General features: G+C 41.0%; 100 protein-coding genes and 2 pseudogenes (1 of these 102 running past the window's edge). 49 read left to right on the top strand and 53 right to left on the bottom strand.

The window, feature by feature from the left end; genetic code table 11:
* Positions 1 to 73: 73 nt before the first annotated feature.
* From RMY00_RS03910 to RMY00_RS03895, 4 genes are all read right to left on the bottom strand, one after another.
* Positions 74 to 313, bottom strand: a complete 240-nt coding sequence (locus RMY00_RS03910; RefSeq protein WP_109011689.1) for a hypothetical protein — start codon at positions 311 to 313, stop codon at positions 74 to 76.
* Positions 314 to 643: 330 nt separating this feature from the next.
* Positions 644 to 1,627 carry a polysaccharide deacetylase family protein gene (locus RMY00_RS03905; RefSeq protein WP_322646286.1) on the bottom strand — a complete coding sequence of 328 codons (984 nt, stop codon included), beginning with the start codon at positions 1,625 to 1,627 and terminating at the stop codon, positions 644 to 646.
* 282 nt (positions 1,628 to 1,909) lie between these two features.
* Positions 1,910 to 2,794 carry an aspartoacylase gene (locus RMY00_RS03900; protein WP_322646285.1) on the bottom strand — a complete coding sequence of 295 codons (885 nt, stop codon included), beginning with the start codon at positions 2,792 to 2,794 and terminating at the stop codon, positions 1,910 to 1,912.
* Between the two features lie 51 nt (positions 2,795 to 2,845).
* The gene (locus RMY00_RS03895) at positions 2,846 to 3,883 is read right to left on the bottom strand and encodes a glutathione S-transferase family protein (protein WP_416212031.1); all 1,038 of its coding nucleotides are present in this window, start codon (positions 3,881 to 3,883) and stop codon (positions 2,846 to 2,848) included.
* 734 nt (positions 3,884 to 4,617) lie between these two features.
* Here RMY00_RS03895 and RMY00_RS03890 point away from each other — a divergent pair.
* Both RMY00_RS03890 and RMY00_RS03885 read left to right on the top strand, forming a co-directional pair.
* Positions 4,618 to 6,105, top strand: coding sequence for a galactose oxidase-like domain-containing protein (locus tag RMY00_RS03890; protein ID WP_322646283.1), 1,488 nt, complete (start codon positions 4,618 to 4,620; stop codon positions 6,103 to 6,105).
* 64 nt (positions 6,106 to 6,169) lie between these two features.
* A complete protein-coding gene (locus tag RMY00_RS03885) occupies positions 6,170 to 7,321 on the top strand; it encodes a hypothetical protein (RefSeq protein ID WP_322646282.1) in 1,152 nt (383 codons plus the stop codon).
* Between the two features lie 323 nt (positions 7,322 to 7,644).
* Here the strand turns inward: RMY00_RS03885 and rbsK are convergent, their stop codons facing one another.
* Entirely contained in the window at positions 7,645 to 8,574 is a 930-nt protein-coding gene (rbsK, locus tag RMY00_RS03880) for a ribokinase (protein WP_322646281.1), read from the bottom strand.
* Between the two features lie 122 nt (positions 8,575 to 8,696).
* Positions 8,697 to 10,022 carry an Nramp family divalent metal transporter gene (locus tag RMY00_RS03875; RefSeq protein ID WP_322646280.1) on the bottom strand — a complete coding sequence of 442 codons (1,326 nt, stop codon included), beginning with the start codon at positions 10,020 to 10,022 and terminating at the stop codon, positions 8,697 to 8,699.
* A 271-nt stretch (positions 10,023 to 10,293) separates the two neighbouring features.
* Here RMY00_RS03875 and RMY00_RS03870 point away from each other — a divergent pair, with 271 nt between their 5' ends.
* Complete coding sequence (locus RMY00_RS03870) at positions 10,294 to 12,102, top strand: ABC transporter ATP-binding protein (RefSeq protein WP_322646279.1); 1,809 nt, start codon at positions 10,294 to 10,296, stop codon at positions 12,100 to 12,102.
* Positions 12,103 to 12,140: 38 nt separating this feature from the next.
* Positions 12,141 to 12,569, top strand: a complete 429-nt coding sequence (locus tag RMY00_RS03865) for a hypothetical protein (RefSeq protein WP_109011699.1) — start codon at positions 12,141 to 12,143, stop codon at positions 12,567 to 12,569.
* Between the two features lie 65 nt (positions 12,570 to 12,634).
* Here RMY00_RS03865 and RMY00_RS03860 read toward each other — a convergent pair whose 3' ends face one another.
* On the bottom strand, positions 12,635 to 14,281 hold the full coding sequence (locus tag RMY00_RS03860) for a hypothetical protein (protein WP_322646278.1): 1,647 nt from the start codon (positions 14,279 to 14,281) through the stop codon (positions 12,635 to 12,637).
* Between the two features lie 133 nt (positions 14,282 to 14,414).
* Positions 14,415 to 14,846, bottom strand: coding sequence for a biotin carboxylase (locus tag RMY00_RS03855; protein WP_322646277.1), 432 nt, complete (start codon positions 14,844 to 14,846; stop codon positions 14,415 to 14,417).
* A gap of 134 nt (positions 14,847 to 14,980) precedes the next feature.
* Here RMY00_RS03855 and RMY00_RS03850 point away from each other — a divergent pair, with 134 nt between their 5' ends.
* Both RMY00_RS03850 and RMY00_RS03845 read left to right on the top strand, forming a co-directional pair.
* Entirely contained in the window at positions 14,981 to 15,592 is a 612-nt protein-coding gene (locus tag RMY00_RS03850; protein ID WP_322646276.1) for a hypothetical protein, read from the top strand.
* A gap of 331 nt (positions 15,593 to 15,923) precedes the next feature.
* Complete coding sequence (locus RMY00_RS03845) at positions 15,924 to 16,550, top strand: Uma2 family endonuclease (RefSeq protein ID WP_322646275.1); 627 nt, start codon at positions 15,924 to 15,926, stop codon at positions 16,548 to 16,550.
* A gap of 36 nt (positions 16,551 to 16,586) precedes the next feature.
* Here the strand turns inward: RMY00_RS03845 and RMY00_RS03840 are convergent, their stop codons facing one another.
* From RMY00_RS03840 to RMY00_RS03825, 4 genes are all read right to left on the bottom strand, one after another.
* Positions 16,587 to 17,789: an alpha/beta hydrolase gene (locus RMY00_RS03840; RefSeq protein WP_322646274.1), complete on the bottom strand. Its 1,203-nt coding sequence runs from the start codon at positions 17,787 to 17,789 to the stop codon at positions 16,587 to 16,589.
* Positions 17,779 to 17,985, bottom strand: coding sequence for a DUF5615 family PIN-like protein (locus RMY00_RS03835; protein WP_322646419.1), 207 nt, complete (start codon positions 17,983 to 17,985; stop codon positions 17,779 to 17,781). The genes RMY00_RS03840 and RMY00_RS03835 overlap by 11 nt, the downstream gene beginning before the upstream one ends.
* A gap of 14 nt (positions 17,986 to 17,999) precedes the next feature.
* Positions 18,000 to 18,230: a DUF433 domain-containing protein gene (locus RMY00_RS03830; RefSeq protein ID WP_322646418.1), complete on the bottom strand. Its 231-nt coding sequence runs from the start codon at positions 18,228 to 18,230 to the stop codon at positions 18,000 to 18,002.
* 166 nt (positions 18,231 to 18,396) lie between these two features.
* A complete protein-coding gene (locus RMY00_RS03825) occupies positions 18,397 to 19,281 on the bottom strand; it encodes a shikimate dehydrogenase (protein WP_322646273.1) in 885 nt (294 codons plus the stop codon).
* Positions 19,282 to 19,388: 107 nt separating this feature from the next.
* Here RMY00_RS03825 and RMY00_RS03820 point away from each other — a divergent pair, with 107 nt between their 5' ends.
* The gene (locus RMY00_RS03820; protein WP_322646272.1) at positions 19,389 to 20,327 is read left to right on the top strand and encodes an alpha/beta fold hydrolase; all 939 of its coding nucleotides are present in this window, start codon (positions 19,389 to 19,391) and stop codon (positions 20,325 to 20,327) included.
* A gap of 113 nt (positions 20,328 to 20,440) precedes the next feature.
* Here the strand turns inward: RMY00_RS03820 and RMY00_RS03815 are convergent, their stop codons facing one another.
* The 3 genes from RMY00_RS03815 to RMY00_RS03805 form a co-directional block, all read right to left on the bottom strand.
* Positions 20,441 to 21,091 (bottom strand): sigma-70 family RNA polymerase sigma factor, encoded by a 651-nt coding sequence (locus RMY00_RS03815; RefSeq protein WP_322646271.1) that lies wholly within the window; start codon positions 21,089 to 21,091, stop codon positions 20,441 to 20,443.
* 175 nt (positions 21,092 to 21,266) lie between these two features.
* A complete protein-coding gene (locus RMY00_RS03810) occupies positions 21,267 to 22,652 on the bottom strand; it encodes a DUF2330 domain-containing protein (RefSeq protein WP_322646270.1) in 1,386 nt (461 codons plus the stop codon).
* A 3-nt stretch (positions 22,653 to 22,655) separates the two neighbouring features.
* Positions 22,656 to 23,567, bottom strand: a complete 912-nt coding sequence (locus tag RMY00_RS03805) for an RnfABCDGE type electron transport complex subunit D (protein ID WP_322646269.1) — start codon at positions 23,565 to 23,567, stop codon at positions 22,656 to 22,658.
* 296 nt (positions 23,568 to 23,863) lie between these two features.
* Between RMY00_RS03805 and RMY00_RS03800 the strand changes: the two genes are divergently transcribed.
* The gene (locus tag RMY00_RS03800; protein ID WP_322646268.1) at positions 23,864 to 24,562 is read left to right on the top strand and encodes a polysaccharide deacetylase family protein; all 699 of its coding nucleotides are present in this window, start codon (positions 23,864 to 23,866) and stop codon (positions 24,560 to 24,562) included.
* A gap of 294 nt (positions 24,563 to 24,856) precedes the next feature.
* On the opposite strand, the gene RMY00_RS03795 is transcribed toward RMY00_RS03800, so the two are convergent.
* Positions 24,857 to 25,831 (bottom strand): carbohydrate kinase, encoded by a 975-nt coding sequence (locus RMY00_RS03795; RefSeq protein ID WP_322646267.1) that lies wholly within the window; start codon positions 25,829 to 25,831, stop codon positions 24,857 to 24,859.
* Between the two features lie 363 nt (positions 25,832 to 26,194).
* Here RMY00_RS03795 and RMY00_RS03790 point away from each other — a divergent pair, with 363 nt between their 5' ends.
* The 4 genes from RMY00_RS03790 to rfbB all read left to right on the top strand — a co-directional run bounded on the left by RMY00_RS03790 (position 26,195) and on the right by rfbB (position 29,875).
* Entirely contained in the window at positions 26,195 to 26,458 is a 264-nt protein-coding gene (locus RMY00_RS03790) for a helix-turn-helix domain-containing protein (RefSeq protein ID WP_109011711.1), read from the top strand.
* 418 nt (positions 26,459 to 26,876) lie between these two features.
* On the top strand, positions 26,877 to 27,578 hold the full coding sequence (locus RMY00_RS03785; RefSeq protein ID WP_322646266.1) for a DUF6391 domain-containing protein: 702 nt from the start codon (positions 26,877 to 26,879) through the stop codon (positions 27,576 to 27,578).
* A 170-nt stretch (positions 27,579 to 27,748) separates the two neighbouring features.
* Positions 27,749 to 28,744: a glycosyltransferase gene (locus tag RMY00_RS03780; RefSeq protein ID WP_322646265.1), complete on the top strand. Its 996-nt coding sequence runs from the start codon at positions 27,749 to 27,751 to the stop codon at positions 28,742 to 28,744.
* 51 nt (positions 28,745 to 28,795) lie between these two features.
* Positions 28,796 to 29,875: a dTDP-glucose 4,6-dehydratase gene (gene rfbB / locus RMY00_RS03775; protein ID WP_322646264.1), complete on the top strand. Its 1,080-nt coding sequence runs from the start codon at positions 28,796 to 28,798 to the stop codon at positions 29,873 to 29,875.
* Here the strand turns inward: rfbB and RMY00_RS36055 are convergent.
* From RMY00_RS36055 to RMY00_RS03765, 3 genes and pseudogenes are all read right to left on the bottom strand, one after another.
* Complete coding sequence (locus RMY00_RS36055; RefSeq protein ID WP_416212030.1) at positions 29,784 to 30,092, bottom strand: DNA-binding protein; 309 nt, start codon at positions 30,090 to 30,092, stop codon at positions 29,784 to 29,786. The genes rfbB and RMY00_RS36055 overlap by 92 nt on opposite strands.
* Positions 30,079 to 30,291 (bottom strand): annotated as a pseudogene (locus RMY00_RS03770) (type II toxin-antitoxin system RelE/ParE family toxin); the annotation flags it as partial. The pseudogene RMY00_RS03770 and the gene RMY00_RS36055, both read right to left, overlap by 14 nt.
* Before the next feature lie 242 nt (positions 30,292 to 30,533).
* Positions 30,534 to 30,722 carry a hypothetical protein gene (locus RMY00_RS03765; RefSeq protein ID WP_229458644.1) on the bottom strand — a complete coding sequence of 63 codons (189 nt, stop codon included), beginning with the start codon at positions 30,720 to 30,722 and terminating at the stop codon, positions 30,534 to 30,536.
* 128 nt (positions 30,723 to 30,850) lie between these two features.
* Here RMY00_RS03765 and RMY00_RS03760 point away from each other — a divergent pair, with 128 nt between their 5' ends.
* Both RMY00_RS03760 and RMY00_RS03755 read left to right on the top strand, forming a co-directional pair.
* Positions 30,851 to 31,234, top strand: a complete 384-nt coding sequence (locus RMY00_RS03760; RefSeq protein ID WP_229458643.1) for a hypothetical protein — start codon at positions 30,851 to 30,853, stop codon at positions 31,232 to 31,234.
* A gap of 286 nt (positions 31,235 to 31,520) precedes the next feature.
* The gene (locus RMY00_RS03755) at positions 31,521 to 32,714 is read left to right on the top strand and encodes a serine/threonine-protein kinase (protein WP_322646263.1); all 1,194 of its coding nucleotides are present in this window, start codon (positions 31,521 to 31,523) and stop codon (positions 32,712 to 32,714) included.
* A gap of 143 nt (positions 32,715 to 32,857) precedes the next feature.
* Here the strand turns inward: RMY00_RS03755 and msrA are convergent, their stop codons facing one another.
* A complete protein-coding gene (gene msrA / locus RMY00_RS03750) occupies positions 32,858 to 33,526 on the bottom strand; it encodes a peptide-methionine (S)-S-oxide reductase MsrA (protein WP_322646262.1) in 669 nt (222 codons plus the stop codon).
* Between the two features lie 47 nt (positions 33,527 to 33,573).
* Positions 33,574 to 33,714, bottom strand: coding sequence for a hypothetical protein (locus tag RMY00_RS03745; protein WP_322646261.1), 141 nt, complete (start codon positions 33,712 to 33,714; stop codon positions 33,574 to 33,576).
* Between the two features lie 30 nt (positions 33,715 to 33,744).
* Here RMY00_RS03745 and RMY00_RS03740 point away from each other — a divergent pair, with 30 nt between their 5' ends.
* The 3 genes and pseudogenes from RMY00_RS03740 to RMY00_RS03730 all read left to right on the top strand — a co-directional run.
* Positions 33,745 to 35,247, top strand: a complete 1,503-nt coding sequence (locus RMY00_RS03740) for an MBOAT family protein (RefSeq protein ID WP_322646260.1) — start codon at positions 33,745 to 33,747, stop codon at positions 35,245 to 35,247.
* A gap of 14 nt (positions 35,248 to 35,261) precedes the next feature.
* Positions 35,262 to 36,263: a hypothetical protein gene (locus RMY00_RS03735; protein WP_322646259.1), complete on the top strand. Its 1,002-nt coding sequence runs from the start codon at positions 35,262 to 35,264 to the stop codon at positions 36,261 to 36,263.
* Between the two features lie 139 nt (positions 36,264 to 36,402).
* A pseudogene (locus RMY00_RS03730) lies at positions 36,403 to 36,837 on the top strand (YidH family protein); the annotation flags it as partial.
* 106 nt (positions 36,838 to 36,943) lie between these two features.
* On the opposite strand, the gene RMY00_RS03725 reads toward RMY00_RS03730, so the two are convergent.
* Entirely contained in the window at positions 36,944 to 39,124 is a 2,181-nt protein-coding gene (locus RMY00_RS03725; RefSeq protein ID WP_322646258.1) for a recombinase family protein, read from the bottom strand.
* A gap of 78 nt (positions 39,125 to 39,202) precedes the next feature.
* Here RMY00_RS03725 and RMY00_RS03720 point away from each other — a divergent pair, with 78 nt between their 5' ends.
* Both RMY00_RS03720 and RMY00_RS03715 read left to right on the top strand, forming a co-directional pair.
* Positions 39,203 to 40,558 carry a proton extrusion protein PcxA gene (locus RMY00_RS03720; protein WP_322646257.1) on the top strand — a complete coding sequence of 452 codons (1,356 nt, stop codon included), beginning with the start codon at positions 39,203 to 39,205 and terminating at the stop codon, positions 40,556 to 40,558.
* A gap of 116 nt (positions 40,559 to 40,674) precedes the next feature.
* On the top strand, positions 40,675 to 41,946 hold the full coding sequence (locus RMY00_RS03715) for a murein transglycosylase A (RefSeq protein ID WP_322646256.1): 1,272 nt from the start codon (positions 40,675 to 40,677) through the stop codon (positions 41,944 to 41,946).
* Between the two features lie 132 nt (positions 41,947 to 42,078).
* Here RMY00_RS03715 and RMY00_RS03710 read toward each other — a convergent pair whose 3' ends face one another.
* From RMY00_RS03710 to RMY00_RS03700, 3 genes are all read right to left on the bottom strand, one after another.
* Positions 42,079 to 42,312, bottom strand: coding sequence for a DUF3134 domain-containing protein (locus RMY00_RS03710; protein ID WP_109011723.1), 234 nt, complete (start codon positions 42,310 to 42,312; stop codon positions 42,079 to 42,081).
* Between the two features lie 201 nt (positions 42,313 to 42,513).
* Positions 42,514 to 42,942, bottom strand: a complete 429-nt coding sequence (locus tag RMY00_RS03705) for a hypothetical protein (RefSeq protein ID WP_322646255.1) — start codon at positions 42,940 to 42,942, stop codon at positions 42,514 to 42,516.
* 912 nt (positions 42,943 to 43,854) lie between these two features.
* Positions 43,855 to 44,892: a substrate-binding domain-containing protein gene (locus RMY00_RS03700; protein ID WP_322646254.1), complete on the bottom strand. Its 1,038-nt coding sequence runs from the start codon at positions 44,890 to 44,892 to the stop codon at positions 43,855 to 43,857.
* A 1,596-nt stretch (positions 44,893 to 46,488) separates the two neighbouring features.
* Here RMY00_RS03700 and RMY00_RS03695 point away from each other — a divergent pair.
* The 11 genes from RMY00_RS03695 to RMY00_RS03645 all read left to right on the top strand — a co-directional run bounded on the left by RMY00_RS03695 (position 46,489) and on the right by RMY00_RS03645 (position 57,815).
* Positions 46,489 to 47,100, top strand: coding sequence for a hypothetical protein (locus tag RMY00_RS03695; protein ID WP_322646253.1), 612 nt, complete (start codon positions 46,489 to 46,491; stop codon positions 47,098 to 47,100).
* Between the two features lie 28 nt (positions 47,101 to 47,128).
* The gene (locus RMY00_RS03690) at positions 47,129 to 47,500 is read left to right on the top strand and encodes a hypothetical protein (protein ID WP_322646252.1); all 372 of its coding nucleotides are present in this window, start codon (positions 47,129 to 47,131) and stop codon (positions 47,498 to 47,500) included.
* Complete coding sequence (locus tag RMY00_RS03685; RefSeq protein ID WP_322646251.1) at positions 47,454 to 50,201, top strand: hypothetical protein; 2,748 nt, start codon at positions 47,454 to 47,456, stop codon at positions 50,199 to 50,201. Before RMY00_RS03690 ends, RMY00_RS03685 begins: the two co-directional genes overlap by 47 nt.
* Positions 50,202 to 50,369: 168 nt before the next feature.
* Positions 50,370 to 51,218: a hypothetical protein gene (locus tag RMY00_RS03680; RefSeq protein ID WP_322646250.1), complete on the top strand. Its 849-nt coding sequence runs from the start codon at positions 50,370 to 50,372 to the stop codon at positions 51,216 to 51,218.
* A gap of 153 nt (positions 51,219 to 51,371) precedes the next feature.
* Positions 51,372 to 52,433 (top strand): hypothetical protein, encoded by a 1,062-nt coding sequence (locus RMY00_RS03675; protein ID WP_322646249.1) that lies wholly within the window; start codon positions 51,372 to 51,374, stop codon positions 52,431 to 52,433.
* A 335-nt stretch (positions 52,434 to 52,768) separates the two neighbouring features.
* On the top strand, positions 52,769 to 53,596 hold the full coding sequence (locus RMY00_RS03670; protein ID WP_322646248.1) for a hypothetical protein: 828 nt from the start codon (positions 52,769 to 52,771) through the stop codon (positions 53,594 to 53,596).
* Positions 53,597 to 53,729: 133 nt separating this feature from the next.
* Positions 53,730 to 54,434 carry a hypothetical protein gene (locus RMY00_RS03665; protein ID WP_322646247.1) on the top strand — a complete coding sequence of 235 codons (705 nt, stop codon included), beginning with the start codon at positions 53,730 to 53,732 and terminating at the stop codon, positions 54,432 to 54,434.
* On the top strand, positions 54,431 to 56,038 hold the full coding sequence (locus RMY00_RS03660) for a TrbI/VirB10 family protein (RefSeq protein WP_322646246.1): 1,608 nt from the start codon (positions 54,431 to 54,433) through the stop codon (positions 56,036 to 56,038). Before RMY00_RS03665 ends, RMY00_RS03660 begins: the two co-directional genes overlap by 4 nt.
* 124 nt (positions 56,039 to 56,162) lie before the next feature.
* Complete coding sequence (locus RMY00_RS03655) at positions 56,163 to 56,735, top strand: hypothetical protein (RefSeq protein WP_322646245.1); 573 nt, start codon at positions 56,163 to 56,165, stop codon at positions 56,733 to 56,735.
* Positions 56,736 to 57,254: 519 nt separating this feature from the next.
* The gene (locus tag RMY00_RS03650; RefSeq protein ID WP_322646244.1) at positions 57,255 to 57,494 is read left to right on the top strand and encodes a hypothetical protein; all 240 of its coding nucleotides are present in this window, start codon (positions 57,255 to 57,257) and stop codon (positions 57,492 to 57,494) included.
* A 63-nt stretch (positions 57,495 to 57,557) separates the two neighbouring features.
* Complete coding sequence (locus RMY00_RS03645; RefSeq protein WP_322646243.1) at positions 57,558 to 57,815, top strand: hypothetical protein; 258 nt, start codon at positions 57,558 to 57,560, stop codon at positions 57,813 to 57,815.
* Positions 57,816 to 57,817: 2 nt separating this feature from the next.
* On the opposite strand, the gene RMY00_RS03640 is transcribed toward RMY00_RS03645, so the two are convergent.
* From RMY00_RS03640 to RMY00_RS03615, 6 genes are all read right to left on the bottom strand, one after another.
* Positions 57,818 to 59,557: an ABC transporter ATP-binding protein gene (locus RMY00_RS03640; protein ID WP_322646242.1), complete on the bottom strand. Its 1,740-nt coding sequence runs from the start codon at positions 59,555 to 59,557 to the stop codon at positions 57,818 to 57,820.
* A 149-nt stretch (positions 59,558 to 59,706) separates the two neighbouring features.
* Complete coding sequence (locus tag RMY00_RS03635; protein WP_322646241.1) at positions 59,707 to 60,921, bottom strand: lipid-A-disaccharide synthase-related protein; 1,215 nt, start codon at positions 60,919 to 60,921, stop codon at positions 59,707 to 59,709.
* A 501-nt stretch (positions 60,922 to 61,422) separates the two neighbouring features.
* Positions 61,423 to 62,100, bottom strand: coding sequence for a glycerol-3-phosphate 1-O-acyltransferase PlsY (gene plsY / locus RMY00_RS03630; protein WP_322646240.1), 678 nt, complete (start codon positions 62,098 to 62,100; stop codon positions 61,423 to 61,425).
* Positions 62,101 to 62,214: 114 nt separating this feature from the next.
* Positions 62,215 to 63,498 (bottom strand): DUF3086 domain-containing protein, encoded by a 1,284-nt coding sequence (locus RMY00_RS03625; RefSeq protein ID WP_322646239.1) that lies wholly within the window; start codon positions 63,496 to 63,498, stop codon positions 62,215 to 62,217.
* A gap of 137 nt (positions 63,499 to 63,635) precedes the next feature.
* Entirely contained in the window at positions 63,636 to 64,022 is a 387-nt protein-coding gene (locus tag RMY00_RS03620) for a DUF3119 family protein (RefSeq protein ID WP_322646238.1), read from the bottom strand.
* A gap of 133 nt (positions 64,023 to 64,155) precedes the next feature.
* The gene (locus RMY00_RS03615; protein ID WP_322646237.1) at positions 64,156 to 64,950 is read right to left on the bottom strand and encodes an MlaE family lipid ABC transporter permease subunit; all 795 of its coding nucleotides are present in this window, start codon (positions 64,948 to 64,950) and stop codon (positions 64,156 to 64,158) included.
* Positions 64,951 to 65,470: 520 nt separating this feature from the next.
* On the opposite strand from RMY00_RS03615, the gene RMY00_RS03610 reads away from it, so the two are divergent.
* The 5 genes from RMY00_RS03610 to RMY00_RS03590 all read left to right on the top strand — a co-directional run bounded on the left by RMY00_RS03610 (position 65,471) and on the right by RMY00_RS03590 (position 70,865).
* Positions 65,471 to 65,767 carry a hypothetical protein gene (locus RMY00_RS03610; RefSeq protein ID WP_322646236.1) on the top strand — a complete coding sequence of 99 codons (297 nt, stop codon included), beginning with the start codon at positions 65,471 to 65,473 and terminating at the stop codon, positions 65,765 to 65,767.
* A gap of 538 nt (positions 65,768 to 66,305) precedes the next feature.
* Entirely contained in the window at positions 66,306 to 67,127 is an 822-nt protein-coding gene (sppA, locus tag RMY00_RS03605; protein WP_322646235.1) for a signal peptide peptidase SppA, read from the top strand.
* Positions 67,128 to 67,278: 151 nt separating this feature from the next.
* Positions 67,279 to 67,692: a chorismate mutase gene (aroH, locus tag RMY00_RS03600; RefSeq protein ID WP_322646234.1), complete on the top strand. Its 414-nt coding sequence runs from the start codon at positions 67,279 to 67,281 to the stop codon at positions 67,690 to 67,692.
* Positions 67,693 to 68,084: 392 nt separating this feature from the next.
* Positions 68,085 to 69,065, top strand: coding sequence for an ABC transporter substrate-binding protein (locus RMY00_RS03595; protein ID WP_322646233.1), 981 nt, complete (start codon positions 68,085 to 68,087; stop codon positions 69,063 to 69,065).
* A gap of 9 nt (positions 69,066 to 69,074) precedes the next feature.
* A complete protein-coding gene (locus RMY00_RS03590; RefSeq protein ID WP_322646232.1) occupies positions 69,075 to 70,865 on the top strand; it encodes a diguanylate cyclase domain-containing protein in 1,791 nt (596 codons plus the stop codon).
* Positions 70,866 to 70,920: 55 nt separating this feature from the next.
* On the opposite strand, the gene crtR is transcribed toward RMY00_RS03590, so the two are convergent.
* Positions 70,921 to 71,811, bottom strand: a complete 891-nt coding sequence (crtR, locus tag RMY00_RS03585; RefSeq protein ID WP_322646417.1) for a beta-carotene hydroxylase — start codon at positions 71,809 to 71,811, stop codon at positions 70,921 to 70,923.
* 381 nt (positions 71,812 to 72,192) lie between these two features.
* Between crtR and pyk the strand changes: the two genes are divergently transcribed.
* A complete protein-coding gene (gene pyk / locus RMY00_RS03580; protein WP_322646231.1) occupies positions 72,193 to 73,962 on the top strand; it encodes a pyruvate kinase in 1,770 nt (589 codons plus the stop codon).
* A gap of 105 nt (positions 73,963 to 74,067) precedes the next feature.
* Here the strand turns inward: pyk and RMY00_RS03575 are convergent, their stop codons facing one another.
* Together RMY00_RS03575 and RMY00_RS03570 are read right to left on the bottom strand one after the other, a co-directional pair.
* A complete protein-coding gene (locus RMY00_RS03575; protein WP_322646230.1) occupies positions 74,068 to 75,849 on the bottom strand; it encodes a M61 family metallopeptidase in 1,782 nt (593 codons plus the stop codon).
* 83 nt (positions 75,850 to 75,932) lie between these two features.
* On the bottom strand, positions 75,933 to 77,585 hold the full coding sequence (locus RMY00_RS03570; protein ID WP_322646229.1) for a cellulase family glycosylhydrolase: 1,653 nt from the start codon (positions 77,583 to 77,585) through the stop codon (positions 75,933 to 75,935).
* Between the two features lie 575 nt (positions 77,586 to 78,160).
* On the opposite strand from RMY00_RS03570, the gene RMY00_RS03565 reads away from it, so the two are divergent.
* Positions 78,161 to 78,958 carry a hypothetical protein gene (locus RMY00_RS03565; protein ID WP_322646228.1) on the top strand — a complete coding sequence of 266 codons (798 nt, stop codon included), beginning with the start codon at positions 78,161 to 78,163 and terminating at the stop codon, positions 78,956 to 78,958.
* A 222-nt stretch (positions 78,959 to 79,180) separates the two neighbouring features.
* Here RMY00_RS03565 and RMY00_RS03560 read toward each other — a convergent pair whose 3' ends face one another.
* Positions 79,181 to 79,975 (bottom strand): hypothetical protein, encoded by a 795-nt coding sequence (locus RMY00_RS03560; RefSeq protein ID WP_322646227.1) that lies wholly within the window; start codon positions 79,973 to 79,975, stop codon positions 79,181 to 79,183.
* A gap of 322 nt (positions 79,976 to 80,297) precedes the next feature.
* On the opposite strand from RMY00_RS03560, the gene RMY00_RS03555 reads away from it, so the two are divergent.
* The 5 genes from RMY00_RS03555 (at position 80,298) to bcsA (ending at position 90,893) form a co-directional block, all read left to right on the top strand.
* A complete protein-coding gene (locus RMY00_RS03555) occupies positions 80,298 to 82,058 on the top strand; it encodes a porin (RefSeq protein ID WP_322646226.1) in 1,761 nt (586 codons plus the stop codon).
* Complete coding sequence (locus RMY00_RS03550; RefSeq protein WP_322646225.1) at positions 82,055 to 84,412, top strand: tetratricopeptide repeat protein; 2,358 nt, start codon at positions 82,055 to 82,057, stop codon at positions 84,410 to 84,412. Before RMY00_RS03555 ends, RMY00_RS03550 begins: the two co-directional genes overlap by 4 nt.
* 39 nt (positions 84,413 to 84,451) lie before the next feature.
* Complete coding sequence (locus RMY00_RS03545; RefSeq protein WP_416212029.1) at positions 84,452 to 85,708, top strand: glycosyl hydrolase family 8; 1,257 nt, start codon at positions 84,452 to 84,454, stop codon at positions 85,706 to 85,708.
* A 181-nt stretch (positions 85,709 to 85,889) separates the two neighbouring features.
* The gene (locus RMY00_RS03540) at positions 85,890 to 88,229 is read left to right on the top strand and encodes a cellulose biosynthesis cyclic di-GMP-binding regulatory protein BcsB (RefSeq protein WP_322646223.1); all 2,340 of its coding nucleotides are present in this window, start codon (positions 85,890 to 85,892) and stop codon (positions 88,227 to 88,229) included.
* A gap of 51 nt (positions 88,230 to 88,280) precedes the next feature.
* Complete coding sequence (gene bcsA, locus RMY00_RS03535) at positions 88,281 to 90,893, top strand: UDP-forming cellulose synthase catalytic subunit (RefSeq protein ID WP_322646222.1); 2,613 nt, start codon at positions 88,281 to 88,283, stop codon at positions 90,891 to 90,893.
* Positions 90,894 to 91,086: 193 nt separating this feature from the next.
* Here bcsA and RMY00_RS03530 read toward each other — a convergent pair whose 3' ends face one another.
* The 4 genes from RMY00_RS03530 to RMY00_RS03515 all read right to left on the bottom strand — a co-directional run bounded on the left by RMY00_RS03530 (position 91,087) and on the right by RMY00_RS03515 (position 95,029).
* Positions 91,087 to 91,770 carry a Crp/Fnr family transcriptional regulator gene (locus tag RMY00_RS03530; protein WP_322646221.1) on the bottom strand — a complete coding sequence of 228 codons (684 nt, stop codon included), beginning with the start codon at positions 91,768 to 91,770 and terminating at the stop codon, positions 91,087 to 91,089.
* Between the two features lie 471 nt (positions 91,771 to 92,241).
* The gene (locus RMY00_RS03525) at positions 92,242 to 93,429 is read right to left on the bottom strand and encodes a HetZ-related protein 2 (protein ID WP_322646220.1); all 1,188 of its coding nucleotides are present in this window, start codon (positions 93,427 to 93,429) and stop codon (positions 92,242 to 92,244) included.
* An 853-nt stretch (positions 93,430 to 94,282) separates the two neighbouring features.
* On the bottom strand, positions 94,283 to 94,630 hold the full coding sequence (locus RMY00_RS03520) for a carbon dioxide-concentrating mechanism protein CcmK (protein WP_109011757.1): 348 nt from the start codon (positions 94,628 to 94,630) through the stop codon (positions 94,283 to 94,285).
* A gap of 87 nt (positions 94,631 to 94,717) precedes the next feature.
* Entirely contained in the window at positions 94,718 to 95,029 is a 312-nt protein-coding gene (locus tag RMY00_RS03515) for a BMC domain-containing protein (protein WP_322646219.1), read from the bottom strand.
* A 325-nt stretch (positions 95,030 to 95,354) separates the two neighbouring features.
* On the opposite strand from RMY00_RS03515, the gene RMY00_RS03510 reads away from it, so the two are divergent.
* A complete protein-coding gene (locus tag RMY00_RS03510) occupies positions 95,355 to 96,242 on the top strand; it encodes an alpha/beta hydrolase (RefSeq protein WP_322646218.1) in 888 nt (295 codons plus the stop codon).
* Between the two features lie 296 nt (positions 96,243 to 96,538).
* On the opposite strand, the gene RMY00_RS03505 is transcribed toward RMY00_RS03510, so the two are convergent.
* The 3 genes from RMY00_RS03505 to RMY00_RS03495 are packed head-to-tail and all read right to left on the bottom strand — an operon-like array spanning position 96,539 to position 98,338.
* The gene (locus tag RMY00_RS03505; protein ID WP_322646217.1) at positions 96,539 to 96,928 is read right to left on the bottom strand and encodes a tautomerase family protein; all 390 of its coding nucleotides are present in this window, start codon (positions 96,926 to 96,928) and stop codon (positions 96,539 to 96,541) included.
* 28 nt (positions 96,929 to 96,956) lie between these two features.
* Positions 96,957 to 97,703 (bottom strand): hypothetical protein, encoded by a 747-nt coding sequence (locus RMY00_RS03500; protein ID WP_322646216.1) that lies wholly within the window; start codon positions 97,701 to 97,703, stop codon positions 96,957 to 96,959.
* Positions 97,704 to 97,705: 2 nt separating this feature from the next.
* Positions 97,706 to 98,338, bottom strand: a complete 633-nt coding sequence (locus RMY00_RS03495; RefSeq protein WP_322646215.1) for a ParA family protein — start codon at positions 98,336 to 98,338, stop codon at positions 97,706 to 97,708.
* Positions 98,339 to 98,621: 283 nt separating this feature from the next.
* On the opposite strand from RMY00_RS03495, the gene RMY00_RS03490 reads away from it, so the two are divergent.
* A complete protein-coding gene (locus RMY00_RS03490) occupies positions 98,622 to 100,013 on the top strand; it encodes a cytochrome P450 (RefSeq protein ID WP_322646416.1) in 1,392 nt (463 codons plus the stop codon).
* Between the two features lie 408 nt (positions 100,014 to 100,421).
* Here RMY00_RS03490 and RMY00_RS03485 read toward each other — a convergent pair whose 3' ends face one another.
* The 3 genes from RMY00_RS03485 to upp all read right to left on the bottom strand — a co-directional run bounded on the left by RMY00_RS03485 (position 100,422) and on the right by upp (position 101,898).
* Positions 100,422 to 100,691 (bottom strand): YggT family protein, encoded by a 270-nt coding sequence (locus RMY00_RS03485; RefSeq protein WP_322646214.1) that lies wholly within the window; start codon positions 100,689 to 100,691, stop codon positions 100,422 to 100,424.
* A 127-nt stretch (positions 100,692 to 100,818) separates the two neighbouring features.
* Entirely contained in the window at positions 100,819 to 101,172 is a 354-nt protein-coding gene (locus RMY00_RS03480; RefSeq protein ID WP_322646415.1) for a hypothetical protein, read from the bottom strand.
* 75 nt (positions 101,173 to 101,247) lie between these two features.
* Complete coding sequence (gene upp / locus RMY00_RS03475) at positions 101,248 to 101,898, bottom strand: uracil phosphoribosyltransferase (protein WP_322646213.1); 651 nt, start codon at positions 101,896 to 101,898, stop codon at positions 101,248 to 101,250.
* Between the two features lie 352 nt (positions 101,899 to 102,250).
* Between upp and crtH the strand changes: the two genes are divergently transcribed.
* Positions 102,251 to 103,741, top strand: coding sequence for a carotenoid isomerase (gene crtH / locus RMY00_RS03470; protein WP_322646212.1), 1,491 nt, complete (start codon positions 102,251 to 102,253; stop codon positions 103,739 to 103,741).
* Between the two features lie 37 nt (positions 103,742 to 103,778).
* Here the strand turns inward: crtH and purT are convergent, their stop codons facing one another.
* The 7 genes from purT to rppA form a co-directional block, all read right to left on the bottom strand.
* A complete protein-coding gene (gene purT, locus RMY00_RS03465; protein ID WP_322646211.1) occupies positions 103,779 to 104,942 on the bottom strand; it encodes a formate-dependent phosphoribosylglycinamide formyltransferase in 1,164 nt (387 codons plus the stop codon).
* Between the two features lie 65 nt (positions 104,943 to 105,007).
* Positions 105,008 to 105,490, bottom strand: a complete 483-nt coding sequence (locus tag RMY00_RS03460; protein WP_322646210.1) for a pentapeptide repeat-containing protein — start codon at positions 105,488 to 105,490, stop codon at positions 105,008 to 105,010.
* Between the two features lie 156 nt (positions 105,491 to 105,646).
* Complete coding sequence (locus tag RMY00_RS03455) at positions 105,647 to 107,404, bottom strand: ABC transporter permease subunit (protein WP_322646209.1); 1,758 nt, start codon at positions 107,402 to 107,404, stop codon at positions 105,647 to 105,649.
* Between the two features lie 41 nt (positions 107,405 to 107,445).
* Positions 107,446 to 108,396 (bottom strand): ABC transporter ATP-binding protein, encoded by a 951-nt coding sequence (locus RMY00_RS03450; RefSeq protein ID WP_322646414.1) that lies wholly within the window; start codon positions 108,394 to 108,396, stop codon positions 107,446 to 107,448.
* A 205-nt stretch (positions 108,397 to 108,601) separates the two neighbouring features.
* A complete protein-coding gene (locus RMY00_RS03445; protein WP_322646208.1) occupies positions 108,602 to 109,456 on the bottom strand; it encodes a mechanosensitive ion channel family protein in 855 nt (284 codons plus the stop codon).
* 261 nt (positions 109,457 to 109,717) lie between these two features.
* The gene (locus tag RMY00_RS03440) at positions 109,718 to 110,998 is read right to left on the bottom strand and encodes a HAMP domain-containing sensor histidine kinase (RefSeq protein ID WP_322646207.1); all 1,281 of its coding nucleotides are present in this window, start codon (positions 110,996 to 110,998) and stop codon (positions 109,718 to 109,720) included.
* Positions 110,999 to 111,090: 92 nt separating this feature from the next.
* Positions 111,091 to 111,771: a two-component system response regulator RppA gene (gene rppA / locus RMY00_RS03435; RefSeq protein WP_322646413.1), complete on the bottom strand. Its 681-nt coding sequence runs from the start codon at positions 111,769 to 111,771 to the stop codon at positions 111,091 to 111,093.
* 142 nt (positions 111,772 to 111,913) lie between these two features.
* On the opposite strand from rppA, the gene RMY00_RS03430 reads away from it, so the two are divergent.
* The 4 genes from RMY00_RS03430 to RMY00_RS03415 all read left to right on the top strand — a co-directional run bounded on the left by RMY00_RS03430 (position 111,914) and on the right by RMY00_RS03415 (position 115,077).
* A complete protein-coding gene (locus RMY00_RS03430) occupies positions 111,914 to 112,300 on the top strand; it encodes a hypothetical protein (RefSeq protein ID WP_322646206.1) in 387 nt (128 codons plus the stop codon).
* A gap of 166 nt (positions 112,301 to 112,466) precedes the next feature.
* A complete protein-coding gene (locus tag RMY00_RS03425) occupies positions 112,467 to 113,093 on the top strand; it encodes a DUF1003 domain-containing protein (RefSeq protein WP_322646205.1) in 627 nt (208 codons plus the stop codon).
* 112 nt (positions 113,094 to 113,205) lie between these two features.
* On the top strand, positions 113,206 to 114,684 hold the full coding sequence (locus RMY00_RS03420; protein ID WP_322646204.1) for an alpha-amylase: 1,479 nt from the start codon (positions 113,206 to 113,208) through the stop codon (positions 114,682 to 114,684).
* Positions 114,685 to 114,957: 273 nt separating this feature from the next.
* On the top strand, positions 114,958 to 115,077 hold the full coding sequence (locus RMY00_RS03415) for a DUF4277 domain-containing protein (RefSeq protein ID WP_416212028.1): 120 nt from the start codon (positions 114,958 to 114,960) through the stop codon (positions 115,075 to 115,077).
* A 31-nt stretch (positions 115,078 to 115,108) separates the two neighbouring features.
* Here the strand turns inward: RMY00_RS03415 and RMY00_RS03410 are convergent, their stop codons facing one another.
* Positions 115,109 to 115,343: the 3' portion of an SRPBCC domain-containing protein gene (locus RMY00_RS03410; RefSeq protein WP_322646203.1), read on the bottom strand. The gene runs 230 nt beyond the window's last position; the window shows 235 of its 465 coding nt (coding positions 231-465); its start codon lies off the right edge, out of view — the gene reads right to left on this strand; its stop codon occupies positions 115,109 to 115,111.

Genomic DNA, 115,343 nt, shown 5'->3' with positions numbered 1-115,343 from the left:
GACCAATGACTACTTAATTAAGAATTTTGGTATGGTTACAACTAACTTGACAGAGCTATTCCTAACTCCTAACTCAATCTTCATGCCGTAACTGCCATGCTGCACCGCAAGCGGCCCCAGCCCCAGCTAACAATCCGGTACTCATTCCTTGGATAGTTTTTTGGATTGGATCTTGCGTTAGACACTCACTTGTAAGCTTACTGTCTTCTAGGCAGAGACTGCTTTCTGCCCAAGCAGCAGTACCTCCTAAAATTACACCAGTTATACTACAGCAAACAACTAGCAGCAAAAGACGTTGGGTTTTTCTAACCATAGATAGATGTGTCAAAAATTAGATATAGTGATTCACTCTCAATTACTTTACACATACTTGCTAGCAAATGTCAGCTAGTTTAAGATAATTTACTGATATTCAAACTTAGATAACGATTAAAAAATCTGATTAAACATCGAATAAAAAATAACCTCTGGGGAAGGGATATCACCAGAAGTTTTTAATAAAGACATTGGAATAGGGAACTATTATAAAAATAAATTTATCTTTTTGCCAACATTATTTTCTCCTTTTAAAAAATAGATCGAGGTTAATTTTATTTGTAATGAAGGATACAAATTGAACTTATCAATCCCATAGCTCATATTTTTACCTTTTTTGAGGCACTAATACAGGCAGTTGACGAGCGCTGGCTAAGGATTTGGCGTGTTGTCCAACAGTCAAAACATTAAACTGACTGGATATAAGTTCTAAACTTTTGTTGACTATTGCCAGCTTTTTATAAGTGGGAAGGCTCATTCCAGGGAAGAATGATAGCTCTGGTACATCTTCTTGACTTACAAAGTCTGTAGGATGGAATAGCAAAGAAGGCTGTACACGCGTCAGTTTACACAGCCACAGAGCAATTCGCAGGTAGAGTAATGCCACTTCCGAAGAAAATGTACTCAGATACATTATGTAACTAAAGTGAATTGGCACCTTGAAAATTGGCATGGTGGTAACAGGAATTTCTGTGAGTCTATCCTTACCCATCTTCCACTGGTAAGGTTTTAGAGGCTGTAAACCCTCTTTGAAACCACCAAAAAGGGCTTCCCGTTTCTTGCGTTCTTCTTTGCTCAGTTTACAAGTCATCAAATAATATGCTCGCGCGATAGGCCCCAAAAATGTGGGAAAAGTCGAAGCATCATACTCATATCCTCGTCGTGCTAAGACTTTCAATACCGCAGGAGAAAAACTGTATCCAGGCCCCCGGAAGCCAATAGGATGGTGATGAGTGACGCGTTTGATATGTTGTTCGGCTAAGGCCACCTCTTCTTCAATCTCATCCTCTGAATAGAGATGTAGCCAAGGATCGTGGTAAAATGAATGATTTCCTATTTCGTGACCGGCAGTAGCGATCGCTTGTAATGCCTTGGTGTTCTTTTCTAGCGCTGCATCTTGACCGACAATGAAGACTGTGATTGTCAAATCCCATTGCTGAAAAATATCTAAGAAACGAGGGACTGCAATATCCAAGTAAGATGGAAAAGTCTCCCAACCTGGAGCGCCCTGATTTTTTAGAAAAGACCAAACATTATCCAAGTCTAAAGAAAGACTGGCTATTGGTTTGTTTCCTTGCCGCTTGATATTCATTATTTTTAAGCGTAAATATAATGTTATATTTGGGTTTTACCGATCAAGTTTTCTACTTCGACTCAGCGCCCCTTTAATCTCGCCTTGATCAGCCTTTCGGACAATTTTTTACCCTGATATATAATTGCTGGTCATCAATATATCACAACCAAGAAATATGTAAACATATATATAAGTAAGTTTTAGCAATGCTTTATATATATAAATAATTGATGATTTGGATGCTCAATTTTTATCATCACTTTTAAGAAAAAGCGAGCATACTACAAATCCTCTGCACATCTAGATATTTATTTGCTGCCTCCGGGTGAAACACATTGCAATTCCCTTTTCGTAATAAGCTGCCTCATTAATAAAAATTGGCCAAACGGTAGATGCTCCCTCATAAAGAATTGTCTTATCGTCAAAGGTTATAAAAATTGGTTCTCCTGGGTTTAAGGCTTGATAATCCTTATCCTGAAGGTCTGGATGAATCATTCCAAAGATTGTGCCATCCTGTTGTTTTGGATAGTCCACAACTGATAAATGGTCATATAGAATCAACGTTTCGTTAGTTGATGGAATTTCCCTCTGGTTAAACCGTTCTAAATAGTCCAGAACCGCATAAACAAGTTCTTCTGTTTGTTGGAATAACGTCGCTTTTAAAAGCCCTTGGGCAATAGGGCCAACCTCGATCGCAAAGCCTAATTCACACAGAGAAATTACAAATGGGTTTTCTTCAATTGATTTAAAAGAGCAGCGATAAACCCTAACTAAAGGATTAATCTGGCTTAGATAAGCAGCCAATTTCAAGTTTAAGGGATGACTATTTACCAAAATAATTGTCAAACCCATATTAGCTGTACTGCTGTGTAAGTCTAAGATAAAATCTACTTGTTTATCTTTATTTGATGCTAGAGTCTGCTGGATTGATTTAGCTTGCAATTCTTCGTAACTGCTCAGAGTCGGATCTTGTAAATCTTGCTTGAGAAAAGAACGATTTAAATCTTTCTCAAGATATCGCCTCCCCGCCGCAAAAGCATTAGGATTTGCTAACAGAGTCACTGTCTCAAAACTTTGTCTAGTAATCAAGTTGGGAAACTGAGAAAATTTTTGGATCAGGTAGGCTCCTGTAAATTCATTGCCATGAGTTCCACCGACAATTGCAACTCGATTAATCTGGTTCACGATTCATCAACTCCAGAATGCAGCTATCGAGGTATCAGTTCTCAATCTACCTTATGGAGCATTGATTTTACCAATGCGATCGCGCCCAGATGGTTGATAAAGATAAGACATATCAGGCCCATCGGGTATTATCCCGCCCGGGTTGAGTGGGAATAGGTTCCCGTAGTAGTCCCGCTTCACACTTTCTACATCGCAGGTGTCAGCTACACCTGGAAGCTGATATAAATCACGCAAATAAGCTCCCAAGTTCTGATAGTCTCGAATTCGCTGCCTATTGCACTTAAACAAGCCATAGTAGGCACTATCAAACCGAAATAACGTTGTGAATAAACGGACATCTGCTAGCGTGAGATTATCCCCACACAGATATCGACTAGTTTGTAATGCAATGTCAATCTCATCGAGAGTTGCAAACAGTTCATTACAGGCTTGATTGTATGCTTCTTGGCTTTGGGCAAAGCCGCAGCGATACACACCATTATTTACCGCGTGATAAATCTTTTCATTCCACCAGTCAATCTTTTCTTTGAGTGCTTCTGGATAAAGATCCAGCGTGGGATTGTTGGCGAACTCGTTAAACTTAGAGTTCAGCATGACGATAATCTCTGAACTCTCATTGTTGACGATGGTTTTTGTTTGGTTATCCCATAATATTGGAACTGTAGAGCGTCCACTGTAACCAGGTTCTGCCATCTGATAAAATTCAGCCAGTGTGCGACAACCTTCTTCTTCCTCATTGAATATCCAACCGCCTTCAAGAGGAGAAGGAGAGACAATACATACTGATATTACCGCTTCGAGTTTTTTGAGCGATCGCACAACTAGAGTTCGGTGCGCCCAAGGACATCCCAGCCCAACATAGAGTTTGTAGCGCCCTGCTGCTGCTGGGTGTGGATTACCTGCTTCTGTACCAATGAACTTCCGAAACTGGCTATTAGGACGAACATAAGCTCCCGACTGATTGCTAGGAGCCAGCTTTGACATCATGATCCGCCACATGGTCGTCCAGACAAACTTTCCCAGCCAGATGATCAGCTTGGGAGGTAGTGTCCTGCCCTTTTTCTTAGAAAGATTTTTCTCGTTATTCATTGGAGTTGAGTTGCTCATGACGACAATCTTGCTTTGAGAGCGATTGACGTTACCACTGTTTCTACTAAGTAGGTTTCGACTTTTACAACCCACTTTGAGCTTTACTACTTTACTTTACTACGCTTTGGCTGTACTTTGTATCATGCTCATGGCTAAAATCTCTCAGCTAATTGTCTCAAATTTGCGTAGGCAAAGCCTAGCGATCGCTTGCAATCCTCTAAATTTTATTAATTATGTATTAAGTGTTGTATTATACTTGTAATTTGAATTCTATCTTATTCTTTTTCTTTGAATACAAAATAACCTAAAAATTTTTTTATTTGCATCCTCTAAAAAACCAATCTCTTGTAGGGTAGGCATTTTGTCCCTTTAGTTGTGCAAATTAAATGTACAACACCTGAGTTTTCAAAACTAGTTACAAATCGAAGGTCAAAAACACAATTTTTGAACTAGTGATGCTCAATGCCAAGCCCTGAAAGGTATCCACATTAAATTCAAAAGTGTGGTTCATCCTTTCCGAAAAAACACAGTGCAAGGCTTAATTAGATACTCATTAGCAGGTAAAATTGACAGCGTAATTACTAATAAAAAATCGGTATTTACTTAATCTTGTTATAAAAAACATAACATCTTAACATTAGAAAAACCTACAAAGTATAGATATAATTTTAGGAATCAGTTACTAAGACGAAGAACAAAAACATAAAACTTACGTAGGAAGAATTGTAAATAAAGTGACTCAATCTCATAACAACCCTAACCTTCTAGAGGAAACGGATTTAGGGACTTTCATCGCTCAGGCTACTACCACAGACAAATGGCAAGTATTGCCGTATAGTGCTCCAATCCTGCCTATACATGCCGCTTTACTTCGTACTGGTAAAATATTCTTTTTCTGCGGTTCAGGTAATGATCCCAGTCGGTTAAATACTCCCTATGACAGTGTAGTTTGGGATGTGAACGAAGGAACCTTTACCAGTCAAAAGGCTCCATTAGATAGTAATAATCAGCCTATTGATCTTTTTTGCGCTGGTCATTCCTTCCGACCTGATGGTGGGTTATTGGTTGCGGGTGGAACTTTGCGCTATGACCCATTTTATGGTTCACCTGCTGCTCTGATATTTGATCCTATTAACGAGAGATGGTTCAAGATACTACCAATGAATAATGGTCGCTGGTATCCTACTTTGTTAACACTAGGTAGCGGTCGGGTCTTTGCAATATCTGGGCCAGATAAAGATGGCAAGCTCAACAAACAACCAGAAATTTATTCATATTACTTTCCAAATGGTTGGAACGCTTTTCCAACAACTCGTCCCTATCCGGCATACGCAAATCTGTTTCTACTCGATGGTGGAAAGCTTTTTTATTCAGGTGCCCAGATGGGCGGTAACAATGGAGTAGCGCCAACTATACTAACCCTGCCAGGGACATTCACAGAATCCATTACAGAAAAAGTGGTGCCAGGGCTGCAAGACCCAGCCTTCGGAAATCAAGCTACTAGTGTGCTTTTACCACCTGCACAAGACCAAAAAGTGATGATTCTCGGTGGGGGTAGTGGTAATACGGCAACAAACCGGGTAAATATTGTAGATTTAAAAGCTACTAACCCAACTTATGTAGCAGCAAAACCTCTAAACTATGCTCGAATGCATCTGAGTGCAGTTTTGTTACCTGATCGCACAGTATTTGTTTGCAATGGTAGCAAAATGGAGGAGGACATAAGACAATCAATGCTGCCAGCAGAAATCTACAATCCAGCTACAAATACCTGGACAGTAGTAGCTAAACAAAATGTCCCTCGTGTATATCACTCAGTGGCCTTGCTCCTACCAGATGGTAGAGTCGTCACAGCAGGAGGTAATCCTAACCGAAGGATCAATGAACTGCGATTAGAAATCTACAGTCCTGCGTATATGTCGCGATCGCGCCCAATTATTCAGAGCGCTCCTGAAAAACTGACCTACGGACAACAATTTACAATTCAAACACCTCAGGCTGGCAATATTAAATGGGTTAGTCTAATTAAACCAATGGCAACCACTCATTCCTGCGATACAGAACAAAGGTTAGTGGATGTGCGGATTAATTCTAGGAACTCTACTTCTCTAAATGTCACGCTAGCAACTAATCGAAACATAGCAGTACCAGGCTGGTACATGCTTTTTATTAGCGACAACAATGGAACACCCTCAGTAGCAACCTGGACGCGAATCTCATAACTTTACCCGTTTACGTTCAATACACTGCTACTTAATAAAAGTCATTAATTCTAGGAAGGGAAATATGAGCTTCAAGCTATCACGTCGGCAGTTTGGCCAGTTGGTACTTGGTGGAACTATAGTATCGGGGTTTAGTTATCTAAGCAACAAAACCTTGGCGCAAACACCAAGTTACAAAATTGTAGGTATAGGTTCTGGCTCTATCATCAGCACAGACCAAACGGTTAGTCCAGAAGTAGATACCACTGAATTAAATAGCATTACCGCAAACGTTGTACCCACAGATATTAAGCCTTTAGGGCTAGGACTTGTTTTAGACTCCTTTATTTTGCAAGCCTTAAATACAGGAAAGGTTCAGCTTCTAAGTCCAGTAGTTACTCAAATACTTGCCGAGAGCGGTACAGCTTTAGTACAGTCTAATGACACATTGACCAGCTTCTCTGTTTTAAGCGATGGCACAATTGCCCAGATTGATACAGCTTTAGGAAAGGTCGATGATATATTGAGTAACCTCGGTTCTTTAACGAATGGCGTAGTTGTCAATCAGTCTCCCAATCAAGCTTCCAATCAGGTTAAACCTTTAGTAGAGACTAATGAGACATTGAGTGGCTTCACTTCTTTAAGCGATGGCACACTTGTTGTAGCCGCTACTCCTGTTACCATTGCTAGGAAACAGGCGACACCTACTCGCATTACATTTTTGAGTACGCCTGTAAAAACTTTGACAATCTCAGGACTTAAACCAAATCAACAGCTTGGAAGCTTGCTAGGGACTAATGATGGGCGACTCATCGGTTTAGTAAATAAAAAGAACGGTACACCGCCGATTATATTAGTAGATATTGACATTCAAACAGGAGAAATCAGTACTATTAGTAGGGTTAAATTTCCGAAGGATGAGCGAGCCAGTAATCTAGCACAGTGTCCAGATGGAAAACTCTATACATCTTTAGTTGGATTAAATGGCGATACAACTTTGGTGCAGCTAGACTCAAATCAAAAAAGCCCGATCCGATTGGCACAATTGAAACTTAATGGTAGAGCATGGAATAATGGCTTACAAAGCTTGGTTTGCTCCAGAGCAGGTCAACTTCTAGCATTTGGAGCGCAGAGGTATGAGACACCAAATGCTGTATATAGCATAGATAAGAATAGTGGAAACATGACTCGGCTACAAGACTTTGACGCTGCCCAAATTACCCTTGCTCGTAGCTAGAAGGGATTGAGCCGATGTATAAATTTAACTATTCTTGTAGAGTGTGTTAGTGGAGCATAACGCGCCAAAACCCCAAAATCGTATTATACTTTCTGCGCTAACACACCTTACATGGATTTCAAAAATCAAATCGGAGTCCCATAGCAAAAAATGCTGCGAGTATCCACTTTTGGAAGAAACATAATTGTTTGATGCCAAAAACCTTACTATATGGTTGGTCTAAAAAAGCTGATTTGCTAAAAGTGGATGCTTCCAAAATGCCAAGCCCTCATCTGACATTGAGGGCTTCTTATTAATCCCTCACAGATGCATCTCCCTTATCTTTAGCTACTCCCAACTGTTTCCCTAAGAAACGTATCAAATGTAAATCTATCGGGTAACGAAGTTTGTGCGCCTGGTTTTGTTGTTGCCAAAGCACCGGCTGCTGCACCCCAAACAACTGCTTGATGTAAAGAAAGTCCTCCAAAAAGTGCCGCCGTCAAACCGCCGTTAAAAGCATCGCCAGCAGCTACTGTGTCAACTGCATGAACTGGAAACGCTGGTACAAAAAACTTTTCCTCAGCAGTGGCACAAAAAACACCTTTAGCACCCAGTTTAACGATCGCACATTTCACACCTCGTTGTAATAAAACTTCAGCTGCTTTGGCTGCAAGTTCTTCTCCATCCACAGCAAAACCCACTAATTGCGCTGCTTCAACTTCATTTGGTGTAATAATGTCCACTAATGGGTAAAGTTCATCTGGCAAATTAGATTGTGCGGGTGCAGGGTCGAGAATTACCGTTATTTTAGTTTTTCTTGCGGCTTTAGCTGCTGCAACCACAGCATTAATCGGAATTTCTAATTGTAAAAGCAGTGCTGTCGCTTCTGGTAATAAATGAGACAATCGTTCTACATCTTCTTGATTGATACAACCATTTGCGCCAGGAATTACAATAATTTGATTTTCACCAGCATGATTCACGGCGATGATGGCGACTCCAGAACTAACAGTCTCATCCACGAAAATATTCTCAATCTGCACACCAGATGCTTGTAAATTGTTAATAAGTTCCCCACCAAAATCGTCTGCACCTACACGCCCCACCATTTGAGTAGGAATTCCCAATTTTGCTAATGCTACAGCTTGATTGGCTCCTTTGCCTCCTGAAACCTTAAAAAATTCTTCTCCTAACAATGTTTCTCCGGCGACTGGCAAGCGGGGTGCTGTTGCTACCAAATCTATATTTATGCTGCCGAAGACGATAATGCTCATTTTTGTTGATCTTTAAAGTCATTTAGGCTAATACTACAGCAAGCGATCGCAACCGTGTAGGTGAAGTTTTTCATATTTTCAGCAAATCTTTTATTAACTCAGCAGTGCTGGATTATTTTACATTACTTAACCTCAACTCCAGATCCCAAGATACTTTGTAATAGCAACCAAACATTTAAGCCAACGATAATAATAGCAATTAACCAGGCTAAAGATTTTAACCACAAAGGATTTACAAACTCACCCATCAAACGGCGATTACTCGTAAACATCACCAATGGGATCACTGCAAAGGGTAACTGTAAACTAAGGATAACTTGGCTGAAAACTATGAGCTTACTTGTACTATTTTCACCAAAAACAATAATTGTAATTAACGCTGGAATAATAGCAAGTAAACGGGTTATTAAACGGCGTAACCAAGACGGAAAGCGAAATTGCAAAAAGCCTTCCATAACAATTTGTCCTGCTAGAGTTGCAGTTAGCGTTGAACTTTGCCCAGAAGCAAGTAAGGCAATGCCAAAAACAGCACTAGCAGCACTAACTCCTAATAATGGTGTAAGTAATTTATAAGCATCTTGAATTTCTGCCACATTCTGATTACCAGAAAAATGAAATGTGGCAGCAGATACAATTAAAATTGCTGAATTTATAAACAGTGCTAGTGATAAAGCAAAAGTTGAATCAATTGTGCCAAACTTAATTGCTTCCCATCTTTTTTGAGTATTAGGTTGCCAATTACGAGTTTGGACAATTGAGGAATGTAAATATAAATTGTGAGGCATCACTGTTGCCCCTAAAATACCGATAGCGATGTAGAGCATTTCTGAATTTTGTAAAATATCTTTTTTAGGCAGATATCCTAACAAAATTCCCCCCATATCAGGGCGGGAAAACAGAATTTCTGTTGTAAAACAGATGCCTACTGTTGCTACCAGCATTATTACCAGGGCTTCTGTATAGCGAAAGCCTTTATGTTGCAAAAATAACAATACCAGAACATCTAGTGCTGTGATGCAAACACCCCACACTAAGGGAATACCAAATAAAAGTTGTAGCGCGATCGCACTTCCTAGTAGTTCTGCTAAATCGCAAGCTGCGATCGCAATTTCACACAGTACCCATAAACAAAAGCTTACCCTTCGGCTAAAATAGTCCCGACAAGCCTGTGCCAAATCTCGTCCTGTAGCAACTCCTAAACGTACACATAATGATTGGAGTAATACCGCCATCAGGTTCGACAACAGGATCACTGTTAACAGAGTGTACCCAAATTTTGACCCCCCAGCGATGTCTGTTGCCCAATTTCCAGGATCAATATATCCGACTGAAACCAGATATCCTGGCCCTGTATAAGCCATCATCTTGCGCCAAAAGCCTTTGCTATTAGGGATTCTAATACTGCGGTGAACCTCTGGTAAACTAGGTTTGTTTTCTGGTGGAGTCATTTACTTTGCCATAAAATATGCTCATATTCTTTTCATAATCCTATAAAATAAACATCAACCTTTGGGCGAGTAGGATGAATACGCTTGGGAATACTTGGGGCATTGGTAAAGACCTTCACGGTAGATAATAAAATAGAAGCGGCAATTGAGCGATCGCACCAATAAATTACAGTAGATTCGCTGGTAATAGTAGAGCAATTCCTTCTAATTTGTTGGAAAGTCCTAATAGTGAAAGTAATTCTCGTTATATTAAAATAAACCGCAAAAACCTGTGGCTACTGTATTAAAATCTCTCCGGGCATCAAGAAGGCGTAAACATTCAACGCATCCTCTCCAGCGCTTGCTTGAGTATGGACACCAGTATCGTAAACAAATTTGGCTGGCGACTACTTATTCTACCCTCAATAAATTTTTCGACTTGGCACCACCCGGCTTAATTGGCGTCGCAGTGGATGTGGTAGTTAAGCAGCAGGATTCCATAATTGCCCAGTTCGGGGTACGCGATGTCTTTCAACAATTTTTGATTATTTCCTTCCTCACCGTCATCATTTGGATACTAGAATCTATTTTTGAGTATGCCTACGCTCGACTTTGGCGGAATTTGGCTCAAAATATTCAGCATGACTTGCGTTTGGATGCATACAAACATTTGCAAGAGTTGGAATTGGCTTATTTTGAAGAACGCAGCACTGGCGGTTTAATGTCTATCTTAAGTGATGATATTAACCAATTAGAGCGGTTTTTGGATGGAGGAGCGAATGATATTATCCAAGTTTCTGCAACTGTTCTAATTATTGGCGGTGCTTTTTTCATTTTGGCTCCTAGTGTAGCATGGATGGCTTTATCACCGATGCCATTTATCCTCTGGGGTTCCTTTGCTTATCAACGACTACTTGCACCTCGTTACGCTGATGTGCGCGAAAAAGTAGGTTTCCTCAATTCGCGTTTGTCAAACAATATTAGCGGAATTACTACTATTAAAAGTTTCACCGCCGAAGCTTATGAAGCTTATCGTCTGGAATTAGATAGTGAAGCTTATCGCCGGAGTAACTCGAAAGCAATTACTCTTTCTGCTGCTTTTGTGCCATTAATTCGGATGCTAATTTTAGTGGGTTTCACAGCATTACTTTTATATGGCGGGATGGCAGCAGTTTCTGGAAAAATGTCTGTAGGTACTTACAGCGTATTAGTGTTTTTAATCCAGCGATTGCTGTGGCCTTTAACTAGATTAGGCGAAACATTTGACCAATATCAACGAGCAATGGCTTCTACTAATCGAGTCATGAATTTGTTGGATACTCCTATCGCTATTCATACAGGTAATGTATCGTTACCTGTAAATGAAGTGCGCGGTGAAGTGCAATTTAAAAATGTTTATTTTGCCTATAAAGATAGATTTCCAGTAATTAAAAATCTGTCTTTGGATATTCCGGCGGGAAAAACCATTGCAATTGTCGGTTCAACTGGTTCTGGTAAAAGCACTTTAGTTAAACTTTTGTTACGGTTATACGAGGTGCAAACAGGAAGCATTACTCTTGATGGCATTGACTTGCAAAGTTTGAATTTAAAAGATTTACGCCGTTGTATTGGTTTGGTGAGTCAAGATGTCTTTCTATTTCATGGCACTGTAGCAGAGAATATTGCTTATGGTAGCTTTGAGAATACAGAGCAAGAAATTATCACGGCGGCGAAGATAGCCGAGGCGCATGATTTTATTATTGATCTGCCCCAAGGTTATGAGACAATTGTGGGGGAAAGAGGACAAAAGTTATCTGGTGGACAAAGACAACGGATTGCGATCGCTCGTGCAGTATTAAAAAATCCACCCATTCTGATTTTAGATGAAGCTACCTCAGCAGTGGATAATGAGACAGAAGCAGCAATCCAGCGATCGCTCGAACGGATTACAGTAGATAGAACTACAATTGCGATCGCTCATCGTCTTTCCACTATCCGCAATGCCGATTGCATTTATGTCATGGAACATGGGAAATTAGTAGAGTCGGGAACCCATGAGCAACTGCTGGAGAAAGACGGTATTTATTCCGGCCTCTGGCGTGTACAGTCAGGTTTGAGATAAGTTGCGCCTATTGTCTGTGTCTTAATTACGAATTATTTATGTTTTTTGGTAATAGTCAACCAGAATCAGGTGATACTAAGTGGCGTCGCCAGTTGGATAAATTTGTGAAAGCAAATCAGCAGGAATTGGCGGCGCTGTTTTGGGGATTGTGGTTAGCAAATGGTGACAGTCAAGGTACTGTTGGTATTGATTTGCAACCAACGCCGCATTTTGTTTATTGTCCGAAAGAGCAGATAGAGAATTTAAATATTAGAGTTGAAAATCGGCTTCAGGAAATTTTGGGAATTGTGGAGAATCACAAGCCGGAAGTGGAAGTTGTGATGATTGGGATTGGGAAGGGGGAAATTAAGTTAATTCAGTTTGCACCGGAACCAGCGCCACCGATTTGCTTTGAGGAAGTTGGGAAGGATGTGGATGGGTTGTTGGATGTGCTGGAAGAGAGGATGAGGGAGGAGATTGTTTTTTAACGCAGAGGGACGCGGAGGGAAGCGCAGAGGTACGCAAAGGAAGATAAGAAATCTGCGCTTGTTGTTTAGTTGATTGCTTTGTGGAAATCTGGATAAGTTAGATTTTCGGCACAATGCCAAATAATGTTAAATATAGCCTCGTAGCGATAAGAACTGTTTTTGTCGAACTGTTCACCCGGATAGTCTTTTAGGGTTATGACTACTTGTAGTAAATGTTCGCTTTGGAGGATTTTTGTCAAACTATCAGCTATATCCAAGAGACAGGATTCATACCTTAGCCATTGTAAAGGAAATAAATCTTCACTTTCATCTTCTTCAACTTGAAGATCGTCATGGATTTGAATGAATCCAATAAAGATGGCGATCAGTTCATTTAGCTTCTCTGTTTCTAATTTTATACTTGGGTTAAGTTGTTGTAAGCTATAAGCAGCACTTGTAAAAATTGATTCATTTTTTGTGGTATTCAATAAGCAAATTAAAGTATCAATCACCTGTTGATTATTGCAGTCTATTTCCAGCAACGTAAAGAGCGCACTTAGAGATGTAGACTCATCTTTTAAGTTAACCATTTTCCACATGGCTTTAATTATTTGCTGCTGATAGTCATTAGTCAGTGTTAGTATATCTGCTGCATGAAAATACACCCATTCTTCCTCAGTCGTTTCAAGTATTTTGGATAAAGTGGTGATTGCTACTCTATTACCTGAATCGAATTTTCCTAAACATAAAGCAGCTTTACAACGGAAAAATTCATTCTTAGTGATTTTAATTCTCTCAGTTAAAATAGTAATTGCAGCTTTGTTACCTGGATCAATTACCATCAAATATCTAACAGACATATCGAGCAAATATGTATTCTCGGTAGTTTCGAGAATCTGGACTAAAGTATTTAATGCTATTGGATTACCTGGATCAATATCCCACAAAGCAGCAGCCGCAGATGAAGAAACCACGTCATCTTTGTATTGTTGGATGAAATCAATTAGGGTAGCGATCGCAATTTCATTGCCATAAGCTATTTTTCCTAAAGCTGTAATCGTACCCTGATATATGTCTTCTAAAGTCAACCACTCATTTGTAATTTCATCAGGCTTCATCTTAATAAATTGGATTAAAGCAGCGATCGCAGTTTCATTGCCATAGCCAATTTTCCCTAAGCTACCAATTCCAAACCACCAATAGTCATATTTATCTTGCTTCATTAGGAGTAATAAAGCTGCGATCGCACTTTTATTACCCGGATCGAGTTCTCCTAGCTTCTCGGCTGCAAGTCTAAGAACTGTGGGACTTTCAGTAGTATGAAGCAAATGAACAAAAGCCGCGATAACCCGTTTCCTATCGGTTAATTCCAGCGTTTTTCTAGCTGCCTTCACCAATGGCTGTGGTAGTATCTGCCAATCGCTTTTATCTTGCCGAAAGTAAGCATAACTCCATTTCAGCACTTGAGAAGCGATCGCATCACCCAAACTACATTTTGGGAACTGGGATAAAGCCTCAGCCGCCAAAAAGTAGGCGCGATACCGATAAAAATCACCGCAACCGTCATCAAAATCTATTAAAGCTTGGATAAAATCTTCTTTCTGCTGCTTATCTACACCCTTTTGGCTGAACCAGTGGAGAATCTCTGCTTTCCACTCCGGCTCAAAGATGCGGTAAGTGCCTTGATTTAGATTGCTGCGATCGTGGTTAAAGAAATATTGCCAATCATGCATTGCCTCCTACCCACTTCGAGATGTGGGACGAAAGGGACTTGAATGCATCTTGCTATATCAGTTTGCTTTTTGTCAAGTCTGAACGCGATGAGGATCTGTAAAGTTTTCCTTCTTATAACTCAAAAAATTAGTATTACTTACGCACTTGGCCGCTAAATCCGGCTGCCTTAAACTGCTTCAGCTTCAACGGAGTAGGCTGATTCGCAGGTACAGAAATTCTCAATTCAAAATTGCTAATACCTGGTGGAACCTCAGCAATAGAACCTAAGCGAGTGCGGTTTTGCATTACCGAGTCATTGTTGGCATCATAGATGCGTCCAAAAATATCTGCGTCGTAGACTGTTTTATAAGTGCCATTTTCTGCCTTACCAAAGACAAGGAAACAATTAGCAGCCGCACTACCACTACTGATAACAGCCCCTTGTGCTAGTTCTGGTGGACAATCTTTATAAGAAACATCAAATAATCTAATCTGTGTCAATGCTACAGCAGGGGGAATGCTCACCCACGATAGAAAGGTGATGAAACAGGAAATAAAAACGACCGTGAGTGAGCGCAAGCGCATAAAAGACTCCGTGGCTTAATCTTACAATATGTAACTTATAATCTCAGCTTACCTGAATTTCACTACAAGGGATTGAAGACTTTAATTTAAGGTTTGTAATAATTAGGGAAATAACCCTCAATTGCTATTAACTTATGACTCCAGATGAGATTGAAGCATCTATGCTCGCAGCCTTTAATGATTGTGATGCAGCAAGCTGTCCTCTCACTGACACGCAAAAAGAGATATTACTGCAAGTCGTGGAGCAAATTCAGGGAAATTCTAACTCTAGAGCATCAGCTATTGCTAATCCCTTAGACGAACTTACCCCAGAGGAGTTAGAAGCATTTTTACAATTTGTTAAGGATGAAGAACAACGCAACCGCACTTGGAAAGTGCAATTACTCAACGACTGGCTACTGCAAAATGACTCTGGAACAGTACAATTTATTCGGCAACGTTATGGTTTACAGTGGCTCAATCGTGTAGAGTCATATCATTTTGATAAGTATTCTTATTTTGAGGATGCACTAAAACTAAGAGTAGGCGATCGCATAGAAGTTTCCAACGCACTATGGGAATGGGTGCAAGAAGATGGCCCTTGTAAGCGCGAATGGTTTCCCTGTATGGTGATCAAGGTCGAGGAAATTAGCAACGGTGATGATACCTCTACTAACTGCATCGTCCGGTTCTTCAACGGCTCTGAGTATGAAATTCAAGGCATCTATGAATGGAATCGCTATAACTGGCGGTGGCCGCAGAAATAGTTAGGAATTAGGAGTTAGGAGGCTTTGAACTCCATTAATGAGCCGAATGGCACGCTTGTAAAGTTCAAAGGTTTATGTTATCTCGTTGCCAGCCCAACGTATTCTAAGAGGTTCCACTTCTCGTCAAGCCACTAAAGGCGAAGCAGGGGAAGTAAAGAAAAAATTTAGTAGTTTTTGCTACTAAGATATCCGTAAACACATTTAATTATTCCTCTTCCCCTGCTTGCCCATGTCACTGTTAGAGAATTCGACGCGGGGATTCAGCAGGGGAAGGAGAAATTAGAGGCATTGTTAAAATAATCAATACAAGCTAACTATGGGAGAAAAAGCAATGACAGTTGCAGTCCCTAAAAAGATGACCTTTGAAGAATTCCTTTCTTATGACGATGGGACGGATACTTTATATGAATTAGAAAATGGTGAACTAACACCCATGCCTTCAGAAAGTGATATTAATCAACGGATAGCGATGTTTTTAGTTACTTGTTTCTTGCAACTGGGAATTCCATCTTATCAGTTGCGGATGAAGGCAGAGGTAGCTGTGCATAGCCGACAGGTAGGGGTACGTGTGCCTGATTTGGTGGTGTATTCTGAGGAGTTAGCCAAGGTAATGCAAGGAGCTACACGATCTATAATTTTGATGGATATGCCGCCGCCATTGTTGGTGGTTGAGGTGGTGAGTCAGTGCGTTGCGCGGGTTCCCCGCGTTGAAGCAACTGACGAACCCGTAAGGGTGAGTCCAAATCAGGAAAATCGGGATTATCGTTATAAGCGTTCGGAGTATGCGGCGCGGGGAATTGCTGAGTATTGGGTTGTTGATCCTATCGCCCAGAAGGTGACGGTTTTGGAATGGGTAGAGGGATTTTATGATGAGCGAGTTTATCAGGGAGAAAGTGCGATTGTCTCTTCAATTTTTGCTAATCTCCAGTTAACTGCTGCTAAAGTTTTGCAAGGATGAGATGTGATTAAAACGTTTGATGAACTTCGACAAGTCTTATTGCTTAAACAACGCCCAAGCCAAAAATCTTTCAGTATAATATAACGCTAATTGATTGCTCACACCGTTGAAGACGGCATCAAAAGCGTGTTCTGCCCAAGGAATCTCTAGAAAAACCGCAGTATTACCAGAATCATGTAAACGTTCATACATTTGTTTACCAAATCGCGCTTGCACTAAATGGTCACGACTGCCGTAAATTAATAAAGTTGGTGGTAAAGGGTGCGTTAAATAATTTATTGGTGAAGCAATTTCATACTGATTAGGCAATTCTTCTAAAGAACCACCGAGAAATGCTTTTAAAACAGCGCGGGTGTTAATAGGATCGGGATTTGGTGGTGTTTTGTATCCCTCCGTTAAATTAACAGGCCCGTAATAGTTCACCACACCACGAATGGGTGGTGCATCTAGTTGATAAGCCGCTAACATTGCTAAGTGCGCTCCCGCAGAACGCCCTAAAAGTAACATACGTTCTGGATCAGCTTCATATTCTGCTGCATGTTTGCGAATAAAATTTAAGGCTGTACGCACATCATCTAACTGAGATGGAAACTGATATTTAGGTGCATGTCGATAAGCGATCGCAAATACTGTATATCCCTGATGAGCGATATATTGATTAAACTCGGAGTTTGCATGAGAGTTGCCATATTGCCAAGCTCCACCATAAATTACTACCACTGCTGGATATTTCCCTACCTCTGAGGGTTGGTAGACTTCCATTTTTAAGGGCACTCCCCCAGGAGAAGCAAAGATAATATCTTTTTGATGACGCGTTTTAGCTAGTGCAATACCCCGGAAGGAATTAACTAAATTAAAGGGATGGGTTTGCATCTTTGCCCTTACTTGGGCTGGAATTTGCTCTAGATAATTTGCTCCTAACCCTTGCTTCATCGCTTTAGACATCTGCATTTGAGTTTGTGGGATATTCACTAGCACCCATGCAGAAATTAGCAATCCTATTAAACTGAAAATACAAGCTAAACGTTGTAATTTACGGCGACGGATGTAGAAAAAAGCAAGTAATAAAGAGAGTAAATTTAATAACAATAGCCAAGGACTGACTTCTGGCGCTCCTACTGCGAGGGTGAGTAAAAACATATTTGGAGCCGGAAGAATAATCCAAGAACTAAGAAATAGGCTTGTAAAACTGAGTAAGAATGCAAGCCATGATAAAGCTATTTTGGGTTTAAGAAACATATATGAATTGACCTAATGCATAAATAAATTCCTCATCATCACTCAAAGTGAATTGGGTAAATATGATATACCCATTAGTTCTTGTCCACTCCATAATTATCGAATCTTTCTCACGAGGGTCGCCAACACAAGACCAGTGGACAGAGGAGATATTGTACTTCTCAAAAACCCCAACCCAATCAGGGGAAAGATTCATATCAATCAAAATTTTCATGCACTTCGGAGCGGGACTTCAATCTCTTCAACTCGCCATGCAGCATAGGCAAGCGCTTCATAAATATCGGCTTCTTCGAGGTAAGGATATGCCTTAAGGATGTCACTATTACTGTGTCCAGATGCCATTAAGCCGACAATAGTACCAACGGTAACACGCATTCCCCGGATGCAGGGTTTGCCTCCCATCACTTCTGGATTGCGGGTAATTCTGGTGAGATTTTGCATGGCTGTAAAAGAGTGGGAACTATTTTCTTGGATTGAGAAACCAAAAATGGCTGCGTCAATCAAATTCATTATCGAACTTTCCCTACCTTCCAGGCTGACTAATTGCCAATCGAACCTAACCTGACAAAGCAGAAAGGCAATCTAGCTCAGGATAATTATTTCTCCATCAATCTAAACCTAAATGCTTTTGCAACGCTTGGCGCATCACTTCTACAGGCACAGTTTCCTGCTGCAACCAAATTTTTAATGCTGCTACTCCTTGTTGAACTAGCATTTCTAATCCATCGATCGCAATTGCACCTTGTTTTTCTGCCTGCTCTAGAAATTGCGTTGGTTTTGGAATATATATTAAGTCGTAAGCGATCGCACCTTTTGGTAAATTTGCTATTTCTTCTACACTCAAAGGCGACTCATTAACCTTGGGATACATACCTATGGGGGTTGTGTTTACCAGCAGATTAGCTTGAGGAATTAGCTTTGGTAATTCTTCCCATTGATGAACTTGTAAATTTTCACTTATGGGTGAATTATTCCAACTATTACCAAATTCTTGTAATCTCTGCACATTACGCCCAACAACATGAATTTTCGCAAAACCTAGTTGGTGACAACCTGCGACAACTGCTCTGGCTGCGCCACCATTACCTAAAATTACTGCTACCTTCTGACTCCAATCTTGCTTATAGGTTGTCTGCAAAGGAGCGATAAATCCTTCTATATCTGTGTTTGTCCCTACCCATTGATTATTTTGGCGACTAACAGTATTCACTGCGCCTATAGCTTGAGCAATAGGAGTAATTTCTGAAAGCAGAGGCATGATTGCCTGTTTATGAGGTATTGTCACACTAAAACCGACAATATCAATAGCTGCGAAACCTGCGATCGCTATTTCTAAATTCTCTGGTGCTATAGGAAAGGGAAGATAAACATAATCTAATCCCAAATGAGCAAGTGCAGCATTATGCATTACCGGCGAGAGCGAATGCTCAACCGGATATCCAATTACCCCTAATAGCTTAGTTTTGCCTGTAATTAATCTTTCTTTAGTCATTAGTTATTAGTTATTAATCATTAGTGATTTCCCCCCAGCCTCCCCTGCTCCCCCACTCCTTGGACTAGCCTACAATTATTAAAAGCTACTTAACAATTCTTTGAATCATGCAGGCAACTACAGCCCCCTCTACAACCCCAATTCCTGGTAAATATTGGCAGTGGCGCGGGCACAACGTTTACTACGTGCGTGCGGGAGAGAAGCAAGCGCAACGTCCGCCTTTGCTTTTAGTACATGGATTTGGTGCTTCCACAGACCATTGGCGCAAGAATATCATAGGATTGTGTCAAGATTTTGAAGTATTTGCGATCGACCTTTTAGGATTCGGGCGATCAGCAAAACCGAAATTGCAGTATAGTGCCGACTTGTGGCGCGACCAACTCCATGATTTCATCAGTGAAGTAATTGGTCAAAAAGCAGTATTAGCAGGTAATTCCCTTGGTGGCTATGCTAGCTTATGTGTCGCAGCCCAACGTCCCGACAGTGCGGCTGGTTTAGTTTTGCTCAATAGTGCAGGGCCTTTTAGCGAAAGCCAGCCGACATCTGAGCCGGAAGCTTTACAATCAGAAATTGAGCCTCCCAAACAACCCGCTACTTTGCAGAAACTTCTTGGTGACGGCACTAAATGGATCTTTCAACAACCTTTAGCCCAGTTTTTGTTATTTCAATATGTGCGCCAAGGTTGGGTAATTCGCCAAACTTTAGAAAAAGTTTATCTTGACAAAAGTGCAATTACAGATCAGTTAGTAGAAGAAATTGCTCGTCCTGCTTACGATCCTGGTGCAATGGAAGTATTTGTGTCAGTTTTTAGCACTCCTCAAGGGGAAAAAGTTGATGTGTTACTAAAGCAATTAACTTGTCCATTGTTGATGTTGTGGGGAGAAGCTGATCCTTGGATGAATGCTAGAGAACGTTCTCAGAAGTTTCGTCAATATTATCCTGAACTCAGAGAACATTTCCTAACAGCCGGTCATTGTCCCCATGATGAAATACCCGATAAAGTAAACCAACTTTTAGGCGATTGGGTTTTGTCTATAACTAAGTGACCACATCCTTCGTAAGGGTGCAGCAATGCTGTGCCCCTATAGCATGGTCTATTTGCGTAGTTTACCGCCATAGGCATCGCAAAAGAATAAGAAAAGCCTGAAACAACGTATTTTTATAACAATCCTTGTAATTCGGCGAATTTACGCAAACGTGGTAAACACTGGCGCTGATAAAAACTGCTTAATGTCGGAATTGACAGCCCAAATTCTTCAGATAATTCTTTCCAGCTAACTTCTGGGGGTAGGCGTTTGAGAATTAATACCTGACAATTCACATCTGGACGCCCTTTAATGTAAGTACTGCACAGTTCTCCTTCAGAATCTGTCTTAGCCCATATCTCCAAGTCTTCCAGAATGGGAGGTGGTTGGGGGGTAGCAGGAAGGTTATCTACAGGATCAATGGTTTCACTTGTTCCACCCGATGTAGACTGACGAATCCAAAGAGGGACTGTTATGGCTTGTTCCCGGTTCTGGTTAATGTAAAAGTCTTGTAATCTCCGTTTTAAGTAAGCATTTAGCCAGGTAATGACACTACCATAAGTGGGGTCATAGGTTTGACCTGTCAAACCCTCACAAACATTGCGGCAAAAATACAACCAAGTTTGTTGTAGTGCATCTTGATAATAAGGGGTACTTTCTCTCCAGAGTCTACTTGCACTCAAGCGAATAATTTGCGTGAGCAGCTTTTGACGCTGAGGACTTCCAGACGGGTGTTCACAGGCTTCGCTAACTAAGTAGCGTAGCTGTTCATCAAATTGAACCATGAGAATCTTGGCGAAGAAAGCAAGAATATCTTAGTATTGCGTATAACAACAGTCTAAAAAATTTTCGTCAAGATTTTTAGTCATTGGGGAAGAGGAAAAGGGGCATGGGGCAGGGAGAAAAGGGGAAAAAGATCCTGTATCAAGCTTTTAACTTCCCCCTTACTCCCTACTCTCCTCAATCTAATCCAATGTTATACAAGAAAGTTTCCCACAAGGAAGATGTGAAATTTCCGACACTCAGCTTCATTTTTTTGCGAATATCTTGGATATTCCCGTTGGTTAATCTAGCTAGAGTCTGCGCTTCTTCTTCAAAACGCTTGGGCAAAGACTGTTTGTACTTCTTACCTGCCTCACACTTCAGTTCCCCTTCAAATGGATATTGCAAAACATAACGTCCTTGGAATAATTCACGGTTAGCAGTTGATAGGAACATCAAGTCTTCAGGGAATGTGTCGCGGGTATAGCGGACATGCAGACGGGAGATAAAAACGTTACTGTTAAAAACAGGACGAGGAAACTTGAGGATTGGTGTAACCTTAGTTTGCTTAGTTAGAGAATTATCATCTAGCCAAAATACGCCTGCTTCTTTGAGTTCCTCTTGGGTAAGGGGATCAGCTGAACAAGGATCGCAACTACCCATGTCCCAAGCGTATTCCAAAAAGCCGACTCTCTTGCCTTCTTTGGTGTAAGCGGTTTGGAACAGGGATTTGTAGAATTCACCAAATTCATCTTTGATAAATACGGGAATATTAACGTTGGAGGGGATTTTCACTGTCCGATAGTTAGTGATTTGTGCCTCTCCTTGAGGTGAGAGGATATAGACAATTAAATCCTGCTCTGTCGTAGCGTTAATCATGCCTAAACGAATTGGCAGCATGAATTTGGGTGATTGATAAGAAATCTGTAGCGGACGCAGGAATTGATAACCAGATTCCTCAAATTTATCCAAGTTGACTTTGGCAACAAAGAATTTCATTGAGGAACGGATATAGGGCTGAAGTAACTGTTTCGCTCCTTGAGGAATTTTGTAGCCGTTTTGTGTCAGCCAAGTTTCCAGTCCGCCAGATTCTTTCGCACTAAGGATCACGATGTCGTATTCGCCCACGTTGAAACGCGCTTCTACCGTCACACCCAAACTGCGATCGCTTCTCTGAACTTCTGCCGCACTAAAATTTTGAAGTGCTGTTTGTGTAATTGCTGTGGGAAATCGTAGTAGTGGGGCACAAGGATCTGGGTCAAAATATTCCACTAATCGCGGCGCACTAAAAGCATCTAGGCGCTCGATAATATTGGGTAGAGCAACGCGAACTTGGTCTTTTTGCAATACCGTTGGCACTGGTACTACGATCGCAAAATCTTTGACTTCCCCTTGGTAGTCATTTGCCATCGTTAAAACGGTGCGATCGCCATTTCGTGCTATCACTACCTGAGAAGCTTTGTTATACAGCTTCGTATCGGCTTTAGCTACATAAAATCCACAAAATGCCCAAGCTGCGGGTGCAAAACAAAATACTGCGACAATTGTCAACAGTAATGGCGTTAAAAGTCGAAAAATCTTCATTTTTTATACCTCTATATTTTTAATCTTGAGGTCGATGATGTCTGTAGAAACGTTGCATTGCAACATTTCTACACCTGTTTTTCTCTCTTGCCAAGAAAATCGTGGGGCTAACCAGAGAACATCTAGCAGAATGCTCAGTGGCGCAAGGATGAACAGCGCCCAAAAGACTGCGGTGGGAATAAAGAAATAATTTCGCAAGATGAAAGTTAATCCAGCGATGCAAGCTGCCCAAACTACCCGTCCAATTCTCGAATTGGGAATTGATCGCGGATCTGTAATCATAAATAGAGCGAATAACAACAACGAGCCGCTCATCAACCGATGCCAGTAAACATCCCAAGTCCAACCTAACCAGAGATTACGAATTGCTTCTAGCAAGGAATAGCTACCCAAAAAAGCGGCTGTGGTGTCCCAGCGACCTATGCGCTGCAAAATCATGCCGCCAGTCCCGGCAAATAACAGCGCATACCACCACTCTTCACCCCACTGTCCCGGCGAAACCCAAGCATCGGAGGTGAGAACTAAGGCGGAAATGATGCCAAAATTACCAGGGTTGAAGAAATGCTTATCACCAAATTTGAAGAGAAATTTACTAGCGATCGCACTTGTTGCAGCTAAAACCATTGTCGTCCAGTGATCGGCCCGCAACAGTAAACTGAGTCCCAATGAGGTAATTAAAGCACTGCGAAGATTTGTAACTTGTCCTAACCTGCGGGAAACGGCTGGGGCGTCTATGTTGTTTGCCAATGACCAATGACTAATGACAAATGACAATACCGATTGAGTTAATAGACAAGTAGCAATCAATACCCCAATCAATTCTGCTCGCAATGTCCAGTCTCGTGTACTGATTCCCACGACTAGGAATAAGCTCAGAAATGAAATTTGATAATCTCGTATATCTTTGAACAACATTAACTTTTCATCCAGTGTTTATTCGTAGATTTTTCCGGAATTTGGACGAGTACCAGGTCAAAAAGTATTGCTCTTAGAGATTTTTTACAAAATATGATTTTGGAGTAGTGATTGCCTTCCCTCTTGCGATCGCTCCGATGGTTGAAACTATAAGGAGGGCTTATACCTGGAACTATCTGTTTGTCCAGTAAGTTCTAGATATAAGCGAATTAAGCTATGGTTCCCACGTTTAACAGTTATCAACATTAAGTAATCAGTGTATTTATGCAAGATTACGCAAAAAAACAAAAAACTTTATGCAACTAGCTCCCCTGTTCCCAATTTTTTACCGCATTCTCCAGCCGAGTTTTCCCAACTGCCTTTGGACTGGAAATCCACATACTAAAGCGATCGCCCTCACATTCGATGATGGGCCGCATCCTCAATACACACCAGAAGTATTGGCAGTATTAGATCGTTACAAGATTACAGCGAGTTTTTTTTGGTTGGGCGTTTGCGTCAACCGTTCACCAGCCATTGCCAAAGCCGTTAGCGATCGCGGACACTGGATCGGATTGCATGGCTATGATCATCGCTCTTTTGCCATGCTTTCTCCAAATGACCTGAAGGATAGTTTAGAAAAAACCCAAGCTGCCATCTACAATGCCTGCAACCTGCAACCTCAACAAGTGCGAGATGTCCGCCCCCCCAATGGTTTATTTACACCTGCCACTTTAAAACTGTTCTCTCAGTGGAATTATCGTCCGGTTATGTGGAGTGTTGTACCAGAAGACTGGGTGCGACCAGGTGTAACCACCGTGGTAGAGCGAATTATGCAGCAGGTCAAAAATGGTTCGTTGATTGTTTTACATGATGGTGCTTGCGGTGGACAAGATATTGCTGCCACAATCCAAATTCTCATTCCGCAACTGCTACAACAAGGTTATGAATTTGTGACTGTTGATACTTTATGGCAGCAAACTAAGACTAATCATTTAAAAATTCAGAACTTTTAAAAGTAAAAGTTGAGTGCGTGAATCCAGTACCAACAACACCAGGACTTACGCAAAAATTGCCAAAAAGCTTAATTTGTCGAACCGCCTTCGCGTAGCGTCTCGTAGAGAAGACGCCAAGAACGCCTTCGCGCAGCGTCTCGTAGAGAAGAATTGGTAGAGTGTGCGTAAGTCCTAAACACTTCAACTACGTTTATTGTGCAATATGACCGCAGAATGGGACGAGGATTTTCGTCCATTTTCTAGCCGGGAGTATCAGCCTTTGATAGCTGATATCCCAATGGCTTATGCTAGTTCCTATTGATGAGAGGCGAGAAAAGCTTGGACTTCAGCATCTGTAGGTTGAGAAGCGATCGCACCTGGTTTAATGGTAGTCAGTGCCCCAACAGCACTGGCATAAGTGACGATGCGTTTTGCGGTTTCGGCATCCCGCAAGCTGTGGATGCCATGCTGACTCAATTGGTGAATGAATCCTGCTAAAAAACTATCCCCTGCGCCAGTCGTGTCAACTACAGGTATGGAAAAGGAAGGTAATTTGCCTTCGTTCTCACCCAAACAGTAGCTACAACCGTTTTCGCCATCTGTTACTAGCACTCCTTCAATTGAAGCTAGACGGTAAGTGATGGCTCCAGGGTCTGCGGTTTCAAATAGCCATTCAGCTTCTTCTTTGGAGAGTTTCAGAAAATCGACTCGCTTAAATAATTCTGGAATTTTTTGATGAGCGATGTTTGGCTCGTCCCAAAATACGGGACGCCAGTTCACATCCAACACAATTTTCAAATCGTAATGTTCTGCTAACTCTAGGGCGCGGTGAATTGCCTTTTCACTTTCAGGATAGGCTAATTCTAAAGTACCCAAAACCAGAAAATCTGCGTCTTCAAACAGGGAATTTGGCAATTGTTTAGCTTGTAGGCGAGTATCAGCAAATTCTGCGGTATCATACTCACCAAATCCGGCGAAAGTGCGATCGCCTGCTAAATCCCGTGTAACATAAACTTGCCGCGTTGGTGCTGTAGGATGGTGTTGTACCCCCGTCGTCTCTACACCTACATCTTGTAATAACTTGACCAGTGCATTCCCTGGTTCATCTTCACCAACGGCTCCAATAAATCCTGCTGGCGTCCCTAGCTTGACTAAAGCACAAGCTACGTTAGCTGGCGCTCCTCCAGGATACGGAGTCCAAGATTTTACTTCTTCTAGCTTTAGCCCTAATTGATCGGCTAAACAATCAAACAAAACTTCACCGAGGCACAAAACACGGGGATTGCTCATTTTATTTTAGATTTTAGATTTCGATTTTGGATTAGTAATTTACAGTATAAAATCTACAACAATTTTCGCTAATCTGTCGCCAGCCCTTCATAGAATTAAATAGCATTTTTTATTACTACATAACATCTATATGCTTCTGAGTATCATCTAATTGCTCTAAGAGTTTACACTATTAGTTTTAACATAATTTAGTATAATAAAATACAACATTGTTTGATGATTTATATTTTTGCCAATTTTAAATCCAAAGAAAATATTGACAATCGGATTACTGCTAACACTTGAAACCCCTCCCAACAAAAGAATCTTCTAGAATTAGAAAGAGTGATTAAGTACATATACCAAGGGAGGATAGAAATAGTCATGGCTGGTGGCAAGTCTGAGACCCCCGTTAGTCTGTCAGACAGAGAACTGCAAATTATCGACTTAGTAGCCGCTGGCTTAACTAACCAAGAGATTGCAGGAAAACTGGAGATTAGCAAGCGTACAGTTGATAACCATATCAGTAATATTCTTACCAAGACCGAGACAGAAAATCGAGTAGCTCTTGTTCGCTGGGCTTTACAGTGGGGCAAAGTCTGCTTGAATGATGTCAATTGCTGTACTCTGCCTAAGCAGATCGAATAAACGATTTATTTAGTAGCAAGGTAATTGCTCTAGTCTGGTATAATTGCAAGCCAATCTTGAAGTTTACTGATTATTTCCTTCTTCACGCCTAAGTTTTCAGTGTGAACACTCTACCAAAAGTTCCGAGTCCTTCACTCAGCCGGAGTTTATGTTAGTGGAGCCAGCTGACCTTCGGACTCGGAAACTATAAAAGATTCAGAATTTCTTATTAAGCGGAACAGATGTAGGAATGGGGAGATGAGGGAGTAGGGGGATGAGGGAGACAAGGGGACAATGGGACAAGGGGACAAGGGGAATAACCCATGCCCAATGCCCAAACTCAAAAATCATCCACAAAAATTAGCAACAATTCAGTGGTGCAAACGTTACATTTGAAAGAAATCTATGTTGCCCCATCGGCTTTGGGAGCAGTGTTCCAATGAATACTTCCGCTTCTTTTGAGGGTAGCTTGTCTCCCTTTAAATTTTTGAACTTTGATTTTACGACACCTGTATCTGAGAAAATTCCGCGTCTTGAAGACCGATTTTCAGAGTTTCCGCAACCCACACAAGATGCCGACTTACTCAGACAGCTATCGTTTATTCCGGGTTTGAAAGAAATTCTGATGATACGGCAGGTTCACGCCTTAGAACATGCTACTGTTTGGGTTCTTAGCGAATCAAAAAGTGCCTATCCTGCCCAAGGTGAACCTAGTAACGTTCAACTAGATAACGAACTACTAAGCGGTTTGTCTACTGAGCAGGGATTCTATCTCTATGGTGAGGTGAATATTAGTGATTTGCGGCGTGCGGTCATACTTGCTCGACATCGCCTCACCAGTGGAGAATGGGATTTGGCTGTACATCCCCGTTGCGGGACAAATTTATCTGTAGCAATGCTCTTAACTGCTGGACTAGCTGTAGGTGTGCATCTGTTACTACCGTTTCGACCAATTGAGCAACTTATCGGTTTGGGGTTAGCAGCAACGACAGCCGCCGAACTTGCACCTGATTTAGGTTCTATGGCACAGCGTTACCTAACAACAGCCATTCCTTTTAACTTAACAATTGACAATATTATCCGTACACGCGACGTTTGGGGGCGTCATGCACATTTTGTTAAAGTGGGCTGGCAAGAATAGAGATGAGGGGGATGAGGGAGACAAAACAATTTTTCTCCATAGTTTTCTCCATTTAGTAACAGGTCGGCGGAAATAAACCTACTGTTTTATTACAGCCATAAAGACTAAAATTAAAACCTTTTGACTTTTGACTTTTGACTTCCGCCTTGCGGTACTCCCCTAAAAAAATTATGAGAAAACTTTACTTTTTACTTCCTGGTACAGATGGTAAATTTGCCTGTGGTGGTCTTTGGGCTGAGTTAAAAGCCCTTAATTTGGTTCAGCAATTCTGTAGTGCTGATATCGTAACTTACCGCCAACGAGAAAAAGGTAAGCTTTTTATTGATGATTTGCTAAAAGAGAAAAATTTAAATGATGTAATTTTTGTCATCAGTTGGGGATTTGATATAGCTCAACTCGTGGCTAAACTTAAGCAATACAATGTTGTTTACCATGCACATAGTGCAGGTTATCCATTTAAACTACCCGCAAGTATTCCGATCATTACTGTTAGCCGCTATACAATGGGATATTGGGGAGAAAAATCACCCAATTCTCTAATTTATTATTTGCCCAATCAAATTTCTGATGAGTTTCAAAATTTAGGGCTGGAACGGGATATTGATGTTTTAGTTCAAACTCGGAAATCTTCTGAGTATTTAATTAAAGAATTGATTCCAGCGTTACAAAAACGTTGTAAAGTATTAGTTCTTGATTCATACATAGAGGATTTACCTGGATTATTCAACCGAGCTAAGGTTTACCTATATGATTCGGCTGAGTATTGGGCGCAACAGCGTCTAAGCGAAGGATTTGGTCTACAACCAATGGAAGCTCTTGCTTGTGGTTGTCAAGTATTTTCTAGTGTCAACGGTGGACTGGCTGATTACTTAGACCCTGGATTTAATTGCTATAAAATTGCTGGATATTCTCAAGAATATGATGTCCAACGTATTCTGAAGGTGATTGATTCTTCAGTAGCGTTTAGTTTGAGTGAAGAGTTTTTGGCTGAATATCGGACTGAAAATATTATTAAGCGTTTCCAAGTTATTCTGAATGAGTTAAATGAGTTTTTTGACCATAAGATACAGCAGCCATCTAATATTAAGAGTTTAACGAGAATACGTGTGGCAAAATTACTTGCTCAGAAAATATATGGGAAGGTGAGGAAAAAATATTTTAAGTAATAGAAAGAACCGCAGAGGCGCACAAATCACAGAGAGAAGAGAGGAAATGGAATGAGTCGGCGGTTATTAGTTACTGGGGGTGCGGGGTTTATTGGGGCGAATTTTGTACATCACTGGTGTCAGGTTTATCCAGATGACCGGGTGGTGGTGTTAGATGCGCTTACCTACGCGGGAAATCGTCTGAATTTGTCGCTGGTTGAGGGAAGAGAGAATTTTCGGTTTGTAGAGGGGGATATTTGCGATCGCACCATCATAGACGAGCTATTATCAACCAAAAATATAGATACCATCGCCCATTTTGCTGCTGAATCTCATGTTGATCGTTCGATTCTTGGGCCGGCTGCTTTTGTACAAACTAATGTGGTAGGAACTTTCACACTGCTAGAAGCTTTTCGGAAACATTGGGAAGCAAAAGCACAGCCATCTAATTATCGTTTTCTACACGTTTCTACTGATGAAGTTTACGGTAGTTTAGGCCCAGATGATCCAGCTTTTTGTGAAACGACACCTTACGCTCCCAATAGTCCCTATTCAGCCTCAAAAGCCGGTAGCGATCACTTAGTGCGTGCTTATTACCATACTTACAACCTCCCGACAATTATCACAAATTGCTCTAATAATTACGGCCCTTATCAGTTTCCTGAAAAGCTAATTCCCCTGATGTGCATCAACACTTTGATAGGGAAACCATTACCTGTTTATGGTGATGGTAAAAATGTGCGTGATTGGCTTTATGTAGGCGATCATTGTCGTGCTTTGGATGTGGTAATCAATCATGGTCAACCAGGAGAAACATACAATATTGGTGGTAGCAATGAAGTGGAAAATCTCAACCTGGTGCAACTTTTGTGTCAGATGATGGATGAATTAGCAACTGATTTACCAGTACGTCCAGCAAAGCAGTTGATTACTTTTGTCAAGGATAGACCTGGGCATGATCGGAGATATGCAATTAATGCGAACAAGATTAAAACTCAGCTTGGTTGGACACCTTCAGTAACAATTGCTGAAGGTTTACGTTTAACAGTTGAGTGGTATCTCAATCATCGTGATTGGTGGGAACCTCTGCTGTCTGCGGAATATCAAGCTTACTATCGCAAAAATTATCTACAATCTGCAAATAATGGTTGAAGGCTTTTTGTAATCCCCGGCGTGTCATGCCGGTTTGCTCGGCTATCTCACTAATTCCCCGTACACGGGCAACGACGCGCAAGGATGCTAACAACGCGCCGGAATCGTTGTCTTCTGCATATTCCTGAAATATCTCGGTCAAATAATCGTCGATTTCTTCCGGGTGCTTACGCAAGTACTCTTCTTCAAATTCATCAAGTGTTCTAAATTTTCTCACGGCTTAAGTACTCCTTCCAGTAAGCTTTTGCATCTTCGATGTCCTGATTCTGTGTGCTTTTGTCGCCTCCACACAGTACGACAACAATATTTTCAGCATCTTCACCAAAATAGACGCGATAACCAGAACCAAAAAACATTCGCAACTCGCTTAAACCATCTCCTATTGGCGCAACATCGCCGTAATTGCCTTGTTCAAGGCGGCGTAGGCGTTACAGTATGCCTCGTTTTCCTTGTTGATCCCGTAAATTATTTATTCACTCTGTAAACGGCTCATAGCCGTCTTGATTGGCATAGATGATAATCTGTTTTGGTTGTGCTTCTTTGGACACCTTCAATCTTTAATGTTATTCATAACATATGCGAATAATAATTCGCACCAGGTTTTTAGGGAATCCCAAAGTCTAAATTTTCAACTGCTCTAAAAATTATCTGGCTCTCACTATTTCTCTTTATTCCTATCTAATTTCTCTTGAATTGCTTCTCTACAAAATTCAGGAGGGTTATCTTGTTTCTGTATCTCTTCCTTCATTTCTTTCGTAACTCTCAGATTGACTTGCTCGGTTAGTGGTTTTTCTCTGTCTGTGGTGAAGTTTTTTAAATTTTCTGGATTACCTTTAGGATTAGGCATTGTTGAGAAATATGAATAAGACTTGAACTGCATGATAGCAAGCGAATAGAGTTTTAGATCGGTGGCGATTGTGTCTTGCAAACTAGTTCACCACCGATTTCCACTTTTACAAGAGGTAACTCTATTTTATGTTTACACGCACAGAATTAGAAGTTAAAAGCTTGAGAGCGTTACGCGATTTATGTCTGATACAGTATGGCATCCAAGCAATAGGAAACCCTGCTGATAAAGCATCCTACATTAACGCGCTCCTGACCTTCCCTGTTGTAGCCTGCAAGCAAGTATCAGAGAATAAAGGATTAAAGTCTCCTATATTCTCTCAAGTAGAAGCCCTAGAAGTGACACTAGAAGCTATGGGAACACCTACACCGGAGCAGTCAGCCTTGCTTAAGGTGACGATGGAAGGAAGGAAGCTAGAGTACCCAGCACGGTACAGTCAAGAGAAGTTATTTGGACTCTATCGGGTTAAATGGCATTTGGATACAGCACTAGAGATACTGGGAATGCTCTAAACCCTAATTAACCTTGCTAACTATTCCTCGGCATCCTAAAACCGGGGATTTTTTTATGTCTATATTTTACTGAAGAAAGGCAGAGGGCAGGAGGTGAGGCAGCCCCCGTCTTGGCGGTTTCCGTCGATAGCGCAGCGTTAGCGAGTCCTCGAGCGTCTGGGGGACTGCCGAACCCGAAGGGCAGGAGGAAGAAAATATATTTTTTACCCTCTGCCAAGCGGGTTTTCTAGATAATGACTATCCTTGAATAGTAAGGGAATCAGAGTAAATTGCCAGCAGGTGTCAGATGCTGCAACCAGAACAGATATTACAAGACCGTTATCAAATTCAACGCCAACTCGGCAACAATGGAATTCGTCAAACTTGGCAAGCATTGGATTTACAAGCCTCTGATGGCGAAAATTCGACTGTTGTAGTTAAGCTTTTAGCCTTTGGCGGTACTGTCCAGTGGGATGATTTGAAACTTTTTGAGAGGGAAGCACAAATACTTAAACAGCTAAATCATCCCCGCATCCCTCGATATATAGATTATTTTTGTATCGACGATCGCACACTTTGGTTTGCCTTAATACAAGAATATATTCCTGGTGAGTCGCTCAAGGAAAAACTTGCTATTGGCGAAAGGTTTAGTGAAAAGCGAGCTAGAAAAATTGCTGTTGAGGTTTTAAATATTCTCATCTATCTACATGAGTTAAATCCAGGGGTGTTGCATAGAGATATTAAACCGAGTAATTTAATCTGGGGCGAAGATAATCGGATTTATTTAGTTGATTTTGGTTCAGTTCAGGATAAAGCAGCAAGAGAGGGCGTTACTTTTACCGTTGTCGGTACTTATGGTTATGCCCCAATGGAACAATTTGGTGGTCGAGCCGTTGCGGCTTCAGACCTCTATGCACTGGGTGCGACTCTGATTCATTTGTTAACAGGAACTTCTCCCTGTGATTTACCCCAGCAGGATTTGCGGTTGCAATTTACAGACCGAGTTAAGTTGAGTCCCAGTTTTGTCAGTTGGCTACAAAAGTTGATAGAACCTGCTCCAGAACAACGATTTACTAATGCCCGGGAAGCGCTGAATGTTCTCAAATCTCGTTTGGCTATCAAATCTGCAAACAAGAATCAGCTTTTGCCGCTTAAAGAAATAATCAACAATTCTGGATGTGGGATAAATAATCACAATGAAACAGTCCCAGAGGAAATTCTCGGTTGGAATTGGGGCGCATTTCTCATGCCTTGGTTGTGGATGTGGCCGAATCAAGTGTGGTGTGGAGTATTCTGTTTTATACCAAAATTTTCTTTGTTTCTGGCGATCGCATTCGGTGCAAAAGGTAATGAATGGGCTTGGAAAAGTAGACGGTGGAACAGTATTGAACAATTCAAAGCGCATCAAAGAGGCTGGGCGATCGCTGGTATTGTAATTGGAGGGCCGATAAGTATTATGTTATGGGTTCGAGCGATCGCTTTACTCCAAGCTGCATTTTAGTGGGGAGTGGGGAATGGGGAATGGGGAATGGGAAATGGGAAATGGGGGAAGAAGAACTGATTATTGACTTATGCCCAAAGCCGCCTTATGTCCTCACTCCCCCCTACTCACTACTCCCTACTCCCCACTCCCCCTAGCTCCTTCTAACTACTAACTTGCGATTCAACTACACCCACGGGACAAGAAACATTTGTCCCTCCTAAACCACAATACCCGTTGGGATTTTTAGCCAAGTATTGCTGATGGTAAGCTTCGGCGTAGTAGAATTCCGGCGCATCCAAGATTTCTGTAGTAATCTTGCCATAACCTGCATCGTTGAGAGCTTGCTGATAAGCTTCCCGCGATGCTTCTGCTAGCTGCTTTTGACTTTCGGAATATACATAAATTCCTGAACGGTATTGAGTGCCAGTATCATTACCTTGGCGCATCCCTTGGGTGGGATTGTGGCTTTCCCAAAAGACTTTGAGTAGTTCAGAATAACTAATTACTTTGGGATCAAACACAACTAACACCACTTCATTGTGACCGGTTCGCCCACTACATACCTCTTCATAAGTGGGGTTGGGTGTGAACCCAGCAGCGTAACCCACTGCGGTGGTATAGACTCCTTTAAGTTGCCAGAATTTGCGTTCTGCACCCCAAAAACAGCCCAAGCCAAAAATTGCCTTTTCTAATCCATCGGGATAAGGAGGTTGTAAGGGATTCTTGTTGACATAATGAGCCGCAGGTACTGAAATAGATTGTGCCCTTCCTGGCAAAGCTTCCTCAGGTGTGGGCATAACTGCCTTTTTGCCAAATCCGAATAGTGCCATTGATTTTGATGATATATATCTTTACCTTATTTACTATTGTAAAGATTCTAGCGATCGCTTGGGGTTGTCTCAGGATTCTTAGTACAGCCATTCTCATCGGCCAACAGTTCGGTAGCTTTTCTATTAAGTTTTATTAATTTTAATATATCTAGATAAATAGATTGTGTGCCGATAATACATGTAATCATATAATTTTCTTCGGTCACAAAAAAATATGTATGTTATTTAACAGCTTAGAGTTTATATTTCTCTTTTTGCCAATTACTCTTTTCATATTTTTCTTTTGTGGTAAATATGGTTATTACCGTTTAGTAATCACCTGGTTAGTGACTGCTTCTTTATTTTTTTATGGTTGGTGGAACCCAAGATACTTACTATTACTTCTAGTTTCAATTGGCTTAAATTTTTTTATAGGCTATACACTTAACCAATTAAACTCAACAGTCAGAAAAAAAACACTGCTTGTTTTAGGAATAACAGCTAATTTAATTATCCTTTGTTGCTTCAAGTACGCTAACTTTTTTGTTTCAAGTGCAGCCGATATATTAGATTTAAACTTTAATTTACAAAATATTATCTTGCCATTAGGGATATCCTTCTTTACTTTCCAGCAAATTACCTACTTGGTTGATTCTTTCCGTGGGGAAGCCAAAGACACTAAATTTGTAGATTACTGCCTATTTATCACCTTTTTTCCTAAACTAATTTCTGGCCCAATTGTTCACCATTCAGAGATCATGCCACAGTTTGCTAACAAAACTGTGTATCAGTTTAACTTAGAGAACATAACAGTAGGTATTACGATTTTCAGTTTGGGATTATTTAAGAAAGTTGTCTTTGCAGATAATATTGCTGCTTATGCAAGCCCAGTATTTAATAGTGCTGCTGCTGGTATCTTTCCCACATTTTTAGAATCTTGGATTGGTGCGTTAGCCTACACGTTGCAACTGTACTTTGATTTTTCTGGTTATTCTGATATGGCAATTGGGATAGCTAGGATGTTCGGGATTAAGTTACCAGTTAACTTTTTCTCACCTTATAAAGCTACCAGTATTAGCGACTTCTGGCGTAGGTGGCACATCACTCTTTCTAACTTTCTTCGAGATTATTTATACATTCCTTTAGGTGGTAATCGCAAAGGTGAGATTAGACGTAGCTTGAATTTAATGATAACCATGCTGCTGGGAGGAATTTGGCACGGTGAAGGTTGGCAATTTGTCTTTTGGGGTGGATTGCATGGAGCTTATTTAACTATTAATCATGAATGGAATGTTTTCCAAAAAAAGTATGATTTGAAAATAAATAACTGGCTGAGTTTAAAACTTGGTTGGTTTATAACATTTCTCGCGGTTGTCTTCGGATGGGTTTTCTTTAGAGCAGAAAACATGGCTACGGCATTCATAATTGTCAAAGGCATGATTGGATTAAATGGCTTATTATTGAGTACTCAAATTATTGAATCAGGATTAAAAAAAGCAATCATTGATATTTCTATTTTACTTGCGATCGTTTGGTTGACACCTAATGTTCAAGAATGGATGGGCAAGTATGAACCAGTATTAAATTATGAAAAAATAAAAAAACTTTCATCTAATAGCCTTTTTTGGTCTAAATTACAGTGGCAACCGAATCAAACCTATGCATTAGTCATTTCAGTTTTAACTGTAATCGCATTGTTACACCTTACTAAAGTTAGTGAGTTTTTATATTTTCAGTTTTAGGGAGAATCAACCTGATGTTTGCTTATTTGAAAACCTACTTGACGATGGTAAGTACACTTATCTCGTTTATTGGAGTAGTAAATGTAGCTGTTGATCCACTCTGGTACACTCAAGGGAACAAGTTAAATTCAGTAAATATTCCCTATAATGAAAGGTTGACCAAAACTAATCTATTGTTGCATAGTGATAAGCAAAAGTATGATTGCCTGATTTTTGGTAGCTCTCGTGTAACTCTGTTAAATAGTAAGGCACTGAAGAATAATGTTTGTTTCAACTATTCTTTCAGTGCTGGAACAGCTGAGGAATTTGCTAAATATGCTGAATATGTTAAAGAGAAAGGGATTAATCCTCAAAAAATATATGTAGGGATAGACTCTTACAATTTCACTTTTGATAAAAAGACGAAACTTAAAAATAACGTTGAGGTAGCAAAACCAAAACCAGTCTATCAGTCTTATTTATTCTCTCTAGATACTTTGCTGTTGTCCTTGAAAACAATTTTTAGGTTAAATACAGAGATTAGATTTTATGATCAAGATTTTCAAGGTAAAGTTTTTGATAATGCTCCTAAATACAAACCTGAGTTTGTAGATAAAAAAACTCAAGAGAAATGCGACTTTTCTCGCATTGCCTATTACAAACAAATACGACATACATTCCCAAATGCTAAAATTATTGGATATGTGCCACCAATATCAGTTTGGAAGCTTTTCAATGAAAGCTATGCTCGTGGTTTGCTAGACTGCGAATTACAAGCAATTTATGAAGCTAGCAACAGTTATGATATAACATACGATTTCTCATATCCTTCAGAGATGACCACAGTTACATATAATACTTATGATGGTAGTCATTACTATCCAGATGTGAATAATCAAATAGCACAAGTTCTTGAAGGAAAGCTATCAAGTCCTGGAATTTCCATCCATCAATATAATTTAAATGAATATCAGCAGTTCCATAAAAGTAAGCTAAAAGAGTATTTGTACAAAGAAAAACAGGGAAAACGGTGGTAGAAAACAGAGTTTGAGTTTGTTTGAATCTGATTGTTTTGACTTTTACATATACGTCTTGATTTTTGTTCTGGCGCTAGTCTGTGCTATTTATCAATGTAATAAATACTTTTCAAGGATAAATTAGCGTCAGAAGATACTCATGGATAAAATACCAAAAATTGATCGTCAAAGGGAGCATCAAGCGAACGAACGCACATTTCTGGCTTGGCTTCGCACTTCTATTGCATTGATTAGCTTTGGTTTTGCGATCGCGCGATTTGGTATATTTTTGCGCCAGTTGAATATTGCTATTACTCAACAAGAACTTCCGGTAAATCCATTATCCAACTCGGAAAATTTGGGTTTGGCTTTGGTAACTTTTGGAATTATAACTGTTGTCTTAGCCGCGTGGCGATACAATCAAGTTTTCTGGCAAATTGAACAAGCAGATTATAAACCAAATAGATTAATGATTTGGATAATGACCGGAGTAGTAATTATTTTGGCACTTTTCAGTATTCCTTTGCTCTTAAGACGTGATAAAGTTTTTCTTCGCTCTCCTTCTCAAATTCAACCACAGTCTCGAAATTTGCAAAGATCAACCCCAAACTTCTATGTTAAAAAGGGGACGATTACTACTAAATACAAACAAATATATTACAAGATCCCCGACTTCTTTAAGAAGTCGGGGATCTGAGCCTTTAATTAACAGTAGCCTCAGAAATAACGGTTACACAAGCATTCACTAAGGGTAACAGCGGCCCTAATTGTTCTTGTCCATTCACGGCTAAATCGCTGTGACACAAATAAACTCTCTTGGATACACGAGACAATAAATCTGTCAAAATCCTTTGCAGCCTTTGTTCTTCTGCTAATTTCTCATCTTCTGCTGTCCAAGGTTCGCCTAACCTGTCTCGCAGGAAAAACGGCGCACCGAACAAAGTTGCTGCACCACCTTTGGCCCATAGAGGTGAACCAGCATCCAGCCAAAAATGCCAACGGTGCGATCGCCTACTAGACCGATATTGAAATATAGTTGCTAAGGTGACAGCTTTTCTCGCTCCACCAATGGGACGCACAGGGTAAGGGTTGGCGGTGATTGTACCACGTCGCAGTAGTTGAATGAATTCAATAATAGTTGTGTGAGGCGTTGTCTCAACTGGGCCAATTTGTCGTAATCTGGTGTCAATTTCCCAGTAGTGTTGGGCGGTTTCTAGTAATTCCCGCAGTGCTGCTAGTTGTTCATAGGGGAGATTACTACCATTCCACAAAAAACGTTGAATTGCTCTGTCTAAGAGAGAAATAGGACTAGGAATTAACCGCAATTCTTGTTGCGATCGCTGTTGTTCTAACCACTGTAATATCTCACTATAGGCTGTAGTCGCTGCATAACCAATTCTATCCCAGCGCTCGAAGGCTGACACTGGTAGCAAGTTGGGGCGATCGGGATGGGGTACAAAGCAGTAATCTGCAATCAAACCAGCGCGAACCGGATCAATATCAGTGTTCAATGGGGAATGGGGAGTGGGGAGTGGGGAGTTTTCTGATGGTTGTTTTCTACTCAACACAACTAGCATTTCTGCAACGGCATCCCGATCTACTAGGCGTCCTAAGCCGGGATAAACTAGTGCCAGCATGGTGAGTAATGCGCGAATGACGGGTGAACTAATTAGGGGACGTTGATCATTGAGCGATTCTACTTGGATATTTTGTTTGACCAGGATTTCTACTAGAGTATAGCGAGCGATCGCATCTAAACCTGGTGCAATAATCGCTACTTCTTCTGGTTGCACTTGCTGTGATTGAATGGCATCAGCAATTACTTCTGCTGTTTGCCGCAATAGTTGGGCGCGGGAGGTGGTTTGAATTGAATGCACCGTTTTTGGTAAACTCAACAGTACCATCGGTTCTGTAAGTAATTCCACCATCTGTTTAGCTTGCTCACCCAGGGACTCTGGAGGCGGCCCGGTCAAGATTTCTACCCGACAACGTTCTGCTAACCCTTCTAGGTAGTTGGGATCTGCTCCCAATCCTAATCGCACTGCACCATCGGGATTATAGCTAAAGGCCCCGACTGCACCTTGATCTAATAGCAACTCAAATAAAAGACGCGCTACGCTTGGATAATCATCTACATCATCTGCCAGTACTGCCTGATAGCGTTTAGTTAGGTGCTGCTGGTAATTGCGATCGCTTAATAAATGCTGACTATACAGTTCGGTAATAATGCCATAAGTTAGTAACCCCCTCTCTAAACACCAGTTATACCAATCTAGAAGCAAAGAGGCGAGAAATTCCGGCTCCAAAGTTGTAGGATTTTCCCCCAGACCCCTTGTCAAAATCTGGGCAATATCTACGCAAGGTACACCACTGTAAGCTGCTAATTGCAATAAGTCTAGAATGCGACGCACTAGGCGAGATTCATTCACTCCCGCAACACGTAAAATTTCTTCGTCTAATTGGGGACGCCAGAGTTTGGTTGCTAACTCTTGCTCCGTTTCTGGGCGCAATCTTACCGGAAACTGTGCCTTCAGGCTCAAAGAGTTAATTAGCAATGGCCAAAATAAAATAACTTCATCCTGAAAAAAACCTAGCGGCGTTTTGGCACGCACCGGATATTTTCCTAATGTAGATGTAACAATTTTATCTCCCAATTCTCGCCGATTATCATCATTGGCAGCTAAGACTAAAACTCCTGGCTCTGTTTGTTTAAGATATAAAAATTCGGGTGTATAAACGCCTTTTTTACGTCCTGGTTTTTTAGTATAAAATGATTCAACATACTGTTTCTCAGGTTGTACCCAACTACAAAATTGCTCTACCAAGCGAGCCGTCTTACCACTGCGGCTAGTGCCAACAATCCAAACCGAATGAGAAACCACAAACTTTCTCCTTGTAGATTTGCTAGTATACCTCGTGCGTTAACTTAAGGTTAATAGTTACTAAATAATGCTGGATGATTGTCTCCAATGAAAAACTCTGCTTTTAGCCAAAAAATCTATTCTTTCTTACTTGATACTTACCGATGGTACTTACAAACTCCTGAACGTTCTTTAAATCAAGCTTACGATGCAGCATTAAAGATTAAAGAAATAGAAGACAAGCATTTTAATGGTAATAAAATAGACATTGACTCAGCCATGTACAGTAACAGCGTGATGGATTATTTTGAGTCAGACCTAAAAAAGCTATTAAAAACTGTGAGGATGCGGCTTACAGAGTTGAAAGCAAGCCGTTGGTTTTTAAATGAAGAGAATCAAAAAGCTGCCGCGAAAGCAGGTATAGAGTTTCTCAGTCCTTCTTTGGTTTTGGAAAAGCTAAACTTTATCGATCAAGTTATATCTAAATACAAAATACTTTCCGATCAAACAAGTTCCAAAGCTTTAGTAGTTCAACCTCCAAATATAGCAGTTAACCCTGTGATACCTGACGAAAAATCGCTGCTCGTCAATAATCCAACGTTACCACCCAAAATACCAACTCAAGACTGGGAGACAAAAGCAAGACCAAAGGGTAAAGTTGATACAACAGGCGTTTTACCCCGCTCTATTTTAAGTACTATCACTCGTTTGCAAGTTGAATTAGATCCTAATTCAGAACAAGAAGTAATCCAAAGTTTTCGTCAAGCTCAAAGAAGAACAATAATCTCTATTAGGTTTATTTTATTATTAATTATCGTACCACTTTTGACGCATCAAATAGCAAAAGCTTTTGTAGTAGGGCCACTTATGGAGCAGTTTAGAGATACTGAGCAAATGCAAGTATTCCTAAATTCTGAAATGGAAGAGGAAGCCCTTGAAGAATTACAAAGATTTGAAGAAAAACTCCATTTTGAAAATTTCATTAAAAATGCGCCGCCACTATTGCCTGAACAGATAGAAGTTGAAATGAAAAAGAGAGCAGTTGAGCTTGCTGAAGAATTTCGTCATGAAAGCTCTAATGCTATCAAAAATGTTTTTGCAGATATTTTTTCGGTAGGTGCTTTTATCTGGCTTTTACTCGTCAGCAAATCTTCTATTGCTGTGATTAAAGATTTCTTTGATAGAATTGTCTATGGGCTTAGTGATAGTGCCAAAGCATTTATCATCATTTTGTTTACCGATATATTTGTAGGTTTCCACTCTCCTCACGGCTGGGAAGTACTTCTAGAAGGTGTATCGCGTCATTGGGGATTACCAGCAAATCGAGATTTTATCTTCTTATTTATTGCTACATTTCCAGTGATTTTAGATACCATTTTCAAATATTGGATATTCCGATATTTGAATCGGATATCACCTTCAGCAGTTGCAACTTACCGGAATATGAATGAATAAGAAGTGGGGAGTAGGGAATAGCGAATGGGGAGTGGGGGAAGATTTTGGTGTTGTTAAATAATTAGATTATTTTTGAATTTGAGGTAAGTGGGATAATCTCAGAGATTTGAATTTTGATGAAAAAAATACTTACTGGGTTAGGAAAGTTTAACAAAGTTATCACCATCAGCTTCCCTGTAATTTTGTCAATGTTCCTGGTACGGATGCAATCTTTAACGTATCAGGAACTCATTTCACCAGAATGTCAGATTAAAAAATGGGATATACCAGTTTCCTTGACTGCTGAAAATCAAAAATCACCATTAATTCAGAGGCTACCAATAACTTGTTGTCAAGGTGATACCTCTTGTTTGGATGAAGTTCTTTATGGAGAAATACCAGACAAAAAGGCGCTGTTGAGTGCGATCGCTCGCAGTCTTCAATACCTGCAAACAGCTAATGCTGCGGCTGCTTATCAAAACTATCCGGTGGCACAGATTAGGCGCGATCGCGTTATCAAAAGCTTGAAAAGATTCCGCGAACTCCTACTAACAACTAATTCTGCAACAGAATTACATCAAGCCATAGAGCGAGAATTTGTTCTTTACCAGTCAGTCGGTAAAGACACCAAAGGTTCCGTTTTGTTCACCGCCTATTATGAACCGCTTTACGCAGCCAGTCGTGTCCCCACAGCAGAATATCGTTATCCTGTTTATCGATTACCTCCTGATTTAAACTCTTGGTCTAAGCCTCATCCTACCCGCGAAGAATTAGAAGGAGCAGATGGTTTACAAAGCGCAAAAGGAAAATTACGAGGATTAGAGTTGTTTTGGTTTCGCTCACGCCTCGAACCATATTTAGCTCAAATTGAAGGTTCAGCGAGACTTCAACTTCCTGATGGTACTCAAACAACAATAGGTTATGCTGGTCATACTGCTTATAATTACAAAAGCATTGGGCGAGAATTAGTGAATGATCGCAAATTACCTCTAGAAGGTATAACTCTGCCAATTATTCTCGACTATTTCCAAAAGCATCCCCAAGAATTAAATATTTATATTCCGCGCGATCGCAGTTTTGTTTTTTTTCAAGAAAATCACGGTGAACCAGCTCAAGGTTCTATCAACGTACCACTCACAGCAGAGCGTTCGATCGCTACAGATAAATCCCTCATGCCTCCTGGTGCTTTAGCGTTGATTCGTGCTTCCATTCCCTTTGCCAATCCTACCGGAAAAATGGAGGAGCGCATCGTTAGCCGCTATGTTCTTGACCAAGATACCGGAGGTGCAATTAAAGGTGCAGGTAGGGTAGATTACTTTTTAGGTACTGGGAAATTAGCAGGCGATCGCGCTGGTCTCACAGTCAGCAATGGACAATTATTTTATCTATTACTCAAGTCCAAAAATTGAATACACTCACAGTTTAATACTAAAAATCCCGACTTCTTTAAAAAGTCGGGATTTATTACCTTTCGGCGTAAATAAACTACACATTCCAAATCAATGAAATGTTTAGGGTAACTACGAATTACGAATTACGAATTACGCTTCTATGTCCATATCACCATCATCATCGTCATGATCGTAAGGGATATCGTCAAGATCGATCATTTCTGAAATTTCTTCTACTTCATTTAAATACTCAGACTCTTGATGTTCCCGTTCAATCAGACGACCAGTTGATTTTAACCATTCTAAAAGAATAAATTCATTACTTGTACGAATTACAGGCGCTCGCTGATTACGAGGTTCTTCACGCAAAGGACTTGTAGGCATAAAAAAACTTACTTTGAATTATGGGTCAGTGTGTAAAAACAGGAAAATCGTTTAATAGGGTTAAAAGCCTTGTATTACAAGTCTTTTTTCAAAAGACGAAATATGAACCATTGAGTTTTTTATTCTCTTGTCCGTCTAATTACTTACCATTAAAATGCCTTCGCATCAGTCCTAATAATAAATCTTCAAACGGACGCGATCTCACAAGGCATTTGATACCTTGCCGAGAGTTTCATACATATTAGATGGTAATGCAGACAATCTGTTCGCTACAACGACTGCATCAGCTAAGTTGCTAAATTGACACCGGACAATTTCTTGTCCATTTCCTGACGGGAACCGCTTCCTGGCTTTGTTAGATACAGCACAAATAATCGCTAAAGCTTTGGCGAACCCATCTTTTGTCAATATTGTTTCTTGAGCGAACCCTTCAACAGGGATAAGGCAGACTTCAAATCGATAGCCAGGTCTGGGAGAAACAGCTATATCGATATAGGGTTTATCTTCTTTCCTAATTCTGCGTAAATATTGGGCAGTAGAATTTGTATCGTGCAAATCAGTCCCAAGGGCGTAAGTAAAGAAACAATCTTCTGTGAGGGATTCAGGACGGGTAATTATATCCGTTGGCATAAGTTCAAGTACTATCCGTATGTTGTCTGGATTTGTGACACATTTTACTGTGCAATCCACTTACTTAGGCAAAAGTTGCTACCCACATTCCCGACTTCTTCAATAAGTCGGAGATATAAATCTAGCTTAAGTAAGTAGGATTCCAGTTTACTGTCTTTTCTTCTTAAGTCATTTTTTGACAGTTAGATGTACTACTTTCACCCAATGTATTCCAATACAGCAATATAAACTGACATAAAACACCTCTAGAATCAAATGGTGTAGAGATTTAGATTCGGAGAGGCGTCCCTATACTCAGTCACATGACCGAAAATATTTCTCAACATATATAATCATAACATAGTTGACCGTTGAACTTTTTTTAACTTCTCTGACCGATACATATTCGGTATCCAAGAACGGTAGGGTTATATTAAATTGCGATTTTTTAAATTAGGAAATATATTTAAGTAATTTTAATTTTTACTAAGCAGACTCATAGCTAAAGGATAAATAGTCATTGCGATCGCATCATCTCATCAAGTAGAGACGTTAATTGGCCTTCAGTACCAGAGCCAAAATTTTTCCGGCTATCCTTGGCAACATCTTTTAGCAAACTCTAAAATAGAGCGTTGCTAATTAAGTGTGTGAATTTTGTTTCGCCCACAGGAGCAAAAACAAAGGTTCCAAGCGTTTAACTTTGAAATTTCATACTTAAATTCAGCAACGCCCTTGGTAGCTGTTGAAGTCTCTCAACAGAATTAACAGCTATTCTCTGGTAGTCCGCTAGTACTCTGACAACCCAAAAATGCTGGGTGAGAGCTGGGGAAAGGAAAAAGGGAAAAGGGTAAGGGATTTAAAACCTTTCCCCCTTATCCCTTAACCTTTACCCCGCTAAGTTCCCTTGGCGAACTGCTAGGTTAATTTATAAACCTACGGAAGAGGACCATATCCGAGAGATGCAGCTAAACCATTTGCAGCCTTAATAAAGTCTTGAAATCCAGTTTCATTTGAGTAATACAACAAATAAGTTACTCCGGAAATGGGATAAGCACTTGCACTGCTGGGATTGGTCAAATTATCAATTCTAGTCAGCTTCTTACCAGTACCGTATGTTACAACAGTACCATCTTTAATAGCCGCTGTAATTGCAGCTGGTGAGACAGGAACATACTTACCTGCTTTGTTACGTAAGATTGCAGCAGGTAGAGTTTTACTTACACGGGTAGCATTATCCACATAACCAATTGCACCTTTAGTACTTGCGACTGTATCAGCTAGCTTTCCGCCACCAGTAGCGCTAAGGAAAGTGTTTGGCCAATTAACAGTTGTACCGGCTCCATTTTTCCATACATTAGCTGCTGGAACATTTGGAGTCTTACATACAGTATTGAGATGACTGCTTAAAATGAAAGTGGAACCACTTGAGTCAGCACGACGTACAACTTTGATAGGTACATTGACTGCTATTTGGCCACCGTTATCTGCACTAATGCTCTTATCGTTCCAATTTGTGATGCTACCGTTCAAAATACCACAGTAACTAGCTTGTGAAAGCTTGAGTCCTGCTGGTACAGTCAGACCACTAGCGTTATAAGCTAATGTGATTCCAACACCTACCACAGGCACTTGGACGTAACCACGACCGCCAGTAACTGTTTCTGTTCCTGCTACGGGGTCGTCACTAGCTGCAAAAGTGATTGGGCTAGGAGTACCAGCTGGTGGTTTTTGAGTGAAAAAAGCTGTTAACCCTGCGCCACTACCAACTGGAGAATATGTGAATGTGAAGCCTTTAAGACCTGTAAATAAAGTATTTACAGTACTTGCACCTGCACCATTACCTATATTTTTAGAGGTCTGAGCTAGAGATTTATGAGTAGCAGATTGACTTACTACTAAACCAATTGTGATGGCAAATAGAGAAACTGAACTTGCCAACTGGGTCAATTTGCGATCGCTATAGAAAACCATGTTACATTTCCTTCAAGTTAATTTTAGGGTTCAACACACCAACAAATCCAAATCAAGTGTCAAACTGGCAATTATAAATAACCTTCTTGAAGTAGAAACAATTGTCATTAAAAAGGTTATTTATAAATAAAAAGCTTGCACAAACAATTAACACATGTAGAACAATTAAAAAGCAAATACTTAAATATATAAAGTTCATTTAGCTATTGCTAATTGACTTTATTACATATTCTTTGCTAGTCAAAAGCTCTACACTCTCAAGTAAGTTTGTATAAATAAACATTCATTGCTCTTGCATTAAAGGAGTGACTACTATGTAATATGAATCATGATAAAATTCACATTATTCAGTCTCTTAATTCCCTTGTGAAAAAGCCATGTTTAATTTTACCCACTTACTTATTTAGGATGGCAATTCTATCTGAGTTCTGAAAATCACTTTCTTTAATGTAGATGCACAGCAGCTTGCTATAAGCTACTACTAAGGTGCTAAGTAAAGAAAGTAATTGTTGTACGAATCTTTTAGGATTCTTATTAGCTAATAGCTTTTAAATTGTGCCAACAAAATCAACAGTATAGTGTTAAGGTAAACTCCAAGTCATGATTCCATTATGAAATGATTAAGAAACTTAAAGATATTCCTGGAATTCAGAGATGTTTTAAAAGTGGTTTTTGTAGCGCTTTTATTAATTTTCGCCAGAGAAAAATCAGAAGCTTTCGCTTTATATAGTGGTTATCGACAAGCGTGACATACAATTTTGACCTCACTTCCCGCGACGAGTTAGGGATTAGGGGTTAAGTCTATTTGCGTAGCTAGCAACTTGTACTGCCCTTCGACTAGGCTCAAGAACCGCGTAGTCGAAGTAAACCGAGGTAAGTCTAAACCAACGGCTATGGTAATTTTATTACTAGAATTCACCTTATTAATTCTATCCACATGACTCTATGCTACTTAGTCGCAAACAGAACTTATATTTTTAAGTGCTTTTTCATAAATCAATTAGGCTTGCGAGAAAATTTAGGAAAAAAATAAAGCGTGATCTATTTACTGCTAGTGACGGTAGACTGAAATTAACTACATCCGAATGGTAATGTTAAGATAATAAATCTCCAGAATTATTCCCAAAGGGCTTTGCAGATGGAAGACTTTAGCTACAACGCTGTGAACTCCCCCAAACTTGTAGCCATTAATGTAGTATATTTTGTAAGGTCTGATCCATACAAAACAAAACAGTAGTTTGAAGTAATAAAATGTTTACTATAGAACTTATAACTATGCTCCCAAGTATTGTTATGTGTTTCTACCGACTTTACCAACCTCTGGTTGAGGCAACGCTGGCATAGAAGGAGCTTAGGTGGACTGTAGCAATTCTGGTTTAAAGCTCGAAACCTAGTTTCTCAAACCATGCATACTTCCCTTTTAAAGCAAAATTAATATTTAATTAACTTAAATGAATAATAATTTGTATCCAACGTAACATTCTAATGAGAAATTTATAATTTTATTAAAAATAAATGTTAATTCATGTTAAATTAGCTGAAATATTGTAAATTTTTAGACAATAAACACTCAAGTACACCATAGGAAAATTAGCAATGTCTAGACAAAGTTCTCACAAGAGAAACTTTTTCAAAGCTTTAACTGGTAGCGCACTCAAAGGATCTCAGAAGTTAAGACTGGGACTAAAATCTAGTTTGATTATTCTGGGGGAATCTGTACCCTTCTTGATTGCTTGTGCTGTACTTGTAAGCGTTATCAGCCTAAATAGTCCTATTTTGCTTTTTTGTTTACTAGTTGGTAGTTTAATTGCAGTCATCACCCAACAAATTGGGCAACAGGTGAATTTACCAAGGCGATCGCTAATAATATTACAAATTTTAGCAGCAGCCGTAATTCTGAGTTTGTATTGGTTAGACTGGTTTGCAGCCCCTGCACAAGCACAGTTTTTTGGAGAAGCTGAAAAGTTCTTCAAAACTAGATTAGGTGGTTCAACAGGAAATAGTGATGCTAACGTCCCAATAACTTTGATATTTAGTGTGTTGCGGGCGATTTACTTACTCTATATTGCAATTTCTCTAGTTGGTGTGATTAACGCAGTACGTAAGGATGAAGATTGGCAAAGTATTGCCAGAACTCCCCTATTAGTCGTTGTTGCTGTTACCATTGCTGATGTACTCACACGCTTTGTAATTGGCCCACAAGGGTAGTAAATAATTTAGATATTTCATATTTCAAATGTCTCAAGAGCGGGAACAAGATTTTCGTCCAGTCAATCAGGTTTTAGGAAGCCAACCCTCATTAGGGCCAATCCCTGCCGATCAAATTCTTCCTTGGACGGTAATTGCTTTAGCCTCCTACTTTATTATCAATGGAATTTTTGGCGGTCTTTTCCAAGAAGAGTTTCAAAAGTGGTTGTGGACAGTACTAATGACAGGTTGGGGAATTGGAACTTGGTGGATTTTAACTGGTGGTAGGAGTTGGAGTTTTTTAAGTAAATTTATAGGCGTTCCCGCTTGGACAAGAGGCTTTGCTCGTTATCAAAGCTTATTGGAAGTTAACCATGAAGCAAAAAATCGGAAAACAAAGCGTCGGCGTCGCCGGAAATGAAGGTAGATTAACACCATTTGAAGATGCCTTGCACTTGGCGACAATGCTACGTGTCGCAATGAATGGACGTGATATTGGCGCTTACCTTTTGACAAAAGGCACTCAAAGAGATCGGTTTTGCTTTGTTTTTGGTTTTGACTGTAAGGGAATTCATACCACCTTAAGAGCCGAACAAATCGATACACTCTTTAATAACATTGAAGCCGGATTAAAAGATATTCCTAGCGGTGAAAGAATGACACTGCATTTAGGATCTTTTAGTTCCGATAAAGAGCGTCAAAAAGAATTAGTATCGCTAATCAGAAATGCGCCATCACGAGATATCAAATATTTGTTGATGGCAGAAAGAGCCAGAATCAAAGAATTGACTATTTCTGGTGTTCGTAAGCCGAAATTTTTGCGAATTTATGTCACTTACACCATTGAATCCAACTCCAGAAATGCAGATGATTGGATAGAGAAGCTTTTAGTTAGAGCTGAATCATGGTGGTTAAAATTTAAAGGGGATCTCTCAGATGTAGAAAACCAGCGCATAGAAACGCTGATAACAAACGCTTATAAGCAGGGTTTTCTACGCTGGGAACAAATTTTATCTAACCAAATGGGATTGGATGTCAAACCTTTGAAAGCTGATGAACTCTGGGAGGGCATCTGGAAAAGGTTTAATGATACGCAGCCAATACCGATTCCCCAATTGATGACTTTAGATGAAGAAGGGCTTCACGAGCAAGTTAATTCAGATTTAGCTAGTACTAAATTGCTTCTAGACAATATCCACGGCACAACCTTGCTGATGGAGTCTAGCGTACCTTGTGCCGATCGCCGTTGGGTTAATGTTAACAATCGTTATATTGGCGCACTGTCATTTCTGGAAAAACCCGGAGGTTGGGCAAATAAATCTACTCAACTGCGATATTTATGGGAACTGTTAGCTAGAGAAACAGTAGTAGATACAGAGATTTTTTGTGAGTTGACTGCGGCAAATCCAGCAATGGTGAAAACTACATTGCAACGAGTTTTGAAGCAGTCAAACATGACGACAATCATGGCTCAAGAAAAAAGTAAAACTATTGATGTCAACGCGCAATTAAAGTTGAAGAAATCGGTAGCAGCACAAGAACAATTATTTGAAGGTGCAGTACCGATTTATACGAGTATCGTTATTTTAGTACATCGTCCAACTGTCGATAAATTAGATGAGGCAACAAGATATATTGAAAACTGTTTTCAACGTCCAGCAAAATTAATTAGGGAAACTGAATACGCCTGGAAAATTTGGCTGCAAACTCTCCCAATAGTTTGGGAAGGTTTATTAGCAACACCTTTCAATCGTCGCCAGCTATATTTAACCAGTGAAGTTCCCGGGTTAATGCCTTTAGTTTTAACTAAACAGGGTGATAAACAAGGCTTTGAGTTGATTGCTGAAGAAGGCGGAACACCGATACATTTAGATTTGTTTAATCAACACAAAAATTTAGCTTTGTTTGCGACAACTCGTGCTGGTAAATCGGTGCTGGTATCAGGGATTTTAACTCAGGCTTTGGCATACGGTATTCCGGTTGTGGCGTTAGATTTCCCTAAACCTGATGGGACATCGACTTTCACTGATTACACAGAGTTTATGGGGGTGAATGGAGCGTACTTTGATATCTCCAAACAATCGAATAACTTATTTGAACAGCCAGACTTACGATCGCTAGATCCAGAACAACAGCGCGATCGCTTTAACGATTATACCGCCTTCCTAGAATCAGCTTTGATGACAATGGTTTTAGGATCATCCACTGAAAGTCAAATTTTATCGCAAACCGTGCGATCGCTCCTCAACTTAGCATTAGAAGCCTTCTTTGCTGATGAGGGTATAAAACAGCGATATATACAGGCGATGGCGGGAGGATTTGGCACTCAGGCTTGGCTGAAAACCCCTACTTTAAAAGATTTTCTCTATTTCTGTTCATCAGAACACTTGCAGCTAAATACTTTAACTGGCAGAGTAGAAGACGCCCTTAGTCAAATTCAGCTGCGCTTGCGGTTTTGGCTTTCTAGTCGCGTAGGACAAGCCATTTCTGCACCATCGAGCTTTCCTACTGATGCACAACTATTAGTTTTTGCTCTGAGAAACCTATCAGATAGTGAAGATGCAGCCGTACTATCTCTGAGTGCTTATTCAGCAGCATTACGACGCGCATTAGGTAGTCCAGCTTCTATATTCTTCATTGACGAAGCACCAATTCTATTTGAATTCGAGCAAATATCTGACTTAGTTGGCAGAGTTTGTGCAAACGGCGCTAAAGCCGGTATCAGAGTCATCTTATCAGGACAAGATCCTGATACAATTGCCAAGTCTAAAGCTGCATCTAAGATTTTGCAAAACTTGACAACACGATTGATTGGACGCATTCAGCCGGTTGCAGTCGATAGTTTTGCAGATATCTTAAAATATCCCCGCAACATTATTGCTCGTAATGCCTCAGAAAGCTTCTTTCCCCGCAAAGAAAGCGTTTATAGCCAATGGCTATTAGATGATAACGGGATTTATACATTCTGTCGTTATTATCCAGGTTACGAACAATTGGCAGCAGTTGCGAATAACCCTGCTGAACAATCTGCACGTAGCAAAATGATGCAAGTTCATAGTGATAAATATGAAGCGATTTCTGCATTTGCCCGTCAGTTAGTGGCTAATCTGCGTAGTAGTTAATTGAGTTATGTAAGCAGTTAACAGTGATTGTAAAAATTGCATATAACTCCTATTTAATTTTTTAAAAAACTCCGTATAACTCGAAAAAGCCGATTCCCCACTCCCTACTCCCTACTTTGCTATAAATCATAGTTAAAAAGCTAAATTACCTTTTTCAGGCACAAATGTATGCGAAAAACTACCATTTTTACTCTGACGTTTCTATCGCTGGCAATCTTACCAGTAATGGCACAACAAGATCAAACGCTAGTAGGTCAGGTTTGGAGCGATTTTCAATCATATTCCAGAGATTTGCAAGATTACTTTCAATATAGGAATGTGAATGAAAACTTAAACCCTGAATCAGATGGTCAAAATGCTATTAGTGCTACTAGTAACGAGGGAGACTTGAAAATACCTAACCCCGTCGCTGCGGGACAAAAGGTTCGTGATAATGTGAATTACTACTCTTATCGTTCACAGTCTAAAGCAAGCCGTTTTGAAAATAATGCAGCAGTACGAGGAAATTTAGCTGGTAATGAAGTCAATCGTTTAATTACCCGTGGAATAGCGGTAGGTGTTCTTGGTAAAAATGCACAAAGTCGGCTAAAAGGAAAGTTAGAAAATATTCAGTCGGATCTTTTTGACAATTCTAATTCTGGGGGAAGTATCTCATTAAACTGTATGGCTACGGGTGCTAGTCTTATTGATCAAGAAATATGTAAGGGTATACAAGGATTGCTAAATCCAAACAGCGAAACCATTTTAATGCAAAAATTACAAGCAAAAATTGTAGCCGAAACATTTGCCCAGTCAATACAAACAAATCAGTCATTACAATATTCTAATTTAAATTTAGCAAACATTTCTCAGCAGGCAGAAGAGGCAAATCGCGCTCGGAGAGTAGATACATCTACAGAAGCGGCGCGGCTTTTACGAGCTACATCTCAACTAGATTTGTTTGGCAGACAAAAAGTTGGAAATGAGGATCTTAGGATAAAAAAAAGTATAACTATCCGTACAAAAATAAATTTTTAAAATACTTAAACTTCTTACAAACCAACAGGAAATATAAAAAACAGTTTGGTAGAGTGCGTTAGCGACAGCATAACGCATCGAAAGCATCCGGGATGGTACGTTCCGTTGGTAATTCACCCTACTAAATCTAAAAAAACAGCCCATAAACTCAAAATGCAACTTGCTATTCAACTAATTTTTGCCCAAGCAGTAACCCAACTAGGCATTGATGACGTTCTCAATAATGGTGCCAGAACTTCTCTAAGTATTGCCGAAGGTTGGAATAAACAATGGCTGGATTTATTACAAAATACCACCACTAATAACTTGTATGGAGCGCTGACAAATCTGGGTATTTTTTTTGCGGTAGGAACCCTGTTATTTTTTATGATACAATTCCTCAGAGACTTAATATCCTACGAATATAGTCGTCCAATATCAGCTTTAATCTGGCCTTTTGTAGTGGTGATCCTCTTAAGTAATTCAGGTAAGGGAAGTATCCTTTCTAATCTGACACTGGGATTACGGGATTTTTTAAACACTGTGAATCAGCAAGTAGTGGTATCAGCAGATGCGGGTCAAATGTTCCAACAAGCACTGAATATGAGTGTTGCTGAAGAAGTAACTGGTTCTTTTCTGCGTCCTTGCCAATCGCTTACTGGTGATCAACAAAGTGAATGCTTTAAGAAAGCTGCCGATAGAATTAATATTCTCTTGAGGAGATATAGAACTACATACGGAAGGAGAGTTTGGATAAGTAGGCTAGAAAATAAGGTAAATAATATTAGTTTTGGCCCTGGCATTGTATCAGAAACCTCATTTAATTCTTTGTTAGGTTCTACAGTTCAAACAAGCATCAAAAACTTTTTAGTTTCCTTACAATATGCCTTTCAAAATTTGATAGAAGCCACTATGTTGCTGATAGCGCTTTTAGGGCCAATAGCTGTAGGTGGCTCTTTACTACCTGTAGCTGGTAAACCAATTTTTGCATGGCTGACCGGATTTTTATCTATTGGAATCGCCAAGATTTCATTCAATATTATTGCTATTGTGACTGCCGCAGTTATTGTAAATGGCCCAGGTCAAAATCCTACTGCTGATCCAGACTTAATGTGGTTCATAATTTTTCTGGGAATTTTAGCACCAATTTTATCGCTACTTGTGGCTGCTGCTGGCGGTTTTGCACTCTTCAGTGGTATTAGTAATACAGCTTCTTTAGTAAGGGAGAGGATATAACAATTAAAAATTTAAAATTAAAAATTTAAAATGAATAAAATTTTGATAAATATTGTAATTGCTGAATTATGTATGCAAATCGTAATTAATATAAAACCTCTTACAAAAATTCCTAGCACCTCACCTCCAACCCCTTCCCGCTTGCAGGGCTACGGTGCATACACACAAATTACCCCCCTTAATCCCCCCTTGGAAAGGGGGGAAACAAGAGTCTAGTTCCCTCCCCTTGGAAAGGGGAGGGTTAGGGTGGGGTAAAACTGACGCGAAAAAACAGGTGAGTAAACTATTTCAGAGTTATAGAATAGCTGAATTTTTTTGCAGGAGAAGATGAGTAAATGGTGCGTTTACTAGAAAAAAGACAAAGAACGACGGCAAGTGTTTTGACAATTTTTGCGATCGCAACCTTCAGTTTACATATATTAGTTTTATTTTTATTCTTATTACAAGGGCTAAATATTCGCCAACTCAGTGTGAGAAAACCTCCCAACTTTGTGCAATTAATAGACGGTAAACCAGTAGGTAATATTGATGATTTAGCAAGAGATCCCGAAGCAATTCGCCAATTCGTCAGCAAAACGATGATATCAATGTTTAGCTGGTCTGGAACTTTACCAGTACAAAATATCGAAGAAGTTGCAAACCCCAAACCAGATTTAGGAGTTCTTATTCAAACACCTCAAGGGGGTAGCCAAAAAGTTAGTACCAGCAGTTGGATAGCTAGTTTTGCCTTATCCGAAGACTTTCGCAAAGGTTTCTTAAGCACAGTTGCAGAAATGACACCAGCAGAAGTTTTCTCTGAAAATCCCAGCCTAGCTATGACATCACAATTAGTTATTAAGCGGGTTTATCCGCCAAGACAAATTGCACCAGGCAAGTGGCGAGTGGGTATGGTAGCCGACTTAATTCAAAAAAACCGAGTTGGTGGTGCAAGACTCATAACTCCTTTTAACAAAGATTTACTTGTACGTGCAGCAGATTATTTTGGTAATCCCCAAGGCGACAATGGCACAGACCTGCAAAAAGCAATTTATAGTGTCCGCGCTGATAGATTAGAAATTTATGAAGTTCGTAACTTATGTTTGCTTGATGGCAACAACACCCTTAACAATGATAAATTAACCCAATGCGGGGCTGGACAAACATCTGATAGTTTTATTAGATGATTAAGGAGAGACGCGATTAATCGCGTCTGTACTGGGGAGTAGGGAATCAGCTTTTTTGAGTTGAGGGCTTTTTTTAAAAATCAAATAAGACCTATAGATTTCTAATTCAGTAATTTTATATAAATATAAATAAATGCAATTACTCAAACCAGAAAATAGAAAAAATAACCCATTGCCACTGTTAGCAGTAGGAACATTTGGGTTACATGTATTGACCTTGCTTTTATTACTATTTCACGGGTCGATGTTACAGCAGTTAGGTCGTCAGCTCACACCTCAAAGCTTAGTGCAGCTTGTTGATGGTCGCGCTATAACCGTAGACCCCGAACCAAATTTACAGCGACAGCCAGAGGCGATTCGGCGGTTTGTGGGTGAAACTATGAGCTTAATGCTTACTTGGTCAGATCAACAGCCGCCAACGCAAGTCTGGGAAATCACTTCCCAATTGGTAGCTGATAATTTTAAACAAAAACTTCAGTCAGAAATTACTAATTTAAATCCAGATAGCCAATTTGAAAATGTTAATAGAGGAACAGAGAATGTATTAGTAATCCAAAAAATCTCTCAACCTACAGAAATAGGTAATGGACAGTGGAAAGTGGAGATGTTTGCTAATCAACTGGTATTTAGCGGTTATGATAGGTTGGGAAAATCAACTTCGTTTAATAAACAAATTTTAGTTAGAGCAATAGATGAACCCGCAACTTCCCTGCCAAATGCAGCACTACCATTGCAGTTCGCAGCTTACCGCCTTGGTGAAGCCAGACTAGAAATTTATAATGTATGTGATATCAAAGATAAAAATTGTTCTGGAAATCCTAACCAAGTTTTACCATGACTAAATACTCAACTCCTGCGGAAACACCTGCTCAAAATGAATTTACTCTACCTCCCGATGCTCAACAACAAGATGTAGAATCTTTTGATTGGGAATCGCGGATGTCAAGGTTAGTCGGCTTTGAAGAAGAATCTTTCGATACCCAAGGTTCAGAAGACTCTGCAACGTCACAAGAATCGTTCTCTCAACCACAAGAAGTTCAGACAAAGCAACCCCTCTCATCTAATCCCTTTGCAAAGTTAGGCTTGGTAGGAGCCGCTACCTTTGCGATCGTTTTGGTAGGTGGTGTGTTTTTGTCGCAATTAATGAGTAGCAATCCTAAGCCAAAAACTATTGTTGCTCCACAAGTACCTGAGCAGCCAACTGATGAATCTACCTCTCAACAGCTAGCAGGCGAAGTAGATACTCTAAAAACGAAATTAGCCCTGACTGAACAAGCAGAGATGGTGAAAGCCGCCCAACAACAGCTTAGAACTGCCAAATCAACGCCTACAGTAGCTTTACAACAACCGTCAGTTTCTTCTAGAGGTACAGAAAGAGTGATCCCAACACCCCCACCAACAGCTTACGTCCCTCGGACAGTGACAGTTGAGCGCATTGTTAGAGTACCTGCATCTCAACCTGTGCGATCGCCCCAACTCCCAGTTGTGAAGCCAAGCACTCAACCTCAGACTGTAGTTAATATAAATCCACCATCTCCACCAAGCCCATTACAAGAGTGGAAAAGGTTAGCAAAGTTAGGTAGCTACGGTCAACTAGATGGTACGAATCAATCTAATAACATAGCAGCAGCTCCTGAACCTGCAAACAATCCGCAGCCGCAGCAGCAACAACAGACAGCACAACCCGAAACTCCTGCCCCTGAGGTGAGTCAAGCGCAACCCGTAGGACAGAAATCCTTAGCAATAGGGACTAGTGCCAAAGCTGTGTTAGCAACAGCGATATTTGGGGAAACCACTACTAGATCAGGCGGTGGTGATGAAGGAGGCGCAGCGAAAAACGTATTCGTGATCAAATCGCTAGACGCTCTAAAATCTAAGGATGGTACTACTGTCATACCTGCAAACACCGAATTTCTAGCTGAAATTAGTTCCATTAACGAACAAGGTCTTATGCAGATGAACGTAACTAAGCTTATCTCGCAAAATAATGGCAACCCTACCGAACAAAGCTTACCCAGCAATGCAATTATTATTCGCGGTGCTCAAGGTAAACCTTTAGTAGCAAATAAATATCCCGGTCAAAGTTCGTCTGTAGCATCAATGGATGCAGGACTATTCGTTTTGGGAGGTATTGGTAAAGCCGCAGAGTTAGTAAATCGCCCTGATACCAAACTCGTGCCATATACCATAACATCTAGCACCACAGGTGAGAACGGCGAAACGACGACGAACGGCAACAACACCACTAGTACTGGCATTACTACTGTCACTGAAAACAGACGCAACCTTGCAGCTGCGGTTCTGGAAGGTGGTATGAACTCTGTAGTACCCCAAATTGCCCAACGTAATCAACAAGCGATCGCCCAAATGTCGCAACCAACTAATATTTGGTTTATGAAAGCCGGTACAAATGTTGAACTATACGTTAATCAACCAATCTAGTTTTAGGAGATAGGATTTATACCAATTTTCAATTTTGGATTGAGTAATGGTAATTGGTAATTAGTTTTCTTTTTATCTTTTCCAGATTCTCTTGTTCTATCTACCAATCTTCCCATTTGCAACCATGAAAAATAATATTAACTTGTCAGGAAATACCCCAAATCATTCTTATTTCCTACCTATAGCTTCCTTAATTTTCTCGGTTGCTATGTTCTTGTTGGTAGGCCGCGCTGTTGCTAATAACGCTGTTCTGCGTTCCATATTTTCCTGTCAAGCACAGGGTTTAGGGGGAGCAATACCTACGATCGACGTTTGGTATCAACAAGGAACAAACTTAAGTTTTATTCAGGCTGGAGAAGTAATTAAAAAAGTTTGGTTAAACGATCCATCACAAGTAACTATAGACTTTGATGGCCCAGTATGTATGCAGTTTGGTCAAGACTCTAATAGTGGTGGAGGAGATTGTAAAAACTCCTCAGCGAATGTAATTCAACTCAGACGAATTCAAAAACTGGATATTCCTGGGCTTCCTCCCACTAGCAATACACTTTTAACAGTTGTTACCGAAGGACAAGGTAGAAATAAGTTATATACTTTTAAAGTGATGTATAAAACAGATAACCCTGAATATCACACTTTAGCAGTTTTTGCCGATCCTTCTGGTCAAGAAGGAGCTTGTGCTAGAGTTCCACAATAAATTTTTAGCAGACTTAGCCGACAGCGAAGACAACTGAATCTCTCCACAAAAAACGCTGAAGCTTAAGTATGTCTGCATTGTGGCTTTTTAAAAGGCTTGCTCTAATTCCCTTCGTTTTTATAAATAAGGAAGGAATTAGAGCAATATGCTTGGGTTAGCCTCAAAAACCATAAATTGCGTGGATTGGGTTCCAATACAGTTCAGATAAACTTTTTTCTCCCCCCTGCTTCACTTACATCCCCCTGCTCCCCCTGCCTGCCTCAACGGATAAATTTCTTAACTGACCGTATTGGGTTAGAGAATATCTAACTCTTTGGGCAGTTTTCTTTCTTTATAAAGCAAGGTTACGCTAAGGCTTAAGCACTACTGTAGTTCAATCAATTGGAAAAACGCTATGACTCAACCAATTAACCGACTCAGGCATTTTTAGCCTATAACTTTATAAATCTTCAGATAAAAACTAACTACAAATTCCAAATCTGTGTAAATATAAAGAAAAGCTTAAGAGGTTACAGACTCATGGTGACAGCAAAAATGATGCAACAGCTTTGGGCTGTAATCGAGTCTACCCAGGTCAGCACCCTGCTCCAGTTTGACGATGCTGCTTTAGTACAAGTACTTCTGCAACAATTAAAAGCGAAGCAGGCTATTGATCCTCAGGCAGATAGCAGCCTTAATACTTACATAACATCTAAACTGCCCCTGATTCGTGATACAGCTGAAGGTCGATTATCCTTCGGGCAAGGTGGCAATCATTAATACGAGAAATCATTTGATTCCTCACAGCCAAGCATACGCTCAGAGTTCAAACAGTTGAATATTATGAATAACTGGCTAGTAATTGCCCTAGTAGCTTATCTAATTGGAGCAGCGATTGAAGGGGTGACTACAGCCAGTCAGCTATCTCATTCAGTGCCAGAATTAGCTAAAAACACACAAGCTCATCCTTCAGATTCTGCCACTGAATCCAGTTCGACTTGGCGAGTTGTGGCTGCGATCGCCTCGGTAAGTATATGTGGAGCTTTTTGGTGGCCTTGCCGCCTTTTCCACCGTTTAATTAAAAGTAAGGTTAATTCGTAAGCTTAATCCTCATCTGTAGAGTAAAACTGTTGGGCATAAAAACGGGCATAGCGTCCTTCCTGAGACAGGAGGGAGGTATGAGTACCAGCTTCAACCAATTGTCCTTGTTCTAGTACGAGAATGCAGTCAGCCCTACGAACGGTGCTTAAGCGATGAGCGATAATAAACACGGTACGGTTTTGCATCACTCGCTTGATCGCTTCTTGAACTAGTGCTTCTGACTCCGAATCTAAAGCAGAAGTAGCTTCATCCAAGATCAGAATTCGCGGATCGTTGACGATCGCTCTAGCAATGGCTAATCTTTGGCGCTGTCCTCCAGATAGGTTAACTCCGCGTTCGCCAACCCAGCTATGATAACCTTGGGAAAACTGGGTAATGAACGAGTGAGCGTTGGCAATCTTTGCTGCTGCCTCAATTGCTGGTAAGTTTAATTCTTCTTGACCATAACCAATATTTTGGGCGATCGTTCCCGAAAAAAGAGTAATATCTTGAGGAACAATGCCAATTTGATGGCGCAAACTTGTAAGTGTGACATCGCGGATATCAATATCATCAATTAGAATTTCACCCACTTGGGGATCGTAGAAACGAAGTAAAAGGTTAATTAAAGTTGATTTGCCCGCTCCAGAAGAACCAACCAAGGCAATGACACTACCAGGAGAAGCGTGTAGACAAAGATCCTTGAGGACTGGCTCGCCAGGATTGTAAGCGAAATTGACATGACGATATTCTACCTTGCCAGCAATTCGTGGCAGTTCCTTAGCATTCGATTTTTCAATTAAACTAGGCTGCTTTGCCATCAATTCAAAGATGCGTTCGACGGAAGCTTCGGTCTGTTTATACTCGTTGTAATTGCTAATCATCAAGTCGATTGGCTGAATCAGTAATGCCACAGCAGCTAAGAAACTGATAAAGCCTTGAGATGTCAGCTGATTCTGAGAAATCTGCCATCCTCCCAAGAGAAACAGCAGCATAATGCTAACTGCTTCCAAAAAACCAACAACGGGAAATTGAAGAGATTTGAGTTGTTGAGCGCGATACTTCGTTTGGCGATTATGTTCTGCTTCCTGATTGAATCGCTTGACCTCATACCCTTGTGCTGCAAAAGCTTGAACGACGCGAATTCCGCTAAATACTTCAGTTAACAGAGCCGACAAATTGGAAACTTGATTTTGACTCTGGCGAGATAGCAAAAGTAATCGCTGACCAAATACCCCGATCAACCAAGCCATCAAAGGAGCCAAAATTAAACCCGCAAGGGTAAGTGGCCAATTCAGATAGAGCATGTAAATGGGAATCGCAATTAACTGCAAGAGATTGGAAAGAAACTGATGGGATAACTTGTCTACAATCTCGCCTACGCGATCGATATCTTCAGTCAGTCTATAAGTGAGATCACCCGTCTGTGTGGTTTCAAAGTAATCCAATCCGAGTTTGTGTAGGTGAGCATAAACCCGCTTACGCAAATTTAAAACCATATTCAGAGCGGCAGCGATCATAAAGACATTCTGCCCGTATTGACAAAGCCCTCGAACTAAAAATACTAAAGTAGCTACTCCAAGCCAGTAGGCAATTTGATTAACATTTCCCTGACCAAGAAAAAAAGCGACCTGACCTGCTAGGTAGGGTATTGCTAAAGTGAGCAACACAAATCCTAAGATACAAGCGAATCCCCGAACTAACAGAGGCCATTGAGGCCATAGATAAGGTAACAGTTGCCAGTAGCCAGAGCGGACTTTCATAGTTCAATTATTTATTATTATCCTTACCGAAAAAAGGCAGGGGAGCAGAGGGGACAAGGTGACAAAAGTTTAGAACTTCCAACAAGTCTTTCCCCTTGCCCCCAATTCTCAAGAGTCCCCAAGTCCTCTTTCCCATGCCCAATGCTGTACTAAGTTTCTCCTAAAGAGGTTAGCAGAAAGTGGGCTATTCTCTCAGATGCACCGGGCGGCCCAAATCGCTCAGGGCCATTTTGTTGGCACTTAGCGAGATAGTCTGCATCTTGTAAAGTCTCGACCACGCGTGGGGCAGCTTGTTTCAGAGTCTCTGGGGTTGCTGGCCCAGTTCCAATAGTTTGGGCAGAAATGCCCAATAACCGCGTTTGCGCCTCTGCGAATTGATAAGTAAATTGAGGCCCTTCTCCGGGAATTTGGATAATTGGTTTACCAATCGCTACCGCTAAATCCACTGCCAACCCCGCCATGCCAATAACGAGGTTAGAGTAATATACAATATCATTGAAAGCATCTGAGTAACATCTGACTTCTACAAGCGGTGATTTCTCAGCAGAACTTCCTGGAGGAGAATATGTGAGTACGCCTTCACTCAGTTGCCAACCTTGACTTTTAGCAATGTAGTCTAGTTGCTCCATCAAATTTGGTACTAAGGCGGCGCGAAATTGGAATCCTGACTCAGGCATCACCTTGGCAATTTCTACCACCAGTTGTAACTGCAAACAGAAATTTCGCGCTGCTTCTGGCATCCGTGACCCTGGCAAAAGAGCGATCATCGGAATATCTTGTTTCAGGTGCAAGTCTTTACCAGCAGGAACAAGGCGATCTAAGGCCGGAATCCCACCAAATCGAGCTTTAGCTATACCTTGCCGTTGAAGATCAGAAGCTGTATAGGAATCTCTGGTGAAAACTGCCAGACATCGAGAAGAATTCAGATCGTGCCACAGTAGAGGATTGATAGGCAATCGACCTTCATAGAGGGCAGAAAGACAAGAGATAAACGAGACGAAGGGGCGCTTTGTTAAGTAAGCAAATGTCTGAGAGACAAAATCTCCAGTAGCCATAATCAAATCGCAGTTGGGAGCATACTGCAACACCGCTTGTAATTGTCGCCATGTTAACCCAATCAATCCCGATTGAAAATCTTTGAGCAAATAGAGGCGCTTCATATAGAAGAATCCTCCAGAGGGCATCGTTTGTGTGGGGCCAATAATGGGAATGTCCAAGTTGCGGTAAGCTTTTCCTTCCCCTACAATCGGCATTGCTGCCATCTGTAGAGAGGGACACAATTGGCGTAGGGTCTGAATAACATGAGAGGTGTGGTTGTCCTCTCCGTGGCCGTTACTGATAAACAAGATTCGCTTAGAAGACATCTTGGGATTTTGGATTGGGTTAAAAGGCTTAGTAATATTTTTTACCTACTTTAGGCAAGTAGGTTAACAAAGTAAAAGAAACTAAGGTAGTTATCTGTCAACCAGAAAGAATGGTTGAAAATGAAATGCAGATGAATGCAGACGGGAGTGTTTTGAAAAAATTCGTTAGCACATCGCTACTATCAAAAGCCGTTTGGCAATCATGAGGTTGTTTCAGGCTTTTCTTAATTATCCTGCGATGCCTACGGCGGTAAACTACGCAAATCAACGCAGCGCGTCGTGCTTTATTACAGATAGATTACAAAGTTTATTCCGTTTGTCCGATAAAACTCTTTAATATACAACTAAATACTGGAGAAACTGTTGGGTTAGATGGCAAAGTCCTCAAAGGTTTATATCAGATTGAATCTTGCTGCTTAGTCTGAACTCAAAAGATGATACCATGCTCACTCAAGGGGTGTTGTAGGCATCGCTTAGGGCGAGGTATGTAGCAAAAACTCGTTATGTAGTTTGTTCTGGTGTCGCTACATTCTGCCCAATTTTTGGTTCTGTTCCCGCAAGCAAGCGTTCAATATTAGGGCGATGGCGCAAAATCACATATAATCCACCGGCAATTCCAAACAGAATATATGGTAATGGTTGATGCAAAATTACCATGAAAATGGAAACTGCGATCGCACCTGCAATTGAACTCAAAGAGACAATCCGCGATATCGCCACCACAATGGCAAACACACCTGCTGTTGCTAAACCTACCTGCCAACTCATCGCCAACAAAATTCCCAAGCTGATAGCAACAGATTTACCACCAGTAAAACCCAAAAAAATTGATTTACTATGTCCCAGGATGGCAGCTAACCCAGCTATGGTTATTAAACACGGTTGCCACATTTGTGCATCTACCGTTGGGGGGATATAATTTTGAATCGGGTTAAAATTGAATAACCAGTAGACTAGAGCGATCGCTAATACTCCCTTTAAGGCATCTAGTACTAAAACGAATGCTCCTGGCCCTTTGCCCAAGGTTCTTAGTACGTTAGTTGCTCCAGTAGAACCTGAACCAACTTGCCGAATATCAATACCTTTTAACTGCTTAACAGCAATGTACCCAGTGGGAAAAGAACCCAATAGGTAAGCTATAAATATAATTGCCCCGCACAGGGTTAACCAAATAGCCATAATAAAATTCAAAATTCAAAATGACGCTCGAAGACTCGCTAACGCTGCGCTAACAAAATTTAAAAAAGTCAAGAGTAATACCTCTTGACCAATGACTAATGACTAATGACTCATTTAAAAGTCATCATCATAGTTTCTCACGGTTTTGGGGTCAGGAGCAAAAGCTAACCACAAAGGAAATTGCAACAGTGACAGACTAATTTGCTCCTCTGAATCATCAATGATAATTAAAGGCAATTGATTGGCTTTGGTCAATCGGTCTGCTTTCTGAGCCAGAGCATCAGACGCTTCAAATAATACCACGCCCCGGTCTGGGCCAAAATCTGGGCGACCGATTCCTAGACAGTCTTGCAAGCCGCGCCGCCATTCACCCAATCGCTCTGGTGTATTAGCTAAAACTAAAGTACGGACGCGATCGCCATACAGCTTGTGTAATATCGAAATTGCAGCTGAGGCAATCAAAATATTTTGTAAGCGACTACCCATTGTCCGCAAACCACCCCGTCCCCCTTGCGTAAAAAACCAGTTAGAGACTCGTTCTGCGTGGATTGGTTCAAAGGTACGCCGTAGTTGCCACGCTGGCCCGTAGTAATCTGGTTTATTGCGGTATTGGTCAATTAGGCGACGAATTTGCTTAGTAGTATCTTGAAACTGCTGTTGGGCAAATTGTGGTATTCCAGGTTGGGTTTCAACTGGTTTAGCCTCTTTTTCTTTTACAGATGGTTTTTCTCGTTCCACCACACTTGGCGTCAGTTGCAACTGCTCGGCGGCAACGGCCAAATCCTGTAAGCTACCAGTGAGATAGTCTTTAAAACCCTGCACCCGAATAGCCAAGTCTTGGGATGTACCAGCAAAAGTGGTTCGCATCTCGTTGCGGATACGTTCTTGACGGCGTTCTAGTTGTTCTACAGAAATTTGCAGGGTTTGTTTGCGTTGTTCTAATTGCACCAGTGACTCTTGCACAAGTCGTCCTAGTGATGTCTGAGTTTCACCCACTTGTGCCTGAAGGTTTTTGTAAAAAGCTTGCAGCTTGGCTATTTCTTCTTTGAGAGCAGCTTCAGCGCTCTGCAACTCTGCTACTCGCTGCTCTGCTTGTGCATATAATGAATGGTTTTCTGATCCCAGTGCGGTATTTTCCGGTTCCGACTGCGCTACAAACTCGCCATTTGAATTTTCTGTTAGCTCTACTGTAGAATCTACCACTTCAGAATCTGCCACTTCTGCATTAGAGATAAGTGGCTCAAAAGTTGTATAGTTCTCTGATGAGCTAATGGCTCCTGTTTCTCCCACTGACTCAACAGATTGATTGAGTGGATGTTCAACTGCATTGTTCTGTTCTTGTTTTTCTGCCAACCGCTCATCAATTGGTTCTGGGGTTTGAGATGCCTCTGAGTTCATAAACAATAGTGTAATTCCTATGACGCGAATAAATAGCTTTCAGAAATATTACAATTGACCTGCCATAAAAGTCCTGAGTTATGAGTGCTAAGTTATGAGTCTAGATCGAAACGACTCAGCACAGATGGAACTCAGGATTAAATACGCGGACAACGTTGTTCTAAGCAAGTTTTCAAAGTATTGGGATCAAATAAAATCGGCAAAAAGTGAATACTTTTAATTTCTTTAAAGTAAAACAGAATGGGGACTCCATTCCAGAAGATCCGCCAGTTTTGCCATTCCTGATAGGGAAAGCGTCGAATTAATTTTTCGCCTCTGTAAATATCTAAGTCTGTGGCGGTAAATTGCAAACGCAGCGTTAACGCCTGAAACATGAGAAACAAACCAAACAGTGTAAAAATGGAGCCTACCCACGGTTGTACCAACAATAGTGGAATAGCGGCAATCACCAACACTATAGGTATATTGTAACTAGGCTTGAGTTCCACAGTAGATGTGGAGTTAGGAGCAAATGAACTGGTCACAGTCTTAAATCCTGCTTTATTTACTAGGCATCTCTCTTTTATTTATTTTAGGAGTCAGGAGTCAGGAGTTAGGAGTGAGGAGTTTTAACTTATAACTCCTATAGAGATGCGATTAATCGAGTCTCTACTCCTCTTATAGCCCTATGAATGCACTGCCAGTTCCCTGAAACATTAACCAAGAAAGAAAAAAGTTGCTAACAAATATAATTAGCAAGGCAGTCACAACAGCAGTTGTGGTTGATTGTCCTACACCTTTGGCTCCTCCTGTTGTCGTTAACCCCCAACTGCAACCAATTACGGCGATTAAAATGCCAAAACAACACGCCTTGATCATGGCGCTAAAAATATCCCAGATACCAAGAAAGTTACGGGCTGAGTCTAGGAATGCCGTATCAGAGAGGTTGTAGAGATTTGTCGCAATTATTAATCCCCCGAACATCCCTGTTACCAAAGACAGGAGGGTTAAAATTGGTAGCATTAAACAGCAAGCAAGGACGCGGGGAATAACTAGATAATCGATTGGATCTGTTTTCAACATCAACATGGCATCAATTTGTTCTGTGACTCGCATGGTACCAATTTCGGCTGCAAAGGCAGAGCCAACTCGCCCAGCTAAAATCACTGCTGTCAACACGGGAGAAAGTTCTCGTGTCAACGCGACAGAAAGTACTCCGCCGATAATGTTTCCTGCGCCAAAGTTAATAAATTCTCGCGCCACCTGAATAGTAAACACCGCGCCGACGAAAATAGCCGTCAATAGCGCAATAAATAAGGAATCTGGCCCAACTTCTGCCATTTGTTGCAACGTGTTGCGCCGATGGATTTTGCCCTTCAATAGGTGAACTAGTACTTGCCCACCCAGAAAAATCGCCGCCAGCAGTCGCTGACTCCATTCTCCTAAGCTGGATTTGGATGTAGTCTGGTTCAATGTTCTGTAGCTAACTCGGTGACTGCCTTAAGAATAGCGGAAGTCATTGGGATAGGGAATGGGTAATGGGACATTGGGCATTGGGCATGGGAAAGAGGACTTGGGGACTCTTGAGAATTGGGGACAAGGGGAAAGACTTGTTGGAAGCTCTAAACTTTTGTCACCTTGTCACCTTGTCCCCTTGTCCCCTTGTCCCCTCTGCTCCCTGCTTCTTCCACAGTCCCCACGAGGCTAAATATTAACTTTGATTAAATATACTCTCAGAAAATGAAGCTGTTATTAAAGGTGTTGCAGACGACGAAATAAAGCTAACTTTAGCTATAAGCTTGATTGTGCAGGGGTTTTGTAGATTCAAATTATTTTTGAGATACCCAGCATGTGCTGTAGCTGGTAGCCGTTTATTTTAATGAAAACTTAAGATTTTTGACAGATTGGTTGGTCAGGAGCGATCGCACGTATTGTAGAAAATGACGAACTGCTATCTAGCTCTTGTCATCTCTACTCACGGAGTTTGTCTTAAATGGCTATTTTCACGAACTTTCTCCGCTCCCTACTGCTGACGATCATTTTTAGTTTTGTTGCTCCCATGTTACTTGTTGGCGGCGGATTGTTCCTTTTACCCCTCATTGGTTACTTCCCCGGTTTACAAGAGTTAACTGAGGCGATCGCTACTCAGATTATGCATTTTCTCGCCACCTTTGGCAGTGGAACTCCCCTGCGGGGATTATTTGTGATTAGTTTGACCTGTAGTTTCGTCGGCGCACTGTTTGATATGTACGTTTACTATCGGTGTCAAATTTTACGAATTAATTCATAAGTAGAAATAGCTTCGTCAGATGCTCATGGGCTGTACAGAATAGGGAAAAGTGATATTGCCAAAAGTGAAAGTACTACTGGTTTTTACCTAAATAGGGATTAGTGTTGCTCAAGGAATTTTCTTAATTAAATTGAGTGCCGGAATTATTTATTAAATATTTATTATTCATTAGTTATTAGTTATCAATTACTAACAACTAGTACAGGTGCGCGACCCTAGTAAAACAATCCTTAAAAAGTTAAAAACCTAGAATACCAAGGATTGTAAGATTTTAATTCTGCAAAACAGCTAAAATAGTCTGTGCTAAATCATCATGCTGGACGCTAGACTAGAGTTTGGCGTTTTGTGTTATCTGCAATCTTTAAGGACTTGATTAGTATCCATTGAGAATATCAAATAAAACTCACTGCAAAATATAAAAATTTCCTTAAAATATTGATGCTCACAATGCCTGCTCATGTTTCTTAACAGAGCAAAAGAGGTCGTCTGACCGTTGGGCATCTTATATTGAATTTATTACGAGGTATGTTGACAGCTCATGATTTGGCCGTTTAAGCCCAAGTTTAGAAAACAAATTGCGCGGATTGAAATTACTGGTGCGATCGCCAGTGCTACTCGCAAACGCGTCTTAGAAGCCCTGAAAACTGTAGAAGAAAAAAAATTTCCGGCATTATTGCTCCGTATCGATAGCCCTGGCGGTACAGTCGGAGATTCGCAAGAAATCTACAGCGCCCTGAAGCGTTTACGCGAAAAAATTAAAATCGTCGCTAGCTTTGGCAATATTTCGGCTTCTGGAGGAGTCTACATCGGTATGGGAGCCGAACACATCGTCGCTAACCCAGGTACAATTACGGGTAGTATTGGTGTGATTTTGCGTGGAAATAACTTGGAACGCTTGCTAGAAAAAATCGGTGTTTCCTTCCAGGTAATTAAGTCTGGCCCTTACAAAGACATATTGTCTTTTGATCGGCAACTGACTCAACCAGAAGAAAACATCCTGCAAGAGTTGATTGACACAAGTTATCAGCAGTTTGTCCAAACGGTAGCTGATGGCCGTTCTTTAACAGTAGAAGCTGTAAAAAGTTTCGCCGATGGTCGGATTTTTACTGGACAGCAAGCCCTAGAGTTGGGTGTTGTAGATCGTCTGGGTACAGAAGAAGATGCCCGTCGCTGGACAGCAGAACTAGTCGGACTAGATCCAGAAAAAACTCTTTGTTATACCCTAGAAGAACGTAAACCCTTATTGAGTCGCCTTCTACCAGGAAGTCGTCAAGTTTCATCAGGAATTCGATCTGGAATTGATTGGCTCGAATTTGAAATGTCTACTAGTGGTTTACCCTTGTGGTTATATCGACCCTAATATGAGTTAGGAGGAGCCAGTGACGGGTACGCAGGGGTTTCCCCAAGTGGAGCAACTGGCGTTTAGGAGTGAGGAGTTAGGAGTTAAAACTCTCAATTTTTCACTCTTGACTTCTAACCTCTAACTTTTTTCTTTTAAGGAGGATTTAGGCGTGGAGTGGCAAATGCGAGCTATTCGCGGAGCAACAACCGTTTCAGAAAATACCGTTGAGGCAATGCGAGAGGTAGTGACAGAACTTCTAGATGAACTAGAAAACCGAAATCAATTCCAGCCAAGTGACATGATTAGTGTAACTTTCTCAGTTACACGCGATTTGGATGCGATTTTTCCAGCTGCGATCGCTAGAGCGCGTCCTGGTTGGGATAATGTGGCCATGTTGGATGTGCAGCAAATGCATGTTGAAGGTAGTTTACAGCGCTGCATTCGGTTCTTAATCCACGCTTATCTGCCCGCTTCCGCCTCAATTCATCATATCTATTTACGCAATGCCGCCAGCTTGCGTCCCGACTGGAGTTTGCCCCAGTCTTTACAAACATCACAGCCAGTAGTTAAATCGAAAGTTTAAATTATTTACGTCTAAGTCTAATAACTAGTTAGCGCTCAAGTTATTGTGTTGTGCCAGTATTGAATTGAGTAGTGGTGACCAATAATTTTTGCAACTCAAGCTGTTGAAAAAGAAAATATAAAACTGAAAAAATTTCAAATTTGAATCTTGTCATTGTTCAACCACTCTTGAACAATGAATATCTAGAGCATCCTGGTTTGTCAGTTAATAATCTCTGCAAGGCCTTGCCTCACTTATTGAGCAATATCAGGTTGCCATTAGGGTAGTTTTGTGTAGAGTTATTGGACTAAAGCACAATACACTTAGGTTAGCGCCAAAAACCTTAAATTGTGTAGCGACTGTCTTAAAAGTCAAGCGTATTGGACTAAAGCATCCATTTGATCAAACATTCTATGTTTAAATTACTCAGATATATTAGTATTTTTGTTATTACCGTCTGTTTACTATTTGCTTGTCATACTTCAGTAACGACCAAATTAAAACACCCTCCCTTGAAAGTGATATTTACATCTTTTGTTGGGGAGTATCCAGTTATAATTGCTCAAAAAAAAGGATTCTTCAAAGCTCAAGGGGTAGATGTGGAACTAATTTATAAACGATATACCCAATTAGAAAGAGCAAATTTCAGTGCAGGTAAGTATGATGGTATGACATCATCCTTAGGAAGTTTTATAATCTTAAGTGCCACAAATCCAGATATACAAGGTGTAATGGTTATAGATGAATCAGCAGGAGCAGATGTGGTAGTCGCTCAATCACAAATTCAAATCGTTGCTGACTTGAAAGGCAAAAAGCTCGGTGCAAATCTAGGCAGTTTTAGCGAGGTTTTTGTGACTGAGATGTTGAAATCTGCCAACTTAACCAGTGATGATGTGAACTTGGTTAAATTAGAGCCTTCAGAAATTCCCCAACGGCTGAAAAATAATGTTATTCAAGCTGGACACACTTGGGAACCCTATCTTTCTAAAGCTATGAAATTAGGGGGAAATATCCTATTTACCAGCAAACAAACTCCTGGCTTGATTTTAGATATGATTGTCTTTCGTGGTGATACAATCCGCGATCGCCCCGAAGACATTCGTGCATTTGTGCGAGGATGGCTGCAAGCCACAACCTACTGGAAAGCAAATTTTCAGGAAGGAAACGCTATCATCAACAAAGCGTTAAAAATTCCTAGCAATACAATCTCTCTAAAGGGAGTAAACCTAATTGATTTAGATGAAAATCAAAAATTATTTCAATCTAGCAACTCTAACTCCATCTATAAAACTGCCAAGATATATGCAGACTTTTTTATTCGCTCTGGAAACGTGACGCGGATTCCTGAGCTAGAAACTTTGTTCAATTCTTCCTTCTTGAACCCTCCACCCTAGTTTAAAGCCATGCAGCACAATCTTTTGGGCGGCATCCGTACAAAGTTGATAGCTTCGTTTCTGATTGTTGCTTTGATTCCGTTGCTGTTATTAGCATTTATCAACAAACAGACAACTGAAAAAATACTAACTGACAACGCCAAACAAGCCCTATCTGCGGCGGCTAACGAAACTGCTAGCAGAATAGATGCCTTTATTGATGGAAATCTCAATGCCGTGCGTGTAGAGGCTATTTTACCAGGTTCGGTACGCTACCTAAGCCTAACTCCAAAACAGCGAGATGACAGCCCCGAAATGCAATTGGCAACAGAAACATTAATCCGTCTCAGTCGCAAAGATATGCTTAATATTCTTTCTTATGCTTTGCTCGACTTAAATGGGAAAAATGTATTGGATACAGATACATCGAATATTGGCAAAGATGAATCAGTTGAAAATTATTTTAAAAAACCAGTGGAAACTGGATCATATTATGTTTCTAGCATGAAGCTATCGCCAATGATTCCTGACCTTGTTACCCTCTTTTTTAGCAGTCCAGTTCGCAATGCCAAAGGAGATATATTGGGTGTATTACGTGTTTCATACAATGCTACTGTTGTTCAGCAGTTAGTAACTCGAGAAACTGAACGGGCTGGGGCTAAATCATTTGCTATTCTTTTAGATGAAAATAATATTTATCTGGCACATAGCACTGCATCAGAACTACTTTTTAAATCAATAGTGGCTCTGCCTTTCGATGTTGTAACTGAATTACAAAAGAAAGGGCGTTTGCCTAATTCTCCTGTTAAAGAATTGGCAACTAATGAGCCAAAACTTAAGCAAGCATTAGATAATAAACAGCCATATTTAATTGCACCTTTGTCAACAACAGGGAATCAGGTTAATCTGATTGCGATCGCTCCTTTAAAATCAAAATATAAACATTGGTCTGTCTTGTTTGCACAGCCCCTTGCTGTTGCCCTAGCACCTGTAGAAAACCAAATTCGTGGCGCAATGTTTCTATTTGCAATTATCGCTTCAGTAGTGACAATCATCGCTTTTGCGATTGGGCAAATGCTAACAAAGCCAATAATTTACCTTACCGATATAGTATTCCAGTTTACCACAGGTAACTTAGATATCCGCGCCCAAATAAGCTCAAAAGACGAAATAGGTCAACTGGCGAAATCGTTTAACCACATGGCACTTCAGTTACAAACATCTTTTGAAACTTTAGAACAACGGGTAAAAGAGAGAACAGCAGAGTTAGTAATTGCTAAAGAAAAAGCAGAAGATGCAAATCAGAAACTAGAACAACTGGTAAATGTAGATGGTTTGACTCAGGTGGCTAACCGTCGCTGCTTCGATGGACGACTGCAAGCAGAATGGAAACGCCTTGCACGAAAACAACAACCCCTGTCACTAATTTTATTAGATGTTGATAAATTCAAATCTTACAACGACTACTATGGTCATCTTGAAGGCGATCATTGTTTAATCATAATAGCGCAAACAGTGGAACAGACAGTTCATCGTCCTACTGATCTAGTAGCGCGTTACGGAGGAGAAGAATTTTCGGTACTACTCCCCAATACTGATTTAGTAGGAGCGATCAAAGTAGCACAAAGTATTCAACAAGCAATTCACGATCAGGCCATTCTCCATGCACAGTCAGATGTCAAGGATATTGTCACAGTTAGTTTGGGTATTACTTGCGTCATACCCACTTTGGACATCAAGCCAGATACACTCATCGCTTCAGCCGATAAAGCACTGTACAATGCCAAGGAAAAGGGGCGCGATCGCTATTGTACTCATTAGATATATAACGTCGTGTGCGACTTTCTCTAAAACCTAACTGATCGCTTGATCAACTCTATTGCTTTTGATGATGAAAGCGAATTCCTAAAAAAATGTCATAAACAAACTCAAAAAAGTCTTTTTTCTGCAATAATCCTGAAGTTTGATAACATCCTTTTTCATCTAACAGGGGCTTCATGACATAGTATGCAGGCTGATAATTATACCAAGGAATAGAAGGCCACAAATGATGAATTAAGTGGTAATTCTGTCCCATAATCAGAATATTAAGAATTTGGTTCGGATAGACGCGAGCATTTTTCCAGCGATCGCGCTCCGCAAAAGGACGATGCGGTAAATAATCAAAAAATAATCCCAGTGCTATCCCCACCACAAAAGCTGGTATAAACCAAAAATTCAGAATGTAACCTAAAAAGTGGTATTGCACTGATATGTAAACAATTACACCGACAATTAAGCGGCTGATAAACCATTCTAATAGCTCATATTTACGCCAAAGTCGCCGTTGAAAGAAAAATACCTCATGGTACAAAAACCGCACCGCAATCAGCCATAATGGCCCACCCGTTGAGACATAATGATCTGGGTCGTCTTCAGGATGATTGACATGTCCATGATGCTGTAAATGCACCCGCGTAAATACAGGAAAAGCAAAAGCTAGCATTAATGCACTGCCATGCCCTAACATCGCATTCATTACCCGGTTGCGATGGGCTGATTGGTGACAAGCGTCATGAATTACCGTCCCAGCACAATGCAAGGCAATAGTATTAACGCTAAAGCACAGCCAGTGCGGCCATTCCCAAAGCCAGTAACCAAAGTTAGATAACACCAGCATTGCTACAGCTACTAAAAACAACAGTAGCGTGGGATTAAAATCACCAGGAGGCGCTAAAAATTCCTTTGGCGGGATTGTCAGTGGCTTTTGTGCCTCCGATGCGATCATCTCTAACATTGACTCCTTCTTAATCAAACATTACAAATATACGATAAAGATTAGGAAAGAATAAAATTTTGTAAAGTTTTGTATAGCAATATTTATCCACAGCTTTGCATATCAGTAGATGAATAACGGTATGATTCCAGACGAGGACTAGTCTTTTTTGATAAGCGGGGTTATGACAATTGGCAAGAAGTTGATGGGATAAACACCTTCGTTAGAAGGATGGACACAAGATTGATGTACTATATCTAGTCTATCCCACAGGCCCCACTCTCCCAGAAACCCTCTCTAGCTGTTTATATCTTATTGATATGGCAGTAACTGAAAAGGAGATGCCCCTTAAGTTACGATGACTTCCCAGATAGCTCCCTAACTTCAGCCCTTATGCAACTAAGAGATTCTCTGCGCCGGACAAAAATTGTCGCTACTATTGGCCCCGCCACTAGCAGTCCTGAAATGCTCAAGGCGATTATTGAAGCGGGAGCCACGACGCTGCGCCTAAACTTCTCCCACGGAACTCATGCCGATCATCAGCGTAGTATTCGCTTAATTCGGCAAACTGCTTTTGAATTAAATCAGCCAGTGGCTATTCTCCAAGACTTGCAGGGCCCAAAAATTCGCTTGGGTAAGTTTGATAATGGGTCTATAGTTTTGGCAAAAGGCGATCGCTTCACCTTGACAAATCGTCCAGTTGTAGGTACTCAAGAAATTAGTTGCGTTACCTATGATTATTTAGCCGAAGAAGTCCCAGTTGGCGCAAAAATTCTCCTCGATGATGGACGAGTAGAAATGCTTGTGGAGGAGATTAACCGGGACAAAGGTGATTTGCATTGTCGCGTCACCGTGCCTGGAAAACTTTCTAACAACAAAGGCGTAAACTTTCCCGGCGTTTACCTGTCAATTAAGGCAATGACCGACAAAGACCGAGAGGATCTGATGTTTGGTCTAGATCAAGGTGTAGATTGGGTGGCACTTTCCTTTGTCCGCAATCCGCAGGACATGATCGAAATTAAAGAACTAATTTCCAGTACAGGCAAGCAAGTGCCAGTAATTGCCAAAATTGAAAAGCACGAGGCCATCGAACAAATGGAGGCGGTTCTGGCTTTGTGTGATGGCGTGATGGTTGCCAGAGGTGACTTAGGGGTAGAATTGCCAGCCGAGGATGTTCCGGTACTCCAAAAGCGGCTAATTGCTACGGCAAATCGCTTGGGGATTCCCATCATCACTGCCACCCAGATGTTAGACAGTATGGTGAGCAATCCCCGTCCCACTCGCGCTGAAGTATCGGATGTAGCAAATGCGATTTTAGACGGCACCGACGCGGTAATGCTCTCCAATGAAACCGCCGTGGGTAGCTTCCCTGTAGAAGCAGTGGCAACGATGGCACGAATTGCCGAGCGTATGGAGCAGGAAGAAGCTCAACATTTGAACTTACGTTCTTTGAAAGATGCCCGACGCTCCATTCCTAATGCTATTAGCCAAGCTGTAGGTCAAATTGCCGAACAACTAGGCGCAGCAGCAATCATGACCCTAACGCAAACGGGGGCAACAGCTCGCAATGTCTCTAAGTTTCGTCCTCGTACACCGATTTTAGCAGTGACACCCCATGTGAATGTAGCGCGACAGCTACAAATGGTCTGGGGAGTCAAACCGTTGTTGGTACTAGGATTACCTTCCACTGGTCAGACATTTCAAGCTGCGATTAACGTGGCTCAGGAACTTCAGTTACTGTCTCAGGGAGATTTAGTAGTAATGACGGCTGGTACACTCCAGGGAATTTCCGGCTCCACAGATTTGATAAAGGTAGAGGTGGTGACGGCAGTACTAGGTCACGGAATTGGACTAGGACAAGGTTCAGTAAGTGGTCGCGCCCGGGTGGCCAATACTGGTATGGATGTGAGTAACTTTAATCCTGGAGACATATTGGTTGCACCCCGCACTAGTGCCGATTTTGTGGAAGCAATTCGGAAAGCTGCGGGCATTATTACGGAAGAAGAAAGTCTGACAAGTCACGCAGCAGTCATTGGGTTGCGTCTCGGTGTGCCAGTGATTGTCGGAGTGAAGCAAGCAACGCAGGCAATTCGGGATGGGGCAATTATAACCCTGGATCTGCAACGGGGTTTGATTTACTCTGGGGCGGTGAGAACGGCTTAGAAGTCGGGAATGGGAAGAGACAAGGAAGAAACTTGTTCAATAATTCTCCCTTATCTCCCTTTTCCCTACTCCCTACTCCCCACTCCCCACTCCCCAATTACTTTATCAAACAGTTGCGATCGCTACCCCAAGCCATCCAGCAAAGTTTTGCTGCTGTGTGGAGTTAGGATGCTCAACAGGTTTTACCTGATACCGAGTGGGATTTGGTAAGGTGAGGATGATGGAATAAGTACGCAGTTCGTCTTGATGGAAAACTGCGACTTCAATTTTATCGTTTGGTTGGTAATCTTTTAGGCGATCGCTTAAGCTACCCGCAGTTACCTTAATCCCATCAATTGCTAATAACTCATCACCTGCATCAATTCCCCCTACTTGTGCAGGTGAACCAGTCTCCACAAATTTAATTATCTCCCGCCCATTTTCTGTATTTATTCTCACACCCAAGTAAGATTCTTCCTGCTCATCGGCTACTAACTGCAAGCCAAAGGGTTTTAAATACTGATTGAAAGGCAAATCATCAGTATTATCAATGTAGCGTTTAAAGAAATCAGTCAAATCAATTCCGGCAACAGATTCGATAACTTCCTGTAACTGTTCTGGAGTATACCCAATTTCATCTTTCCCAAATTGCTGCCACATTTTCAGCATCACATCATCAAGGGAGCGCTGATTGTCGTGAGTAGAGCGAATCAGTAAATCCAGCAACAACGATACCATTTCCCCCTTTAAATAGTAGGAGATTTGGGAATTACCGCTATTGGCATCCGGGCGATAAAGTTTTATCCAAGCATCAAAACTCGACTCAGAAACGGGTTGTACCTTGCGCCCCGGTGTCATTTCATATCTGGTAATTTCTTTGCCCAAATTATTCAAATACGATTGAACATCATAAATTCCTGCCCGCAAAGGAATTAACAAGTCATAGTAACTAGTAGTGCCTTCACAGAACCATAATGATGGTGTGTAATTTTCTTGGTCGTAATCAAAAACCTCTAATGCTTTTGGGCGAATTCGCTTGACATTCCACAAGTGAAAGAACTCGTGTGCTACCAATTGGATAAAGCGATTGTACTTATCCTGAGCGCGAAATCCAAAACGCTGGTAAATTAATGAGCAAGAGTCCTTATGCTCCAAACCGCCAAAAGCTTGGCTAAATAGATGTAGTAGAAACACGTATCGTTGATATGGCAAACCGCCGAACATCTGTGCTTCTACCTGAATAATTTTTTGAATATCAGCAATCATCTGCTGGGCTTGGAAATTTCCTTGTCCCCAGATTGCGAGTTCATGGGGTTTTCCCAAAACCTCAAAATTATACAATTGGTGGCGACCAATCTCAAAGGGAGTATCAACAAGAGTATCAAAATCACCAGCCAAGAAAGTATTTGTTTCCTCACCAACAGGTGGTAAGGCAGTAGTTACCTGCCATTCCGGGCGTGGTGGTACGATAGTAACGCGAATGGGTTGGTTCTCCCAGCCCGTTATTCTAAAAAATAGTGCCGCACCGTTAAAATAACCGTGCGTAGCATCTAAGTGATTTGTCCGTACCGATAGCTCATTTGCAAAAACGCGGTAACGTACAGTTAATTCTGAAACACCCTTTTTATCTATCTGCCAGTGATTTTTACTGATCTTCCGCCAAGGTAAAGGCTTACTCTCTGCAAAAGCCCCAAAATCCTGTAAATTCTTGGCGTATTCCCGGACTAAGTAGGAACCGGGTGTCCACACTGGCAGTTTTAAATCCAGAATCGGCGAGTGGTAATCGACAAGGTGCAAAGTCACATCAAACAGATGGGTTTCTGGCTGGGACATTGCCACTAGGTAATGAATCGTTGGCCCGGTTTCGCGAACGTAGGTGTTGGGAAGAGTTACTGTTGCTTCAGTCATCTTGTGTGCTGAGTTTATACTCAATGATTAATGGGATTGGTGATTTCTCCTATCATGACAAATTCGCCTTTTAACTTTTGACTTCAAATCGAAACGGCGGCAACTTGCTGCGGCTGGTAGTCAGAACCAAGTTTGTTGGCACAAAACCCTGTATCGCGTACTTGATTTGGTTCAATTGTTTTTCCCCAATCTAAAGGAGTCGCTATATACTGTATCGCTCCTTGCTGTTTAAAATCTGCGTTCCAAAAGTTATTAATCTTAGCTTGATTCATGTTAAATGCCAGTTGCCAGTTATTAACCTTGGTATTACCCTGATTTGTAATTTTGAAACTGACACAAAATCCAGTTTCCCAGTTGGAATTAATCTCAGTAGTGACTTTTAGTTGAGCAGTACTAGTAGTAGATGGGGAGACAGAAGGAGAAGGAGTTGGAGTTGGAGAGACAGAAGGAGAAGGAGTTGGAGTTGGAGTTGGAGAGACAGAAGGAGTTGGAGTTGGAGAAACAGGAGGATTACTCGGTTGAACTTGTACAGCTGGGAGCAGTTGGGATAGTAATTGCTGCTTAGGTAAATCAACACTTTGCCAATCATCTAATAAAATTCCGCCTGTATCACCACTATTAGGATTCCAACTCCAGTAAGTAAAGTTCAAATTATTTTTTTGAATGTATTTCACCAACTCATTTTGCCAAATTCCTTCTTTGGAATTTAAGTCTACTTGCCGTCCCCCAAACTCCCCAATCAAGATGGGAGCAATATTCTGACTAGCGATATAGTTAAATCCTATTTGCCAGCGATCAATTAGATTGTTAGGAAAGTTAGAGTCATAAAAGTAAGGCTGATTGTACACCCCAGCGCCGTACTCATGAGGAGAATAAACTAGCTTATTAGAACGAGACAAACGGACTGGGTAGTTTTTTACACCTTCCAGATTTCCACCATACCAATGCTGCGGCAATTTTTGACCGGGGACATTCTTTTCCACTCCTTCAACAACAATTAACCAATTAGGATTCACACCCAGAATTGCATTGCCTGCACGTTCTGCTGCCAGTCGCCAGTCAGTACTTATATTGTTATCACCCCAGCTAGCTTTGCCGTGGGGTTCATTCTTTAAGTCTGCGCCAATAACGTTAGTTTGATTCTTGTATCGGATTGCTAACATTGTCCAAGTATCGATCCAGTCTGCTTCTGTAAAGCCGTCTCCATACCACAACTCTGGAATTTGCTGATCGTTGAGACGGTGGCTGTCGAGTAGGATTAGCAATCCTTGACGTTCTGCTTCCTGAATAACTAAATCCATTACCTCCAAGGGCGTTCTACCTTGAAGTTCTTTGTTGCTGCCAATGTTATAGTCAATGCCACTTACATTAAGCGATCGCAATCCTGCCACAGAATAAGGTAACCGAATGACGTTATATCCTAAGTTTTTAATCTGTGCCAGCATTTCCTTATAATCTCGTTGCCATAAACCGTGAGGGGCGTGCGTCTCAGTTTCCATACCAAACCAATTAACGCCTCTAAGCAGTACGACCTTGCCTTTTGCATCAACAATTGTTCTACCACTTGTTGAAAGTGGTTGCTCTGTTTGCATCTCAGCCCTAACAGCATCTAGCTGAATACTAGCAGGTGTCTTAGTCAATATAATTACTAAAAACACTAATAGACTTAAGGAAAATATTAGTAATTTCTTATGTAATCTTACTGCTCTTGATTTATTTTTATCGATAATTTGCATACTATTATTACTTTTCTGGTAAGGCAATATCTAAGTTGAATCAGCAAAAAAATATATGATGCTGTTTCCAAGCAAGAAGATTTTACAACATCTTTAGCTAAAAAGCATTTTTGTAAATGTGATTTTTAGCCACCGATAAATATATGTACTCTAATTACAATGCATTTATTTGACTGTTATTTGTATTACTTAATTAACTTTCCATGCATTTGTGCATCTTAGTAATCTTAGAGCAATACTTGGCTAATTTTGTTTCTATATCCGCAAAAATTGGATAGTGAAAGTCAAGAACGCTAAAATCTTTGCTGGATAATACGTATAAACTTTTATTTATGTTTTGCATTTGTCTTTGTATAATTTACAGTAGTTGCTTAATTTACAAAAAATTTACGTAACTTACTGAGTTCTTCATGAGTTTTCTATTGAACATATCTCCTATAGAGAATAACTTAGATACTAAGGCAGTACACACATTGATTAACCGTGAAAACTCTATACAAGCTAGATGTTATAAGCGGTAATTATATCTGCTGTAATCTACCCATAGTCTTCTCTTTTACAAAAACTTTCTGAATATGACACTTTCTGCGCTGCAAAAATTTTTACTACCACCCGCGATCGCTTCTCTAAGTGTATTTTCTTTAATGTCATTTCCCCTTGCGACACTAGGCGATAAACAAATTGGTATCAAATTTCAGGAAGAACCTATTTTTTATGGCAAACTTAGAGATATTGCTATCCCTTACGTAGTTTTTGCAACAGCACTTAGTATAGGGTCTGGAATTTCAGCACTTGCTTTCTGTGGTTGGCGAAATTCTTCTTCCAAATCAGCAAAAATTCAGCAAGAATTATCTAATTTAGAGCAACACCTACAGCAAAAAGAGACATTACTAAAAGAATGGCAAATTTCCGAGCCTCGATTGCAAATTTCTGGATTGAGCGCTTTTTTAGATGACGAGGCACCTTTTGATCAAGCTCTCATCTCAAAAAATGCAATCACTGCATCTCAACCTATTGAAGCGCAAACCCAGACGCAGGTAAACGTACAACCAGTAAATCCTGTACCAAAGGTTACAACTCCAAAAAATACCACTACCACAATCAGAGATATTGCTGCTACTTCTGCGTTTGCATCTGCCCAGACTTTCCTTGGCTATGCTCAAGAAAATCCCAACAATATGAAAGAAATTACTGCTGGTGAAATCAATCAAACAGCAATTATGCCATCAGAATTTGAAGAGTTGCAAAAACAAATTAAAGAGATGATGCTACAGATGCAAGCAATGCAGGAGAACTTACAACTGTCTCAAGCAACAAATGCTGAGGTAGAATCCCCACCTAAATTTCAGATTTACTATAATACTGTCCTTTAAAATCTACTCAAATCAATAACCCACTAAATTGGTGGTTATTGGGTAATTAATATCTGGATGCCAGCGCTCATATTGAGGCTGGTATTCCAGTTTTTATATATCAAAAAGAAACCGATAAAAGATTTGAATTCAAATGAGATACATCATAGACCCCTCCTCGCAAGCGAGAAAGGGGTTGAGGGTGGGGTTTAGTACCGAATTAACTGAGAACCACTATAATTCTTACCTGAGAAACTCTGAAGTAGTCAGATAGGCATTCGTTTGCCTATTTTTAATCGGTGGAGGTAAGGTAGTTTTAGAAGCTATGGATTGCGGCGGGATTTGATATCGGTTTCCCCAACCACCATTCAAGTCTTCCGGTTGCCGACGAGGTGGTATTGTTTTCCCCGTAGGTAGGGGTACTGTTAAAGTTTGGCTAACTTGTAAATATTTTTCACCTTCGTTAGTAAAGCGAATTAAGTTGCTTTCAAGGTTTTCAAGCTGTTGATTTTCTAACTTCAACTTTTGAGAGTTTTGATTATCTGGCTGTTCCGACTGAGTAGCAGGATCGAAAATAGCTACAAATGTAACGCCATTTTCTGGAAATAATCGTATTTGTGCTGGATTTGCTTGCCAGACTTCTTGAAAATTACCATTGGGTGAAACTTGCCACAGATTCAGCGCAGCCTCCCATTTTCCCTGTTTCACTTCCACAATTTGACGAGCCAGAATTGAACGGTTAGTATTGGTGTCTGAATTTAGTAAAGCTTCTGTTTGTCCTGATACTGGACGCAGATAACGCACAGCGGCCACTGTAATCTTGCTAGATTCGGGCAGATTGGTATTACCGACGACATTGTATATACCTTTACTTGATATAGGTTGTATATCTCCAATTTTCATCTCCACCTTTTCTTGTGCTTTTTGAACACAGCCATAACTGGCGGCTAAAAGTACTAAGGAAGTAGCTATCTGGAGATTAGTAGGAGACAAAGCTTTAAAATTAGTCAAAATAGTTTTTAAATCAATATTTTGCATAGTAAAAAGCAGATTATCTAGTTTATTTCCAAACCTAGCTTAGGTTTTTACCTATTATGCCCAATCTATTTTGAAAAATAACAACTTTTATCGACTCTTAATTAATTAATTGAAAATTACAAATTTTATTCAATCTAGTGGTTAATACTCATTTCGTTTGCTAAAGTAGCGACATTGAATAATCTAAATATGTAGTTGTTACCCAACTAGGCTGATGAGGCAAACAGTACTCGATTGTTATAAATTTACTTTTCCAAGCCAGTACCACAAAGTATATCTACTGCTTTGTACTGTCGCCGTCTCGATTTGCTGGGTACTGGCAGTGAGCGAAAAATCTTCAGCTCAAGTTAACCCATCTCAGCTAAAGACTATCGATTACCAATTGGGTTTAGCAGAACCGCTACCAGTGCCTGAATTACCCGTTAATAAAAGTCAACAATCTCAGTCAGGGTCGCAAACATTGCCTCCTCCACGCGCAACGACTGGTGTGGCAGTTGCACCGATCGCTAATCCAGTATTGAAAGCTGTGGAACCTAAACCAGTTAACGATCTCCAAGAAATGGAGAGTGTCTTCATCCAGCAGCAGGTAACTGGAAAAGCCCCGGCAGCAACACGTACTGTTACACCAAGAGTGGCAGCAGGTGGGGACACTTCTAACCTAAATTTAGGATTGCAGGGACAGATGAACGGCTCGGAGCCACCAAGTAGTTCAGCCCCACTGCCACCACTCGCCAACTCGTCTGCAACCCCAGAATCAACTGCGCCAGCAGCACCAACTTTTAATCAACTATTCAGTTCTCAAACGGCTCCCTCAGCAGTTTCCAACTCGGCTGCAACGCAAGAATTTACTGCACCAGGAGTAGCGCCAACTTTTAATCAACTACTCAGTTCTCAAACAGCGCCTCTGCCACCACTTCCCAACTTGCCTGCAACGCCAGAATCAACTGCACCAGGAGTAGCACCAACTTTTAATCAACAATTACCCAATCCACAGACAACACCATCATTTCTTAATACGCCTCCCACTCCAAGCACAGCAGTGCCAGTTACCCCATCTATAACTACTCAACAACGCCGCCAGCTCACCAGCAGCAGTTTAAGGGAACCCTCTTTACAATTCCAAGGAGTTTATATTAACCAAGGTGGCGACACCTCAGCACGGGCGAGAGTTAGCGGAGTCTACCCACTGTCACCTCAAGCCTTGATTGGGGCAACCTTGGACTTAACAAGCCAAGGCAGCAACCGCAACTTCGATGACTCCCGAAACGATGGTTTGAACATCAACGAGCTTTATTTGGCGACTTCACTAGCAGGAGTACCTAATCTGCGATTTGTGATCGGTCAAATAGATTTAACCTCTTATTTTGATCGCAACAGCTTTGCTAAAGATGGAGCCAGTCAATTCTTTAATCCGGTGTTTCAAACGAACCCAGCACTGGCGGCGACAGGAATTAGTTCCCGCACTGGTTTCTTAACCGATTGGAGTATCACCGACAATATTGAAGCCAAAGCAGCAGTCTTTTCATCAGCAGATAAAATTGGTGACTTTTCTTTAGATGGATTTGCTGGCGAAATCGGCATCCGTTACGGCAATGCAATTATTCGTGGTACTTATGCTAGCGATCGCGACGCTGGTGTTAATGATAGCTTCCTTGAAAGCTATAGCATTGCCAGAGGTAACAATCAATTTGGTACTGATAAAAACGATCGCGAAGAAGCATACGGTCTCAACGCCGAAGTCTTTATTCCCAATCTGAAATTAGGTTTATTTGGGCGCTATGGGCACTACGAAAACCGCACTTTAGGAGAGGGTGCAAATACTTACGTCTTGGGAGCTAGTTTTGTGGATTTGTTTACCCCAGATGACCGAGTAGGACTAGCTTATGGCCGCGCTCTCTCTAACGATCAGCTACGTCGTGGAAATAGTCCCGATGTATTAGAAATGTTCTATGATTTTAAATTTCTTGACAATCTACGGCTAGGCTTCTCGGTTCAAGCGCGTGATGATTTCTCAGAAACAGTCTTCGGTATCAGAGTGAAATCAGAATTTGGTATCACTCCCAGAGGGAGAATTACTCAATGAGCCAAAATAATATAGATAAAAGGCAAAAGGGAAAAGCTAAAAAAATTAAATATCGTTCTCTTTTTACTTGTTCATTTTTCCTTTTTACTTACTTGCTAACTGTGCCACCTTTATGCAGCATTGCCCCCGCTCAAGCACAGAACTTATCAGTATCGGCACAAAAGGGTTTTGCATTCTTAAAAAAAGGCTTGATTAATGATGCGATCGCAGCCTTCCAGCAAGCCCTTAAAAGTCAACCGCAATCTTCGCAAGTTAGGTTAGGATTAGCGATCGCTTATCGCAAAGCCGGACGTATTCCCGAAGCTTGGAGTGCTTATCAACAAGTACTGGCGGCAGACTCCAACAACCAACTAGCTTTAAAAACAGTTGGTATATTGGCTACTTATCGTCCTGCGTGGAACTTAAAAGGAATTGAGGCTCTGACAACTTTATTAGAGTTAAATCCTAACGACTCAGAAGGTCGTCATTACCGTGCTCTACTCTACTCTTATCAAGGACGCTTAAGCGAGTCCCTAGCAGACTACCAAACCGTGCTGAACAACAACCCCACGCCAAAAGCAGTCGTTGATGCAGCCCAAACTTATAGTTACAGTGGGGATTTTCCGAAAGCACTGGAGTTGTTTAACCGCTACCGCACCACCGGCAAAGCCATTACAGATTATGCAGCACTAGCCTATGGTCGCACCTTACGAGAAACAGGCAATCCTGGAGAGGCAGTACAGGTGTTAGAAGCGCAGTTGCAGCGCTCCAATAAACTTAATGAGATGGGGTTTGAAACCCGTAAAGAACTAGCTATAGCATACCTTGCCAATCAACAACAAGCTCAAGCGTTGGCGGTTTTGGATGTATTACAGGGAAGGCCAGATGCGATTTTGCCCTTAGCGCGATCGCTCAATGAAATTCGCAAGTACACCAATAACCCCACTCTCACCCAGCAAGTTTTAAATCTCTATCGTCAAGCACTGCAAACCGATCCCAACCCTTCCCCCAAACTACTGCGCGAAGTCGCTGATGTCTTTACTGGGTTCCCCGAAGGACGACAAACAGCACTGCAACTGTACCGACGGGTGGCGTTAGAATTTCCCAACGATCAAAGTCTGGTGGTACAGCAATTAGCTTTAGAAAATCAGCTAGGTTTGCTTGGTAAAAATGACTTGAAACAGCGTTTGACTACTGCAATACAATCAACGCCGAGCGATCGCGCGCAGTTGCAACAGCTAGCTAATGCTTTAGTGAACATTGATGCTCCCGACCCAGAATTTTTACCTGTGTACCAAAATCTTTTACAAATGGGGGTTAACGTACCATTTTTGAATTTCCGGGTGGCGCAAATGTATGTGCAGCGCCAAGAGTTGAATGGTGCAAGGCAAGCTTTGGCAGCTTATACAGCTACCCCCGCAGGCGCTAAAGACCTCGCGCCCCAATTATTAGCAGCAGAAATTGAGCGTCGTGAGGGTAATCTCGAAGCTAGCGCCCAACGCTACCAAGCTGTGATTGCTAGCAAGCCAAATAATAGCGATATTATTGATGCTGCTTTGGGCGGATTGGCTGGAGTGCGACTGCAACAAAAGCGTTTTGATGAGGCTGTGACAGTTTATGACCAATTAATAGCTCGCAATCCTCAAAATTTGTCGATTCAATTAGGGCGTGCTAGTATCGCCTATCAAGCCAAGCGGATTTCCCAAGCAGAAGCAGAGGCAGTTCTCAACAATTGGTTAGCTACACAACCAGCAACTAATACTCCTCCAGAACTATACAGTTTGATAGGAGCGTTGCCTACTGATCCGCAAAAAGAAGCTTTATATAGTTATCTGGTAGAAACTGACCCTAGTTCCATACCACTACAACTGCGCCTATTACAGGTGATAGCAAAACGCAATCCTGCCCAAGCACAAGCGCGGATGAAGCAGTTGATTGCCCGTATTCCCAATACTTCTGACTCATACCAGTTACAGGCAGAGTTGGCTCGATCTGTAGGTAATTTGAATTTGGCTAGCAGTACCTATCAGACTATTTTGGCGCAGCAACCAGATAATATCGATGCCTTAGCGGCTTTAGGCGGAATTCGCTTTGAACAACGCCGTTTTGACTCAGCACAGGAGATTTATGCTCAAGTGTTGGCACAAAAACCAGAAGACAAAGGCACACGCCGCGCCCTTGCTGGATTGAATGCGATTTTAGATCAGCCTTTGACAGCACTGGCACAGCTAGAACAACTGCAATTAGAAGCAGCCGCAGAAGGAGGAAACGATAGCGATGCATCTCGGCAAATACAGCAAATCCAAACAGACTTTCTGCTACGACGAGGATTTCAACCCCCTTGGGAAGATTATCAACGTCGAAACAGAAATTAGCGATCGCTTAAATCTTTTACAAATCAAACTGTTCTTAGGATGTGGCACTTCCCAAAAGTGGCAGCTATTACCTGCCTGATTGGTTTATCTGCCTGTGTCTCTAGTTACTCGGCAGCAAACCCCAAAACGCCGGATGAAAAAACTCCGGTGGCAAACGTCCCCACTGAAGGTAGTAGTCAAAATCCCACTGGATTATTAGCTGATCTTCCCAAATCCACCCCCAACCGGGAATTCCTAGCCCAAAGTTGGGATAGCTACCGCCAAAGATTTATTCAGTCAGATGGACGCGTGATTGATTACGAAGCAAGCGATCGCTCAACTAGTGAAGGTCAAGCTTATGCTTTGCTACGAGCAGTACTGATTAATGATCCAGCAACTTTTGCCCTGACTTTAAACTGGTCGGAAAATAACCTCCAGCGCCAAGTTGGTGGTAAACGCACAGATAGTTTGTGGGCTTGGAAGTGGGGACGAAAGGAAGATGGTAACTGGGGTGTAATCGACAGCAACTTTGCTAGCGATGGAGATATAGATGCGATTACTGCCCTGATTTTAGCATCACGACGTTGGAATCAACCCGAATACTTGAAACTAGCAAAACTCAAACTGCAAGATTTGTGGAATTTGTCCACTATCTCAAAAACCCAAGGTAAGCGCTACCTGTTACCAGGGCCTGTAGCTGCATTTGTCCCGGATGCATCTACCGTTTACTTGAATCCCTCTTATTTTGCACCCTATGCTTTTCGCATCTTTGCACAAGTTGATCCCCAACATGATTGGTTGAGTTTGGTAGACAGCAGCTATCAAGTGCTAGAAGATTCTGCAAAGCTTTCTAGCGTAGGTTTACCCAGTGATTGGGTAGTTTTAAATACCAAAACAGGACAATACCAAACCCTACCAGCATCTAGCACTCTGAAGAGTTTGTATAGTTTTGATTCCTATCGAGTCTGGTGGCGTTTGTCGTTGGATGCTGCCTGGTTTAACTCACCCCAAGCGCAGCGCTATCTAGTGACATCCACTCAACACCTGCAAAAACTATGGAGTAAACAATCGATACCAGCACGCATTGATCTTCAAGGGAAACCATTAGTGGATTACGAAGCTACATCCCAATACGCTATGTTGTATGCCGCTATGCAGGTAGTGAAACCAGCGATCGCTCAAGAACTGCTTGTAAAAAAAATACTGCCTCAATACAAGCAGGGAATTTGGGGAGATCAATCTGCTTATTATACCCAGAATTTGGCTTGGTTAGGATTGCTACCTCCAAAGACAATTCCCCAGCGATTGCTTAAATGATATCCCCTGACGCTGAGTTAGGGTATAAGCTTCCCAACTAACTTTTACTCCCCGCAGACTGGCTCCCGTTGATTTTTTAAAACAATCTGATGGGATGATTTTGAAGTTCTAAAAGCAACAAAACACTTGTGCTTTTTACATAAAAAATTTGAGTAAATTCACACTAAAATCACCCTCTACCATGAAGCAATTGTTTCATCTTTCCCAAACAAGTAAAAAAGCAATTATTGTTACTTCTTGCTTTTTTTTGTTTCCTAATTCATTATTGAGCGCTCAAGCTCAAACCAAAGGCGATCTGCAACAAGAAGTAACTTTATTAGCTCAAGCAACGACATCAGAAAATACTAGTAAAGCAGACTTAAAAGCTCCTAGTGCCAAGAATCTGGCAACTTACACCCTAGAATTTAATCGTAGTCCGATTGTGGGCAACCGGATGCGCTTGCGTGGGGTTTACTCAGAAGGTCGTCTTGCCTTTACTCGTCCTCGTGGCTGGAAGCTAGACCAGGGTAAGGTACAAGCTTTAATCCGTTTTCAACACTCACCATCGCTGTATGCTAATCGCTCTAACCTGACCGTGCTATTGAATGGCATCAGTGTTGGTAGCGTACCACTCAATCGCAAAGAGTCCCAAGTCGGTCAAGTACTGTTCAATATCCCACCAAAGCTGCTGCAAGACTACAACGAACTGGTATTGGTGGCACAGCAGAATAACACTCTCGAATGTAGCGACCCTAGTAGCCCCGACTTGTGGACAGAGATTCTGCCAGATTCCAAATTAATCTTTAACTATGAACGGCAGCCGATTCCTTTGAATTTCAGCCGCTATCCTTATCCTTTCTTTGACGAATTTGGCTTAGAAACTAACCAAATTGCTTATTTGCAACCAAGTCAAGTTGATCAATCCTGGTTGACAGCAGCAGCTCGCTTACAAGCGGCATTGGGGAGAATCGCAGATTTTCGCCCGATTCAGACAAGCGTGGTGTCTGATGTCGCAAATGTGAAGGCAAACGATCGCTTAGTCATTATTGGTACTCCCAACGAGCAACCGACCTTAAATACTTGGAAGAATTTGCCCCTGAAAGTCATCAGCAATCAAATTCTTGATCGTGATAATAACCCCGTACCAGATGAAACAGGGGTGTTGATTATAACTAAAGCTGAAAAAAGCGGGGTTCCGGTTTTAATTGCGACTGGGAACAGTGCAAAAGCTGTAGAAAAGGCAACCCAATTTTTATCACAGCCAGACTTGCAAAAAATGGGTACTGGTCAGGTGGTTTTTGTAGACACCCTCAAGGAACCTTCGACACCAGGACTCCGCCAGTGGCCTCGTTATTTGCCAGAACAAAATTCTTTTAAACTAGGCGACATCAAAACCCAAGTAAATGGTGAGCCGTTTAGTGATGTAACTGTACGTGGCATCGGAGCGCCACCAGTTGAAATTGATTTTCATGCTCTACCAGATGATAGATTTCTGCGGGGTAGTTCGATGAATCTGGTGTACAGCTACGGGCCGCAGGTTAATCCGCGAACTTCTGCGGTTGAAGTTTTACTGGATGGAGTTTTCATCGGTGGCGCACGTCTTGATTCTGAGTCGGGAGAAACCCGCAAAAATCTTAAAGTTAATTTGCCGGAAAACTTGATTAAACCCAACTCGAAACTACAAGTTTTCATGCGGATGAATCCGAGAGAACCGTTTGATAAACAAAACTGTCTTCAACCACCAGATCAACAACTGACAGGTACGGTGCATTCTGATACTAGCTTCGACCTGAAGCGGGAAATCTCTACACAACTACCAGATTTGAACCTGCTGAAATTTGGTTTCCCCTTTGCTGCACCCCAGGATTTGTCTCAGACAGCGATTGTTGTGCCCCAAACCCCCTCGAAGACAGATATTTTGACCTTATTGGCTTTTAGCGAACGTTTGGGAAGGCTTAGTCAAGCAGATGCTGTCAAACTAAATGTTTATACACCAGATGCTTTGCCAACACAAGCCCGCAAAAATGACCATTTGGTAGGAATTGGAACGCGAGAAGACTTTCCTTTTCCCGAAGTATTTAATTCCACTGGCTTCAACTTGAGTCAAGCATACTCCCGTTCCTTTGCCAATGCTGTGGTTCAGACCCCCCAGGATACACAAGGGATGATTAAGCAAATTATCTCTCCTTGGAACAGCGATCGCGTCGTTCTCGCTTTAACATCTCAAACCGAAACTGGTTTAGAGCGAGTGCGACAAGTCCTCAACCAAGACCCGTGGTTCTTCCAACTCAAAAAAGATACGGTGCTAATTAGTAGCGATCAAAAAGACCCAGTTTCCTACGATGCTGATGCCTATCAACTACAGTTTTTCCAAAGCGCCCCAAACACTCGTCGCTTAGAAAATACCACTATCCTCAGTAAAGCATCACGCTTTTTACAAGAAAATTGGCTATTGCTACCTATAGGCATTTTCACTGTGTCTCTAATTCTTTACGGGATTCTTCAGTTGTATATCAAGCGTTTAACTGCTGATAAAAAGTAGACACTTTCGATTAGGTATTGCCCATTTTAAATTTCAAAATTTAGATCCACAATGTCATCTTCCCCCCACACCCCACCCCGGAAATCACGCGATCGCCAGCGCTCAAAATTTAGCAATTGGTTGATTGATATTACCCCTAGATTTTTTGACCGCACTCTTCAAAAGGTTGGTGTAAAACAGTTTAAGTGGTTTATCGTGCTGCTATTGGTACTCTCAGTGCCACTGATTATTACTCCAATAGAAGTTTGGCAGCAGGGATTGGTAGCAGTGTTTCTTGTGCTACTCGGTCAATTGGTGATACACGCGGAGTTCCAAGAGGCCTCTTCAGAAATCAGCCAGTATTATCACTTGTTTCTGCTGTGGCTGAGTATGGTAACAACGCTGCGTTATTTATACTACCGCACCAGCTACACCCTAAACTTTGATGGTTGGCTTAACAGCATCGCTTGTGTATTCTTGTACGCCGCCGAACTTTATGCCATCCTCACCTTGGTATTGGCATACTTTCAAACCCTGAAAATTCAAGAACGCCAAGCAGTTAATCTAACAAACATTCCTCAACAGGAATGGTTCAAAGTTGATATCTACATTCCTACATACAACGAAGATGTGGAGATTGTTCGCAAGACGGCTGTGGCAGCCTTAGCTTGTGATTATGCCCCTGATAAAAAAAAGGTTTATGTCCTTGATGATGGTCGTCCAGAAAAGTATAAAGAGAACGACCCACGCCGAGAACAGTTTAGTAAAAGACGAGAACAGCTAAGGCAAATGTGCCAAGAACTTGGCTGTATACACATGACGCGGGACAATAACGACCACGCGAAGGCTGGTAATATCAATACCGCCTTTTACAAAACCGATGGCGATTTAGTGTTGATTTTGGACTGCGACCACATTCCATCGCGGCAAATTCTCCTGCATACAATGGGTTTTTTCTTCGATCCCAAAGTATCGTTTGTCCAAACTCCTCACTGGTTCTATAACCCCGACCCTTTTGAGCGTAATTTGGTCACTAAAGGTAGAATACCCGCAGGCAATGAACTGTTCTATAAGGTACTGCAAAAAGGTAACGATTTTTGGAATGCCGCCTTTTTCTGCGGTTCCGCAGCATTAATCCGTAAATCCCACGCTTTAGAAGTTGGGGGAATTGCGGTGGAAACCGTGACGGAAGATTGCCACACTGCTTTGCGATTGCATTCGCTAGGTTACAAGTCTGTCTACTACGACAAAATTATGGTGGCTGGTTTAGCGCCAGAAACATTTTCCTCTTACGTAGGACAACAAGTGCGTTGGGCGAGGGGGATGGCGCAAATTCTGCGATTAGAAAACCCCATTTTTAATCCAAAGCTGAACCTGACATTTGCACAACGGATTTGTTATTTTAGCGCGACTTCCCACTTTTTGTATGGTTATCCTCGACTAATATATGCGATCGCTCCCACACTCTTTTTACTATTTGGCATTAACTCTGTCCAAGGTTTGGGTTTAGAAACTCTAGCCTACGCCCTACCCCATATTCTCCTGTCCCTTTTTACTAACTACATCATTTACAAAAACGTCCGTTTCTCCTTCTGGAATGAAATTTTTGAATTTGCGATGGCTTTCCAGGCTGGGTGGGTGACGATGTTAGCGCTGTTTAATCCAAAGCTGGGTTCATTTAATGTTACCGACAAAGGAACTTCTATAACCAAACGCACCTTTGATTGGGAATCGATGCGTGGTCTTTTGGTGGTGACAGCACTTGTAGTCTCTTCCTTACTAGCTGTTCCCTATTGGCTGCTGCTACATCCTGAAGATTGGCAAGCGGTCTTAGTCAACACCATGTGGTCTGTTTTTAATCTGGTTTTGCTGATAGCTGCTTTGCTGGTTGGCTTTGAACAACCACAAGTACGTACTGCCCACCGTTTACAGCGTCGCCTCCCGATCTTAATTAGCAGTAATGGTCAAACAATCATGGGCAAAACGATAAATATTTCAGAAACTGGGGCATTAATTTCTTTAGAAACTTGGCCCAATTTACTCGAGGAAGCGGAAGTTGAGGTGATGGGAGATTATACTGCTAGCGCCTCTTTAACAGCGCAGATTGTCCGAGTCTCTCCTATTAATGACACAGAAACGCTTTTGGCTGTTGATTTTGTGAAGCTCAACGATGCCCAACGTGATGCTTTAACTTTAGTTTTATATTCTGATGTCCGAGAGTGGTATTCTCAAAAGGGCCAGTATGTAGACCAACCCTTCGCTTCTCTTGGATTCTTAGCCACAAGTCTGACTCGGGCCTTGCGTGACGTAAAACAAACTAGTCGTAAAAAGGTACGCAAGCAGGTAAATAGCCATAGCCGACTCTACTGGGATGGTAACTTCTTCTTTGCAGTAGCCACAGAATTAGGAACAACAGGTTTGCGCTTAGAAATAGAGGATACAAAAGCCGTGTCTTCTCACAAAATGATCGGACAACAGGATTTGCACACGATGCGAACTGTCAAACCATTAGTTGGTTTACTGTTGAATGAGGATGAGGATAATCTCTCATCTAACCGATTTGTTGCCGAAATTCATGCTGTAGAAGAACAGACAAATGGCAAGATTGCGCTCGAATTAGTTTTTCCAGAAAAATTTAAAGAACGTCAAGACACAAAAATTAAACAGCTATTGGAGGTTCTGTAACAGAAGTACTTGACTAGATTTTAACCAGCGCAAGCTCCATTTAAGTCCAGATGTTGCTTGCGCTTGGGAGTGTTTTAAATTGCAAAAGTCAATTCAATTATTGTGGGGTGTACAGCGTTCGACTGAGCGCTATCCACCCCAAAATAATAATTGAATATTTTTTAATTTGTCAGCCCTTCATAACCCTTAGCAATCACACTTTGCCAGCCAAGTTCATCAACTGTTTAAAGTTCACGAGATAAATGATGTTGTTGGTGCTGTCAATTTTGATCCACCCTTTCTCATGCAGCTTTTCCATAATTTTGGTGGTTTCGTCAACACCAATTTCTGTTACCTCCGCTAAATCTTTGAAAGGAATGTTAAAAATTTCCTTTCCACAATTCGATTCTTGACCATAGCTTTCGCCTAAAGTCACTAGGGTATAGGCGAGTTTAACTGCTGGTGGTGAAGATCGCATTTGTAAGCGCAAGTTAATTTGCCGCAATCGTCGCACCATCAGTTGTAACATCCGGTGATGTAACTGTGGATCTTTGAACAAGATTTGAATAAAACGCTCTCTAGATACACTCAGCAAATTCACAGATGAAAGGGCTATGACATCGGTTGAGCGTGGGGATTCATCCAAAATTGCCATTTCTCCAAAAAAATCGCCTTTACCAAAAATTGCCAGAGCAACTGAATCTTCTGCGACGGTACGCCGGACTTTGACCCAACCTGAAACAACGAAGTAAACGGCGTTACCCCAGGCATCTTCCATCACAACGGCTCGCCCAGATGGATATTCATGTTCAATTGCAACGTTGAGCAGCCATTCCAAAGTTTGGGGGGTGGCTGTACTCATTAGGGGGAAAAGTTCACTAAAAACCTCAGTCTGCATGAAATATTTATAAAAAATGGATTCAAGAGTAGGAAACTAACTTTGTCACTATAAATTTGTTTAGACCGTAATCTTATTTAGAATACGGCAGCAAAATCTCTAATCTATTTGAGTTGAACTCTAAGTTTGCTCAGTCTAGAGTTCGATTACAACATAACAATTATGTATAAAATTGGAATCAGCGATTTCACTTACAGAAATATGATTTAAAGTTTAATTAATTAATCAAAATTTTAGTTGTATATATAAAGCTTACTAGTATAAAAAATATATCAACTGAAAATTGCTACGATACATAACGCGTTCAAAATTAATCCCATGCTTTTAAGCGTGGTTCCTTTTGCTTCTACCTTTTGAAGTTCTACTCTAGTAACTGAGGCATGAGGGGATGAACTTGCGATGAATTCTCCCCTGTTCGCTATCTCCTAGTTTGGTACACCACTTTAATTGAGCAACTAAATGCCTCACAGGCTACTCCTGACTTCTTAAAGATTGGGCAGCAAGATAGACTTTTGTCCATTCACCTAACACTTGATGGGTTTTGAGTTTTAACTGTTGGCCTATTGCTTCTATTGAGTTACCTGCTCTCCGCAAATCTAAAATCTGCCGTCCTAGAGGAGTCAATTTTTGATCAAGTTGCTGCCATTGGTTTTGGGTTAACCCCAAGTTATGTTCTTGCAAAGAAATTGAGAGCCAATTGTCTACTAGCTCTGGTTGACCTTTGAGAGCAAAAACACGCACAGCGTGGTAACTGATTTTTTCTCGCAGACGGTATACTTCTTTAGTCGGCTTATTTAATTTATGGGCAATCTCTTCTTGGGATTTACCTTGTAAATATAGTCGTAGCCACTGTAGTGCATCTGTTCCCAGATTTTCTTGTAAATAATTTTCAAATTCTTTTTGGACTGACTGACGTAGGACTTGTTGTTCTTCTAGCTGTTGTGCTTCTTGATATTCTGCGATCGCCTGACTATCAACTAAGTTAACTCGATTGTCATTGTCGTCTGTAAGAACTTCTTCTGACACCAGTCTAATTAAGTCACGGCCAGGCACTTGGGTTAAACCACCGCGCTGAGTGCGACGCAAGTAATTCACGAACCGATAAGCTAATAGGGGTTGATTGCGGACTGGTCGCAGACAATATTCTTCTACACTGGCAAATAGCAGGGCATCTCCCAATCGTCTATCACTTGTATATTTAGCAATATCAGCCATTTGCTGTTGCATCTGGCTGTCACTTTGCAGTAATTCTTGAAGTACTTCTTGTAACACATCCATGACACTACGCTGGCGATCGCGGCTTAGGGAAACCCAAGTCTGAATCTTATTCCGTAATGTTACTAAACTCCCTAATCGCGTTATCAAGTTCCGATAAGCACGTTCTCGCCCTAGCCCCAAATAGCGTTGACGTAAAATTCTCCAGCGATATTCCATCGCTTGCTTGGCAATATCGAGTTCTTTAGGGTTAAACAGATCAAACCGCTTGGAGTCAGATCCCAATAGCCAGAGAATAATACTTTCTCGAGCAGGTTCATTTTGGTCTGGACATTCCGCAGCCAAGCGCTTTCGCCAATCTAGAGCTAGTTGTTCCACATCTGCTGTCATAGTGAGATTGCGTTCCTCGAAACTCAATTTTGAAGTTTGCATCACAACCCCCATTTGTCCCACCTAATTGTTTAACTGGCAACCTACCCGGATTTCATGAGTCTCATGAAAATAGTTCAGTGATTCCACTTTTATTACGTCTTAATTCACTACAATTATGCAGAAATTTATATATTGATATCTTGTTTACAATTCCCAAATGTCCCAAACCCTTATATATAAGGATTTTGGGCTATTTTTTGATTTAACTTTTTTGTAAAGTTATGTTTTATAACTGAGAATAGAAATCTGTCTACAGTGGCAGAGATAAACCTTTGCGCGAGGTGGGTTGAGGAAATCTGAACATTTTGTAACCAAGTCGAGAACGAATCTAAATTTAACTCAATGTCAGGCGAATTTCACCCGTATAAGTTTTAAGGCTCTACAAGCCCTTACCTAGAAAATACTTGGTTATATTAAACCTCAGTATATTTTTGGTAAACCATTATATAAAGTTATATAAACCTTAAATAAATTCTTGGATAAATATTATCGCTAGAGCCTGGGATCAGATCCAGTATTCCACATGGCTGAGTCTACGCTATTCTGGATAGAAAGGATTAATACGTCAATTTATCCTTTCTAAACTAGTTTCATTCATAACAATGCCTCTAACATTGGCAAGTTATTCTTACAAATTTTATATTTTTAAAAATCAATAGTCAACAGTCAATATTGATTTTGACTATTGACTTTGACTGTTGCTTTTCCTCTGCTTCAAAATTAAACTTATGTAGAATTTAAAAACATAAAGAATGCAATCCTTTAAACTTTTGATAGTCAGAAGTCTGACAAGAAACTTCTCTTTAAATTCATTAGTATGGGAATTTTTTGTTTTGACGTCCCCCGCAAAAGGTTGAATCTAAATCTATCGACTGTTTGATCTAACAATGGGATTTTCTACAGATTCTCGATAGCCTTGGACTTGTTCTGTATAAGCAATTGGTAGAACAGCTTCAACGTTTTCATGGGGACGAGGAATAATCACCCAGGATTCTAATGTACCGCCATAAACATTTTCGGCAGCTTCAACACCAGCAGCCATAGCGGCTTTTACTTCAGAAACATCACCACGAATATTAACTGTAAAGCGAGCGCTACCTACTCTGATATAACCAACGAGGGTGACTCGCCCAGCTTTTACCATAGCATCTGCTGCTGCTAGCACCGCAGGGAAACCTTTCGTTTCAAGTGCTCCAACTGCTTGTAATGACATTATTAATCTCCTGTATGAATAAACGATAGAGGGGGGCTACAAATTAATTGTACGAAGCTTCGCTCCAGATGTTGATAGCAAAATTGCTTAGAATATGCGGAAAGGTTCTGATTGTTCAGTGAAATGGATTGGTAATATAGTTTCCACATTTTCCGGGGGATTGGGAACGATGTAGTAGGTAATTACTGTACCAACCTTTACTTCCTCTCCAGCAGCGATTCCGGCTTCAACAGCTCTATTTACTTCAGAAACATGTCCCCGGACGGCGACTAACAAGCGGGCGCTTTCCGCTTGACCATAATACACAATTGTGACTGCGGCAGCTTTGACCATTGCATCTGCTGCGGCTAAAACACTAGGAAAACCTAAAGTTTCAATTACGCCAACGGCCATTGGCATGGTATTAGCTCCTAGATTAAGGGATAGGCGATTTTAATTGTACGTGGCTTTAGTCCCAATTTTGACATTTTAAAAAACTTTCTTTGATTTCATAATTTTTGAGGGAATGGGGAGACGCGATTAATGGCGTCTGTACAATTAGGAGTTGGGAGACGCGATTAATGGCGTCTGTACAATTAGGAGCTAGGAGATAGAATGCTTTGAGAGTCTGTGGACTATGTTTTATATATTATAATTAAACTTTTTGCATGTTATTTTGTGTAATTTTGTTGTTTAACAAAATCAGCAATGGGTGAAAGCAAGCTAGTATGATAAACTTAAATTTATGTTTCCGAATTTTCTTCCTAAAACAGTTGGGCAACTGACAGAATCTGCCTCGATCGCACTAGCTCAAAGTATTCAAACAACTGCGATCACTACTCTTTTAATTAATCAACCAATTACTACAACATTCGTCAAAGAAGGGAGTGGTGGAACTCCTATTTTATTAATTCACGGCTTTGATAGTTCTGTATTAGAATTTAGGCGACTTTTACCATTATTATCTGGACATAATGAAACTTGGGCGGTAGATTTGTTAGGTTTTGGGTTTACAGATAGACTCCCAGGAATTGCCTATAGCCCAACTGCTATTAAAACCCATCTTTATTATTTCTGGAAAAGTCTGATTAACCAACCTGTAATTTTGGTAGGCGCTTCGATGGGGGGTGCGACTGCAATTGATTTTACATTGACTTACCCGGAAGTAGTAAAAAAGTTAGTGTTAATTGATAGTGCTGGGTTGGCGGATGGTTCCCCATTGAGCAAATTCATGTTTCCCCCATTTGATTATTTAGCAACTCAGTTTTTAAGTAATTTGAAAGTGCGCGATCGCGTTTCCCGCATTGGATATAAAAATCAAAGTCTTGCTTCTGTCGATGCGCTGTGTTGTGGCGCATTACATCTACAAATGCCGAGTTGGCATAAAGCTTTGATTGCTTTCACTAAAAGTGGTGGTTACAGTGCTTTTAGATTTAAGAAAATATCACAAATTATGCAACAAACGCTAATTTTATGGGGTGATTCCGATAAAATTTTGGGTACTAGAGATGCCATGAGATTTAAAAGAGCAATTCCACACAGTACCCTTGTCTGGATTCAAGATTGTGGTCATCTCCCACACTTGGAACAACCACAAATCACCGCACAGCATATTTTAGACTTTCGAGTTTAAAGATAGCCCAACTCTCAAATAATTTTTCTGTAACCCTAATCTGGAAAGTTTTTTATCTGTTGCTAATTCCTTCTGTCATAGCTAGTATTTTATCTTTAATCGTGTTGCTTTCGCAGAATTGTAGATAATGTAGCAGCTAGAGAGATGGTAAATTTATCTTACAAAAAGACAGCAGTTTATTAGACATCTCCGAAAAAAAGACGTAGCATTGCTAAGTCTTTACAAGGGTTCTGAATGAGGCATATTTTATTTCTGGAGATGTCTATTGTAATGCCCGCCCTACAAGCTGCAAAGATTTACACTTGCACTTGGTAATCTAGATTTAATTCATCTCCTGTTGTTCCTCGGATACCCCAGTTGTGTTTTGGAGTTTCTGTAATGGTGATTTCTATATCTATAGGTGCAATTGCAACTTGCTCAGATAAACGGGAAAACAACAACCTAATTAGTTTCTTTTTTGTTTCAATAGTGCGTCCCTCAAACATACTAATCTCAATAATGATGTATTTTTCTGAACGTCCGACGGGATAGATGAAATCATCGGGTTCGAGAGGAAAGAAGCGATGGGCACGCTTGTCTTGAGGATATACTAGAGCTTCAACAACACAAGAATGAATTGCGTCAGAAATGGCACTGCGAGAATGACGTATAAATGAAGCAGTGCCATAGATTTTAATTTGTACCATTAACCTTTATCTAACTGATGAACTGGTTCTAGTCAAGTAACCACATCTCATTAGAAGTCTCAGGATACTCATTTGGTTGATTTTGTGGTTGATTTTGAGCTAGTGGTTGCGATGACCGATGTGATTTTTTGTAGTTAAGTGGATTGTAGTGTTCTTTTACTGGTTTTATAGCACTACTTTCTTTTACAACACTACCAGCATACTGATCTGGTTGATTTTGAGCTAGTCTTTCTGATGAAAGATGTGATTTTTTGTAGTTATATGGATTGTAGTGTTCTTTTACGGGTTTTATAGCACTAGTTTCTTCTACAGCTACAGCTAGTTTAGAATTATCTTCTGCTGTTTGTTTTAAAGCATTAATTTCTTCTATAAGCTTAGAATTCGCTTCTGCGAGTTGCAGTGCTGTTTTTTTGGTTTCTTCAAGTTCTTTTGTAACCTGTTGCACTAAGGATTTATGTTCGGATGCTAATGTTTTTTGTTTAGATAATTTTGATTGCAAATCAGCAATTTCTTGCCCAAGAGATGCTTCGTTTTGATGGCTTTTTTCCAGATTAGCAGTCAACTCTTTGACAATTGCTTCTAATTCAGCCTTAGTTGGAGTTGTGCGCTTAGTAGAATTTGGCTCAGGTGTTTGTGCTGAGGATTCTTCATCTGATGAAGCTTGTTCTTCGGCAATTTTTTCTGCTGTAATTTCGATCGCAGATTCCCCTTCGGGGGGTGTAAATTTTTGCGCCTCTTCTTGTAGTAAGTCAGAGAGACTTTGTTTCCTAGCCATTATTATTTTCTCCAATCACGCTGTAATTCATCAGCTGCACGGCGGTAGTCTAACTCCGCCTCCCGTGCATTACTTCCTCGCCATTGACTAATCGCTACACCCTCAAGTGCCGCTCGTTCATGAGCCTTATAAGCACGGATAAAGGTATTACAAGCAGGAATACCTAATCGAGTCAGAGTGTTTTTTGCTTCTACTGCTTCCCCCATACTGCGCGTATCCACTTTGGTAAGCAGTACCCGATGAGGAGTTCCCACGGGGATGACGGCTTGCTTGACTGTTTCCACTAGGATAGCTAAATCCATTGCGGCTGGGGGTGTAGGCAAAACTAGATAATCTGCGATCGCAACTACCGCCACTAATGCTTCAGAGCGCAGCGCGGGAGGCGTATCTACTACTACTAAATCGTAACCTGTTATCTTTTGTAAATCACCTAAAAGTGTGGGATCTGTTTCTTGAGATAAATCAAATCCCATTCCCTGCTGACTGCGCCCAAACCACCAACTGGCAGAACCTTGAATATCTGCGTCAATCAACAGTACCTTTTTTTTCTTCGCAAAGTTTGCAGCCAGATTGACTGCGGTGGTCGTTTTACCGACTCCTCCTTTACCGTTAAGAATAGCGATGATTTTTGGCACTGCTTTAGCTAGGAAAAGGGAGTGGGGAGTGGGAAGTAGGGAGTAGGGAAGAAATCTTTTTCATTTTTGGTTGTGGGATTTTTTAATTATGGACTGACTTGAAAGAGTGTTGAGTACTGAGTTACTTATTAAAAGTTATTAGTTATTATCCTTCTCTTCCACTTTTTACTCCCTACTCCCTACTTCTTACTCCCCCATGATGAATATACCGCTTTATGTGGGCCTCAAGAACATGAAAACTCGTAACAATAAAATTCAGAAGCCATCAATTCCCCAAACTCCAATGACAGCAACTTACAATTTGCCTGATGGGCCTCAAATGCCGCGCTGGCTGCGGATGATCAAGTTTATTGGTCAGCCTATAAAATATGTGGATGATTTTGCCAAAATCTATGGTGACACTTTTACCATCAGGAGTAGTCGCTCTGATAACCATCTTGTGTACTTTAGTCAACCCCAAGCGCTTGAGCAGATTTTTAATGCTAATTCTAGCTATTTTGAGGTTGGCAGGGGGAACATAGGACTAAAATTTTTGCTTGGCGATCGCTCTTTTATGTTAGCGGATGGCGATCGCCACCAGCGCCAACGGCAACTACTAACTCCTCCTTTTCATGGCGAAAGGATGCGAGCTTATGGTCAGGAGATCCAAAAAATAACCCGACAGGTGAGTAGTGAATGGCAAATTGGCAAGCCTTTTAAAATCCGCGAATCGATGCAAGAAATCACCTTGCGTGTTATCCTGCGGGTTGTATTTGGTTTAAATGAGGGAGAGCTTTTTGAGTCACTAAGGCGATCGCTAAGTGACTTACTAGACTTCATCAGTTCGCCTGTAATGTCTAGTGCCTTCTTTTTCAGATTCATGCAAAAAGATTTCGGTGCCTGGAGTCCGTGGGGCCGGATTCTGCAACAACGGCAAAAAATTGATCAACTTATTTATGCTTTGCTTCGAGAACGTCGGGCACAATCCGAGCAAAATCGTCAAGATATCCTAAGTTTGATGATGGCTGCTCGTTACGACGATGGTCAAGGGATGTCAGATGAAGAATTACACGATGAGTTGATGACGCTGCTAGTTGCAGGACATGAAACTACTGCTTCTGCATTGACATGGGCTTTTTACTGGATTGACCATTTACCTGAGGTGCGTGAAAAGTTGCTACAGGAACTCAATACGATTGGAGTTAACCCCGATTTGAGTAGTGTAGCTAAATTGCCCTATTTGACAGCAGTGTGCCAAGAAACATTGCGAATTTACCCAATTGCCATGACTGCTTTCGTGCGGGTTGTGAAGACCCCAATTAAAATTATGGGCTACGAATTGCTACAAGGGACAGCAATAATTCCTAGTATTTATTTAGCGCATCATCGAGAAGAAGTTTACCCACAATCCAAGCAGTTCAAACCAGAACGTTTTTTAGAAAGACAATATTCACCTTATGAATATTTCCCCTTTGGTGGCGGTAATCGTCGCTGTATTGGGATGGCATTTGCCCAGTATGAAATGAAAATCGTCTTGGCAACTATTTTGTCAGAATTTCAAGTATCGCTAGTGAACAAACGTCCTGTGCATCCTGTGCGGCGGGGCTTAACTATAGCTGCACCTGCCGGAATGCGGATGGTTGCTACACCTCAAGTTAAGCGTGCAAATACCGTTGCCACCTCTAGTTTAGGTTGATGTACTTAAGTGAAGCTATGCTGAATGCGATCGCTTTCATTCTCTCATAGTATGGGCAAACTAAATAATAGATTGCAAACGCGCTGAAGCTGCACTTTGTAACTCAATACAGTTCAGTTAAGGCTAAAACTCTTTGTCAAACTCAATTTTTTTAACGAACCGCCAAGGACGCCAAGGACGCAGAGAGAAGAAAGAAATGCTTAACTGAACTGTATTGCTTTATAACTGCCAAAAAAGCTTCTCGTTGCTGATTCAACAAAAGTTAATGGCAGTAATTGAATAGAGGTTTGAATTTCTGTTTCTTCTCTATCTAAAAAAATTGTAGAGACGCTTTCACAATTGGCGTCTCTACAATTTTTCTTATTCGGGTACTAATCAAAATCCCTGTACAAATAGATGGCAGGCTAATTAATAAGGAATAGCTCTCAAAAAGTAGGTCAGAAAGCTGCCAGCTAAGTTGAGCGCGAAGAAAGCTAAGATTGGAGAAAAATCCATACCGCCTAATGGGGGAATAATTGAGCGGAATAGATTTAAATAAGGGTCGGTTATTTGGGCTAAAGCAGCAAATGGCTGATTATACCAGTTGATTTGCGGAAACCAGGTCAACAAAACCCGGATAATTAGCAAATAGCTATAAAAGGTGACAAAGGTAATTAGTGTCGTAATCAGTAAACTCATGGATAGCTTTGTTTCCTACTAAGTGTCAAACGCGGTCTTATCTTTTAATTTTAATTTAGTCCATGTCATGATGTTTGCGGATTTAGCACTTACCACACTTGACATTTTCACCACGCCTGAACAGACTTCAAGAGTCTTTAGTGAGGGAGCGATCATTGCTTGCTTGGGGTGAACCGCCATTAACATTTCCCAGTTGCTTTCGCACATCATCTATTGTGGCATTTAGCTGGGCAATTTTATCTTCTAGCGATCGCCTAGCCGTTTCTATGCCGATGCTCTCGCTTTCTGAGGCTTTCATTTGACGCCGCTTTGCTGCTATTTTTTTCGCTTCGGCTTGGCTATCCGTCAGTTCTGTCTCCTCCTCTGCTAGCAATTCTGGATTGCGTCGAGAAGCAATCAGTGCCCCGATAACACCGCCAAATACGCCACCGACAAATGCCCCTGCGACGAAACCACTGCCAAAACCATCTCGTTGACTCATATCTTTACCGCCTTCAACAAACCTTGCAACTTTTACAGTAGTTATGCTATTTTCCTGCCCTAGCTGCATACTAGCTTAAGTCCCAAAGATGCGATCGCCTGCATCTCCCAATCCCGGTACAATATACCCCTTGTTATTAAGTTTTTCGTCAATAGTCGCCGTGTAAATTATTAAACCTGGATAAGCTGCACTCAGTTTTTGCAAAGCTGGTGCAGCCGCCACCACGCAGACAATCCGGGTCAAGGTCGGATCGGCACCCCGTTGTGTCAATTCTGCCATTAACGCCATGATCGACCCCCCTGTTGCCAACATCGGATCGGTAATTAACACTCGTGTTTCGGGGTCAAATTTTTCTGGTAACTTGTTCAGATAACAATGAGGTTGCAGTGTTTCTTCGTCTCGCACCAAACCATAATGGTAAATAGAAGCTAAAGGCAGTAAAGTCTGCGCTCCTTCAAGTAATCCTAGTCCAGCCCGTAGAATCGGTACTACTGCCACTGGTATTTGCGGATCAATTACGGTTGCTGAACAAGTATCCAAGGGACTCTGCACCGTCGTTTCTTGGGTTGGCAACCAGTCTCGCGCAGCTTCATAAGTCAGCCATCTTCCCAACTCAGTCATGGCACTGCGAAATAACACTGAAGGTGTGCCTGCATCACGGGCAACTGCCAGCCAGTGTTTGATTAGGGGATGGGGTGGAACATAAACCCGCAATTGTAGCGTCATAGCCAGAAATAAGGGCTTTTTTATTGTATAAGAACTGAAAACACCATAATACTCTTTCCTGCATCCGGCTGACAGCTGATAATTAACGCTATCAATTTTATTGACAAATTTTTTCATTAATAGTTGACATTAATTCTCAATCAAGGCTATATTGTTATACAGTGTTCTCCTCTCTTTTAAGGATCGGCAAACGGGATTAGCCAGCAGCAGCAGGCTCGTCCCTCTTTTTTTTGATTAGTCATTGGTCATTTATCATTAGTTAAATTAAATATTGACTCTAGACAACGGACAAATACTTCTCTACGAGAGGCTACCCTTTAGCGATACGCTCAGTACAAAGGACAAATGACAAATGACAAATGACGCGATCGTGATTGGGTCTGGGATTGGCGGATTAGTAACAGCAACCCAGTTAGCAGCTAAGGGAGCGAAAGTGCTCGTACTGGAACGTTATTTGATTCCAGGTGGGAGCGCTGGTTATTTTGAACGCCAAGGCTATCGATTTGATGTTGGCGCATCGATGATTTTTGGGCTGGGACAAAACGGCACTACTAATCTACTTACCCGCGCTTTGTCAGCCGTGAATGTTAGCCAAGAAGCGATCGCAGATCCGGTACAGATTCATTATCATTTACCCAAAGGTTTAAACCTGAAGGTTGACCGGGTTTATGAAAAATTTTTGCAAAATCTTATTGCTCATTTTCCCCATGAAGACCAGGGGATTCGTCGCTTTTATGACGAATGCCAAAAAGTATTTAAGTGTCTCAACAGCATGGATTTGCTGTCGCTGGAAGAACCTCGGTATTTACTGCGGGTATTTTTCCAACATCCTTTAGCGTGTCTTGGTTTAGCTAAGTATCTGCCCCAAAACGCCGGGGACGTGGCGCGACGCTACATTAAAGACCCGCAATTATTGAAATTTATCGATATGGAGTGTTATTGCTGGTCGGTGGTTCCAGCAGACATGACACCAATGATTAATGCTGGGATGGTCTTTTCTGACAGGCATTATGGCGGAGTTAATTATCCTAAAGGCGGGGTGGGACAAATTGCCCAAAAACTGGTGGAAGGTCTAGAGAAGGCTGGAGGTAAGATTCAGTATCAAGCTAGAGTCACGAAAATTCTCACAGAACAGGGAAAAGCGGTAGGTGTGCAACTAGCTAATGGTAAAGTATATCGCGGTAAACGCATAGTTTCTAATGCTACACGCTGGGATACGTTTGAACAATTATTATCGGTAGAAGAAATGCCACATAATGAGAAAAAATGGCAACAAAATTATCAAAAATCTCCAAGCTTCTTGAGTTTGCACATTGGGGTAAAAAAGTCAGTTTTACCTGCGGCGACAGAGTGCCACCATATTTTTCTAGAAGATTGGGAAAAGATGACAGCAGCAGAAGGTACTGTTTTCGTTTCGATTCCTACATTGCTTGATCCAGATTTAGCACCAAATGGATACCACATCATTCACGCATTTACGCCTCATTGGATAGATGATTGGAAAAAACTCTCTCCGAGTGAGTACGAAGCGAAGAAAGAAGAGGCGGCTTGGCGAATTATTGATCGCCTAGAAAAGATTTTTCCCGGGTTAGATGCTGGATTGGATTACCTGGAAGTGGGGACACCCCGCACCCATCGCCGCTTTTTGGGTCGTCAGGATGGCACTTATGGGCCAATTCCCCAGCGCAAGTTGTGGGGGTTATTGAATATGCCCTTTAATCGCACAGCTATTCCAGGACTTTATTGTGTAGGGGATAGTACTTTTCCGGGTCAAGGGTTGAATGCAGTAGCTTTTTCTGGGTTTGCTTGCGCCCATCGCATTGCCGTAGATTTAGGATTTTAACGCCATAGGTTTGGATTATTTTTGAATCGATATTAGATTAGATAATTGTGATTTTATTGGCTGCTTTCGTGGCTTTTTCCCTAGCCTCTTCGACATTATCACCCTTCGCCAAAGCTACGCCCATTCGCCTATATGGATGAGCAGTAGGTTTACCAAATAATCTAATATCTACATCTTTTTCTGACAAAGCATCGGCTACACCACTAAAAGCAATAGAATCAGATTTTTCTGAAGCTAAAATTACCGCGCTGGCTGATGCTCCTAGCAGTTCTATATGAGGAATTGGCAAGCCTAAAATTGCTCGCAGATGTAATTCAAATTCATTTAAATTTTGTGAAATTAATGTCACCATTCCTGTATCATGAGGTCTGGGAGAAAGTTCAGAAAAAATCACTTCATCTTTAGTAATGAAAAATTCAACGCCAAAAATTCCGGCTCCTCCTAACGCATCGGTGACTTTTATGGCTATTTCTTGAGCTTTTAATATCTTTTCTTCAGAAATTTCTGCGGGTTGCCACGATTCTTGATAATCTCCTCTTTCTTGGCGATGACCAATAGGAGAACAGAAAATAGTTGGTGCATTCCACTGTTTAATTGTTAGTAAAGTTATCTCAATTTCAAAGTTAATAAATTCTTCTACAATGACCTTTTGACTGTCTCCTCTAGAATTAGCGATCGCATAATTCCAAGCCTTCTCAATTTCACTCTCATCCTGCACTACAGACTGACCTTTGCCAGATGATGACATCACAGGTTTAACAACATTAGCAAACCCAATTTCATCAGAAACTGCAATCAATTCCTCTAGAGTTATTGCATAACCATATTTAGCCGTTCTAATGCCTAATTGTTGATGTGCTAGTTCCCGAATTCTATCGCGGTTCATTGTATAGTTCGTGGCCGCCGCAGTCGGTATAACTATAATCCCTCGCTGCTCAAATTCGATCAGCTTTTCTGTTCTGATTGCTTCAATTTCTGGTATAATAATATCTGGCTGATATTTTTTTACTACAGCTTCCAAATCATCAGTACTGAGCATAGAGATAATTTCATAAGCATCAGCAACTTGCATAGCTGGAGCATTGGCGTAGCGGTCAACGGCAATCACATAATTACCAAGACGTTGAGCTGCGATCGCAAATTCTTTGCCTAGTTCTCCTGAACCTAGCAACATCAATTTTTGAGGCAACTTAATACTCATTAACTTCTCCAAATCAATCTCAATTTAATAATCTTATAATCTTGTGTGTTTTAATTCTCATTTTCTCAAGAATTAAAGTTAGCACCGCGTAATTGTAAATCTTGACGTTGCAAATCATTTAAACCAGTACCTACGCCAAGCTGACACTTATCTACTAAAGCTTCTAACCAAATAGTTTCATTCAAAGTTGCGCCTCGTAAATCAGCATTTCTTAAATCGGCTTTCGTAAAATTTGCAAATAAGAGGTCTGCATTTACTAAACTGGTATTTTGCAGATTTGCTCCTGATAAATTTCCCCGAATGAAGTTTACCCCATCTAAAATTAAATTAGATAAATCTGCTCCTATAAGATTCGGAAATTTTAGCTGACTTGGATATTGGAAAAACCTTATCATACAGATAATATTTGCTTCATTTAGTCGTATTTTTGTGAGGAAATCATAACGAGCTATACCAAGTTGCTTAAGAATCTGTAGACGCTGTGAAGAACTTTGTTCTAAAAACTGAATGGCTGTATGGCGTAGGTCTTGAGTTGGTAGATTTAGCATTATTGTCAAATTATCATGATACTTATGCTAATGAAAAGTTTAACCTTAATGCAAGAACCCCGACTTCTCAAACAAATCGGGGTTCTAATAGATAATTACTTACCTGTTACAGCGCACGCTGTATTCATCTTGACTTTTGACTTCCGGCTTGCGATCCTAGCGTCTTGCTAACAGTGCCTTCGTTGCAGATTCGCCTGCCAATCTCACCTGTTTTGTTAACTGGAAGTTTAATAATGCTAGAACACTCAACTCAGCTAGGAATGCCATAAAAATTGTTGTTGCTCCAGAGTACTGTATTGCAGCCCAAGGAAAAGTTGAAAACAGCCATACAGTAGGATATTTCGACGAGGATATGCCAAGAAATCCTAGAATCATTGGTGGTAAGAACGATACCACGCCTATAGTACCTATTGCCCAGAAAGAACGTTTGGGAGTTTTCAGCAAAAGTATTAATTGGGCAATTGTAGCATAAATCATAATTATGCTGACAGACAAAGCTACAGCTAAAAGTAGTTTCAACCTGCCAAAATTGCTATTTAGCCAATTGTCTGTTTCCAAAACAGATGTAATTGAAATCCAGACTAGCAAAGGGATAATAATAATTGCCAGATTAATAGCGATCGCCACAAGCGCAGGGCTTTTTTCAGCCCAAATTAGATCCTGCCAAACACTCTTGCGACTAGAAAGTTCCTGATGCCGATATCTTGCCCAATCTTGTACATCTTGACGATGAGGCGAAAGAATAGCAATCAAACTAAAAATTAACCCCAAGTTGTATATTGCCAGAAAAATTAAATTTGGCTCATACTGTCCGTAATAGTTGGAATTATTTTGCCAATATTGTAAGCTAAATCCCCACATCATCACCTGACAAAAAGCTACTAATAAATAACTTTGTCCCTTGCTGATGATTGAAGCTTGAGGATTACGAAAGCAACGTTTGAGAGCTTGTAATATTCCATAACTGCATAATCCCAAGTTTAACAACTGGAAACTAATAACACTAACAATATTTTCCCCTAATGGTAAAAAGAAAAACTCTAACCTGTTTAGTTGAGAACCATTGTATACATGCAATAAGTGAGGAAATAAATAATTGATTGTATCCCAAGGAGCGAAAAGCCTTATCCAAGCAGTTGCATTATTTAAACCGTTGTTATAAGACGATGCAAATGCTATTGTTGTAAACAAGAAAAGCAAAACTGCGCCACTACCTAACCAAGGCTGAAAACCACTAAACCAACGGCTTACTAAACCAAATAGTAGTGCGGCACTGTAGAAGAAAAGACAACTGGCAACAAGAATTGCGTAGTAACTAAAAATGTAATTAAAAGCAATTTTGGCAGAACTGCCAGCCAACAAATGTAAAGGAACTGAAACTAAAATTACGAGATAAATTAAACTCGGTACTCCTAGCAATTTGCCAGTCAATATGCTTGTTTCTGATTGGGGGCTAAGACGGATGAAATTCAATGTCCCGCGACTTTCTTCTTTGGCTAAATCGTTAATTAGCAAATAAGTTCCTGCAACTAATAGTGTAAATACAAAAATTACACTAAATGTTAGGAATATATATTCCCAATGATCTCGCCACCACATTTGCCAATCAATTTGATTTTGAGGGCAAAAGTTATTTGAAAAAAAGTTATTTAAATCATAAATTTTATCTTGATCTAATTGCTGGTAAATCTGATTTTGTTGCCCTTGATATCCTTGACGCAAACGACAGTACGTGCCCATTAAGGAGTATTGATCATCAGGAAACTCGCGGAACTGATATACAAAGACTACGAGTTGTAGAAGTAAAGACGTAGCAACAGCGATCGCAACATTAAAAAATTTCAGCCGTCCTTTGAGTTCTCGCAATAGTTGCGGATTCCAATCGCCTATTTTATCTATTAAATTGGGCATCATAGGAAGAATTTCTCCAGAAATAAGTGATATTTATTGATGCATTAAGATGCTTGTTTGTGACCTAATTTTAAGAAAATAGTTTCTAAGTCTTCTTGGGTGCAGTGAAAATCGCTCAAGGGGATGTCTGCTTTAATAAGCGATCGCAACAACTCAGCACTATCTTCTTCTTTCCCTGAAAAATTCACCCGTACACTGTTTTTTCCTGATATTACCTCCCACTCTTCTACTAAATGGTGATGTTTCAATTCTCTTAAAAGTGTCTCTAGGTTTCCCAGAGTTGATATCACAATTTGCTGGTGCGAAAGACGTTGGTACAGTTGTTGTAAAGAGGTACTTTCTACCAAGAAGCCAAGTTCCATAATTCCCACAGATGTACACAGTTCCGCTAGATCACTGAGAACATGAGAAGAAATAATTACAGTCATCCCAGCATCTTGCAAAGCCTTAATGATTTCGCGGAAGTGCATCCTGGCAATGGGGTCAAGCCCAGAGACAGGCTCATCTAGTAGTAGTAAAATCGGTTCGTGGATAATGGTTCGCGCTAAACTTAAGCGCTGTTTCATCCCCCGCGACAAAGTAGAAATCTGGCTGTGACGTTTATTGCCAAGTTGGATGAGTTCTAAAACTTCATGTAAACGTTGAGTGCGACGTGGTTCTCTTAAACGATAGAGACGCGCAAAATAATCTAGGTAATTCCAGACTGTCAAATCTTCATATAGCGGGTAGTCATCGGGTAAGTAGCCTAAACGACGCTTCAGTTTGGGATTACTTTTGTCACGGAGTAAGCGATCGCCATTAATATAAATCTCACCCGTTGTTGGTTCCTCAGCAGTTGCCAACATTCGGATGAGAGTTGTTTTACCCGCGCCATTGGGCCCAATCAGTCCATATACTTCTCCCGCCTGGATTTCTAAATCCACATCATTGACAGCAACGTGTCTGTCAAATTGCTTAGTTAGTCCACGGGTGCAAATTGCTAATTCTTTTACCATCGCTGCTGGGGTGCGGCTTGTGATTAACACTTAACGTAACCTCTTTCTCCAACTTCTGTCAGGCTTGTTTCGGAAATTGAAACTGACTTTAAAGAAATGGGTGACATAAAAAAGTAGGTAAGGCGTATACCTTAACTACTTATTAATTCTTATTCTGCTATTTAGGAAATATTTACAAAGAAAACCTTGACTTTTTACTCTAGTGTCAAGTTATTTCTGATAGTGGTGGGATAACGTTATTAATCCCATTACCAGATAAACCGCTAACTGCATAACGGTATTCGGGAACTGGATATCCAGCTTCGTTAAAGGTTTCACGAATAACTTTATTAGTGTCGAAGTAAACTTGCCAGTAATGGTCATTATTGCAATAAGGACGTACTGCTAGTACAGGCCCTGCAAAATTGAAAGTCTGAATTTCTACATCTGGTGCTGGATTTTGGAGGACATTAGGGATTTGGCTAATTTTCGCTTTTAAAAGGGCGATCGCTTCGTTATGTTTCACATCATGATGCAGTTGAGCCACTAGATCAACCCGACGGTAAGGATTGGCAGAATAATTCTGGATATTGTCAGCAAAGATTTTATTATTGGCAACAATTGTTAATACATTATCAGGTGTATTAATACTAGTTGTGAACAGTCCAAGTTCTGTAACAGTACCTGTAACGCCTGCTGTCGTAATGAAATCACCAACTTTGAAAGGTCGAAAAACGATTAAAAATGCTCCAGCTGCAAAGTTGGCCAATAATCCCCCCCATGCTGCACCAATTGCAATACCGGCTCCTGCTAACAATGCAGCAAAAGAAGTTGTTTCAACCCCAAAGAATCCAAGAATTGCCACAACTAGAACAATTCTTAACGTAACACCAATGATATTCAGAAGATAGTTAATGAGTGTCGGATCAACGTGTTGGCTTCGGAAAGCACGTCGCGCCAGCTTTAATGCAAAATCAATCAAGCGTTGAGCAATCAGCCACAGAGCGATCGCACCTAAAACTTTTAGTCCAAACAGAGTTAAAAGTTGACTAGCAACTACGCTAATTTGCCTGAAATCCATAATTTTTTTGTCTGTGAATTATTAAACACAATAAACATACTATAAATTAAATAAAAATCGTTTATAAATAGTTTTTTTTAATTTTTGATGTGCTAGGCAGCAAATAGCAAAGTGTTCTCGGAGAATGTCTGAACAGTTTTTTTAAGATGCTCTACTTAAATTCGTTAACAGTGCCTTGTCTGTTTGCAAGTCGCTACACATAGCTCTTGGCTTTAGATATTAATTATGAATCATCATGAATCATCATCTCTTAAGGGTGATTTAAGAATGGCTCATAAGCGGTAATTTTATCTGGAACGTCGAGCCTTTACCCTCATTGCTCATCACATGAATGTGACCGCCGTGAGCTTGGACAATTTGTTGAGCGATCGCCAATCCCAACCCAAATCCACCGCTTTCTCTTGTACGTTCTGTGTCAACTCGGTAAAAGCGATCAAAAATGTAAGGTAAATCTGCCTCTGGAATTCCAATTCCAGTATCAATCACCTGAATAACTGCCCGATCTGGGTGAGGTTCTAAACGTAACCACACAGTTCCACCAGACGGAGTGTAATTGCAGGCGTTGTTGAGTAAGTTTTCCACAGCTAGCCGCAGCAAATCGGGGTCAGCCCACAACTCAATGGGTTGTTCTGGCAAATGACTAATGAACTTGAGCGATGCTTTTGCCGCAATAGTAGTGTAATGAACAACTAGATTCTCCAACAAGCCATTAAGATTTACCCTTTTGAGTGATTCTGGAGTTAATTGTCCTTGATGCCGAGCTAAGAGCAATAAGTTATTGACCAAGGTACTCATCAACTTAGCGCTATCGATGATGTTCTCCATTGAGGGATGGATTTGGGGATGGTTTGCGGCCATTAGTAACCCAACTTGGGCATTGGTTAAAATTGCAGACAGAGGCGATCGCAACTCATGAGAAGCATCTGATGTAAAACGCTGTAGTTGGTTATAGGCTTGCTGAACAGGCTGCATGGCTATACCACCGAGTACCCAACCTGTAAGTCCAATTAGCCCCAGTGCTACAGGTACTGCTAGGCTCAACATTAACAGAAACTCGTTGAGATCATTTTGAGTTTCTGTTAGAGGGATAGCAACTTGCAGATAGCCGATGACCGAATTTCCTCCTTGAACAGGCAGAGTTAGCTGACGCAACCAAAGCACTTTGTCTGTAAAAGGGTCAGCGGACTTGATCGTGAGAAACCCAGATAATGTTTTTAACTGTTCTGGAGGTGGAGTCCCAAAAAACCGCTTGAGTTTGCCATTCGGGCTATACCAGCGAACATAGACCAGTTCAATATCAGCAGGGTGAGAACCACTACCCAATAGCGGTATATTGCTCAGATCGACTTGTTTTTTTCCTTGATACAGCCGATATTGTGAACTGGCTGCCATTAGCTCTGCTCTTTTATAAAGCAGTTGATCTAATGCTTTGAGTTTGTCTTTCACCTCAAGATTATAAATGACTCCAGCAAAAAGAATGAGAATGCACCCCATTGAAAGGGTAAACCAACGAGCTAAGTTACGACGACTGCGGTTAAACACAACTTATGCTAATTCGTAATTCGTAATTACAAGACTTTTCAAATAATTGAACCACACTATTCCCTAGTCTCCATTTCAGCCATTATCAAGTTTCAAGATGGTTCTGGTGGGTTGAGACGATAACCCATACCATAGACAGTTTCAATCCAATCTGCTGCTGCTAATGTTTGCAAACGTTGGCGAAGTTTACGAACTATAACGGTGATTGCATTGCTTTCTGGCTCACTACCCCACTCCCATACGGCTTGCTCAATTTGGTTGCGAGTCAGGACTTGGCGGGGATGGCGCATGAAATACTCTAGTAACTGAAATTCTTGGCTGGAAAGGGATACAGTCGCCCCTTGGCGCTCCAAAATTAGGGTATCGAGGTGAAGTTCGAGGTCTGCCAAGCGGAGCGTGTCTCCTTGCCAAAGAGGCGATCGCCTCCTCAATGCCCGCACCCGTGCCATGAACTCTATAATATCAATTGGTTTGACTAGGTAATCATCTGCTCCCGCATCTAAGCCGATGACTTTATCAGGTGTGGTATCTTTTGCCGTGATCATTAATACAGGAGATGTTTTTCCCGCCGCCCGATACTGTTGACACAAACTCACCCCACTAATTCGAGGTAACATCCAATCCAAAATCAGCAGGTCATATTCTTTTTCAGCTAAAAGCCATTGAGCGGTTTCACCATCTTTGACACCATCGACGCTGTGTCCAGCCTGAGAGAGAACCATTTGCAGTGGCATTAATTGCTTTGGATCATCCTCAACCAGTAAGATTTTCATCACCTTAATATACATTTGTGCTTGTTTAGAATAATGCATTGAAGCAATCTCAACGTCTTTCATCAGTCACATTTGAGAAGATTGTCTATCCCATTCAGATATAGATCGAGTGTGACCTAGCAAAATCAGAAGTAGGTGTAATGTGTGGCGTATTAGTAAACGTTGGCTGCAAGGGCTGGGATTAGAGTTTTGGTTGCCTCTACCAGTGGCAGGGGTTGCATTTTGGCTTGGCTGTAGTTTCCTAGCTGCCCAAGAGTTAAGCCGACCCAATTCTACGGAAAATAAACTTCAGTCAGATACCCAACTCGAAGCCCGAATATCAGTCAATGTGTTGCTCATTAATGCCGCCATCAACCGAACTAAGAGAATTACTCAGGTTGAAGTAGAAACAGCAGATCCCATTCTGAAGCGATTGGAATTAGAACTGCCAACGATAGAATTCAACCAAATAGAAGCGACTATTGCCCAAGAATTAGGTCTACCCCGTCAGGATGTTAGAAAGTTAGTACGCTATGAATTTGTTGAATAACATTGATAGTATTTCATGCTAAGTAAGTGGGCGGAAATAAATCCAACTATATTACGAAACGTAAACAGGCTTCAAACTCTTACCAACGACTAATACTTTTCCCATTTGCCGACAGTATCAGAAGAGAAGCAATAATCAAGTAAAATTCAGATTCAGGAGTTGCTGCATGAGTTACAACGCAGACGATACAGCCAACAAACACTTCAGTTCAGGTGCTAACGAACTCAAAGATAAAGCTTCTCGAAATCAAGTGATCGTGGCTCCATTACCAGACCCGATTGCAAAAAATATTGAAGCGATTATTTCACTTCATACCCAGGAAGTTCGAGATATTCCTGCCCACCAACGCATACTAGAAGCGATCGCTACATTCTTTGGGCGATCGGCATTTATGTATAGTTTGCTACTCATACTAGCTTTGTGGATTTTTGGCAGTTTCTTTCAGCGCCTTTTACCATTCAATTTACCCCCGTTTAGCTGGTCAAATCAAGGCTTAGACGCTGCTGCATTGGTAATTTCAACTGGAGTATTAGTGCGACAAACTCGCCAAGAAAACTTTGCCGAACAGAGGGCGCAACTGATGCTACAGCTTAACCTGCTCTCCGAGCAAAAAATTGCCAAGATTATTGCTCTATTAGAAGAACTCCGTACCGATTTGCCTGATGTGCTAAATCGGCATGATTCGGAAGCTCAATTGATGCAGGAACCGGCTGACCCGATCGCGGTATTAGAAGCACTCCAGAAAAACTTGGCTCAAGAACTATCATCTACAGAAGAAAACAATATCAGTTGATCGCAGTTTTTTAGTAGACTTTTTTGTATTTAGAAACATCAAACAAAACTTCAAGTATAATTTTTGTGTTGGCAATAACAATTTATCGTAATATTTGACTAGAGGGATACAAATGGCTCAATTGAATGGTGTAATGATGCAGTACTTCCATTGGTATATCCCTCCTGATGGCAATCTTTGGAATGAGTTTAAAGAGAAAGTCAAAGAGTTAGCTGATGCAGGTGTTACATCTGTTTGGTTACCCCCAGCTTACAAAGGAACAGGGGGTGGCTTCGATGTTGGCTACGGGGTCTACGATATGTATGATCTAGGCGAGTTTGACCAGAAAGGCTCGGTTCGGACAAAGTACGGCACAAAAGACGAGTATATCGCTGCTATCAAAGCTGCAAAAGATGCTGGCATTCGAGTATATGCGGATGTTGTCCTCAACCACAAGTTAGGTGCAGACGAAGCTGAAGAGGTGGAAGCAACTCCCTACAATCCAGACAATCGCCACGAGGCAATCGGTGAGATGCAAACTATAAAAGTGTGGACTCACTTTACCTTCCCAGGTCGGAAGGGCAAATACTCCGATATGGAATGGCACTGGTGGCACTTCGACGCGGTTGATTACAATGTTTACAACGAAGGAGAGAATGCAGTTTACCTGTTTAAAGATAAACAATTTGACGAACAGGTTGACCTAGAAAAAGGCGCTTTCGACTATCTCATGGGATGCGATCTTGATATGGAGAATCAAGAAGTTCGCGACGAGTTGAATCGCTGGGGTGAGTGGTTTGTAGAAACCACTAATATAGATGGCTTTCGTTTTGATGCCGTTAAACACGTTAGAGCTGGCTTTTTTCCAGAGTGGCTGAATCACTGTCGCCAAAAAGCAGGTCGCGATCTCTTTGCCGTTGGTGAGTATTGGTCTTATGAAATTGAAGCACTGCACCATTTCATTAGCGTCACCGGTGGCGATGTGTTGTTGTTTGATGCGCCATTGCACTATAACTTTAGCGCAGCTAGCACACAAGGCAGTGACTACGACATGCGGCAGATATTTGATAACACCTTGGTGCAACAACAACCTGCTTTAGCCGTTACTTTAGTAGAGAATCATGATTCTCAACCTTTGCAGTCATTGGAGTCTGTAGTAGAAAGCTGGTTTAAGCCGTTGGCTTATGCGTTGATCCTACTGCGAAGTGATGGTTATCCCTGTATCTTCCATGCTGATTACTATGGTGCTCATTATAAAGATAAGGGCCCAGATGGCAATGAGTATGAGATTTGGCTCGATAGTCATCAATGGATAATTGATAAATTTTTGCACGCCCGTCAAACCTATGCTTATGGCGACCAATACGATTATTTCGATCACGCTAATACAATCGGCTGGACACGCTTAGGAGACGAAGAACATCCTGGCGGGATGGCGGTTGTTTTGAGTAATGGGGAAGAGGGGACTAAGTGGATGGAAGTTGGGCAACCCAACAGCACTTACATTGACATTACTGAACATTTCAGCGAACCCATCACAACAAATGATGAGGGCTGGGCTGATTTTCGATGCAATGCTGGTTCTGTTTCTGTTTGGGTTCCACAGTCATAGTCTGGGTTTTAGTAGCATTCATGCAGAAAGTTAGGCGCTTGACAAACTTTGCCTAAAAGAGAACTTAGGTGGTACCAAGCGCACTAACTTATGTCCTTGAAAATATGAAAGAGTTTAAAAAAATTAATTAATAACCAAAATTATTTGATGCCAAATTATTGTAAAGCTGCATAAGACTTTAGAAAGCTAGAATGCTTACCAATCAAAGTTTTTAGTCTTTCCATTCTATGCAACTTCATATAAAATTAGTATGAGAAAATTGCAATAGAAGTAATGGATAATTCTATTGTGATGTTAAATGCCAAAGAAATTGAGATTCAGAACATAGACCATTTAGGGATAGTAGCAGGAATATTAGATCCGATAGGATTAGTAGAAATAATTAATGAGTGAATATATAGTTGAGAAAAGTTATAAAAGCTAACTATATAAACTTTCTGACCTCCTGTTTCTCATCTTTAATACGTTCCGCTTTGGTTTTCAATGTTTGGTTCATGGCTTCAAACCCTTGGCGAACGTCGATATTTAATCGACGAGCTAGCAGAGGTACTAGTAAGCCGTGGAAAGATTCTTGTTGAATGAAGCGAACGCGATCGCTCCCTAACGGCTCAATGATAAAGCTGTGTTCACCGTCAAATAAACCTGGGATCAAAAAATGC

Source organism: Nostoc sp. ChiVER01, from assembly GCF_034531155.1.
Lineage (GTDB): Bacteria > Cyanobacteriota > Cyanobacteriia > Cyanobacteriales > Nostocaceae > Nostoc.
Note: the sequence above shows the minus strand (reverse complement) of the source record. Positions and strands in the feature narration are given on the sequence as shown.

What these genes read in the sequence shown, in the direction of transcription:
- RMY00_RS03415 (WP_416212028.1), top strand. Translation starts at nt 114,958, where the DNA reads ATGGATAATTCTATTGTGATGTTAAATGCCAAAGAAATTGAGATTCAG.
- RMY00_RS03875 (WP_322646280.1), bottom strand. Translation starts at nt 10,022, where the DNA reads ATGACTCCACCAGAAAACAAACCTAGTTTACCAGAGGTTCACCGCAGT.
- RMY00_RS03540 (WP_322646223.1), top strand. Translation starts at nt 85,890, where the DNA reads ATGAAGCAATTGTTTCATCTTTCCCAAACAAGTAAAAAAGCAATTATT.
- RMY00_RS03695 (WP_322646253.1), top strand. Translation starts at nt 46,489, where the DNA reads ATGTCTAGACAAAGTTCTCACAAGAGAAACTTTTTCAAAGCTTTAACT.
- RMY00_RS03545 (WP_416212029.1), top strand. Translation starts at nt 84,452, where the DNA reads ATGTGGCACTTCCCAAAAGTGGCAGCTATTACCTGCCTGATTGGTTTA.
- RMY00_RS03645 (WP_322646243.1), top strand. Translation starts at nt 57,558, where the DNA reads ATGAATAACTGGCTAGTAATTGCCCTAGTAGCTTATCTAATTGGAGCA.
- RMY00_RS03490 (WP_322646416.1), top strand. Translation starts at nt 98,622, where the DNA reads ATGACAGCAACTTACAATTTGCCTGATGGGCCTCAAATGCCGCGCTGG.
- RMY00_RS03650 (WP_322646244.1), top strand. Translation starts at nt 57,255, where the DNA reads ATGGTGACAGCAAAAATGATGCAACAGCTTTGGGCTGTAATCGAGTCT.
- RMY00_RS03715 (WP_322646256.1), top strand. Translation starts at nt 40,675, where the DNA reads ATGAAAAAAATACTTACTGGGTTAGGAAAGTTTAACAAAGTTATCACC.
- RMY00_RS03830 (WP_322646418.1), bottom strand. Translation starts at nt 18,230, where the DNA reads ATGCAAAATCTCACCAGAATTACCCGCAATCCAGAAGTGATGGGAGGC.
- RMY00_RS03855 (WP_322646277.1), bottom strand. Translation starts at nt 14,846, where the DNA reads ATGCGCTTGCGCTCACTCACGGTCGTTTTTATTTCCTGTTTCATCACC.
- RMY00_RS03560 (WP_322646227.1), bottom strand. Translation starts at nt 79,975, where the DNA reads ATGCAAAATATTGATTTAAAAACTATTTTGACTAATTTTAAAGCTTTG.
- RMY00_RS03860 (WP_322646278.1), bottom strand. Translation starts at nt 14,281, where the DNA reads ATGCATGATTGGCAATATTTCTTTAACCACGATCGCAGCAATCTAAAT.
- RMY00_RS03480 (WP_322646415.1), bottom strand. Translation starts at nt 101,172, where the DNA reads ATGAGTCAACGAGATGGTTTTGGCAGTGGTTTCGTCGCAGGGGCATTT.
- RMY00_RS03835 (WP_322646419.1), bottom strand. Translation starts at nt 17,985, where the DNA reads ATGAATCTTTCCCCTGATTGGGTTGGGGTTTTTGAGAAGTACAATATC.
- RMY00_RS03700 (WP_322646254.1), bottom strand. Translation starts at nt 44,892, where the DNA reads ATGGTTTTCTATAGCGATCGCAAATTGACCCAGTTGGCAAGTTCAGTT.
- RMY00_RS03625 (WP_322646239.1), bottom strand. Translation starts at nt 63,498, where the DNA reads ATGAACTCAGAGGCATCTCAAACCCCAGAACCAATTGATGAGCGGTTG.
- RMY00_RS03455 (WP_322646209.1), bottom strand. Translation starts at nt 107,404, where the DNA reads ATGATGCCCAATTTAATAGATAAAATAGGCGATTGGAATCCGCAACTA.
- rbsK (WP_322646281.1), bottom strand. Translation starts at nt 8,574, where the DNA reads ATGAGCATTATCGTCTTCGGCAGCATAAATATAGATTTGGTAGCAACA.
- RMY00_RS03565 (WP_322646228.1), top strand. Translation starts at nt 78,161, where the DNA reads ATGACACTTTCTGCGCTGCAAAAATTTTTACTACCACCCGCGATCGCT.
- RMY00_RS03840 (WP_322646274.1), bottom strand. Translation starts at nt 17,789, where the DNA reads ATGTTTCTTAAACCCAAAATAGCTTTATCATGGCTTGCATTCTTACTC.
- RMY00_RS03590 (WP_322646232.1), top strand. Translation starts at nt 69,075, where the DNA reads ATGCAGCACAATCTTTTGGGCGGCATCCGTACAAAGTTGATAGCTTCG.
- RMY00_RS03735 (WP_322646259.1), top strand. Translation starts at nt 35,262, where the DNA reads ATGTTTGCTTATTTGAAAACCTACTTGACGATGGTAAGTACACTTATC.
- RMY00_RS03780 (WP_322646265.1), top strand. Translation starts at nt 27,749, where the DNA reads ATGAGAAAACTTTACTTTTTACTTCCTGGTACAGATGGTAAATTTGCC.
- RMY00_RS03865 (WP_109011699.1), top strand. Translation starts at nt 12,141, where the DNA reads ATGTTTTTTGGTAATAGTCAACCAGAATCAGGTGATACTAAGTGGCGT.
- RMY00_RS03520 (WP_109011757.1), bottom strand. Translation starts at nt 94,630, where the DNA reads ATGTCATTACAAGCAGTTGGAGCACTTGAAACGAAAGGTTTCCCTGCG.
- RMY00_RS03790 (WP_109011711.1), top strand. Translation starts at nt 26,195, where the DNA reads ATGGCTGGTGGCAAGTCTGAGACCCCCGTTAGTCTGTCAGACAGAGAA.
- RMY00_RS03445 (WP_322646208.1), bottom strand. Translation starts at nt 109,456, where the DNA reads ATGGATTTCAGGCAAATTAGCGTAGTTGCTAGTCAACTTTTAACTCTG.
- RMY00_RS03665 (WP_322646247.1), top strand. Translation starts at nt 53,730, where the DNA reads ATGCAATTACTCAAACCAGAAAATAGAAAAAATAACCCATTGCCACTG.
- RMY00_RS03810 (WP_322646270.1), bottom strand. Translation starts at nt 22,652, where the DNA reads ATGAAGATTTTTCGACTTTTAACGCCATTACTGTTGACAATTGTCGCA.
- RMY00_RS03820 (WP_322646272.1), top strand. Translation starts at nt 19,389, where the DNA reads ATGCAGGCAACTACAGCCCCCTCTACAACCCCAATTCCTGGTAAATAT.
- crtH (WP_322646212.1), top strand. Translation starts at nt 102,251, where the DNA reads ATGACAAATGACGCGATCGTGATTGGGTCTGGGATTGGCGGATTAGTA.
- RMY00_RS03815 (WP_322646271.1), bottom strand. Translation starts at nt 21,091, where the DNA reads ATGGTTCAATTTGATGAACAGCTACGCTACTTAGTTAGCGAAGCCTGT.
- RMY00_RS03690 (WP_322646252.1), top strand. Translation starts at nt 47,129, where the DNA reads ATGTCTCAAGAGCGGGAACAAGATTTTCGTCCAGTCAATCAGGTTTTA.
- pyk (WP_322646231.1), top strand. Translation starts at nt 72,193, where the DNA reads ATGCAACTAAGAGATTCTCTGCGCCGGACAAAAATTGTCGCTACTATT.
- RMY00_RS03640 (WP_322646242.1), bottom strand. Translation starts at nt 59,557, where the DNA reads ATGAAAGTCCGCTCTGGCTACTGGCAACTGTTACCTTATCTATGGCCT.
- RMY00_RS03515 (WP_322646219.1), bottom strand. Translation starts at nt 95,029, where the DNA reads ATGCCAATGGCCGTTGGCGTAATTGAAACTTTAGGTTTTCCTAGTGTT.
- RMY00_RS03895 (WP_416212031.1), bottom strand. Translation starts at nt 3,883, where the DNA reads ATGAATAACGAGAAAAATCTTTCTAAGAAAAAGGGCAGGACACTACCT.
- RMY00_RS03670 (WP_322646248.1), top strand. Translation starts at nt 52,769, where the DNA reads ATGGTGCGTTTACTAGAAAAAAGACAAAGAACGACGGCAAGTGTTTTG.
- RMY00_RS03755 (WP_322646263.1), top strand. Translation starts at nt 31,521, where the DNA reads ATGCTGCAACCAGAACAGATATTACAAGACCGTTATCAAATTCAACGC.
- RMY00_RS03765 (WP_229458644.1), bottom strand. Translation starts at nt 30,722, where the DNA reads ATGCCTAATCCTAAAGGTAATCCAGAAAATTTAAAAAACTTCACCACA.
- RMY00_RS03675 (WP_322646249.1), top strand. Translation starts at nt 51,372, where the DNA reads ATGCAACTTGCTATTCAACTAATTTTTGCCCAAGCAGTAACCCAACTA.
- RMY00_RS03805 (WP_322646269.1), bottom strand. Translation starts at nt 23,567, where the DNA reads ATGTTGTTCAAAGATATACGAGATTATCAAATTTCATTTCTGAGCTTA.
- RMY00_RS03905 (WP_322646286.1), bottom strand. Translation starts at nt 1,627, where the DNA reads ATGAATATCAAGCGGCAAGGAAACAAACCAATAGCCAGTCTTTCTTTA.
- RMY00_RS03575 (WP_322646230.1), bottom strand. Translation starts at nt 75,849, where the DNA reads ATGACTGAAGCAACAGTAACTCTTCCCAACACCTACGTTCGCGAAACC.
- RMY00_RS03760 (WP_229458643.1), top strand. Translation starts at nt 30,851, where the DNA reads ATGTTTACACGCACAGAATTAGAAGTTAAAAGCTTGAGAGCGTTACGC.
- RMY00_RS03745 (WP_322646261.1), bottom strand. Translation starts at nt 33,714, where the DNA reads ATGATTACATGTATTATCGGCACACAATCTATTTATCTAGATATATTA.
- RMY00_RS03740 (WP_322646260.1), top strand. Translation starts at nt 33,745, where the DNA reads ATGTTATTTAACAGCTTAGAGTTTATATTTCTCTTTTTGCCAATTACT.
- RMY00_RS03635 (WP_322646241.1), bottom strand. Translation starts at nt 60,921, where the DNA reads ATGTCTTCTAAGCGAATCTTGTTTATCAGTAACGGCCACGGAGAGGAC.
- RMY00_RS03450 (WP_322646414.1), bottom strand. Translation starts at nt 108,396, where the DNA reads ATGGTAAAAGAATTAGCAATTTGCACCCGTGGACTAACTAAGCAATTT.
- RMY00_RS03530 (WP_322646221.1), bottom strand. Translation starts at nt 91,770, where the DNA reads ATGCAGACTGAGGTTTTTAGTGAACTTTTCCCCCTAATGAGTACAGCC.
- RMY00_RS03680 (WP_322646250.1), top strand. Translation starts at nt 50,370, where the DNA reads ATGCGAAAAACTACCATTTTTACTCTGACGTTTCTATCGCTGGCAATC.
- RMY00_RS03485 (WP_322646214.1), bottom strand. Translation starts at nt 100,691, where the DNA reads ATGAGTTTACTGATTACGACACTAATTACCTTTGTCACCTTTTATAGC.
- upp (WP_322646213.1), bottom strand. Translation starts at nt 101,898, where the DNA reads ATGACGCTACAATTGCGGGTTTATGTTCCACCCCATCCCCTAATCAAA.
- RMY00_RS03800 (WP_322646268.1), top strand. Translation starts at nt 23,864, where the DNA reads ATGCAACTAGCTCCCCTGTTCCCAATTTTTTACCGCATTCTCCAGCCG.
- rfbB (WP_322646264.1), top strand. Translation starts at nt 28,796, where the DNA reads ATGAGTCGGCGGTTATTAGTTACTGGGGGTGCGGGGTTTATTGGGGCG.
- RMY00_RS03595 (WP_322646233.1), top strand. Translation starts at nt 68,085, where the DNA reads ATGTTTAAATTACTCAGATATATTAGTATTTTTGTTATTACCGTCTGT.
- rppA (WP_322646413.1), bottom strand. Translation starts at nt 111,771, where the DNA reads ATGAAAATCTTACTGGTTGAGGATGATCCAAAGCAATTAATGCCACTG.
- RMY00_RS03500 (WP_322646216.1), bottom strand. Translation starts at nt 97,703, where the DNA reads ATGGCTAGGAAACAAAGTCTCTCTGACTTACTACAAGAAGAGGCGCAA.
- RMY00_RS03710 (WP_109011723.1), bottom strand. Translation starts at nt 42,312, where the DNA reads ATGCCTACAAGTCCTTTGCGTGAAGAACCTCGTAATCAGCGAGCGCCT.
- RMY00_RS03685 (WP_322646251.1), top strand. Translation starts at nt 47,454, where the DNA reads ATGAAGCAAAAAATCGGAAAACAAAGCGTCGGCGTCGCCGGAAATGAA.
- purT (WP_322646211.1), bottom strand. Translation starts at nt 104,942, where the DNA reads ATGAGTATTAAGTTGCCTCAAAAATTGATGTTGCTAGGTTCAGGAGAA.
- RMY00_RS03660 (WP_322646246.1), top strand. Translation starts at nt 54,431, where the DNA reads ATGACTAAATACTCAACTCCTGCGGAAACACCTGCTCAAAATGAATTT.
- RMY00_RS03510 (WP_322646218.1), top strand. Translation starts at nt 95,355, where the DNA reads ATGTTTCCGAATTTTCTTCCTAAAACAGTTGGGCAACTGACAGAATCT.
- msrA (WP_322646262.1), bottom strand. Translation starts at nt 33,526, where the DNA reads ATGGCACTATTCGGATTTGGCAAAAAGGCAGTTATGCCCACACCTGAG.
- RMY00_RS03910 (WP_109011689.1), bottom strand. Translation starts at nt 313, where the DNA reads ATGGTTAGAAAAACCCAACGTCTTTTGCTGCTAGTTGTTTGCTGTAGT.
- RMY00_RS03705 (WP_322646255.1), bottom strand. Translation starts at nt 42,942, where the DNA reads ATGCCAACGGATATAATTACCCGTCCTGAATCCCTCACAGAAGATTGT.
- RMY00_RS03525 (WP_322646220.1), bottom strand. Translation starts at nt 93,429, where the DNA reads ATGGGGGTTGTGATGCAAACTTCAAAATTGAGTTTCGAGGAACGCAAT.
- RMY00_RS03850 (WP_322646276.1), top strand. Translation starts at nt 14,981, where the DNA reads ATGACTCCAGATGAGATTGAAGCATCTATGCTCGCAGCCTTTAATGAT.
- RMY00_RS03425 (WP_322646205.1), top strand. Translation starts at nt 112,467, where the DNA reads ATGAGTTACAACGCAGACGATACAGCCAACAAACACTTCAGTTCAGGT.
- RMY00_RS03845 (WP_322646275.1), top strand. Translation starts at nt 15,924, where the DNA reads ATGACAGTTGCAGTCCCTAAAAAGATGACCTTTGAAGAATTCCTTTCT.
- plsY (WP_322646240.1), bottom strand. Translation starts at nt 62,100, where the DNA reads ATGGCTATTTGGTTAACCCTGTGCGGGGCAATTATATTTATAGCTTAC.
- RMY00_RS03655 (WP_322646245.1), top strand. Translation starts at nt 56,163, where the DNA reads ATGAAAAATAATATTAACTTGTCAGGAAATACCCCAAATCATTCTTAT.
- RMY00_RS03505 (WP_322646217.1), bottom strand. Translation starts at nt 96,928, where the DNA reads ATGGTACAAATTAAAATCTATGGCACTGCTTCATTTATACGTCATTCT.
- RMY00_RS03570 (WP_322646229.1), bottom strand. Translation starts at nt 77,585, where the DNA reads ATGCAAATTATCGATAAAAATAAATCAAGAGCAGTAAGATTACATAAG.
- RMY00_RS03885 (WP_322646282.1), top strand. Translation starts at nt 6,170, where the DNA reads ATGAGCTTCAAGCTATCACGTCGGCAGTTTGGCCAGTTGGTACTTGGT.
- RMY00_RS03610 (WP_322646236.1), top strand. Translation starts at nt 65,471, where the DNA reads ATGGCTATTTTCACGAACTTTCTCCGCTCCCTACTGCTGACGATCATT.
- RMY00_RS03460 (WP_322646210.1), bottom strand. Translation starts at nt 105,490, where the DNA reads ATGCTAAATCTACCAACTCAAGACCTACGCCATACAGCCATTCAGTTT.
- bcsA (WP_322646222.1), top strand. Translation starts at nt 88,281, where the DNA reads ATGTCATCTTCCCCCCACACCCCACCCCGGAAATCACGCGATCGCCAG.
- RMY00_RS03795 (WP_322646267.1), bottom strand. Translation starts at nt 25,831, where the DNA reads ATGAGCAATCCCCGTGTTTTGTGCCTCGGTGAAGTTTTGTTTGATTGT.
- RMY00_RS03550 (WP_322646225.1), top strand. Translation starts at nt 82,055, where the DNA reads ATGAGCCAAAATAATATAGATAAAAGGCAAAAGGGAAAAGCTAAAAAA.
- crtR (WP_322646417.1), bottom strand. Translation starts at nt 71,811, where the DNA reads ATGATCGCATCGGAGGCACAAAAGCCACTGACAATCCCGCCAAAGGAA.
- RMY00_RS03785 (WP_322646266.1), top strand. Translation starts at nt 26,877, where the DNA reads ATGAATACTTCCGCTTCTTTTGAGGGTAGCTTGTCTCCCTTTAAATTT.
- RMY00_RS03420 (WP_322646204.1), top strand. Translation starts at nt 113,206, where the DNA reads ATGGCTCAATTGAATGGTGTAATGATGCAGTACTTCCATTGGTATATC.
- sppA (WP_322646235.1), top strand. Translation starts at nt 66,306, where the DNA reads ATGATTTGGCCGTTTAAGCCCAAGTTTAGAAAACAAATTGCGCGGATT.
- RMY00_RS03825 (WP_322646273.1), bottom strand. Translation starts at nt 19,281, where the DNA reads ATGACTAAAGAAAGATTAATTACAGGCAAAACTAAGCTATTAGGGGTA.